Annotated in this window: 105 protein-coding genes, 1 tRNA gene and 2 pseudogenes (2 of these 108 only partly in view); 42 read left to right on the top strand and 66 right to left on the bottom strand. The window is 66.3% G+C overall.

Annotated features, from left to right (window positions below; translation table 11 throughout):
- Positions 1–1,073: the 3' portion of an MFS transporter gene (locus PCA10_RS08125; protein WP_016491575.1), read on the top strand. The gene continues 175 nt to the left of window position 1, outside the view; the window shows 1,073 of its 1,248 coding nt (coding positions 176–1,248); its start codon lies off the left edge, out of view; it ends in the stop codon at positions 1,071–1,073.
- A gap of 449 nt (positions 1,074–1,522) precedes the next feature.
- Here the strand turns inward: PCA10_RS08125 and PCA10_RS08120 are convergent, their stop codons facing one another.
- The 3 genes from PCA10_RS08120 to PCA10_RS08110 are packed head-to-tail and all read right to left on the bottom strand — an operon-like array spanning position 1,523 to position 4,401.
- Entirely contained in the window at positions 1,523–2,845 is a 1,323-nt protein-coding gene (locus PCA10_RS08120; RefSeq protein WP_016491574.1) for a TRAP transporter large permease, read from the bottom strand.
- Complete coding sequence (locus tag PCA10_RS08115) at positions 2,842–3,372, bottom strand: TRAP transporter small permease (protein ID WP_016491573.1); 531 nt, start codon at positions 3,370–3,372, stop codon at positions 2,842–2,844. The genes PCA10_RS08120 and PCA10_RS08115 overlap by 4 nt, the downstream gene beginning before the upstream one ends.
- A gap of 6 nt (positions 3,373–3,378) precedes the next feature.
- Positions 3,379–4,401, bottom strand: a complete 1,023-nt coding sequence (locus PCA10_RS08110; RefSeq protein WP_016491572.1) for a TRAP transporter substrate-binding protein — start codon at positions 4,399–4,401, stop codon at positions 3,379–3,381.
- Between the two features lie 345 nt (positions 4,402–4,746).
- Here PCA10_RS08110 and PCA10_RS08105 point away from each other — a divergent pair, with 345 nt between their 5' ends.
- A complete protein-coding gene (locus tag PCA10_RS08105; RefSeq protein ID WP_016491571.1) occupies positions 4,747–5,985 on the top strand; it encodes an OprD family porin in 1,239 nt (412 codons plus the stop codon).
- Between the two features lie 145 nt (positions 5,986–6,130).
- On the opposite strand, the gene hpaA is transcribed toward PCA10_RS08105, so the two are convergent.
- On the bottom strand, positions 6,131–7,048 hold the full coding sequence (gene hpaA / locus PCA10_RS08100) for a 4-hydroxyphenylacetate catabolism regulatory protein HpaA (RefSeq protein ID WP_016491570.1): 918 nt from the start codon (positions 7,046–7,048) through the stop codon (positions 6,131–6,133).
- A gap of 166 nt (positions 7,049–7,214) precedes the next feature.
- On the opposite strand from hpaA, the gene PCA10_RS08095 reads away from it, so the two are divergent.
- The 7 genes from PCA10_RS08095 (at position 7,215) to hpaI (ending at position 13,390) form a co-directional block, all read left to right on the top strand.
- A complete protein-coding gene (locus PCA10_RS08095) occupies positions 7,215–7,874 on the top strand; it encodes a fumarylacetoacetate hydrolase family protein (protein WP_016491569.1) in 660 nt (219 codons plus the stop codon).
- Between the two features lie 10 nt (positions 7,875–7,884).
- Positions 7,885–8,655, top strand: a complete 771-nt coding sequence (locus tag PCA10_RS08090) for a fumarylacetoacetate hydrolase family protein (RefSeq protein WP_016491568.1) — start codon at positions 7,885–7,887, stop codon at positions 8,653–8,655.
- Positions 8,656–8,660: 5 nt separating this feature from the next.
- Positions 8,661–10,121 (top strand): 5-carboxymethyl-2-hydroxymuconate semialdehyde dehydrogenase, encoded by a 1,461-nt coding sequence (gene hpaE / locus PCA10_RS08085; RefSeq protein ID WP_041770575.1) that lies wholly within the window; start codon positions 8,661–8,663, stop codon positions 10,119–10,121.
- A 215-nt stretch (positions 10,122–10,336) separates the two neighbouring features.
- Positions 10,337–11,260, top strand: a complete 924-nt coding sequence (gene hpaD, locus PCA10_RS08080) for a 3,4-dihydroxyphenylacetate 2,3-dioxygenase (protein WP_016491566.1) — start codon at positions 10,337–10,339, stop codon at positions 11,258–11,260.
- Positions 11,261–11,271: 11 nt separating this feature from the next.
- On the top strand, positions 11,272–11,682 hold the full coding sequence (locus PCA10_RS08075; RefSeq protein WP_016491565.1) for a 5-carboxymethyl-2-hydroxymuconate Delta-isomerase: 411 nt from the start codon (positions 11,272–11,274) through the stop codon (positions 11,680–11,682).
- A 7-nt stretch (positions 11,683–11,689) separates the two neighbouring features.
- Positions 11,690–12,493, top strand: coding sequence for a 2-oxo-hept-4-ene-1,7-dioate hydratase (gene hpaH, locus PCA10_RS08070; protein WP_016491564.1), 804 nt, complete (start codon positions 11,690–11,692; stop codon positions 12,491–12,493).
- A 96-nt stretch (positions 12,494–12,589) separates the two neighbouring features.
- Positions 12,590–13,390 (top strand): 4-hydroxy-2-oxoheptanedioate aldolase, encoded by an 801-nt coding sequence (gene hpaI / locus PCA10_RS08065; protein WP_016491563.1) that lies wholly within the window; start codon positions 12,590–12,592, stop codon positions 13,388–13,390.
- 178 nt (positions 13,391–13,568) lie between these two features.
- On the opposite strand, the gene PCA10_RS08060 is transcribed toward hpaI, so the two are convergent.
- The 5 genes from PCA10_RS08060 to PCA10_RS08040 form a co-directional block, all read right to left on the bottom strand.
- Complete coding sequence (locus tag PCA10_RS08060) at positions 13,569–14,507, bottom strand: p-hydroxyphenylacetate 3-hydroxylase reductase component (RefSeq protein WP_016491562.1); 939 nt, start codon at positions 14,505–14,507, stop codon at positions 13,569–13,571.
- 66 nt (positions 14,508–14,573) lie between these two features.
- Positions 14,574–15,743 (bottom strand): p-hydroxyphenylacetate 3-hydroxylase oxygenase component, encoded by a 1,170-nt coding sequence (locus PCA10_RS08055; protein WP_016491561.1) that lies wholly within the window; start codon positions 15,741–15,743, stop codon positions 14,574–14,576.
- Positions 15,744–16,083: 340 nt separating this feature from the next.
- Positions 16,084–16,506 carry a homoprotocatechuate degradation operon regulator HpaR gene (gene hpaR, locus PCA10_RS08050; RefSeq protein WP_016491560.1) on the bottom strand — a complete coding sequence of 141 codons (423 nt, stop codon included), beginning with the start codon at positions 16,504–16,506 and terminating at the stop codon, positions 16,084–16,086.
- Positions 16,507–16,619: 113 nt separating this feature from the next.
- Positions 16,620–17,726, bottom strand: a complete 1,107-nt coding sequence (locus PCA10_RS08045) for a polyamine ABC transporter substrate-binding protein (RefSeq protein WP_016491559.1) — start codon at positions 17,724–17,726, stop codon at positions 16,620–16,622.
- Between the two features lie 71 nt (positions 17,727–17,797).
- Entirely contained in the window at positions 17,798–18,613 is an 816-nt protein-coding gene (locus PCA10_RS08040) for a carbon-nitrogen hydrolase family protein (protein ID WP_016491558.1), read from the bottom strand.
- A gap of 137 nt (positions 18,614–18,750) precedes the next feature.
- Here PCA10_RS08040 and PCA10_RS08035 point away from each other — a divergent pair, with 137 nt between their 5' ends.
- Positions 18,751–19,539, top strand: coding sequence for a helix-turn-helix transcriptional regulator (locus tag PCA10_RS08035; RefSeq protein WP_016491557.1), 789 nt, complete (start codon positions 18,751–18,753; stop codon positions 19,537–19,539).
- Positions 19,540–19,601: 62 nt separating this feature from the next.
- Here PCA10_RS08035 and PCA10_RS08030 read toward each other — a convergent pair whose 3' ends face one another.
- From PCA10_RS08030 to PCA10_RS08010, 5 genes are all read right to left on the bottom strand, one after another.
- Positions 19,602–19,865, bottom strand: a complete 264-nt coding sequence (locus tag PCA10_RS08030) for a DUF2790 domain-containing protein (protein ID WP_016491556.1) — start codon at positions 19,863–19,865, stop codon at positions 19,602–19,604.
- A 179-nt stretch (positions 19,866–20,044) separates the two neighbouring features.
- The gene (locus tag PCA10_RS08025) at positions 20,045–20,956 is read right to left on the bottom strand and encodes an efflux RND transporter periplasmic adaptor subunit (protein WP_016491555.1); all 912 of its coding nucleotides are present in this window, start codon (positions 20,954–20,956) and stop codon (positions 20,045–20,047) included.
- Positions 20,957–20,963: 7 nt separating this feature from the next.
- Entirely contained in the window at positions 20,964–21,164 is a 201-nt protein-coding gene (locus tag PCA10_RS08020) for a DUF1656 domain-containing protein (protein WP_016491554.1), read from the bottom strand.
- Positions 21,154–23,328 carry an FUSC family protein gene (locus tag PCA10_RS08015; RefSeq protein ID WP_016491553.1) on the bottom strand — a complete coding sequence of 725 codons (2,175 nt, stop codon included), beginning with the start codon at positions 23,326–23,328 and terminating at the stop codon, positions 21,154–21,156. Before PCA10_RS08015 ends, PCA10_RS08020 begins: the two co-directional genes overlap by 11 nt.
- 9 nt (positions 23,329–23,337) lie before the next feature.
- Entirely contained in the window at positions 23,338–24,846 is a 1,509-nt protein-coding gene (locus tag PCA10_RS08010; protein ID WP_016491552.1) for an efflux transporter outer membrane subunit, read from the bottom strand.
- A 177-nt stretch (positions 24,847–25,023) separates the two neighbouring features.
- On the opposite strand from PCA10_RS08010, the gene PCA10_RS08005 reads away from it, so the two are divergent.
- Positions 25,024–25,980, top strand: a complete 957-nt coding sequence (locus tag PCA10_RS08005) for a LysR family transcriptional regulator (protein WP_016491551.1) — start codon at positions 25,024–25,026, stop codon at positions 25,978–25,980.
- Positions 25,981–26,166: 186 nt separating this feature from the next.
- On the opposite strand, the gene PCA10_RS08000 is transcribed toward PCA10_RS08005, so the two are convergent.
- The gene (locus PCA10_RS08000) at positions 26,167–27,084 is read right to left on the bottom strand and encodes a LysR family transcriptional regulator (RefSeq protein ID WP_016491549.1); all 918 of its coding nucleotides are present in this window, start codon (positions 27,082–27,084) and stop codon (positions 26,167–26,169) included.
- A gap of 121 nt (positions 27,085–27,205) precedes the next feature.
- On the opposite strand from PCA10_RS08000, the gene PCA10_RS07995 reads away from it, so the two are divergent.
- A complete protein-coding gene (locus PCA10_RS07995; RefSeq protein WP_016491548.1) occupies positions 27,206–27,805 on the top strand; it encodes a short chain dehydrogenase in 600 nt (199 codons plus the stop codon).
- A 6-nt stretch (positions 27,806–27,811) separates the two neighbouring features.
- Here PCA10_RS07995 and PCA10_RS07990 read toward each other — a convergent pair whose 3' ends face one another.
- Positions 27,812–28,207 (bottom strand): DUF488 domain-containing protein, encoded by a 396-nt coding sequence (locus tag PCA10_RS07990; RefSeq protein ID WP_016491547.1) that lies wholly within the window; start codon positions 28,205–28,207, stop codon positions 27,812–27,814.
- A 65-nt stretch (positions 28,208–28,272) separates the two neighbouring features.
- On the opposite strand from PCA10_RS07990, the gene PCA10_RS07985 reads away from it, so the two are divergent.
- Complete coding sequence (locus PCA10_RS07985; RefSeq protein WP_016491546.1) at positions 28,273–28,944, top strand: COG3650 family protein; 672 nt, start codon at positions 28,273–28,275, stop codon at positions 28,942–28,944.
- Positions 28,945–29,030: 86 nt separating this feature from the next.
- A complete protein-coding gene (gene gap / locus PCA10_RS07980; protein WP_016491545.1) occupies positions 29,031–30,029 on the top strand; it encodes a type I glyceraldehyde-3-phosphate dehydrogenase in 999 nt (332 codons plus the stop codon).
- Positions 30,030–30,075: 46 nt separating this feature from the next.
- On the opposite strand, the gene PCA10_RS07975 is transcribed toward gap, so the two are convergent.
- The 16 genes and pseudogenes from PCA10_RS07975 to dinG all read right to left on the bottom strand — a co-directional run bounded on the left by PCA10_RS07975 (position 30,076) and on the right by dinG (position 49,202).
- Complete coding sequence (locus PCA10_RS07975; protein WP_016491544.1) at positions 30,076–30,981, bottom strand: DMT family transporter; 906 nt, start codon at positions 30,979–30,981, stop codon at positions 30,076–30,078.
- Between the two features lie 85 nt (positions 30,982–31,066).
- Positions 31,067–31,414 carry a Na+/H+ antiporter subunit G gene (locus tag PCA10_RS07970; RefSeq protein ID WP_016491543.1) on the bottom strand — a complete coding sequence of 116 codons (348 nt, stop codon included), beginning with the start codon at positions 31,412–31,414 and terminating at the stop codon, positions 31,067–31,069.
- The gene (locus tag PCA10_RS07965; RefSeq protein ID WP_016491542.1) at positions 31,411–31,680 is read right to left on the bottom strand and encodes a K+/H+ antiporter subunit F; all 270 of its coding nucleotides are present in this window, start codon (positions 31,678–31,680) and stop codon (positions 31,411–31,413) included. The genes PCA10_RS07970 and PCA10_RS07965 overlap by 4 nt, the downstream gene beginning before the upstream one ends.
- Positions 31,665–32,165 carry a Na+/H+ antiporter subunit E gene (locus PCA10_RS07960; protein WP_016491541.1) on the bottom strand — a complete coding sequence of 167 codons (501 nt, stop codon included), beginning with the start codon at positions 32,163–32,165 and terminating at the stop codon, positions 31,665–31,667. The genes PCA10_RS07965 and PCA10_RS07960 overlap by 16 nt, the downstream gene beginning before the upstream one ends.
- Positions 32,162–33,661 (bottom strand): monovalent cation/H+ antiporter subunit D, encoded by a 1,500-nt coding sequence (locus tag PCA10_RS07955; RefSeq protein ID WP_016491540.1) that lies wholly within the window; start codon positions 33,659–33,661, stop codon positions 32,162–32,164. Before PCA10_RS07955 ends, PCA10_RS07960 begins: the two co-directional genes overlap by 4 nt.
- The gene (locus PCA10_RS07950) at positions 33,658–33,993 is read right to left on the bottom strand and encodes a Na+/H+ antiporter subunit C (protein ID WP_016491539.1); all 336 of its coding nucleotides are present in this window, start codon (positions 33,991–33,993) and stop codon (positions 33,658–33,660) included. The genes PCA10_RS07955 and PCA10_RS07950 overlap by 4 nt, the downstream gene beginning before the upstream one ends.
- Positions 33,993–36,788, bottom strand: coding sequence for a monovalent cation/H+ antiporter subunit A (locus PCA10_RS07945; RefSeq protein ID WP_016491538.1), 2,796 nt, complete (start codon positions 36,786–36,788; stop codon positions 33,993–33,995). Before PCA10_RS07945 ends, PCA10_RS07950 begins: the two co-directional genes overlap by 1 nt.
- A 390-nt stretch (positions 36,789–37,178) precedes the next feature.
- On the bottom strand, positions 37,179–37,643 hold the full coding sequence (locus PCA10_RS07940) for an outer membrane lipoprotein (protein ID WP_016491537.1): 465 nt from the start codon (positions 37,641–37,643) through the stop codon (positions 37,179–37,181).
- Between the two features lie 299 nt (positions 37,644–37,942).
- Entirely contained in the window at positions 37,943–39,079 is a 1,137-nt protein-coding gene (locus tag PCA10_RS07935; protein WP_016491536.1) for a glycerate kinase, read from the bottom strand.
- 53 nt (positions 39,080–39,132) lie between these two features.
- Positions 39,133–40,491, bottom strand: a complete 1,359-nt coding sequence (locus PCA10_RS07930) for a GntP family permease (protein ID WP_016491535.1) — start codon at positions 40,489–40,491, stop codon at positions 39,133–39,135.
- Between the two features lie 88 nt (positions 40,492–40,579).
- Complete coding sequence (locus PCA10_RS07925; protein WP_016491534.1) at positions 40,580–41,734, bottom strand: sugar diacid recognition domain-containing protein; 1,155 nt, start codon at positions 41,732–41,734, stop codon at positions 40,580–40,582.
- A gap of 58 nt (positions 41,735–41,792) precedes the next feature.
- Entirely contained in the window at positions 41,793–42,440 is a 648-nt protein-coding gene (gene pdxH / locus PCA10_RS07920) for a pyridoxamine 5'-phosphate oxidase (protein WP_016491533.1), read from the bottom strand.
- A 105-nt stretch (positions 42,441–42,545) separates the two neighbouring features.
- Positions 42,546–43,172: pseudogene (locus tag PCA10_RS07915) on the bottom strand (OmpA family protein); the annotation flags it as partial.
- Positions 43,173–43,342: 170 nt separating this feature from the next.
- The gene (locus PCA10_RS07910; protein ID WP_016491531.1) at positions 43,343–44,491 is read right to left on the bottom strand and encodes a serine hydrolase domain-containing protein; all 1,149 of its coding nucleotides are present in this window, start codon (positions 44,489–44,491) and stop codon (positions 43,343–43,345) included.
- Positions 44,492–44,575: 84 nt separating this feature from the next.
- A complete protein-coding gene (locus tag PCA10_RS07905; protein ID WP_016491530.1) occupies positions 44,576–46,876 on the bottom strand; it encodes a beta-galactosidase in 2,301 nt (766 codons plus the stop codon).
- A gap of 181 nt (positions 46,877–47,057) precedes the next feature.
- Positions 47,058–49,202: an ATP-dependent DNA helicase DinG gene (gene dinG, locus PCA10_RS07900; protein ID WP_016491529.1), complete on the bottom strand. Its 2,145-nt coding sequence runs from the start codon at positions 49,200–49,202 to the stop codon at positions 47,058–47,060.
- A 99-nt stretch (positions 49,203–49,301) separates the two neighbouring features.
- Here dinG and PCA10_RS07895 point away from each other — a divergent pair, with 99 nt between their 5' ends.
- Positions 49,302–49,766 (top strand): CopD family protein, encoded by a 465-nt coding sequence (locus PCA10_RS07895; RefSeq protein WP_016491528.1) that lies wholly within the window; start codon positions 49,302–49,304, stop codon positions 49,764–49,766.
- Positions 49,767–50,071: 305 nt separating this feature from the next.
- On the opposite strand, the gene PCA10_RS07890 is transcribed toward PCA10_RS07895, so the two are convergent.
- The 4 genes from PCA10_RS07890 to PCA10_RS07875 form a co-directional block, all read right to left on the bottom strand.
- The gene (locus PCA10_RS07890; protein WP_016491527.1) at positions 50,072–50,833 is read right to left on the bottom strand and encodes a hypothetical protein; all 762 of its coding nucleotides are present in this window, start codon (positions 50,831–50,833) and stop codon (positions 50,072–50,074) included.
- On the bottom strand, positions 50,826–51,104 hold the full coding sequence (locus PCA10_RS07885; RefSeq protein WP_016491526.1) for a DUF1145 domain-containing protein: 279 nt from the start codon (positions 51,102–51,104) through the stop codon (positions 50,826–50,828). The genes PCA10_RS07890 and PCA10_RS07885 overlap by 8 nt, the downstream gene beginning before the upstream one ends.
- Positions 51,105–51,277: 173 nt before the next feature.
- Positions 51,278–52,003, bottom strand: coding sequence for a PA1041 family peptidoglycan-binding anchor lipoprotein (locus PCA10_RS07880; protein WP_016491525.1), 726 nt, complete (start codon positions 52,001–52,003; stop codon positions 51,278–51,280).
- A gap of 95 nt (positions 52,004–52,098) precedes the next feature.
- Positions 52,099–52,791 (bottom strand): PA1041 family peptidoglycan-binding anchor lipoprotein, encoded by a 693-nt coding sequence (locus PCA10_RS07875; protein WP_016491524.1) that lies wholly within the window; start codon positions 52,789–52,791, stop codon positions 52,099–52,101.
- Positions 52,792–52,921: 130 nt separating this feature from the next.
- On the opposite strand from PCA10_RS07875, the gene PCA10_RS07870 reads away from it, so the two are divergent.
- Positions 52,922–53,419, top strand: a complete 498-nt coding sequence (locus PCA10_RS07870) for a DUF6231 family protein (protein ID WP_016491523.1) — start codon at positions 52,922–52,924, stop codon at positions 53,417–53,419.
- A gap of 2 nt (positions 53,420–53,421) precedes the next feature.
- Positions 53,422–53,892, top strand: a complete 471-nt coding sequence (locus PCA10_RS07865; protein ID WP_016491522.1) for a YchJ family protein — start codon at positions 53,422–53,424, stop codon at positions 53,890–53,892.
- A 57-nt stretch (positions 53,893–53,949) separates the two neighbouring features.
- On the opposite strand, the gene PCA10_RS07860 is transcribed toward PCA10_RS07865, so the two are convergent.
- Positions 53,950–54,519, bottom strand: a complete 570-nt coding sequence (locus PCA10_RS07860; protein ID WP_016491521.1) for a hypothetical protein — start codon at positions 54,517–54,519, stop codon at positions 53,950–53,952.
- A 114-nt stretch (positions 54,520–54,633) separates the two neighbouring features.
- Here PCA10_RS07860 and PCA10_RS07855 point away from each other — a divergent pair, with 114 nt between their 5' ends.
- The 6 genes from PCA10_RS07855 to nadE all read left to right on the top strand — a co-directional run bounded on the left by PCA10_RS07855 (position 54,634) and on the right by nadE (position 61,064).
- Positions 54,634–55,134: an LEA/WHy family protein gene (locus PCA10_RS07855; protein WP_016491520.1), complete on the top strand. Its 501-nt coding sequence runs from the start codon at positions 54,634–54,636 to the stop codon at positions 55,132–55,134.
- Between the two features lie 7 nt (positions 55,135–55,141).
- Positions 55,142–55,342, top strand: coding sequence for an SEC-C metal-binding domain-containing protein (locus tag PCA10_RS07850; RefSeq protein WP_016491519.1), 201 nt, complete (start codon positions 55,142–55,144; stop codon positions 55,340–55,342).
- 79 nt (positions 55,343–55,421) lie between these two features.
- Positions 55,422–56,072 (top strand): glutathione binding-like protein, encoded by a 651-nt coding sequence (locus tag PCA10_RS07845; RefSeq protein ID WP_016491518.1) that lies wholly within the window; start codon positions 55,422–55,424, stop codon positions 56,070–56,072.
- An 82-nt stretch (positions 56,073–56,154) separates the two neighbouring features.
- Complete coding sequence (locus PCA10_RS07840; protein ID WP_016491517.1) at positions 56,155–58,695, top strand: penicillin acylase family protein; 2,541 nt, start codon at positions 56,155–56,157, stop codon at positions 58,693–58,695.
- A gap of 322 nt (positions 58,696–59,017) precedes the next feature.
- A complete protein-coding gene (pncB, locus tag PCA10_RS07835; RefSeq protein ID WP_016491516.1) occupies positions 59,018–60,223 on the top strand; it encodes a nicotinate phosphoribosyltransferase in 1,206 nt (401 codons plus the stop codon).
- Positions 60,224–60,233: 10 nt separating this feature from the next.
- Entirely contained in the window at positions 60,234–61,064 is an 831-nt protein-coding gene (nadE, locus tag PCA10_RS07830) for an ammonia-dependent NAD(+) synthetase (RefSeq protein WP_016491515.1), read from the top strand.
- Positions 61,065–61,242: 178 nt separating this feature from the next.
- Here the strand turns inward: nadE and dcd are convergent, their stop codons facing one another.
- Both dcd and apbC read right to left on the bottom strand, forming a co-directional pair.
- Entirely contained in the window at positions 61,243–61,809 is a 567-nt protein-coding gene (dcd, locus tag PCA10_RS07825) for a dCTP deaminase (protein WP_016491514.1), read from the bottom strand.
- Positions 61,810–61,900: 91 nt separating this feature from the next.
- Positions 61,901–62,995, bottom strand: coding sequence for an iron-sulfur cluster carrier protein ApbC (gene apbC, locus PCA10_RS07820; protein WP_016491513.1), 1,095 nt, complete (start codon positions 62,993–62,995; stop codon positions 61,901–61,903).
- 143 nt (positions 62,996–63,138) lie between these two features.
- On the opposite strand from apbC, the gene metG reads away from it, so the two are divergent.
- The 8 genes from metG (at position 63,139) to PCA10_RS07780 (ending at position 70,441) form a co-directional block, all read left to right on the top strand.
- A complete protein-coding gene (gene metG / locus PCA10_RS07815) occupies positions 63,139–65,172 on the top strand; it encodes a methionine--tRNA ligase (RefSeq protein WP_016491512.1) in 2,034 nt (677 codons plus the stop codon).
- A gap of 228 nt (positions 65,173–65,400) precedes the next feature.
- The gene (locus tag PCA10_RS07810) at positions 65,401–65,955 is read left to right on the top strand and encodes an Rnf-Nqr domain containing protein (RefSeq protein WP_016491511.1); all 555 of its coding nucleotides are present in this window, start codon (positions 65,401–65,403) and stop codon (positions 65,953–65,955) included.
- Entirely contained in the window at positions 65,952–67,337 is a 1,386-nt protein-coding gene (gene rsxB, locus PCA10_RS07805; RefSeq protein WP_016491510.1) for an electron transport complex subunit RsxB, read from the top strand. The genes PCA10_RS07810 and rsxB overlap by 4 nt, the downstream gene beginning before the upstream one ends.
- On the top strand, positions 67,334–68,341 hold the full coding sequence (locus tag PCA10_RS07800) for an RnfABCDGE type electron transport complex subunit D (RefSeq protein ID WP_016491509.1): 1,008 nt from the start codon (positions 67,334–67,336) through the stop codon (positions 68,339–68,341). The genes rsxB and PCA10_RS07800 overlap by 4 nt, the downstream gene beginning before the upstream one ends.
- A complete protein-coding gene (locus PCA10_RS07795) occupies positions 68,338–68,949 on the top strand; it encodes an RnfABCDGE type electron transport complex subunit G (protein ID WP_016491508.1) in 612 nt (203 codons plus the stop codon). Before PCA10_RS07800 ends, PCA10_RS07795 begins: the two co-directional genes overlap by 4 nt.
- Complete coding sequence (locus PCA10_RS07790; RefSeq protein WP_016491507.1) at positions 68,946–69,518, top strand: Rnf-Nqr domain containing protein; 573 nt, start codon at positions 68,946–68,948, stop codon at positions 69,516–69,518. Before PCA10_RS07795 ends, PCA10_RS07790 begins: the two co-directional genes overlap by 4 nt.
- A complete protein-coding gene (gene nth / locus PCA10_RS07785; protein ID WP_016491506.1) occupies positions 69,515–70,153 on the top strand; it encodes an endonuclease III in 639 nt (212 codons plus the stop codon). Before PCA10_RS07790 ends, nth begins: the two co-directional genes overlap by 4 nt.
- 108 nt (positions 70,154–70,261) lie before the next feature.
- Complete coding sequence (locus tag PCA10_RS07780; protein ID WP_016491505.1) at positions 70,262–70,441, top strand: PA3496 family putative envelope integrity protein; 180 nt, start codon at positions 70,262–70,264, stop codon at positions 70,439–70,441.
- Positions 70,442–70,527: 86 nt separating this feature from the next.
- Here the strand turns inward: PCA10_RS07780 and PCA10_RS07775 are convergent, their stop codons facing one another.
- The 22 genes from PCA10_RS07775 to PCA10_RS07670 all read right to left on the bottom strand — a co-directional run bounded on the left by PCA10_RS07775 (position 70,528) and on the right by PCA10_RS07670 (position 96,196).
- Positions 70,528–72,468 carry a methyl-accepting chemotaxis protein gene (locus PCA10_RS07775; RefSeq protein ID WP_016491504.1) on the bottom strand — a complete coding sequence of 647 codons (1,941 nt, stop codon included), beginning with the start codon at positions 72,466–72,468 and terminating at the stop codon, positions 70,528–70,530.
- Between the two features lie 45 nt (positions 72,469–72,513).
- On the bottom strand, positions 72,514–73,755 hold the full coding sequence (locus PCA10_RS07770) for a hypothetical protein (RefSeq protein ID WP_016491503.1): 1,242 nt from the start codon (positions 73,753–73,755) through the stop codon (positions 72,514–72,516).
- Between the two features lie 782 nt (positions 73,756–74,537).
- Positions 74,538–75,494, bottom strand: a complete 957-nt coding sequence (locus PCA10_RS07765) for a PDR/VanB family oxidoreductase (protein WP_016491502.1) — start codon at positions 75,492–75,494, stop codon at positions 74,538–74,540.
- An 82-nt stretch (positions 75,495–75,576) separates the two neighbouring features.
- Positions 75,577–76,596: an aromatic ring-hydroxylating oxygenase subunit alpha gene (locus tag PCA10_RS07760; RefSeq protein ID WP_016491501.1), complete on the bottom strand. Its 1,020-nt coding sequence runs from the start codon at positions 76,594–76,596 to the stop codon at positions 75,577–75,579.
- A 22-nt stretch (positions 76,597–76,618) separates the two neighbouring features.
- Positions 76,619–76,837: a recombinase-like helix-turn-helix domain-containing protein gene (locus PCA10_RS07755; protein WP_016491500.1), complete on the bottom strand. Its 219-nt coding sequence runs from the start codon at positions 76,835–76,837 to the stop codon at positions 76,619–76,621.
- A 75-nt stretch (positions 76,838–76,912) separates the two neighbouring features.
- Positions 76,913–78,073 carry an FAD-dependent monooxygenase gene (locus PCA10_RS07750; RefSeq protein ID WP_016491499.1) on the bottom strand — a complete coding sequence of 387 codons (1,161 nt, stop codon included), beginning with the start codon at positions 78,071–78,073 and terminating at the stop codon, positions 76,913–76,915.
- 10 nt (positions 78,074–78,083) lie between these two features.
- Positions 78,084–79,049: a VOC family protein gene (locus tag PCA10_RS07745; RefSeq protein ID WP_016491498.1), complete on the bottom strand. Its 966-nt coding sequence runs from the start codon at positions 79,047–79,049 to the stop codon at positions 78,084–78,086.
- A gap of 13 nt (positions 79,050–79,062) precedes the next feature.
- Positions 79,063–80,547: an aldehyde dehydrogenase gene (locus PCA10_RS07740; protein ID WP_016491497.1), complete on the bottom strand. Its 1,485-nt coding sequence runs from the start codon at positions 80,545–80,547 to the stop codon at positions 79,063–79,065.
- Positions 80,548–80,557: 10 nt separating this feature from the next.
- Positions 80,558–81,361, bottom strand: coding sequence for an aspartate dehydrogenase (locus tag PCA10_RS07735; RefSeq protein ID WP_016491496.1), 804 nt, complete (start codon positions 81,359–81,361; stop codon positions 80,558–80,560).
- Positions 81,362–81,371: 10 nt separating this feature from the next.
- On the bottom strand, positions 81,372–83,054 hold the full coding sequence (locus PCA10_RS07730) for a thiamine pyrophosphate-binding protein (RefSeq protein WP_016491495.1): 1,683 nt from the start codon (positions 83,052–83,054) through the stop codon (positions 81,372–81,374).
- On the bottom strand, positions 83,047–83,844 hold the full coding sequence (locus PCA10_RS07725; protein ID WP_016491494.1) for an SDR family oxidoreductase: 798 nt from the start codon (positions 83,842–83,844) through the stop codon (positions 83,047–83,049). Before PCA10_RS07725 ends, PCA10_RS07730 begins: the two co-directional genes overlap by 8 nt.
- Positions 83,831–84,664, bottom strand: a complete 834-nt coding sequence (locus tag PCA10_RS07720; RefSeq protein WP_016491493.1) for an IclR family transcriptional regulator — start codon at positions 84,662–84,664, stop codon at positions 83,831–83,833. The genes PCA10_RS07725 and PCA10_RS07720 overlap by 14 nt, the downstream gene beginning before the upstream one ends.
- Complete coding sequence (locus PCA10_RS07715) at positions 84,657–85,526, bottom strand: alpha/beta fold hydrolase (protein WP_016491492.1); 870 nt, start codon at positions 85,524–85,526, stop codon at positions 84,657–84,659. The genes PCA10_RS07720 and PCA10_RS07715 overlap by 8 nt, the downstream gene beginning before the upstream one ends.
- An 8-nt stretch (positions 85,527–85,534) precedes the next feature.
- A complete protein-coding gene (locus PCA10_RS07710) occupies positions 85,535–86,071 on the bottom strand; it encodes a cupin domain-containing protein (RefSeq protein ID WP_016491491.1) in 537 nt (178 codons plus the stop codon).
- A gap of 11 nt (positions 86,072–86,082) precedes the next feature.
- Complete coding sequence (locus PCA10_RS07705) at positions 86,083–86,844, bottom strand: SDR family oxidoreductase (protein WP_016491490.1); 762 nt, start codon at positions 86,842–86,844, stop codon at positions 86,083–86,085.
- Positions 86,845–86,849: 5 nt separating this feature from the next.
- Positions 86,850–87,626, bottom strand: coding sequence for an ABC transporter permease (locus PCA10_RS07700; protein WP_016491489.1), 777 nt, complete (start codon positions 87,624–87,626; stop codon positions 86,850–86,852).
- 9 nt (positions 87,627–87,635) lie between these two features.
- Entirely contained in the window at positions 87,636–88,631 is a 996-nt protein-coding gene (locus PCA10_RS07695; protein ID WP_016491488.1) for an ABC transporter substrate-binding protein, read from the bottom strand.
- 37 nt (positions 88,632–88,668) lie between these two features.
- Complete coding sequence (locus tag PCA10_RS07690; protein WP_081663920.1) at positions 88,669–89,520, bottom strand: ABC transporter ATP-binding protein; 852 nt, start codon at positions 89,518–89,520, stop codon at positions 88,669–88,671.
- 422 nt (positions 89,521–89,942) lie between these two features.
- Positions 89,943–91,256 carry an NAD(P)/FAD-dependent oxidoreductase gene (locus tag PCA10_RS07685; protein WP_016491486.1) on the bottom strand — a complete coding sequence of 438 codons (1,314 nt, stop codon included), beginning with the start codon at positions 91,254–91,256 and terminating at the stop codon, positions 89,943–89,945.
- Between the two features lie 102 nt (positions 91,257–91,358).
- Positions 91,359–92,723, bottom strand: a complete 1,365-nt coding sequence (locus PCA10_RS07680; RefSeq protein WP_016491485.1) for a glutamine synthetase family protein — start codon at positions 92,721–92,723, stop codon at positions 91,359–91,361.
- 560 nt (positions 92,724–93,283) lie between these two features.
- Positions 93,284–93,919, bottom strand: a complete 636-nt coding sequence (locus PCA10_RS07675) for a response regulator transcription factor (protein WP_016491484.1) — start codon at positions 93,917–93,919, stop codon at positions 93,284–93,286.
- 24 nt (positions 93,920–93,943) lie between these two features.
- The gene (locus PCA10_RS07670) at positions 93,944–96,196 is read right to left on the bottom strand and encodes a PAS domain-containing sensor histidine kinase (RefSeq protein WP_016491483.1); all 2,253 of its coding nucleotides are present in this window, start codon (positions 96,194–96,196) and stop codon (positions 93,944–93,946) included.
- A gap of 200 nt (positions 96,197–96,396) precedes the next feature.
- Between PCA10_RS07670 and PCA10_RS07665 the strand changes: the two genes are divergently transcribed.
- The 5 genes from PCA10_RS07665 to PCA10_RS07645 all read left to right on the top strand — a co-directional run bounded on the left by PCA10_RS07665 (position 96,397) and on the right by PCA10_RS07645 (position 103,322).
- Positions 96,397–98,019, top strand: a complete 1,623-nt coding sequence (locus PCA10_RS07665; protein WP_016491482.1) for an acyl-CoA synthetase — start codon at positions 96,397–96,399, stop codon at positions 98,017–98,019.
- 141 nt (positions 98,020–98,160) lie between these two features.
- Entirely contained in the window at positions 98,161–98,490 is a 330-nt protein-coding gene (locus PCA10_RS07660; protein WP_016491481.1) for a DUF485 domain-containing protein, read from the top strand.
- Complete coding sequence (locus PCA10_RS07655) at positions 98,487–100,136, top strand: cation acetate symporter (RefSeq protein WP_016491480.1); 1,650 nt, start codon at positions 98,487–98,489, stop codon at positions 100,134–100,136. The genes PCA10_RS07660 and PCA10_RS07655 overlap by 4 nt, the downstream gene beginning before the upstream one ends.
- Before the next feature lie 62 nt (positions 100,137–100,198).
- Complete coding sequence (locus tag PCA10_RS07650; protein ID WP_016491479.1) at positions 100,199–101,971, top strand: acyl-CoA dehydrogenase C-terminal domain-containing protein; 1,773 nt, start codon at positions 100,199–100,201, stop codon at positions 101,969–101,971.
- 88 nt (positions 101,972–102,059) lie between these two features.
- Complete coding sequence (locus PCA10_RS07645) at positions 102,060–103,322, top strand: OprD family porin (RefSeq protein ID WP_016491478.1); 1,263 nt, start codon at positions 102,060–102,062, stop codon at positions 103,320–103,322.
- A 155-nt stretch (positions 103,323–103,477) separates the two neighbouring features.
- On the opposite strand, the gene PCA10_RS07640 is transcribed toward PCA10_RS07645, so the two are convergent.
- From PCA10_RS07640 to pcsA, 3 genes are all read right to left on the bottom strand, one after another.
- On the bottom strand, positions 103,478–103,891 hold the full coding sequence (locus PCA10_RS07640) for a cupin domain-containing protein (RefSeq protein WP_016491477.1): 414 nt from the start codon (positions 103,889–103,891) through the stop codon (positions 103,478–103,480).
- Positions 103,892–103,896: 5 nt separating this feature from the next.
- Positions 103,897–104,337, bottom strand: a complete 441-nt coding sequence (locus PCA10_RS07635) for a carboxymuconolactone decarboxylase family protein (protein ID WP_016491476.1) — start codon at positions 104,335–104,337, stop codon at positions 103,897–103,899.
- A gap of 128 nt (positions 104,338–104,465) precedes the next feature.
- Positions 104,466–105,188 carry a phosphatidylcholine synthase gene (gene pcsA / locus PCA10_RS07630; RefSeq protein WP_016491475.1) on the bottom strand — a complete coding sequence of 241 codons (723 nt, stop codon included), beginning with the start codon at positions 105,186–105,188 and terminating at the stop codon, positions 104,466–104,468.
- Between the two features lie 263 nt (positions 105,189–105,451).
- On the opposite strand from pcsA, the gene PCA10_RS07625 reads away from it, so the two are divergent.
- From PCA10_RS07625 to PCA10_RS07600, 6 genes are all read left to right on the top strand, one after another.
- Entirely contained in the window at positions 105,452–105,664 is a 213-nt protein-coding gene (locus PCA10_RS07625; protein WP_016491474.1) for a cysteine-rich CWC family protein, read from the top strand.
- A complete protein-coding gene (locus PCA10_RS07620) occupies positions 105,664–106,356 on the top strand; it encodes a pseudouridine synthase (RefSeq protein ID WP_016491473.1) in 693 nt (230 codons plus the stop codon). The genes PCA10_RS07625 and PCA10_RS07620 overlap by 1 nt, the downstream gene beginning before the upstream one ends.
- A gap of 397 nt (positions 106,357–106,753) precedes the next feature.
- Positions 106,754–107,635: an alpha/beta fold hydrolase gene (locus PCA10_RS07615; protein ID WP_016491472.1), complete on the top strand. Its 882-nt coding sequence runs from the start codon at positions 106,754–106,756 to the stop codon at positions 107,633–107,635.
- Positions 107,636–107,732: 97 nt separating this feature from the next.
- Positions 107,733–107,806 (top strand) — tRNA-Gly (locus PCA10_RS07610).
- A 178-nt stretch (positions 107,807–107,984) separates the two neighbouring features.
- Positions 107,985–108,176, top strand: a complete 192-nt coding sequence (locus PCA10_RS07605) for a hypothetical protein (RefSeq protein ID WP_016491471.1) — start codon at positions 107,985–107,987, stop codon at positions 108,174–108,176.
- Entirely contained in the window at positions 108,176–108,979 is an 804-nt protein-coding gene (locus PCA10_RS07600) for a hypothetical protein (protein ID WP_070104100.1), read from the top strand. Before PCA10_RS07605 ends, PCA10_RS07600 begins: the two co-directional genes overlap by 1 nt.
- A 47-nt stretch (positions 108,980–109,026) precedes the next feature.
- Here the strand turns inward: PCA10_RS07600 and PCA10_RS07595 are convergent, their stop codons facing one another.
- Both PCA10_RS07595 and PCA10_RS07590 read right to left on the bottom strand, forming a co-directional pair.
- Positions 109,027–109,944 carry a hypothetical protein gene (locus PCA10_RS07595; RefSeq protein ID WP_016491469.1) on the bottom strand — a complete coding sequence of 306 codons (918 nt, stop codon included), beginning with the start codon at positions 109,942–109,944 and terminating at the stop codon, positions 109,027–109,029.
- 221 nt (positions 109,945–110,165) lie between these two features.
- Positions 110,166–110,774 (bottom strand): annotated as a pseudogene (locus tag PCA10_RS07590) (DNA adenine methylase); it runs 195 nt beyond the window's last position.

Below are 110,774 nucleotides of genomic sequence, written 5' to 3'. Positions count from 1 at the left end.
TCGCCGCGCTGCTGCCGCAGTTGCTGGTGGGCCCGCTGGCCGGCGCCTGGATCGATCGCCACGACAAGCGCCGCCTGCTGATTGGTGTGCAGGGCCTGCTCGGCTTGCAGGCCATCGCCCTGGCGGCGCTCACCTACAGCGGCCTGATAGGCCCGACGCTGATCGTGGCCATGGCCGCGCTGCTGGGCGTGCTCAATGCCTTCGACACGCCACTGCGGCAGTCGCTGCTGAGCCGGTTCGTCAACGGCAAGGACGACCTGCCCAACGCCCTGGCGCTGAACGCCATGCTGTTCAACAGCTCGCGCTTCATCGGCCCGCCGCTGGCCGGCCTGCTCCTGGGCTTCACCAGCGAGGCGACCTGCTTCGCCCTCAACGCCCTCTCCTACCTGGGCCTGACCGCCGGCCTGCTGGTCATTCGCATGGCGCCCACGCCACGCGCCCCGGGCTCGACCGGCGATGTGTTCCGCGAAGGCTTGCGCTATATCGCCGGCCGGCAGCCGATCCGCCTGATGATGACCAGCGTCCTGGTGATCAACCTCACCGCCTCCAGCTACGCGGTGCTGCTGCCGGTGTTCGCCAAGGACATCTTCGCCGGCGACGCGCGCACCCTCGGCTGGCTCTGGGGTGCCGCCGGCCTCGGTTCGTTGCTGGGGACCTTGTTCCTCGCCAACCGCCATGCACTGCCGAGCCTGGTGAACAGCATCATGGCCTGCGCGCTGGCGGCGGGCGCCGGCCTGCTGGCCTTCGCCGCCAGCCAGCAGCTCGCCTTGTCGCTACTGGCCATGGCCGTGCTCGGCTTCGCCATCACCAACTGCAACGTCGGCACCAACATCCTCCTGCAGACCCTGGCGCCGGAACATCTGCGCGGCCGCGTGGTGGCGCTCTACACCTCCACGCGCTTCGGCTTCGACGCCATCGGCGGCCTGCTGGTGGGCGTGCTGGCGGAGCACTTCGGCGCCCCCTGGGCCATGGCCGGCGCCGGGGTACTGTTGCTGGCCTATTGCGCCTGGCTGCTGCCGCGCCAGCGCCGGCTAGGGCGGGAACTCACCAGCATGCCCCGGGAGGATGGCTGAGGCATGACCCGGGATGTCGACGAAAACCGTGTCGTGCTGAGCTACTGTCTGGCGCTCTGGTAAGGCGTTGTAGGGGCTGATTCATTCGCGAAAAGGTGCGACGGGCGCCTCGACGACTCCATCGTAGGAGCGAGCTCTGCTCGCGAAGGGGCTCGATGGCGAGCAAATCAGGCGCGTGCAAGCGGGCATGTGGAGACATTTGCGAGACGGGACCACGGGCCGCTGCGCGCCCCTTCGCGAATGAATTCGCTCCTACAGCAAGAAGGTCGTGCTACGGACCGGCAGCGGCGCTCGTGACGTGTTGGGCCCCCATCCGGCCTAGTGCCAGTCTTGTAGGTTGCGGCCAAGCGCAGCGCGGCCCAACGTTGGTTGCGGGAGCCGGACATCGGACGTTGGGCTTCGCTGCGCTCGCGGTACGCCGCCCGGCCCAACCTACCTATCGTTTCGGCTCAGAGGCTGAGCAGCCACAGGCAGATACCCGGGAAGGCCACCAACAGGACGATGCGCAGCAGGTCCGAGGCGAGGAACGGCAGCACGCCCTTGGCGGTTTCCAGGTAGGGCACATCGCGCGCCACCTTGTTGACGATGAACAGGTTCATCCCCAACGGCGGGTGGATCAGGCCGATCTCCACCACCATCAGGGCGAGGATGCCGAACCAGATGGACTTCTGCACCTCGCTCATGCCGTAGAAATCGAGGCCCATGACCACCGGATAGAAGATCGGGATGGTCAGCAGGATCATCGCCAGGGAATCCATCACGCAGCCCAGCAGCAGGTACAGCAGCAGGATGCTGCAGAGCACCAGCATGGGCGCCAGACCGCTGGCCTGGACCCACTCGGCCAGCTCGGTGGGCATCTGGGTCAGGGCCAGGCCCGCGTTCAGCAGGTCCGCCCCCAGCAGCACCAGGAAGATCATCGCGGTGGTCTCGGCGGTGCCCAGCAGGCTCGCGCGCAGGCCGCTCCAGTCCAGGCCGCCCTGCAGCAGCGCCAGCAGGCCGCACGCCGCGGCGCCGATGGAAGCCGCTTCGGTGGGGTTGGCCCAGCCGCCGTAGATGCCGACTATCACCACCAGGAACACCCCCAGCACCGGCAGTACCTGGAGCAATGCCTTGAAGCGCTCGCCGGCGCTGGCTGGTTCGCTGTGGCGGTGGCCTTCCGGTTCGCGGGCCACCATCAGGCGTACCACCACCAGGTAACCCAGGGCCGCCAGCAGGCCCGGCACCACGGCGGCGACGAACAGCTTGGCAATGGATTCCTGGGTCAGCACCGCGTAGATGATCAGCGGCACCGACGGCGGGATGAGGATGCCCAGGGTGCCACCCGCCGCCACGGTGGCTGTGGCCAGGCGCCCGGAGTAGTTGTGCCGGCGCAGCTCCGGCAAGGCCACCTGGCTCATGGTGGCCGAGGTGGCCAGGGACGAGCCGCAGATGGCGCCGAAGCCGGCGCAGGCACCGATGGCCGACATGCCGAGGCCGCCGCGCAGGTGGCCGACGAAGGCAGCCGCGCAACGGAAAATGGCCTTGGACAGGCCACCATGGGTGGCGAACTGGCCCATCAGCACGAACAGCGGGATCACCGCCAGGTCGTAGTTGGACAGCCGTGACCAGGCCAGGTTGTTCAGGCTGAACAGCAGCGCCGAGAAGTCGCCGTCGTTCACCGCGAGAAAGCACAGGGCGCCGCCCACCATCATGGTCAGGCCGATGTGCACCCGCAGCACCAGCAGGGTGAAGGTGGCGGCCAGCGCCAGCAAACCCAGGGACAGTCCACTCATTGCGGTTGCTCCCGGACGAGGCAAAGAAAGGTTCGCGCGCCAGCGGCGAGCGCCAGCAACAGCAAGCTCGGGACTATGGCCAGCAGGGGCAGCCACAGGGGCACCGAGAGCAGCGTGGAGACCTCGCCGTACTCGCGGCTCTCCAGCACCTGCAGGCCGGTGCGCCAGGCCAGCAGCAGGGCCACCAGCAGGCACAGGAGATGGGCGAAGGCGTCCAGCCAGGCCTTGGCCCGTGCCGGCAGCTTCAGGGTGAAGGCGTCCACCTTGATGTGCTGGCCACGCAGCTCGCAGAACGGCAGGAAGGCCGCGATGGCGATGGCCGCGCCGATCTCCATCAGTTCGATATCGCCCTGGATGGGTGTGGCGAACAGCTTGCGGCCAATGATCGACACCAGGGACATGGCCACCAGCGCCAGCAGGATGAGGCCACCGCCCAGGGCGAATGCCTGGGTTGCTCGCAGCAACAGGCCGGCGGCAGGGCCCGCCTCCTCGGCGGGAGTGTCAGCGAAGGACAGGGACTCGTTCATGGCGGATCACCGGGGACCGACGGACAGTGCACGGGCACCATCCAGCAACACCTTGCCGTCCAGCCCCCTGCCGCTCGCGTCAACGGCCCAGGCATCGGCAACCGGTGCGGCGGCCTGGCGCATGGCCGCGTAGTCGGGCGCGGTGATGCTCACCATCTGCTCGCCCGGGGTGGCGGCGCGGGCCCGATCGAGGAAGGCGTCCCAGGCGTCGGCGAAGCGCTCGTTCAGCGCCGGACCACTGTTGCGCTCGATGATGGCCTGGAGGTCCTCGGGCAGGCTGTCGAATTTGCGTTGGTTCATCAGCATGGCCAGCACGGTGTAGGCGAAGGCGGGCTCCCCGGCGGGAATCGCGGAATGGCGGTCGGTGACTTCGTCCAGCTTGGTCGGCGGCACCACTTCCCAGGAGGCCAGCGCGCCGTCCACCACGCCCTTGGCGATGGACTCGGTCATCTGCGCCGGCGGCATGCTCACCGGGGTCGCGCCCAGGGCCTGGAGCAGCTTCGCGGCGGTGCGGCTGGAGGCACGCAGCTTGAGGTTCTTCAGGTCGTCGAGGTTGGCCACGGCCTTGCCGCGGGTGTGGATATCCATGCCGCCGTCGCCATGTACGGACAGCACCTTGTAGCCCTTGAAGTCATCGCGGGCGTACTGCTCGTAGTACTTCCAGATGATCGGGTTGCCGGCCCTGGCCCCGGCGGGAAGCATGAAGGGCAGCTCCATGGCCTCCATGCGCGGGAACTTGCCCGCCGAGTAGGCCGGCGCCGTCCAGACGATATCGGCCACACCGTTGCGCGCCATGTCCGCCAGCTTGGCCGGGGTGCCGCCCAGCTGCATCGAGGGGTAGAGCTGGCACTTGAGGCGCCCGGCGGACTCGCTGGCCAGCTGCGCGCACCAAGGCTCGATGATATTGCGCTGGGCGTTGGAGCTGGCGGGCAGGAAGTGCGCGACCTTGAGGGTATGGGTGGTTTGCGCGAGAGCGGCGCCCGAGGTACAGGCGACAGCGAAGAGGACGGCGAGCTTGGACATCTTCATGGGTTGAGCCTCGTTGTTCTTGTTGGATGCCCGCCGCGCGGGGTGCGGCAAAGGCGCGAAGATCTCGTTAACATATTCAATATATCGTTAATAACTTAACGACTATGCCGCCACTGTCAACCTGGGCAACTCCCACGGCCCGGCAGGCGCCGTCTCCCGGTTGGCTGCAGGCCTGGACGCATCAAGGTGTTGCGCTGCGGTTCGCTCTGATCTTTGGGAAATTTCCCAGGCTGGGAAACGCAGGTATCCGACTGTCGCCCGGATGGCCTATTGCCGACAGTGCTCCGCCGAAGGCCCTTTGAAAGGGCCGCGCGACCTTCCATAGGCCAACCGGAGACAACAACAATGACCTCTCTCCGCCCTCTGCTCTCTTCCCTCGCCATCGTGTTCACGTCCCTCGGCTGTGCCCCGGCCACGGCCGGCTTCCTGGAGGACAGCAGCGCCAGCCTCGAGCTGCGCAACCAGTACATCAACCGCGACTTCCGCCAACACGATGCTCCCCGCTCCAAGGCCGAGGAATGGGCCCAGGGCTTCATCGCCCGCTTCGAGTCAGGCTTCACCGAAGGCACCCTCGGCTTCGGCCTGGACGCCCGCGGCGCCCTCGGGGTGAAGCTGGATTCCAGCCGCGACCGCCGTGGCACTGGCCTGCTGCCCTTCGGCCCCAATTCCGGAGAACCGGTGGACGACTACAGCGAGCTGGGCCTCACCGCCAAGCTGCGCGCCTCCCACAGCGTCCTGCGTCTGGGCACCCTGCTGCCGACGCTGCCGGTGGCCCACTACAACAACACCCGCCTGCTGCCCTCCACCTTCCATGGCGGCATGCTCACCAGCCAGGAACTGCAAGGCCTGGAACTGAACCTGGGACGTCTGACCCGCGCCAACCCCCGGGACTCCGCCGGCTTCGACGACATCGGCTACGCCGGGCAGACCAGCGACCACTTCGACTTCATCGGCGGCACCTGGAGCGCTACCCCGAACCTGGCCCTCAGCGCCTATGGCGCGGAGCTGGACGATATCTACCGCCAGCACTTCGCCGGCCTGGAACACAGTCTGCCCCTGGGGGAGAACATGAGCCTTGCGAGCGACCTGCGCTGGTTCCACAGCCGTGACACTGGCGCGGCCAAGGCCGGGCGCATCGACAACCGCAACTTCAACGGCATCCTCGGCCTCAGTGTCGGCCCCCAGCGCTTCTCCGCCGGCTGGCAGTTGCAGTCCGGCGACAGCGCCTTCCCCTACCTCAGCGGCGGCGATCCCTACGTGGTCAACCTGGTGACCTTCAACACCTTCACCCGGCCCGGGGAAGACTCCTGGCAGCTGCGCTACGACTACGACTTCGCCAGCCTGGGCATCCCCGGCCTGAGCTTCATGACCCGTTACATCAGCGGTGACGGCGTACGCCAGGGCGCGGTACGCAACGGCCGCGAATGGGAGCGCGACAGCGACCTGGCCTACATGGTGCAGAGCGGCCCGCTGCGCGGCTTCAACATCCGCCTGCGCAACGTCACCTTCCGCTCCGGCAATGGCCTGCCCCAGGACATCGACGAGAACCGAATCGTACTGGGCTATAGCCTGGCGCTCTGGTAACGGGATAGCCGTTGTAGGAGCGAATTCATTCGCGATGCGGGCCAACGGGCCGCTGCGCGCCCTTCGCGATTGAATTCGCTCCTACAGCAAGAAGGTCGTGCAACGGATTGGCAGCGGCGCTCGTGACGTGGTGGGCGACAACACGTCAGCGCCAGGCCTCTTCCTTGTCCCCGGCCTTGCGCAGGCGGTATTCGCCGGGGCTCATGCCGGCGTTGCGGGCGAAGAAGCGGCTGAAGTAGGCCGGGTCCTTGAAGCCCAGCAGGTAGCAGATCTCGTTGGCCGAGCTGCCGGTGAACAGCAGCAGGCGCTTGGCTTCCTGCATCACCCGATCGTGGATCAGGCGCTTGGACGGCAGGTCGGCGATGCGTCGGCAGATGTCGTTCAGGCGCGCCTCGGTCACCCCCATCTGGCTGGCGTACTGGCCCAGGGGCCAGTGCTCGCGGTAGTGGGCCTCGATCAGGCCGTTGAAGCGGTGGAACACCTGCAGGTCCTCGTGGCGCGCCGGCTGCGCCTTGAGCGAGCGGGCCGAGAGGCGCAGCAGGCTGATGAAGATCAGCCGGGTCAGCGCCGACAGGCTGGCCTCCCGCCCGGGCCGGTCGGCGGCGAACTCGGAGCGGAGCTGGTCGAACAGCAGGTCCAGGCGCTGCACCTCCTCGCGGTACTCCTCCCCCAGCTCGGCGAAGGCCACGCAGACCGGCGCGATCTGCGGCCCATCGGCCAGGCCCTGCTCGGCCTCCAGCAGCGGCCAGACCAACTGCTGGCGGACCGTGAGCACATGGCCGTCGGCGTCCTGCTCGGTGACGAAGGCATGGGGAATGGTCGGCGGCGTGAGGAAGAACAGCGGCCCTTCCTGGCGGTACTGCTGCTCGTCGAGGTAGACCCGCACCGCCCCGCTCTTCACGTAGTGCACCTGGAAGAAACGGTCGTGGCGGTGCACCGGCATGTTGCGGCCGAAGAAGTCCGCCAGCTTGCCGAGGGCCTCGTAGTGCACTTCGGCGTCGGCGTAACGCTGGTCGTAGACCCGGCCGATGTTGATGTTGGGGATGGGTTGGCGCTCTGCCATGGCGACCTTCTCCGCTGCCTTCGCCCACCTTCGATGACGAATGGCGAAGACGCAAGGCTTGACGATCATTAACATGTTAAATATAACGTTAACACATTAACGAAACCCTCGTTACGGGTGCGCCTGCTGTCACCGCCCACCCGCTTTTCTGCCACAGGAGACGACCATGCGCCCCGCCCTCGACCACGTCGCCACCGGCACCCTGTTCGGCGTTGCGCTGAACTACCGGGGCCTGCTGGAGAGCCGTCTGCAGGAGTTCCAGCAAGCGCCCTACCAGAAGCCGCCGGTCAAGCCGGTGCTGTTCATCAAGACGCCCAACACTCGCAACGGCCACGGCCAGCCGGTGGTTTATCCACAGGGCGTCGAGCGCCTGCAACCGGGCCCGGCCCTGGGTGTGGTGATAGGCCGGAGCGCCAGCCGGGTGCGCGCCGAAGACGCCATGGCCCATGTGGCCGGCTACGTGATCGTCAACGAGTTCAGCCTGCCGGAAGAGAGCTACTACCGCCCGGCGGTGAAGGCCAAGTGCCGCGACGGCTTCTGCCCCCTCGGCCCGGAATTCGTCCCGGCAGCCGATGTGCAGGACCCGCATGCGCTGACCCTGAAGCTCTTCGTCAACGGCCAGCTGCGCCAGGAAAACACCACGGCGAATCTCGTGCGCGGCATCCCGCAGCTGATCGAGGAGATCAGCGAGTTCATGACCCTGCACGAAGGCGACGTGCTGATCACCGGCACCCCGGAGGGCCGCGTCGACGTGCAGCCGGGCGATGTCGTGGAAGTGGAAATCACCGGCCTCGGCCGTCTCGCCAACACAGTGGTCGCGGAATAAGGAGCCCCCGATGAAACACGCACGCATCCGCCATCAGGGCGTTATCCACAGCGTCACTGTCGAAGAGGACAACGCAGTGCGCCTGGCCGATGGCCGCCTGCTCGCCGAAGACGCGGTCGAGTGGCTGCCACCGGCCACCGGCAGCATGTTCGCCCTGGGCCTGAACTACGCCGACCACGCCGCCGAGCTGTCCTTCAAGGCCCCCACCGAACCGCTGGCCTTCATCAAGTCGCCGGGCACCTACACCGGCCACAACCAGGTCACCTGGCGCCCGGACAACGTCGCCTACATGCACTACGAGTGCGAGCTGGTGGCGGTGATCGGCAAGCCGGCGCGCAATGTGAAGCGCGAGGACGCCCTCGCCTATCTCGCCGGCTACACCGTCTGCAACGACTACGCCATCCGCGACTACCTGGAGAACTACTACCGGCCCAACCTGCGGGTGAAGAACCGCGACGCCACCACCCCGGTCGGCCCCTGGATAGTCGATGCCAGTGACGTGGCCGATCCCTCCAGGCTGAAGCTGCGCACCTGGGTCAACGGCGAGCTGAAACAGGAAGGCACCACCGCCGACATGATCTTCGACATCCCCTACCTGATCGAATACTTCTCCAGCTTCATGACCCTGCAGCCGGGCGACATGATTGCCACCGGCACACCGGAGGGCCTGGCCGACGTGGTGCCGGGCGATGAAGTGGTCGTGGAAGTGGAAGGCGTGGGCCGCCTGGTCAACCGAATCATCAGCGAAGGTGAATTCTTCGCACGTAAGAACGAGGCATGAACACCATGATCAAGCACTGGATCAACGGCCAGGAAGTCGAAAGCAAAGAGGTTTTCGTCAATTACAACCCGGCCACCATGGACCCCATCGGCGAAGTCGCCAGCGGCGGTGCCGAAGAGATCGCCGCCGCCGTGGCCGCCGCCAAGGAAGCCTTCCCCAAGTGGGCCAACACTCCGGCCAAAGAGCGCGCCAAACTGATGCGCAAGCTGGGTGAGCTGATCGATGCGAACGTGCCGCACCTGGCCGAGCTGGAGACCCTGGACACCGGCCTGCCGATCCACCAGACGAAGAACGTGCTGATCCCCCGCGCCTCCCACAACTTCGAATTCTTCGCCGAGGTCTGCACCCGCATGGACGGCCACAGCTACCCGGTGGACGACCAGATGCTCAACTACACCCTCTACCAGCCGGTGGGAGTGTGTGGCCTGGTCTCGCCGTGGAACGTGCCGTTCATGACCGCCACCTGGAAGACCGCGCCCTGCCTGGCCCTGGGCAACACCGCGGTGCTGAAGATGAGCGAGCTGTCGCCGCTGACCGCCAACGAACTGGGCCGCCTGGCCCTGGAAGCCGGCATCCCGAAAGGCGTGCTGAACGTGGTACAGGGCTACGGCGCCAGCGCCGGCGACGCCCTGGTCCGCCACCCGGACGTGCGCGCCATTTCCTTCACCGGCGGCACCGCCACCGGCCGCAAGATCATGCAGACCGCCGGCCTGAAGAAGTACTCCATGGAGCTGGGCGGCAAGAGCCCGGTGCTGATCTTCGACGACGCCGACCTCGACCGCGCCCTCGACGCCGCGCTGTTCACCATCTTCTCCCTGAACGGCGAGCGCTGCACCGCGGGCAGCCGGATCTTCATCCAGGAGTCGGTGTACGACACCTTCGTCGCCGAGTTCGCCGCCCGCGCCAGGCGCCTGATCGTCGGCGACCCGCAGGACCCGAAGACCCAGGTCGGCTCGATGATCACCCAGGCCCACTACGACAAGGTCACCGGCTACATCCGCATCGGCATCGAGGAAGGCGCCACCCTGCTGGCCGGCGGCCTGGAGCGCCCGGCGAACCTGCCGGCGCACCTCACCCGTGGCCAGTTCATCCAGCCCACGGTGTTCGCCGATGTGGACAACCGCATGCGCATCGCCCAGGAAGAGATCTTCGGCCCGGTGGTCTGCCTGATGAAGTTCAAGGACGAGGCCGAGGCGCTGAAACTGGCCAACGACACCGAATACGGCCTGGCCTCCTACATCTGGACCCAGGACATCGGCAAGGCCCATCGCCTGGCCCGTGGCATCGAAGCCGGCATGGTCTTCATCAACAGCCAGAACGTGCGCGACCTGCGCCAGCCGTTCGGCGGCGTGAAGGGCTCGGGCACCGGCCGCGAAGGCGGCCAGTACAGCTTCGAGGTGTTCGCCGAGATCAAGAACGTATGCATTTCCATGGGGGGCCATCACATTCCCCGCTGGGGCCTGTGAGCCCGCCCACGATCTGCTGCGCGTCGGAATAACTGCGTTGGAAATGGCTTCGGAGTGCTCATTTACAACTCGTAAACTCCGCCTCCTCAGCCATTTCCGCCTTGTTCTTCTCTAGCTCGCGCGATCGTGAACAGACTCACAAGCTGTCGAAAAAAAAGAGCAACCTAAGTGCCGGCGTGCAACCGACCGAACAATAAAGATTAGGAGTCACCGTCATGGGCAAACTTGCTCTGGCTGCCAAGATCACCCACGTACCGTCCATGTACCTGTCCGAGCTGCCGGGGCCGCGCCAGGGCTTCCGCAAACCGGCCATCGACGGGCATATCGAGATCGGCCGCCGCTGCCGCGAACTGGGGGTGGACACCATCGTCGTGTTCGACACCCACTGGCTGGTCAACGCCAACTACCACATCAACTGCGGTCCGCAGTTCCAGGGCCTGTACACCAGCAACGAGCTGCCGCACTTCATCGCCAACATGGAGTACGAGTTCCCCGGCAACCCCGAGCTGGGCCGTCTGCTGGCCGAGGAATGCAACCGCCAGAGCGTGGAGACCATGGCCCACGACGCCACCACCCTGGCGCCGGAGTACGGCACCCTGGTGCCCATGCGCTACATGAACGCCGACCGCCACTTCAAGGTGGTGTCGGTGTCCGCCCTGTGCACCTCCCACTACCTGAACGACAGCGCCCGCCTCGGCTGGGCCATGCGCAAGGCGGTGGAAGAACACTACGACGGCACCGTCGCCTTCCTCGCCAGCGGCTCGCTGTCCCACCGCTTCGCCCAGAACGGCCAGGCGCCGGACTTCGCCACCAAGGTCTGGAGCCCCTTCCTGGAAACCCTCGACCACCGCGTGGTGCGGATGTGGGAGGACGGCGACTGGGAAGATTTCTGCGCAATGCTCCCGGAGTACGCGGTCAAGGGCCACGGCGAAGGCTTCATGCACGACACCGCGATGCTGCTGGGCGCGCTGGGCTGGTCGAAGTACGACGGCAAGGCCGAGGTGGTCACCCCCTACTTCGGCTCCTCGGGCACCGGCCAGATCAACGCCATTTTCCCGGTCACTCCCCAGGACGGCTCCGCCATCCCCGCCGCCCAGGCCTCCAACCCGGCCGGCGTCGCCTCCACCAGCCGTCTCTGAGGAGCACCGCCATGCCCCATCTGGTCCTGCTCTACAGCCCCGATATCGAACGCGAGGCGGACATCGGCGCGCTCTGCCGCGCCCTGGCCGACCGCATGCTCGAACAGAAGGATGAATCCGGCCGCCAGGTGTTCCCCACCGGCGGCACCCGCGTGCTGGCCTACCCCGTGGCCCACGCTGCCGTGGCCGACGGCAAGGGCGACTACGGCTTCCTCTACGCCAACCTGCGCATGGGCGCCGGACGTAGTCCCGAGGTCCACAAGCAGGTGGGCGACGGCCTGCTGGCGGTGCTGCGCGAGTACCTCGGCGCCCTGCTGGAGCAACGCCCCATCGGCATCACCCTGCAGATCGACGAAAGCCCCGGCCAGGTCTATGACGCCAAGCACAGCAGCCTGCACCCCCTGTTCCAGAAGCATTCCTGAGGTTCCCATGCTCGACGCCAGCATCATCCAGCAAGCCGCCGCCCGCCTCGACGCCGCCGAGCGCTCCCGCGAGCAGGTGCGCCAGTTCTCCCTCGACTTCCCCGGCATCGACATCGACGACGCCTACGCCATCCAGCGCGCCTGGGTGGCGCAGAAGATCCGTGACGGCCGCCGGCTGGTGGGCCACAAGATCGGCCTCACCTCCCGCGCCATGCAGGTCTCCTCCAACATCACCGAACCGGACTACGGCGCGCTGCTGGACGACATGTTCTTCGACGAAGGCAGCGACATCCCCTTCGAGCGCTTCATCGTCCCGCGCGTGGAGGTGGAGCTGGCCTTCGTCCTCGGCAAGCCCCTGCGCGGACCGAACTGCACGGTCTTCGACGTGCTGGACGCCACCGAATGGGTGATCCCGGCGCTGGAAATCATCGACGCGCGCATCCACCAGGTGGACCCGGACAGCAAGGTCACCCGCAAGGTCTTCGACACCATCTCCGACAACGCCGCCAACGCCGGCGTGGTGATGGGCGGCCGCGCCGTGCGACCCACCGAGATCGACCTGCGCCGGGTGCCGGCGATCCTCTACCGCAACGGCGTGATCGAGGAGTCCGGCGTGTCCGCGGCGGTGCTCAACCACCCCGCCAAGGGCGTGGCCTGGCTGGCCAACAAGCTGGCCCCCTACGACGTCACCCTGGAGGCCGGGCAGATCATCCTCGGCGGCTCCTTCACCCGCCCGGTGGCCGCCAATCCCGGCGACACCTTCCACGTCGACTACGACCAGCTGGGCTCCATCGCCTGCCGTTTCGTCTGAACCGCAAGGCCCCGTAGGAGCGAGCTCTGCTCGCGAAGCTTCTGGTTCGCCAGCAGAGCTGGCTCCTACGCTTCAGCGCCTTCCTAGGAGCTCCTCATGGACCTGCCCATCAATACGTTCAAAGCCCGTCTCGAATCCGGCCAGCCGCAGATCGGCCTCTGGCTTGGCCTGGCCGATGCCTACTGCGCCGAGCTGGCGGCCAACGCCGGTTTCGACTGGCTGCTGCTGGACGGCGAACACGCGCCCAACGACCTGCGCAGCCTGCTGGCCCAGCTCCAGGCCATCGCGCCCTACCCCGCCCAGCCGATCATCCGCCCGCCCATCGGCGATGCGGTACTGATCAAGCAGTTGCTGGATATCGGCGCCCAGACCCTGCTGGTGCCCATGGTGGAATCTGCCGACCAGGCCGCTGAGCTGGTACGCGCCATGCGCTATCCGCCCTTCGGCATCCGTGGCGTCGGCAGTGCCCTGGCCCGCGCCTCGCGCTGGAACAGCATCCCCGGCTACCTGGATAACGCCGACGCCCAGATGTGCCTGCTGGTGCAGATCGAGAACCTCGACGGCCTGGCCAACCTGGAGGCCATCGCCGCCGTGGACGGTGTCGACGGCGTATTCATCGGCCCGGCCGACCTCTCCGCCGCCATGGGCCATCGCGGCAACCCGGGGCACCCGGAAGTACAGGCGGCCATAGAGGACGCCATCGTCCGCATCCGCGCTGCCGGCAAGGCCGCCGGCATCCTCAGCGCCGACCAGGCCCTGGCCCGGCGCTATCTCTCACTGGGCGCGGCCTTCGTCGCAGTCGGCGTGGACACCACCGTGCTGATGCGTGGCCTGCAAAGCCTGGCGGGGGCGTTCAAAGGAACGACCGCGCCGGTGGGTGGGGGTGGGGTGTATTGAGGATTCGAAGGTGAGTAACAAGCCGGCCCTGTGGCCGGCTTTTTCGCTTTTGTAGGATGGGTAGAGCGAAGCGAAACCCATGCTGTCCTGGGCGATGGGTTTCGCAGGCTCTACCCATCCTACGAAAACCGCCACGAAAAATTGGCGCCCAATAGGGCGCCACTGTTGGCATCCGACCTCAACCCAACGCGATCACCGCCTTGAGCATGGTCTTGAAGGTCTCCACCTGTTCCTCGCTGAACTGCGCGAACACCTTGTCCTGCTGCTCCCGGGCGATGCGCCAGAGGGCGTCGGCCTGCTCCACCCCGGCCGGGGTGAGGACATAGCGGTCCTCGGCATCGACGACCATGCCCTTGCGCTTGAGGATGGCCACGGCCTCCTCGATTTCGCGCAGGGGCATCGCCACTTCCCGCAGCAGGTCGCCGAGGCAGAGGCCGGCGTCGTTCTCCAGGACCATCAGCATGCGCGCCTCGCTGGTGCGCAGGCCGGTGGACAGCTGCCTGGGCTGGTAGTCGGCCTGGTAGCCGCGCACCGCCTGGGTCATCAGGTAGTAGAGGTTGTGCGACAGGCGCCCCTGGAAGGCGCTGGAGGCCGGCTGGCCCTCAGCCTTGGCGGTCATGCGGGTATGGGGCAGGACCATGGAATAGGCGCCCTGGTGGTAGAGCAGCGGCGAGCGCCCCAGATCGTCGAAGGCCTGCACCAGGCCGATGAGGATGACGTGGTCGCCACCGTCCACCTGCTGGTGCAACTGGCACTGGAAGCGCGCCGCGCAATCGGGCAGCAGTGGCGCACCACCGAGGCCGCTGTCGAAGCTCACGCCCGCGAACTTGTCGTCACGGGGGCGAGCGAACTGGTTGGACAGCTCGATCTGGTCGGCGGCGAGGATGTTCACCGCGAAATGGCTGGCCTGCCGGAACACCGCCAGGCTGCTGGAACGCTTGTCGATGCTCCAGAGGATCAGCGGCGGGTCCAGGGACACCGAGTTGAAACTGTTGGCGGTTACACCGGCGCGAGTGCCATCGGGCGCGGTGGCGGTGACTATGGTGACCCCGGTGGCGAAATTACCGAGGGCACGGCGGAAGGCACGGGAATCGATGGGACTTTCCAGGGAGGACATGGCAAGACTCCTGGCGGCCGCCTCATGGGACGGCCGCGCGATGGTTCGAAGGGAGTGGTTCGAGGCTCAGACCATGCTCGGGTCCGGCTCCAGGCCCATCAGCTCGCGGCCGAGGATCTGCGCGCAGACGTCGTAGTCGGTGTAGGCATGGGCGCCGGTCATGTGGGAGTCGCGGAACAGCCGCTGCATCTCGTTGCTCTCGAACCAACTGGTGCCGCCGGCCGCCTCGAACAGGCGGTCCACCGACTGGATGCACATCTTCACCGCGTAGGCCTGGTTGGTGCGCCAGAAGGCCAGGGTCTCGCGGCTCGGGTACTGGTGGCGCTCGCCATGCTCGGCGTGCTCCTGCCAGGTCTTCTCGAGGAAGGCGCGGGCGGCGGCCACCTGGTGGGTGGACTCGGCCAGGCGCATCAGCGCCGGGGTGGCGGTGCCGACGTTGACGCCGGTGTAGGCGCGCACGCGGTTCTTCGTCTTCTCCTTGTAGGCCTCCAGCATGCGCTCGGCGATACCCAGGCTGATGGCGGCGAAGCCGCTGGCGAAGTACGGGCGATACGGCGCGTAGAAGATCTTGCTGTCGGGGTAGAGGCCGAAGCCGTCGGAGCGACCTTCCATCATGTCCTTGGCCGCCTGGATGCGGTAATTCGGCACGAAGGCGTCCTTGATCACCAGGGTCTTGGTGCCGCTGCCCTTCATGCCGGCGGCGAACCAGTCGTCACGGATCTCGTAGTCGCTGCGCGGCAGCACGGCGAAGCAGTAGACCAGCTCGCCCTCGGCGTTCTTCCGTCGGCAGCCGACGATGGCCCACTCGGCGTGGTCGCTGCCGCTGCTCCAGCCCATCTCGCCGTTGAACAGCACGCCGCCCTCCACTTCCTCCACCTTGCCGAAGGGGGCGATGGAGCTGCTGGCGGTGGCGTCCGGATTCTCGCCCCAGACCTCTTCCTGCAACCGCGCGCAGAACAGCGCCAACTGGTGGCTGTGGGTGCAGAGCAGGCTGAAGGCCCAGGCGGTGCTGGCACAGGCGCCGGCCAGGGCGACCACGCAATCGGCGAATTCCGGCAGGGAGATTTCCATGCCGCCGTAGTGCTTGGGCTGCAGCGCGCGGTGCAGGCCGATGGCCTTGAGCATGGCGATGTTTTCGTCGGGAACCCGGCGCAACTGCTCGGCCTGCGCGGCGTTGGCGGCAATGGCGGGAAGGATGGCCTTGAGGTCGTCGAGAAGCGGATTTGGCTTTTTCATGTCGGAGCCCTGCTTATTGTTAGAAGTGGCGCCGCCGGGTCGTGGTGGTCCTGATGGAGCCTTCAGGACACCGCCGCAGGCATGGAACCAGGTAGGTGCAGGGCGATTATGGGATGGGGGCGAGGGGCCCCTGAATGGACGTTACGGACTCTCGATTGCACTTTTCATGGGAGTCTTCACAGGCGGGAGCAGGCGACGGCCGTAGGGGCGAATTCACTCGCCAAGGGCAACGCAGTTGCCCCCACGAAGTCCCGGGGGCAGACCTTGGGTCTGCTTGGCGAATGAATTCGCCCCTACAACGTCAGCCCAAGGTTTCGGTCCATCCCGAAACCTTGGGACGTCAGGGCTTGATCTGCTTCAACTCGTTGAGCAGCTCGAAAAGCTGCTTGAGCTTGGCCTCGCCGAACTGGTCCTGGATCTTCTGGTAGTTGGCTTCCATTCCCGCGCTCATGGAGACGAAGCAACGCTCGCCCTCGGCGGTCAGGTTGATCAGCACGCGGCGCTGGTCCTGGGGGGCCTTGCGCCGTACCACCATGCCGTCGCGTTCCAGGCGCGCGAGCACGCCGGTCATGCTCGGTTTGAGGATGCAGGCGAGTTCCGCCAGCTGGTAGCTCTCCAGCTCGCCGTGCTGGCGAAGCAGGCGGATCACCCGCCATTGCTGTTCGGTCAGGTCGTGCTCGTTGAGCAGGGGGCGGAAGAAACTCATGGCCGCTTCACGGGCCTGGAGCAGCGTCAGGGTCAGGGAGGGGCGGGTTTCAGGCATGGTGACGAGGGTCCGGGACTGTATCGTGAAGATTTTAATGAAAATATCCGCACGCTTGCAGCCCGGCAAGACGAAGGGCGGACACCTTGGTTCACGCCCCCCGCTCGCCCGCATCAGGACCCCGACTTGACCTTGCTCCAGACCCGCGTCCGCACACGCTCCAGTTTCTGCGCCAGCGGCTCCAGGGTGAACAGTTTGTCCATCACCTCCTGCGGCGGATAGACCATCGGGTTGTCGAGCAGTGCCTGGGTGACCAGGGTATCGGCGGCCTTGTTGGCGTTGGGGTAGCCAAGGTAGTTGGAGGTATCGGCGATCACGTCGGGACGCATCATGTAGTTGATGAAGGCGAAGCCTTCCTGCGGGTGCCGGGCATCCTTGAGCAGCACCAGGTTCTCGAACCAGACCGGCGCGCCCTCTCGTGGAATGCTGTATTTGAGGCGCACCGAGGAGCCGGCGCTCTTCGCCGTTTGTTGCGCCTCGTAGACGCCGCCGGCCCAACCCACCACCACACAGATATCGCCATTGGCCAGGTCGGTGATGAACTTCGAGGAATTGAAGTAGCGGATATGGGACTTGAGCCTGACCAGGAGTTCTTCCGCCTTCGCGTAGTCCTCCTTGCGCGTGCTGTGGGGAGGGAGCCCCAGGTAGTTGAGCGCGATCGGGATGACTTCGCCCGGTGCGTCGATCATCGCGACGCCGCACTGGCTGAGCTTCTCGAGATTCTCTTGCTTGAACACCAGGTCCCAGGAGTCGACCGGCGCATCATCACCGAGAATGGCCGTCACCTTGTCCGCGTTGTAGCCGATACCGGTGGTGCCCCAGAGATAGGGCACGGCGTAGCGGTTTTCCGGGTCGTTGGTCTGCAGCTTGACGAGGATTTCCGGGTCGAGATGGGACCAGTTCGGCAACTTGTCGCGGTCCAGTGGCTGCAGCACGCCGGCCTTGATCAGGTTGGGCAGCGTGCTGTTGGTCGCGACAACCACGTCGTAGCCGCTGCCGCCGGTCATCAGCTTGCCTTCCATCATCTCGCTGCTATCGAACACGTCGTAGACGGTCTTGATGTTGGTCTCGCGGCTGAAGTTCTTCACCACATCCGGACCGATGTAGTCGTACCAGTTGTAGACATGAACGCGTTGCTTGGGCGTCTCGGCCTGGGCCTGACCGAGACCTACGGCAAGGATCGAGGCCAGGGCGATCGTCAGGGTGCGGGTTGGCGTCATCAAGGTGCTCCAGGTGGACCAGGTGCGGCCGCAGGCCGCCCGGTTCGGGAAGTGGTCAGGGGTGGTTCGACTCAGGGAATCAGCAGTTCGCGGCGCCCATCGGCATGCTCGATGTGTTCGCCGGGGAGAATCAGACGGCGGTCGGCGAGGTACTGGTACTCGCTGCGGGCTTCCTGCAGCAGGCGGAAATCCAGCTCGACCACCTGCCGACAGGGCTCGCGGCCGGCCTCGAAAATCATGCGGCCAAAAGGATCGACCGCCGCGCTCCCGCCTGCGAATACCAGCTCGTCATCGCCCTCTCCCACCCGGTTCACCATCAGCGCGAAAGCCTGGTTTTCCTGGGCGCGGGCCATAATCGCGGTGCGATGCACGGGACCATAGGGGTCCATGTTGCCGTTGGTGACCAGGATCAGCTCGGCGCCCAACTGGGCCAGTGCCCGCGCGGTCTCGGGCAGTTCGATGTCGTAGCAGATCAGGATGCCGATACGCACACCCTTCCATAGGGCCGTGGCGTAGCGGTCACCGGGCGTGACCAGCCCGCGCTCGGACGGCCAGAGGTGGGTCTTGCGGTAATGCAGCGACACACCGTCGGGCGTCACCAGTGCCGAGGTGTTGTAGACGGTGCCATCGGCCCGTTCGAGCAGCCCCACCAGCACAGCGACATCCTTCTCGCGGGCGGCGCGCTGTACGGCCTGCACGCTGGGGCCGTCCAGCGGCTCGGCCACCGCGGCGACGTTATCGGCAGTGGGGAAGCCCATCAGCTGGGTTTCCGGGAACACCACCAGGTCCGTATCCGGCGCGCAGGCGGCGATGGCCCGCAGGGTGCGTTCGAGGTTGTAGGCGGTGTCGCCGTCACGGCCGGCGAGTTGGACGAGTTCGACCTTCATGGGTACTCCTGCTTGTTCTTGTCAGCGGGCGCGCAACGGTCACAATGCTCGGCACCCGCCCTGGCATGTCCGGAGTATGGAGCGCGCCGGGGCCAGGAGTAATTACGCGGGAGTGTTAACCCATCGGGGGTAGAAACATGAGTCTGACCTTGCAGGACATCGCCTGGCACCAGTCCGTCGGCCGGCTGATCGAACAACTCGACCGGCCGGGATTCTGGATCGCCCTTGTGCGCCTGCTGGAACAATACGTGCCATTCGACAGCTGGGTCGCCCTGCTCTTCAGCGATGGCCGGCCCCAGGTGTTCGCCGAGTGCCCGGGCGTGGATGGCGGGCCGGACCCGCTGTTCAAGGATTACCTGCGCGGCCTCTACCTGCTCGATCCCTTCTACATCGCCAGCCACGAGCGCAACAGCGGCGGGCTGTTCCGCCTGGCCGAGGTGGCGCCGGAATGCTTCGAGCAGACCGACTACTACCAGCGCTACTTCCGGCTCAACGTGGTGGCCGACGAGGTGCAGCTCAATGTGCCGCTGGAAGGCGGACGCACCCTGTGCCTGTCCCTGGGCTCACGGCGGCCCTTCACCCCGGAGGAGATCGCCCTGCTCGGCCTGATCCAGCCCTGGGTCGCCGGACTGATGCGCCAGCGCCTGAGTTTCGAGCAGGAACTGATGGCCAGCCCGCCGCCCCCCGCCCCGGCCTGGCGGGAGCAGCTGGAAGCCGCCGGGCAGAAGGTGGAGAACGCCCTCACCGCCCGCGAACTGGAGGTGGGCCGGTTGATGCTGAGCGGCTGCTCGAGCAAGGAAATCGCCCGCAAGCTGGATATCTCCGCCGAGACGGTGAAGGTCCACCGCAAGCACATCTACAGCAAGCTGGGGATCAAGTCGCAGTCGGAGTTGTTCGGCCTGTTCCTGAAGGCGCAGGAGGCCTGACCGTAGGAGCGAGTTCATTCGCGATTGAAATCGCTCCTACATCCGGTTGTCGCCGTGAACTATCAACCGTTACTGCAACCGTTGCCGAACACCATGTATTCCAGGCGATGAACTTTGCCCTGGTGGTCTTCGTAGGTCATATAGGCGGGAACTACCCCGCAGACATCGGGAATATCGCTGCGGGAAATTACCCTGGCGATATCCAGTTCCATTCCATAGTGGTACTGCTCGACCAGGGGTTCATCGGCTGCGGCAGTTTGCGCCTGTTCCGACGCGCAGGCGAAGGCAGACATGCCGGCGAGCGCCAGCAAGGCAAGAGCTTTCATTGGATAGTTTCCCGAATACTTGGAAGTTGGAACTTCGGCCAGCTCTCCACGAACTGGCCGAAGGTACAGCGCAACACCTTTCGGTGATGTTTACGGCAGCAAGTGCCTCATCGTGGGAGGCGGGATAATTTTAATGTCCGGGGAACTTCACAAACAGCGCCTAATACAACAAGGACTGTTTACTGTGCGAACAACAATCCGTTGAGCACGCCGGACGTTTCCGGTTCCGCGCCCGCTTCGCCAATCACCACGGTGCAGGTCATGCCGGCGGCCAGCAGTACCTCCTCCGGCACCTCGTCCAGGTGGATCCGCACCGGCACCCGCTGGGCCAGGCGCACCCAGTTGAAGGTGGGGTTCACATCGGCGGTCAGCTCGCGGCTTTCCGGGTTGTCGCGGTCGTAGATGCCACGGGCGATGCTGTCCACCTGGCCGCGCAGGCGCACTCCGCTCATCAGCCGCAGCTCGGCGCGGTCGCCCACGCGGATGTGCGGCAAGCGGGTTTCCTCGAAGTAGCCGTTGACGTAGAAGGAGCGGTCGTCCACCAGGGCCATGCTGGCTTCGCCGCGTTCGGCGTAGTCGCCCTTGTAGACATTGAGGTTGGTGATGTGGCCGGCCACCGGTGCGCGCACTTCGGTGCGCGCCAGGTTGAGCCTGGCCGCGTCCAGTGCGGCCAGCGCCTGCTGGTAGTCGGCCTGGGCACCGGCGGCCAGGTGGCCGGCGTCCTCGCGGCTCTCGCGGGAGACCACCAGGTCGTCCATGTCGGCACGGCGGTCGGCGTTGACCCGGCGCATGTCCAGCGCCGCCTTGCGCGCCGCCACCAGGGCCTCGGCCTGCTTCACCGCCACCTCGTAGTGGGAAGGGTCGATGCGCAGCAGCAGGTCGCCGGCCGCCACCTCCTGGTTGTCCCGCACCATCACCTCCGCCACCAGCCCGGCCACGTCGGGGGCGATGTTGATCACATCGGCGCGCACCCGGCCGTCGCGGGTCCAGGGGGAGTTCATGTAGTGCTGCCACAGGGTACGCACCAGCAGGGCCGCCAGGGCGAGGATGAGCAAGGTGGCGCCGACGCTGATGATTCGTTTCAAGAACATGGGGGCCTCAACGGTAGATGGTCAGCGCCAGGGCGCCATACAGGCAGGTGAACAGGCCGACGCGCAGCAGCGCCGGGTGCCAGGCGTGGCGGTACAGGCCGCACCAGGCGAAGAGGCGGTCCAGCCCCCAGCCCAGCAGCATGGCCACCAGGAACAACAGGGTCAGGCTCGGCAGGTAGACACCGTGCAGGGCGATCTCACGCGGCATGGACGATTCCTTGCGGACGCGCCGGCGCGTCGTCGCCGGCCAGCGGGTTCTGGGGGTCCAGCAGCGAGCTGCGGATGAAGTGCAGGTAGCTCTGCAGGCGCCGCAGGGGCGAGGTATCGAACTGCGGCGCGCAGGGCTCGGCGGTGCCGCGCACGCTGTCGATAGCCTGTTCCACCGCAACCAGGGCGCGCTGGCGGTTGGCCTCCGACGGCTGCAGGAACAGCCGCGCCAGGGCCCGCCCCATGGCGCGGATGGCGTTGCGCCAGGGCATCGACTCGGCATAGCAGGACAGCGCCGGCAGGCGCGCCTGCTCCAGGCGCAGCTCGATCACCGCGTGCCCCACTTCCTGCACCAGGAACATCCAGCGCAGCAACTGGCGCTGCACGTCGGGTCGCCCGGCGGAGTAAAGGTAGGCCTGGTTCAGCAGGTCGCGGGTGCCGCTTTCGAAACCCGACACCAGCCCCTTGGTCCGCCCGCTCACCGCGCGCACCACGCACATCCGCAGCTCACGCTCCAGGCGACGCCAGAGCCAGGGCCGGTTGGGCGGCAGGAGCACGGCGGCGGCGGCGGTGGCCAGGACCATGGACAGCACCGCGGCGAGGTATTCGTTGAACACCCGGTAGGGATCGAACAGCGCCTGGTTGGCCGGCATGGAGGTCATCGCGAACCAGATCAGCAGACCGAGGCCCGCACCGGCCTGTTGTGGCCGCGCCAGCAGACAGGCGCCGATGGCGACCACCGGGGCCAGGGCGCAGCAGAGCAAGGCGAAGCCGTCGATTGCCGGCAGCACCCAGAAGGTCATCAGGATGCCGAGGCAGGCACCGCCGAAGGCTCCCAGGGTGAGCTGCAAGGACAGGCGCCTGGGCTGCGACGAGGTCGACGCCAGGGCCGAGACCATGCCGATGGTCAGGGCGAAGGTGCCGCCGCTGGGCCAGGCGGTGGCCATCCAGAACAGGCTCAGCAGGAGGATCAGCAGGCTGCTGCGCAACCCCGCGACGGTAGCGGCCACGGCGTTGGCGCGGGGCCGGAAGCTGTCCTTCCACTGCTCGCGGGCGTGGTGGTCTTCCAGCAGCGAGGCGTGGGTCTGGGCGTAGTTGTGCAGGTCGTCGGCGAAGCGATAGAGCAGTTCGGCGGCGGTGTCGTAGTCCAGCGTCTGCGCCTCGCTGGGCTGCTGCATGGCCAGGCGCGCACGGCCGGCGCGGATCAGCTGCATGAGCTCCTGCTTGCAGGCTTCCAGGCGCTGGGCGAGCTGGGCGGCGTCGGCCTCGCTGCTGAGGCGCTCGCGCAGGGGCGCGAGCAATCCGGCGACTTCCGCGAAACAGGGTTGCAGTGCATCCAGCACCGCCCCGCCATCGGGAACGCCCGAACCGTTGGCCAGTCTGCGCAGCAGCTGGTGCAGGCCGTGGAAGCGGGTGGAGAGCACCATGAATTCGTTGTTCAGCCGCGCCAGGCGGCCGCTGCGCATGCGCATGTGCGGGTCTTCGAAGGCCGTGGCGCTGCGCAGGTTCTCCAGGCTCACCGCCGCTGCGGCGAAGCGGGCGTTGCAGGCATCGAAGCGCGTGGTATCGAGGCCGCCGGCCAGGCCTTCACAGGCGAAGGCGGCGAAGTCGCGAAAGCGTCCGTGCAGGGTGTTGCGCAGGTCGCTGTTGCTGCTCTGCGGCAGGATCAGGCCGTTGACCAGGCCGGTGCAGAGAATCCCCAGGCTGATCTCCAGCACCCGCCAGAGGGCCAGCATGAAGGCGTCGTCAGGGTGGTTGGTGGCCGGCAGGCCGATCATCACCGCGGTGTAGCCGGCAAGCACGCAGGCGTAGCCGCGAAAGTCGCGATAACGGGTGGCGCCGGCGGTGCACAAGCCGATCCAGATGGCCACGCAGAGCATGAAGAGCACGCGCTCCTGGTTGAACAGGGCGATCAGCAGCACCATTACCGACAACCCCAGCAGGGTGCCGATGATGCGGTAGAAGCTCTTGGCCAGGACCTGGCCGCTCTGCGGCTGCATGACGATGAACACGGTGACCAGCACGGTGCCCGGCTGCGGCAACTCCAGGCGGTAGGCCAGCCAGAGGGCGAGGAAGGCCGTGAGCAGGGCCTTGAAGATGAAAGCCCAGGTCAGGCCGTCACTGCGCGCCCACTCGGCCAGGGCGCGGTTGAAGGTGTGCACCATGGAGGTTCCTCAGGGCGTGGGGAGAAAGCGCAGGCGGGGTTCCTGCGGCGCCAGTTCGGCATCGGCCGGCGCGGCGGGTGCGGGCAGCACACTGCCGCCCAGGGCCAGCAGCAGGTCGGCCTGGGCCGCCAGCTGCGCCGCGCGCACCTGTTGTTCCTTGAGCTGGCTGTGGAACAGGCCGGGCTGGGTTTCCAGCACCGCATCGAAGCCGGTGAGGCCGCGCTGCTGGGCCAGCAACGCCAGGTCGCAGGTCTTCTGCGCAACGGCCACCGCCTCGGCGGCCAGGTGTTGCTGCTGGTCCAGGGACTTGATCCGCACCAGAGCATCGGCCACTTCCCGCAGGGCCTCCACCAGGGTCTGGTTGTAGTGCTCCACCGCCAGGTCGTACTCCGCGCTGGCGGCGCCCAGCTCGCCACGGCGCAAGCCGCCGTCGAACACCGGCAGGCTGAGGGCCGGGCCCAGGCCGTAGGTGAGCTTGTCGTAACGCAGGAAATCCAGCACGCCGCCCTGGGTGGCATTGGACCCGACGCCACCCAGCAGGTTGATGTTGGGGTAGAAACCGGCCTTGGCGACTTCGATGCCGCGCGCCTGGGCCGCGACCTGCCAGCGGCTGGCCACGAGGTCCGGGCGACGGCCGAGCAGCTCCAGCGGCAACTGCGCCGGCAGGCCGGGGAGGCGCTGCAGTGCCAATGTGGGGCGCTGCAGGCGCTCGCCCTCCCCCGGCCCCTTGCCCGCCAGGGCGGCGAGCTGGTTGCGGGTCAGGTCGATGGATTCGTTCAGGGCATCGAGCTGCCGATGAGTTTCCGGCAGCGGTGCCTCGGCGCGGCTGACCTCCAGGCGGGTGCCGATTCCGTCGCGCAGGCGTTGCTCGGCCAGGCGCAGGATTTGTTCCTGCTGGGCAAGACTGGCCTGGGCGACATCGCGCTCGGCGTGCAACAGCGCCAGGCGGATGTAGCTGCGCACCAGGTTGCCCTGCAGCTCCAGCGCGGCCAGGCGCGCTTCGGCCACCGCCACGCGGGTCTGGTCCAGGGCCTGGTGGCTGCGGCTGCGCTCCCGTCCCCAGAGGTCGAGGTCATAGGAAAAGCCCAGCAGGCTGGTGTTGTTCCAACTGCTGCTACGGGCCAGTTCGCCGGGGCCATAGAAGAAATCATCCGGCCAGCGCTTGCGCTGCACGCTGGCGTCGACGTTGACCTGCGGTCGTTCGGCGGACTCCACCACACCGGCCAGGGCACGGGCGCGGCGCACGCGGGCGGCGGCCATGGCCAGGTCGGGGCTGCCGGCCAGGGCCTGGTCCATCCAGGCGTCCAGCTGCGGGTCGGCATAGGCGCGCCACCACTGAGCACTGGGCCAGGCGGCGTCCTGCTCGGCACGGCGGATGGCGGTGCCGGGGTCCAGCCGGGCGGCGTCCAGGCGGTTGGCCTGTGGCGCTATGCCCTGGCTATCGATACAGGCGCTAAGAAGTGAAACGACGGTGAACAGACCGGCACGGGCGATGCCGGGCCAAGGATTGCGGTGCACTGCGGCATATCCTGAATGCTGGGTAACCAGGGACGGCGCCTGGAACGGCGGCGATTCTAGGCCCCGGCAGGTTGCAGGATAAGGCGACGGATAGATGAAGCATTGTGTACTGAATCAGCCATAATCCAGGACACACTTCGTGACAAAATCCGCCTCCCTCCTGGGCCAGGACCCTCCATGGATATCCTCTTCAACATGCGCGCCTTCGTCTGCGTGGCGGAGACCGGCAGCTTCACCGCCGCCGCCCAGCGCATGGACCTCACCACCTCGTACATTTCCCGCGCGGTGGCCACCCTCGAAACCCACCTGCGTACCCGCCTGCTGCATCGCACCACCCGCCGCATCGCCCTGACCGAAGCCGGCCAGCGCTACCTGCTGCGCTGCGAGCAGATCCTCGGCTACATCGAGGAGGCGGAAGCCGAGGCCAGCGAGGCCCACGCGCGCCCGGTGGGCAACCTGAAGGTGCATGCCATGACCGGCATCGGCCAGCACTACCTGATCAAGGCCATCGCCCAGTACAGCGACAAGTACCCGGACGTGAGCTTCGACCTGACCCTGGCCAACCGCACCACCGATATCCTCGACGAGGGTTACGACATCTCGGTGGTGATCGCCCAGGAGCTGCCCGACTCGGGCTTCATTTCCAAGCAGCTGGGCACCACCTACAGCGTGCTCTGCGCCTCCCCCGGCTACCTCGAGAAACACGGCGCGCCGCGCCTGCCCGCCGACCTGTCGAAGCACCGCTGCCTGCGCCTGGTGAACAACGTGATGTCCCTGGACAAGTGGCTGTTCGACGGCCCGGACGGCCAGGAACTGGTGAGCGTCAACCAGACGCCGTTCCAGGTGAACACCGCCGATGCCATGACCGAGGCCATCAAGGCCGGCATGGGCGTGGGCGTGCTGCCGGTGTACTCGGCCATCAGCGGCCTGCAGGACGGCAGCCTGATCCGCGTGCTGCCCAACCACAGCCTGTTCCCGCTGGGTATCTACGCGCTCTATCCGTCGCGGCAGTTCCTCGATGCCAAGATCCGTACCTGGGTCGAGTTCCTCCGCGAGTTCCTCCCGGAGCGGGTGGCGGCGGACGAGAAGGCGGTGGCCGAGCACAGCCTGAAGCTGGGGGCGGCGAGGGGCTGAGGTGCTTTTCGTAGGATGGGTTGAGCTTGCGAAACCCATGCGGAAAGCACTGATGGGTATCGCTTCGCTCAACCCATCCTACGTGACTGCTTCTAGGAGCGAATTCATTCGCGATGAGATCGGCGCGGTCGCCCTTTCGCCATTGAAATCGCTCCTACAGGTTCCGGGTCGAACAGACGGCGCACCCTACGGCTTCTCCACCTGGTCCAGCATCCGCCGGCTGCGCTCGAACCAGCCCAGCAGGTAGTCCACCAGCACCTGGGTGCGCCGGGGCAGGCCGCCTTGCCAGGGGTGGACAAGGAACACCGGCGTCTGCCGGGTCTGGTAGTCCCGCAACAGCCACACCAGGCGGCCATCGGCGAGTTCGTCGTAGACCAGGTAGGACGGTAGCCGCGCGATGCCGGCACCGGTCAGCGCCGCCTTCTTCAGCAAGCTGTAGTGGTTGCTGGCCAGGGCGCCGGCCACCTTGACCCGTTCCAGCTGGTGCTGGCGGTGGTAGAGCCACTCCTCGAAACCGCTGTAGTGGGTATTCAACAGGCACTGGTGCGTCGCCAGGTCCGCCGGTTTCAGGGGCTCGCCATGGGCCGCCAGGTAGGCCGGCGTGGCGCAGGTGATCTCCTGCAGGGAGAACAGCGGCCGGGCCACCAGGCGCTCGTCCAGGTCCGTGCCGGAGCGGATGGCCAGGTCGAAGCCGTCGGCCACCAGGTCGCGGTAGCCGTTGTGCAGGTCCAGCTCGATGCGGATCTGCCGGTACTGGCGGGTGAAATCCAGCAGCAGCGCGTCGAAAAAGGTCTCCCCCAGGGACACCGGCACCGTCAGTCGTACGCAGCCGGCCAGGTCTTCCTGCAGCCGCAGTACCGATTGCCTTGCGCGCTCGGCCTGGGCGGCCAGGGCCTGGGCTTCGGGCAACAGCGCCGCGCCGGCGGCGGTCAGGTCCAGGCGACGCGTGGTGCGGTGCAGCAGCGCGGCTCCCAAGCCCTGCTCCAGCAGGCGGATGCGCTTGGACAGCTGGCCCTTGCTGCAGCCCAGGCGCTGGGCCGCGGCGGTGAAGCTGCCGGCTTCCATCAACACCGCAAAGGCCGCCAGATCGTCCATTTCGCTCATCGCCCACACCGCGCCATTGTTTCCATATGAAAACCAAATCTTTCCAATTGGATGGATTATCGATAACAGCCCCCACTCTACACTGAACCGGTATTCCCTTCCCCCAACCGGAGCCGGTCCCATGAAAATCATCCTTGTCGGTGCCAGCGGCACCATCGGCAAAGCCATCGAACAGGAGCTCAAGGAGCGCCACGAAATCATCCGCGTCGGTCGCAACAGCGGCGACCTGCAAGCGGACATCACCGACCCCGCATCGATCCGCCGCCTGTTCGAGAAGGCCGGCCCCTTCGATGCGCTGATCAGCGCCGCCGGCAAGGTGCATTTCGGCGCCCTGGCGGAAATGGGCGAAGCCGAGTTCGCCGTGGGTCTGCGGGACAAGCTGATGGGCCAGGTGAACCTGGTGCTAATCGGCCGCGAGTTCGCCAACGACGGCGCCTCCTTCACCCTCACCTCCGGCGTGCTGAGCCACGACCCGATCCGCTATGGCGCGTCGGCCAGCATGGTCAATGGCGCCATCGATTCCTTCGTGCGCAGCGCCGCCCTGGAACTGCCACGCGGCATGCGCATCAACAGCGTCAGCCCCACGGTCGTCGAGGAAGCCCTGCCGGCCTACGCCCCCTACTTCCGCGGTTACAAGGCGGTGCCGGCGGCCGAGGCGGCGCTGGCCTACGGGAAAAGCGCGGAAGGTGCCCAGACCGGACAGGTCTATCACGTCGGCTGATGGCGGCTACAGCTCGCCGGCGTAGCACACCGGCGAGCTGGGCGGGGCGCAGCGGTCCAGTTCCTCTTCGAGGAACTCCGCCAGCACCCGGGCATTGTTGTGGTGCTCGTCCTTCGCCGCGTAGAGCAATGTCAGGTCGCCCTGGCGAGCCAGTTCAAGCAGCATCTGCCAGTGTTCGGGATGGGCGGCCAGTTCGGCGCGGTAACCCAGGCGGAATTCAGCGAACAGCGTCGGGTCGTGGCAGAACCGCTTGCGCAGCCCTTCGGAAGGCGCCACCTCGCGCAGCCAAGCATCCAGTCCCAGGGCGTCCTTGCGACAGCCCCGGGGCCACAGGCGATCCACCAGCACCCGCCGGCCATCGGTGGCCTGCGCCGCCTCAAAGACCCGCTTGAAGTGGATCATCCGCCTTCTCCCTTGAGCTGGACGCCCCGCACCGGTACCTTGGCCGCTTCCCGAAGGAGACCTCGATGCGCCTTGCCCGCCCCCTGCTGTTCAGCCTCTTGCCGCTCTTCGGCGCTTGTCAGATGTTCGCCGAATCCGCCCCCTCCCCTACCGCCAACCTGGTGCGCCTGCAGGGTCTGCTGAGCGTAGACGCTGGCCAGGTCATGTTCAGCCCCTGCGGCGAGAAGCGCCGTTTCGCGCTGGTGGACGGCGGCGCCACCGGCCTCCTGCCGGAAGCGGCCAATCTCTCCGCCGACGGCCCGGGGCCGCTGTTCGCCGACATCCGCGCGGCGATGGGCGCCACCACGGTACCGGGCGCCGACGGCCAGCTGGATGTCCGTACCCTCTACCGCCTGCAGCGCGAGGGTCACGGCTGCGACGACCTCAACTTCAAGCGCCTGCTGCTGCGCGCCAGCGGCAACGAGCCGGGCTGGCACGTCAGCGTCAGCGCCAAGGGGCTGATCCTCGACCGCCCCGGCGAGCCCTCCCTGGCCCTGCCCTACATGGAAGAGCAGCTGCCGGACGGCCGCTTCAACCTTTCCAGCGAAGCCAACGGCCAGCGCCTGGAGCTCTGGGTAGCGCCCCAGCGTTGCGTCGACAGCATGAGCGGCGCGGTGCAGCACCTTTCCGCGGAGCTGCGCCTGGACGGCAAGATTCAACGGGGCTGCGCCTCGTTCGGTGGCGCCCGCAACGAGTAACCCCAACCGCTTTCCTACAGGGTTTCAGGCTCCTTTCCTGTGCGCCATCGCTAAGCTGAGTGAAGGATCACAGGAAGGAGAACACCATGCTGCGTATCGCCCTGAATGGATATGGGCGCATCGGTCGCGCCCTGGTTCGTGCGCTGTTCGAGCGGGGTCTCGACCAGCGCCTGCGCATCGAAGCCATCAATGACCTCGGCGACTTCAAGTCGCTGGCCCACCTCACCCACTTCGACTCCACCTTCGGCCGCTTCAAGGGCCACGTTGCCCTGCACGACGATCACCTGCAGGTGAACGGCCAGACCATTCGCCTGCTGCGCGAGCGCGACGCGGTGAACCTGCCCTGGGACCAGCTGGGTGTGGACCTGGTGCTGGAGTGCTCGGGCAAGATGAAGAAGCGCAGCCAGGTGGAACAGCACCTCACCGCCGGCGCGCAACGCGTGCTGCTCTCCCATCCGCTGGACAGCGCCGACCTCACGGTGGTGTACGGCGTCAACCACGAACTGCTGGGCAGCCAGCAGATCATCTCCAACGCTTCCTGCACCACCAACTGCCTGGCGCCCCTGGCCAAGGTCCTGCACCAGCACGTCGGCATCCGCAGCGGCCTGCTGACCACGGTGCACGCCTACACCAACGACCAGAACCTGCTCGACAAGAGCCACGCCGATCTCTACCGCGCCCGGGCCGCCGCCCTTTCGATGATCCCCACCAGTACCGGCGCGGCCAAGGCCATCGGCCTGGTGTTGCCGGAACTGGCCGGGCGCCTCGACGGCCTGGCGGTACGGGTACCGACGCCCAACGTGTCGCTGGTGGACCTCTCGTTCATCGCCGAACGCCCGGCCAGCCGCGATGCGATCAACGCCGCCCTGGAAGCCGGCGCGCGCGACCTGCCGCCCGGAGTGATGGAGTGCAACGCCCTGCCCTTGGTCTCCAGCGACTTCAACGGCTATCCGGTGTCCTGCGTGGTGGACCTCAACCACACCCGCGTGCAGGGCGACCTGGTGAAGGTGCTGGCCTGGTACGACAACGAATGGGCCTTCGCCAACCGCATGCTGGATGTGCTGCTGGCCTGGCTGAATCCCTGAGGTTACTGGCTGGAAGTCGCTGGACACGGGCCGCTTTCGACAGGGCCTAGTCCAGCACTCCCGCCGGTGCCGGTGTGGTGCTGCGCCACTGGCTCAGCGCCACGCCGGCGAACACCAGGGCGACCGCCGCCAGCTGCATGCCGGTCAGCCGCTCGCCCAGCAGGCCCCAGGCGAACACCAGGGTGAATACCGGGATCAGGTTGATGAAGCCGGTGGCCTGGCTGGCCGGCAGGCGCGACACGCCGAAGTTGTAGAGGCCATAGGCGCCCACCGTGACCACCGTGCCCAGGTAGATCATCGCCGCTATGCCCACGGGGCTGACCGACACCGGCAAGGGCGAGGTGAACCAGGCCAGGGGCAGGAAGAACAGGCTGCCGATGAAGGCCTGCATGGCGGTGAGGAAGAACGCCGAATAGCGCGACGACAGGTGCTTGAGCAGCAAGGTGTAGCCGGTGGCGCAGAGCATGGCGAGGAATTCGTAGAAGTTGCCCAGCAGCGGCTGTGGTGCATGGCTGTCGGACTCGCTGGCCAGGCTCAGCCAGACGGCACCGACCACCGCGAGGAAGAAGCCGGCCAGGGTGCTGCGGGTAACCCGCTCGTTCAGCAGGGCGTAGGCGCCCACCGCCACCATCAGCGGCAGGAGCGCGGTGATCATGCCAGCCTGGGAGGCGCTGGTGTGCTGCAGTGCCAGGGCCTCGAAAATGAAGTAGAGGCAGGGCTCGCAGGCGGCCAGGCCCAACAGGTATTTCCAGTCGCCGGGGCGGTAGTCCAGCTGGCCGCGCCAACGCCAGGCCAGCAGGAAGATCAGGCTGCCCAAGGCCATGCGGGCAAAGATCACCCAATGCGGCGCGACTTCGGCAAAGGCCAGCTTGAGGGCGATGAAGGAGCTGCCCCAGAGCGCCATGGCCAGCACCAGGCAGGCAATCGCCACCAGTCGAGCCTGCTGCGCCATTGCCTCACCTCCGGGAAAAAGTCGCCAGTCTAGGCGACCGGCCCGGCCGCCAGACAGTCACAGCAAGGCTGAAAAACTGTAGCGCTCACTGGTCCCAGGGTTTGCCGCGGGTGCGCGGGTCCACGGGCAGTTGCTGCAGCACCGCGGCCTTGGTCAGCATGTAGGCGCTGACCGGGGCGCTGATGAAGAGGAACAGGCTGATTAGCAGCTCGTGCAGGCTGAGGCCGTCGGGGCCCGCGGAGAAGAACACCAGGGAGGCGATCACCACACCGCCCACGCCCAGGGTGGTGGCCTTGGTCGGGCCGTGCAGGCGCATGAAGAAGTCCGGCAGGCGGTAGAGGCCGATGGCGCCGATCAGCACGAAGGCGCTGCCCAGCAGCAGCAGCGCGCAGACGAGAATTTCCGCCCAGAGGGCCAGGGGTTCGCCGGTCATTCGATGATGTCTCCGCGCAGCATGTACTTGGCCACCGCCACGGTGCTGACGAAGCCGAGCACGGCGATCAGCAGGGCCACTTCGAAGAACAGGTCGCTGCCCTTCCAGATGCCGTAGAGCACCAGCGTGGCGATGGCGTTGATGTAGAGGGTGTCCAGCGCCAGCACGCGGTCCGGCAGACAGGGGCCCTTGATCAGCCGGGCCAGGGTCAGCAGCAGCGCCAGGCCGAGCATGGCCAGGCACAGGGGGATCACGTAGGCGAGCATGGGAAGATCTCCTTCAGCGGCGCCTCGTAGCGCTGCTTGATCTCGGCCACCATGGCGGCCTTGTCCGGTACGTCGAGGCCGTGCACCAGCAGGATCCGGCGGTCGGCGCTGAGGTCGGCGGCCAGGGAGCCGGGGGTCAGGGACACCACGCTCACCAGCACGCTGATGGCCAGCTCGTTGTCCAGCTCGATGGGTACCTCGACGAAGGCCGGGCGCAGCGCCTCGACGCGGCCCAGGGTCAGGCGCGCGACCTGGAAGTTTGCCACCAGGACGTCGCCTATCACCATGAACAGGAAGCGCGCCAGCTTCAGCGGATGCCAGCGGGCCGGGCGCTCAATCAGCAGCGGCTTGAAGCAGAATGGGATCAACCAGCCGAGGAAGGCCCCCAGCAACCACTGGCCGAAGGCGAAGGAATCCACCAGCAGCAACCAGACCACCAGCAGCAGCAGGCTTTCGGCCGGATGGGGGAAGAGTTTACGGATCATGCGCCGGTCTCCCCGAGTATCCCGCGATAGAGGTTCAGGTCATTGAGCTGCGCGGCCGTGGCCTGGGCGTAGTCCAGCAAGGGCTGGCCGAACACCACCAGCAACAGGCTGCCCGACAGCAGCAACAGGGTGGCGAACAGCCGCCCGCCATCCAGCTCCGCGCTGCCCAGTGCCTGATGGCCGGTGCGCCAGAACAGGGTGCTGCCGGCACGGGAGAGCGCCACCAGGGCGATGAAGCCGCCGATCAGCAACACGCTCCACAGCGGCAGTGCGCCGGCACCGGGTGGCGCCGCCTGGAGCAGCATCAGCTTGGCGAAGAACCCCGACAGCGGCGGCAGGCCGGCCACGGCGATGGCGCCATAGAAGAAGGCCGCGCCGAGCACATGGGGGTTCTGCAGCGCCGGGCCCTGGACCAGCAGGCCGGCCTTGTCGCCGCGCTGGCGCGCCACCAGGTCGGCCAGCAGGAACAGCGCACCCGCCACCCAGGTGCTGTGCAGCAGGTAGAACAGCGCCGCGCCCTGGGCCTCGGGGGTGCCCAGGGCGATGGCGGCCAGCAGCGTGCCGGCGGACACCACCACCAGATAGGCCAGCAGCCCCTGCAGGCTGGTGGCGGCCAATGCACCCAGGGCGCCGAGGATCACCGTGACCAGGGCCAACGGCCAGATCCAGGGCTGGGCCAGGTTGGCCAGCTCCCCGGCTTCCGGGCCGAAGATCAGGCTGTAGACCCGCAGGATGGAGTAGATGCCCACCTTGGTCATGATGGCGAACAGCGCGGCCACCGGTGAGCTGGCGGCGGCGTAGGCCCGGGGCAGCCAGAAGTACAACGGCAGCAGCGCCGCCTTCAGGCCGAACACCAGCAGCAGGACCAGTCCCGCGGCGGCCAGCACCGGCGCCTGCGACGGATCGGCGGCGGCCACCTGGCGGGCCATGTCGACCATGTTCAGGGTGCCGGTGATGCCGTACAGCGTGCCCACCGCAATCAGGAACAGCGCGGAACCGGCCAGGTTGAGGATCACGTAGTGCATCCCAGCCCTCACCCGCTGCGCACCGTTGCCGTGCATCAGCAAGGCATAGGAGGCGATCAGCAGGATCTCGAAGAAGACGAAGAGGTTGAACAGGTCGCCGGTGAGGAAGGCGCCGTTGATGCCCAGCAACTGGAACTGGAACAGCGCGTGGAAGCGCATGCCGACGCGGTCGTCGCCGCGCACCGCGTAGAGCACCGCGCAGCTGGCCAGCACCGAGGTGGCCAGCAACATCAGCGCCGCCAGGCGGTCCAGCAGCAGGATGATGCCGAAGGGCGGCTGCCAGCTGCCCAGGGCATACACCCGCAGCTGGCCATCGCCGGCCTGCTGCATCAACAGCAGCGCCAGCGGCACCAGGGCAATGGTGGATATCACCGAGATGCTGCGCTTCACACGTTCGAGGGACGGCAGCATCAGCAGCAACGCGCCGGCGAACAACGGCAGCAGGATCGGCAGGATCGGCAGGTGGCTCATGGCGCGGAGTCCTCCTCGCGACGGCCATCCACATGGTCGCTGCCGAGCTCCGAAACCCCGCGCAGGGCCAGGACCACCACGAAGGCGGTCATGGCGAAGCCAATGACGATGGCGGTGAGCACCAGCGCCTGGGGCACCGGGTCGGCGTACTGCACGTCGCGCCCGAGCACGGCGGCCTCGCCGGCCAGGCGCCCCATGGCGAAGAGGAACAGGTTGACTGCGTAGGACAGCAGGGTCAGGCCCAGCACCACCGCAAAGGTGCGCCCGCGCAGCAGCAGATAGGTGCCGCTGGCGGTGAGCAGGCCGAGGGTAATGGCGAACAGCGCCTCCATCAGTGAATCTCCTTGCTCTCGGTCGGGGCCAGGCTCACCCGCCCCAGGTTGACCAGGATCAGCAGGGTGGAACCGACCACGGTGAGGTAGACGCCGAGGTCGAAGAACAGGGCGCTGGCCAATTCGAACTCACCCACCAACGGCAACTCGAAGTGGCCGAAGGCGGTGGTGAGGAAGCTGCGGCCGAAGGCCCAGCTGCCGAGGCCGGTCAGACCGGCGATGACCACGCCGGCGCCGGCCATGCGCTGGTACTTGAAGTTCATCCGCCGCTCCACCCAGGCGATGCCGCTGGCGATGTACTGCAGCACCAGTGCCACGGAGGTGATCAGCCCGGCGATGAAGCCGCCGCCAGGCAGGTTGTGGCCCCGCAGGAAGATGAACACCGAGATCAGCAACGCCAGGGGCAGCATCAGGCGCGACAGGGTCTCGAGGACCAACGGGTGCTTGGCGTGGGCCCAGCGGCGCCCCTGGGGATCGCAGGTGGGGGTGGAGAGGTGCAGGCCGGAGAGCATGGCGTAGATTCCCACGGCGGCGATCACCAGGACGGTGATCTCGCCCAGGGTGTCGAAGCCACGGAAGTCCACCAGGATCACGTTCACCACGTTGGTGCCGCCGCCCCCGGAGACGCTGTTGGCCAGGAAGTAGTCGGCGATGCTGGCATAGGGACGGGTCAGCACCGCGAAGGCCAGCAGCGCCACCATCACGCCGAAGGCGCAGGCCAGGATCAGGTCGCGCAACCCGCGCAGGCTGGAACTCTCCCCCGGCGTGCGGGACGGCAGGTAGTAGAGCGCCAGAATCAGCAGCACCAGGGTCACCACTTCCACCACCAGCTGGGTCAGGGCCAGGTCCGGTGCCGAGAAGCGGACGAAGGCCAGGGCCACCAGCAGGCCGGCCACGCCCAGCACCATCAGGGCGATCAGCCGCTGCCGATGGAAGATCGCCGTCAGCACGCCGGACACCGACAGCACCACCATGCCGAGGGCGGTCATGCCGTCCAGCGGGGTCAGTGCACGCGCACCGGCGATCTGCGGCAGCGGCGCCAGGCACAGCGCCACCATCAGGGTGGCGGCCCCCAGCAGCCAGGCCAGGTAGCGCTGCAGGGAACCGTTCTCCAGGTGGCCGGTGATCCAGCGGGCCGCGTGGGTCACGCGCTGCACCTGCTGCTCGAACACGTCCTTGGCGTCGGTGTCCGGCAGATCGGCGTACCAGCGGAACAGCGGCTGGCGCATCACATAGACCAGCACACCGCCCACCAGCGCCACGAAACTCATGGCCAGGGGCATGTTGAAGCCGTGCCAGATGGCCAGGCTGTATTCGGGCAACTCGCCGCCCAGGCTCGCCGAGGCCGCAGCCGCCAGCAGCGGCGCGACGGTGACTCCCGGCAGCATGCCCACCACCAGGCAGAGGAGCACCAGGATTTCCACCGGCAACTTCATGTAGCGCGGCGGCTCGTGGGGCGGGAACTTGGGCAGGGCCCTGGGCTCGCCATTGAAGAACACGTCATGGACGAAACGCAGGGAATAGGCCACCGAGAACACGGCGGCCAGGGTCGCCACCGCCGGCACCACCCAGCTGAAGCTGCCAAGCAGGTCTTGTTGCAGGGTCTCGCCGAAGAACATCTCCTTGCTGAGGAAGCCGTTCAGCAAAGGCACCCCGGCCATGGCCAGGGACGCCACCATCGCCAGCACCGCCGTGTGCGGCAGGTACTTCCACATCCCGTTGAGCAGGCGCATGTCGCGGCTGCCGGTCTCGTGGTCAATGATCCCGGCGGCCATGAACAGCGAGGCCTTGAAGGTGGCGTGGTTGATGAGGTGGAACACCGCCGCGACGTTGGACAGCTGGGAGTCCAGGCCGAACAGCAGGGTGATCAGGCCCAGGTGGCTGATGGTGGAGTACGCCAGCAGGCCCTTGAGGTCGTGCTGGAACAGGGCCATCGCGGCGCCGAGCAACAGGGTCGCCAGGCCGCTCAGGCTGACCAGGTAGAACCACAGGTCGCTACCGGACAGCGCCGGGTAGAGGCGCGCCAGCAGGAAGACCCCTGCCTTGACCATGGTCGCCGAGTGCAGGTAGGCGGATACGGGGGTCGGCGCCGCCATGGCATGGGGCAACCAGAAGTGGAAGGGAAACTGGGCGGACTTGGTGAACACGCCCAGCAGCACCAGCACCAGGGCCAGCGGATAGAGTGCATGGGCGCGGATCTGCTCGCCGGCGGCCAGCACCTGGGTCAGCTCGAAGCTTCCGGCGATGTGCCCCACCAGCAGCACCCCGGCCAGCAACGCCAGGCCACCGCCACCGGTGACCGCCAGGGCCATGCGCGCGCCCTTGCGGGCATCGGAGCGATGCCCCCAGAAGCCGATGAGGAGGAAGGACGACAGGCTGGTCAGCTCCCAGAACACCAGCATCAGCAGCAGGTTTTCGGACAGCACCACGCCGAGCATCGCGCCCATGAACAGCAACAGGAAGGCGAAGAAGCGCCCCATGGGCTCTTCGTCGGACAGGTAGTAGCGGGCGTAGATGATGACCAGCACGCCGATGCCGAGGATCAGCAGGGCGAAGAGGTAACCCAGGCCGTCCAGGCGCAGGCTGAAACTCAGGCCCAGGCCCGGCAACCAGGGTTGGATCAGGGTCAGGGTGTGGCCGGCGAAGACGCTATCGGTCTGGGCCAGCAGCAAGATGAGACCGGTCAACGGTACCAGCGCGGCGGCGGCCGCGCAGACGGAACGGCCATGGCGCTCAACCAGCGGTGGAAGCAACGCCCCAAGAAACGGCAGCGCGACAATGAGCGCCAAGATCATCCATAACTCCCCAAGGTCAGCGCCATTTCCCTCGTAAGTAACGGAAACGGCAGGCGAAAATCCCTGCGATTATCCAATACTATCGATTGATCGCGATGGATTGAATTATTTCAAAACGCGAGCGGCGCCAGAAAATACCCAACCGTAGACCCCGTTTACGATATCGCGAGCTAGAGCCATGCAAGGCAAAAACAGGCGAGGAAGCGGACTGGGCTCGCACACGAGTTTACGAGCTGTAAATGAGCATTCCGAGCCTGTTTTTAACGCCGCAGGGCCGACGCGCAGCAGATCGTAAACAGGTTCAAAGGGCGACAGGGCGTCGCCACTGTCGCTCTTTCTGCAGGACCGGAACGGAAAAAGAACAAGCTGTCCCACTGGGACAGCTCAGCTTCAGAGACTGACGCGGCTGGTGCCGTTGACCGTCAGGATGCGTACGCGCTGACCGACGCGGAATACTTCATTGGGGCTGACTTCCTGGACGTAGGCACGCAACGAACCATCGTCCTCGCGCACGGTGATCTCGACGCCCTGGGTACGAGTCAGGCCCTCCTCGGCCGCGGCGCCGATCATACCGCCAGCCACCGCACCGAGCACCGAGGCTACGGCGCTGCCACGGCCACCACCGATGGCGCTGCCACCGATGCCACCGACCACCGCGCCGGCGCCGGCGCCAATCGGCGTCTTGGTGCCCTCGATCTGTACCGGGCGAAGCGATTCGATGGTGCCCATGCGCACGGTCTGTACCCGGCGGGCCTCATCGCGGCTGAAGGTGTCGCCGCTCAGGTTCGACTGACAACCACCCAAGGTCAGCGCAGCAGCCATGAAGGCCCCCACCAACAGAACGGGTTTACGCATAGCAATACCTCCAGATTCGAGACCTAATCATTAAACTCTGCGCCTTGGAAGCTGTCACCCCGAGAGGTGATTACTCGGAGCTCGTTCAGGCGGAGTTCAGTTTGCAGAGTGCTATCAGGGATCCCTTCCACGTTCTCCCGTCCTCCTAGGGTAGTCCATGGGTTACTGCAGCATCGAATATCCGTCGCCGGCGATTGCCGCTGCCGGCTGGCGGTGCGCAGGTCGCGCCGATCGGAGGATGTACCTGTGAGGCGGGGACCTGCCCGGTTGGAGCAGGTCGCACGATTCAGGCGCTGCGATCAGCGCCGCGCGGCCAGGGCCCAGAGGCGGGCGATTTCGGCACTGCGCGCTTGCAGCTCGACGGCCGCGCAGGCCATGGCCCGCTCCAGCGCCATGGGGCCGGGAACCAGGCTGAAGGCCGCCTCGATGCCGGCGTCGCGCAGGCGCTGGTAGCCCTCCCCCAGGCTACCAGCGAGCGCTATGACCGGCACCCCGGCGGCGCCAGCGATACGCGCCACCCCGACCGGGGTCTTGCCGTGCAGGCTCTGGGCGTCCAGGCGGCCCTCCCCGGTTACCACCAGGTCGGCATCCCTCACCGCCTCCGCGAGACCGGCCAGTTCCGCCACCAGTTCGATGCCGGGGCAGAAGCGCGCCCCGAGGAATGCCCGGGCGGCGAAGCCCAGGCCACCGGCCGCGCCCACGCCGGGATACAGGCTGTGGTCCGCTCCCAATTGCGTGGCGACCACCCGGGCGTAGTGCCCCAGCGCGGCATCCAGCAGCGTCACCTGTTCGGGGCTGGCGCCCTTCTGCGGGCCGAAGACCTGGGAAGCGCCCTTGTCACCGCACAGTGGATTGTCCACGTCCGCCGCCACTTCGAATTCGACCCCGGCAAGTCGGGGATCGAGCCCGGATGCATCGATCCGCGCCAGGCGAGCCAGGGCGGCACCACCGCCCGGCAGTGGCACGCCGTCTTCGTCCAGCAGGCGCAAGCCCAGGGCTGAAAGCAGGCCCGCGCCACCATCGTTGGTCGCGCTGCCGCCCAGGCCGAGGATGATGCGTGTCGCCCCGGCGTCCAGCGCCTGGCGAATCAATTCGCCGGTGCCGAAACTGCTGGTGCGGGTGGCGTCGCGGGCGCTCGGCGTGACCAGGTGCAGTCCGCTGGCGGCGGCCATCTCGATAATCGCGCGGCCTTCACCCAGCCAGCCCCAATGGGCCTGGACGCTTTCCCCGAGCGGCCCCAGAACCCGCGCCTCCCGGCGTTCGCCGCCGGTGGCCGCGAGCACCGCGTCCACCGTGCCTTCGCCACCGTCGGCCATGGGCTTTTGCACCAGCTCGGCATCGGGAAACACCGAGGCCCAGCCACGGGCGATGGCAGCGGCCACCTCAGGTGCGCTCAGGCTTTCCTTGAAGGAATCGGGAGCAATGACGACTTTCATCGGGATACCTCAGGAAGGGCCCGGGACCACGCAGGCCCCGGGCGGCGTTGCGGTCAGAGCAGGACCAGGCTGAGCAGCCAGGTGGCGAGCATGCCGGCGATACCCTGTATCAGGGTAGCCAGGGTCTGGGCGCGGTAGGCCAGGGAAACCGGCATCCGGCTGAACTGGGTCACGACCCAGAAGAAGCTGTCGTTGGCATGGGATACCGTCATGGCGCCGGCACCGATGGCCATCACAGTCAGCACCCGGCCCATCTCGCTGTCCAGGCCGAGCTGGCCGAGCAGGGGCGCCACCAGCGCGGAGGTGGTGACCAGCGCCACGGTGGTTGAACCCTGGGCGGTTTTCAGCGCGGCGGCGACCACGAACGGCATGAACAGGCCGATGCCGAGCGCCGACAGGGTGCTGCCCAGGTAGTCGCCCAGGGGGGTGACCTTCAGCACGGCGCCGAACGCACCACCGGCACCGGTGATCAACAGGATAGGCGCGGCGGAGAGGATGCCTTCGGCCACGTGGTCGTGGAACTCCTTGCGCTTGTCCGCGCTTTTCAGCAGCGTGCAGGCCAAGGCCAGGCCAACCAGTAGCGCAACTACAGGCGTACCGAGGAAGCCCAGGGTGGCGAAGAACAGGCCACTGCCGAGGGGCTTGCTGGGGAAGGCCGCGATGGAGCCCAGGCAGATCAGCAGGATAGGTACGAAGATCGGCGCGAAGGCCTGGAAGGCGCTGGGCAGCTTGCCGTAGCTGGCGCGCAGGGCCGCGAAGTCCTGATCCGGCTGGTGCGGCAGGCCATCGTCCTCCAACTGCACTTCACGGCCGATGAAGCGGTTGGCCCACCACATGCCGGCGAAGGCGGTCACCAGCGCCACCACCAGCCCCACCGCGATCACCAGGCCAAGGCTGGCATCCAGCCCGAGGTTGCCGGCGGCGGCGATCGGGCCCGGTGTCGGCGGCACGAAGGTATGGGTGGCGTAGAGGCCGGTGGCGAGCGCCACGCTCATGGCCACGGTGGAAACGCGCATGCGCGCGGCCAGGGCGTTCTTCAGGGAGTTGAGGATCACGTAGCCCGAGTCGCAAAACACCGGGATGGACACCAGGTAGCCGATGATCGACATGGTCAGGGTGGGGAAGCGCTCGCCCAGCAGCTTGATCACGGTCTCGGCCATGGTGATGGCCGCGCCGCTACGCTCGAGGATCACACCAATGATGGTGCCGAGGACGATGACGATGCCGATGTAGCCGAGGATGCTGCCGAAGCCCGCGGTAATGGTCTTGACGATTTCACCGGCGGGGACCTGGTAGGCGAAGCCGGCGATGAAGGCGGCCGCCAGCAGGGCGAGGAAAGGGTGCAGTTTCAAGCGCGTGGTGGAGAGTACGATGAAGGCGATCAACGCCGCCAGAATCAGTACCAGGACCATGTGCGGACTCCTTGGTTGTTGTTATGGGTGCCGTATGCAGCCCTGGGATTGTGCCGCAACGGCCCCAGTCGATCCCTGTGCGGACGCCCTAACGCAACAACTCATTTCGCGGCCCGGCAAGTGCATCGGCACAAGTCCGGGTCCGTTCCTGGAACAGCTCCAACCCCAGGGAGAGAAACATCAGCTGGTCCTGGCGGGCCTGTTCCAGACCGACCAGTTCGGCGATGCGCTCCAGCCGGTAACGCAGGGTATTGCGGTGGATGCCGAGGGCCTGGGCGCACTCCTGGGCATGGCCATCGTGCTCGCGCCAGCAGCGCAGGGTCTCGCGCAGGACAGCATCCTGATCCGCCGCGATCAGGCGCTCCAGCGGCCTCAGCCAACGGCGCAGGAGCCAGCTGTCGCGCTGGCTGAACAGCAGGGTCGACAAGCGATGCTCCTCCAGGCGCAGCAGGCGCTGCGCCGGCCGGCATGCCTGGGCGAAGGCCAGCAGGGATCGGGTGGCCAGGGCCGCTTCGCGCAGATCGCCAATGCACGCCTGCGGATCGCTGACACACAGCCGGGCGACGCCCCAGCCGCGCTCATCGGCCTGGGCGAGCCAGGCGTGATCGTCTCGTTCGGCGCTGAACGGGCGGCAGCAGATCAGTTCGCGCGCCGACAGCGGCGCACACAGTTGGCCCTGGCGGGACAGCGCGTCGATCAGTCGGGCCCTGCGCTGCAGGGTGTCGCCCGCCTCCGTCATCTCCAGGACACAAACCTGCTGACGCCAGGCCAGCAACAGGCCGATGCGCTCGCCTTCGGCGGCCAATTGCACCAGCTCCGTGGTTGGATCGGCGAGCTGGCACAGCCAGGACTCCAACTGGTGACGCTGCCAATGCCGCTCCACCTGCAACTGGCGCTGCTCCACCAGCACTTCGGCGGCCATGCGCACCAGCTCGGCATAGGGACGCACGGTCTCGGGTTCGCCGGTAATGCCGAGCACACCGATCAGCCGCTCGGCATGCAGCAGCGGGAGGTTCACCCCGGGACGGACGCCACGCAGGCAGCTGGCGGCCTGGCTGTCGATCTCCACCACCCGGCGGTTGGCGAGCACCAATTGCGCCCCTTCATGGCGGGTATGCAGGCGCTGGGGATCTCCCGTGCCGATGATCATGCCCTGGTCATCCATCACGTTGATGTTGTATGGAAGGATGGCCATGGCGCGGTCGACGATGAGCTGCGCCAGTGCCGAATCGAGTGCGAGCATGGGGAGGGTCTCCTGGGAAGCGGGCAGTCTACCGCCCCGCCCCTCCCCTCGGGAAACCTCAGGGCGCCAGACGCTCGCGAACCCAGGCGTCATTCACCAGACGGTAGTTGAGGCGGTCATGCAGGCGACTGGCCCGCCCCTGCCAGAACTCGATGCGCTCGGGCAAGAGGCGATAGCCGCCCCAGTGCGGCGGGCAGGTGGGTGCCTGGTCGAGGAAACGCTGCTCGGTCTGCGCCAGCAGGGATTCGAGCTCGCTGCGATCGGCGATCACCCGGCTCTGGGGCGAGGCCCAGGCGCCGAGACGGCTGCCCAGCGGTCGGACCTGGAAGTAGGCATCGGATTCGGCCGGGGTCACCCGCTCCACCCGCCCCTCGATGCGCACCTGGCGCTCCAGGGCCGGCCAGAAGAAGGTCATGGCGGCAAAGGGACTGGCCGCGAGCTGTTCGCCCTTGGCGCTGTCGTAATTGCTGAAGAAGGTGAAGCCACGCTCGTCCAGGCCCTTGAGCAGCAGCACCCGGCAATGGGGGCGGCCCTGGGCGTCGACCGTGGCGAGGGTCATGGCGTTGGGTTCGACCGGCAGTTGCTCGGTCTTCACCGCGTCGCCGAACCAGTGCTGGAACAGGCCGAAGGGCTCGGCGGGAGCCTGCTCCTCGCTGAGCCCGTCACGGGTGTAGTCACGGCGCATGTCGGCCAGGGTCTGGGTCATGATTGGCGATCCTGTGTGAGCAAAGCCAATAGCTTACCCAAGCCTGGCCTACTTGGTTTGATCTGCCGCAACCACCTGCTCGGCCTTGCCCGACTGCTCCGGCTTGGCCGGCTTGTTGTACTGGGCGATCAGCGCCACCAGGGTCTCCTGGGGTGTCAGCACCATTTCCACGCGGCGGTTGAGGGAGCGGCCCTGCTGGCTGTCGTTGGCGGCGCGCGGCATGTCCGAACCCACACCCTTGAGCGACAGGCGATCACGCTGCAAGCCGCTCAGGCGGAAGATCGCCGCCACGGACTGGGCGCGTTCCTGGCTGATCTTGCGGTTGGTTTCGTCCTTGCCGGAGGTGTCGGCGTGACCCAGGACCAGTACGGCGGTCTTGGTGTCGCCTTCCACCAGCTTGGCCACCTTGGTGATGGGGCCCAGGGACATCGCCAGGAGCATGCTCGGGCGGTCCGGGTTGAACGAGACATCCACCGGCAGGGTGACCACCAGGACGTTCTCCCGGCGCTCGACCTCCAGCTTGCTGTCCTTCACGGCTTCGCGCAGGCGCGGCTCGTACTGGTCGAGCCAGGCCTGGGTGGCCTTGACGTCCACCTTGGCTACCTTCGGCGAGCCGGACTTCTGCTCGCCGCCGAAGGGCCACCACCAGGAGCTGGCCGCGGCGGCCTTCTCGGGTTTGGCGGGGGCTTCGGCCTTTTGCTGGCCGAGCATGCTGCAGCCAGACGCAGTCATGCAGAGGATCAAGGTGGATATCTTGAACAGCTTCATGGGCAGGGCTCCGTAGTTGCTGAGGGCCGCTCGCCAGCACTGCGATGATGGCGAATTAATTTCACAATCTGGCTTAAATTCTGGCGGCAAGTCTTTAATCAGCAAAGAAAAAATATGTGTATCTGACGAGTGGCTCAGCCCAGGCATTCCTTGACCACACGTGCCAGGCGCTGCGCACGGGGGTCCATCAGCACGTAGGGGCCGAGTGTGTTGGTGACGAAGCCGAAGGCCAGTTCGCGCTCGGGATCGGCGAAGCCGGTGGACCCGCCGGCGCCCGGATGGCCGAAGGCGTAACGACCGAGGCCGTAGGTGGCGTTGGCCACGTCCGGCTGGTCGAGCATGCATCCCAGGCCAAAGCGGGTGGCGGTCTGCAGGGTGAGGTCCTCGCCCTGGCTGTGCTCACGGGTCAGTTCGGCGAGCAGTTCGGCGTCCAGCAACTGGCCCTCCAGCAACCCGGCGTAGAAGCCGGCCAGGCTGCGCGCGTTGCCATGGCCATTGGCCGCCGGCTGCTGCATGCGCCGCCATTCCGGCTTGTTGGTGCTGGTCATGATGGACGGCGGATTGGTGAAGGAGCGGGTACTCAGGGAGTTCGGCTCGGTCATCATGCTCTTGAGCAGGCGCTGCGCCGCGGCGTCGCCCAGGTTGCCCTTGGCGCGGGCGATGTGGGCGACACGATGGAACTCGGCGTCATCCAGGCCGACGTGGAAATCCAGCCCCAGCGGCCTGGCGACGCGCGCGCCGATGGACTCGCCCGGGCCACGACCATCGGCGCGGCGGATCAGCTCGCCCACCAGCCAACCGAAGGTGATGGGCGCATAGCCATGGGCCTCCCCCGGCGTCCACCAGGGCTGTTCGGCGGCCAGGGCGGTGGTCATGGCCTGCCAGTCATAGAGAGCTTCGGCCGGCAACGCGGCGCGGATCGCCGGCAGGCCGGCGCGGTGGCACAGCAGTTGGCGGACACTGATGCGTTCCTTGCCGGCGGCGGCGAACTCGGGCCAATAGCGCGCCACGGGCGCATCCAGCTCCAGCTTGCCCTCACCCACCAGCTGCAACAGGGTCACGGCGGCAAAGGTCTTGGTGCAGGAGAACAGGTTGAGGATGGTGTCGCTGTGCCAGGCTTCCTGGCCATCCTTGTCGGCCACGCCGGCCCAGAGATCGAGCACGGTTTCCCCGCCCACCTGGACGCACAGCGCGGCGCCGCGCTCCTGGGGATCGGCGAAGAGTTCGGCGAAGGCGTCTCTCGCCGCCTCGAAGCGCAAGTCGAAGTAGCCCTGGGTCTGCACTGGCGTGTTCCTGCTGGAAGTGGGGAGGCGGCATTGTTCCAGCCTTGCCGCCCCTTGTGAATCGTGCCGGGGCCGAGTAGCCGGTCAGGGCTTCCCGGCGCCCTCCTGCTGGGGAGCCGCCGGTTCCTCGGCCTTGGGCGCGGGGGCCGGCGGTTGCGGGGTAGCGGGTTTGGCCGCTTCCGGGGACACGGCCTTCGCCGGCTCGCTGCCCGGCTGCGCCTTGCCGATGTCGCCGACCACGGCCAGGTTGGCCTTGTGCACCGCATCGACGAATCCCTGCCAGGGACGGTCGGTGATGCCCACCAGGCCGATATGGCCATTTTCGCCGTCGAGCAGGCGACCACTGGCCGGCTGGTCGAGGTACTGGAAGTAGTGGGCGCCGACCATCAGCGGCTCCTCGGCGGCCTTCTTGACGAAGTTGGCGTAGGCCGGGCCGCGCTCTTCCGCCTTGTAGACCTCCGCTACGCCACCCCAGAAGGGGCCTCGGTCGCGGGAGCCGAAGTGGAACTCGGTGATCATCAGCGGCTTGTCCAGGCGCCGCAGCAGGTCCATGTCCAGTCCGTGCTGCGGCTCGCGGGTGTAGCGGTTGAAGCTCAGCACGTCGCAGTACTGGGCGCAGGCCTCGATGGCCTCCGGCACCGTGGCGGCGAAGCGGCCGCCCAGCAACAGGTGGTTGGGCGCGTGCCACTTCATGGAGTCGGCGATGGTCTTGAAGTAGGTGTCGGCGTAGAAACGCTGGAAGCGCTGGAAGTCTTCCTCGATGGACGGGAACTCAGGGCTCGGCAATGGCGGCTCGAACCCCGGGTCTTCCATCAGTTCCCAGGCCGGCAGCTCGATGCCCCAAGCCTTGGAGAGACCCTGCTGGTTGCGGTACTTGTCCCGCAGCTGCTTGAGGAAGGCGCGCTTGGCCGGCACGTCGGTAGTCAGCCGCAGGGTGCCGTAGGCCAGGGCGTAGCGGGCTTTCGGATCGCTGCCGTGGCCGCCCCAGGCCAATTCGTTGTCGGCGAAATAGCCCAGCAGCCAGGGATCGTCGCGATGGTCGCGGGCGGCGATGGCGATAGCCCGCTCCGCGGCCATGGCGAAGCGCGGGTCGAAGGGGTCGGGCATGCCGCCCCACCAGTCGAAGCCGGTCTTGATCACGGCGAAATCACCATGGATCGACAACGGCAAGGTGTAGGGCATGCGCTTGTTGCCGCTGAAGGCCGGGTCGCTCCAGTTGCCGATGGTGTTGAAGCCCCAGGCCTTGAGGCGATCCAGGCCGTGTTCGGCCCAGCGCTGCGGGTCGTTGCCGCCGTAGGTGCGCTCCAGGTTGGCGCCGTAGAAGTCGTACCAGCGGCCCTGGTTGTAGGCGCGGCCCTTGTTGGCGTCGGTACCGTCGCTGTCGTTGCCCTTGCCGAAGTACCTGGCCAGCGGCTCGTTGTCCTTGGGCAGCGCGGTGAACATCGACTCGCGACCCTCGACGTAGGTCTGGCTCAGGCTGGGGGTCACCGCGTTGACGCCCAGGGAGAAGAAGGGGTGGCCTTCCGGGGTGACCAGGAACCAGCGGCCGTGGCGCTTCTCGGTGCGGAAGAATCCGCTGGCCTCGAAAGTCTCGCCACCCAGCATGCCGCCATAGGCGTCCTGCTGCGGCAACTTGGCGGTCCAGTCGGCCAGGAGCTTGGCCTCGTCGGTGGCGCCTTTCTTCAACTGCTCGTCATTCTTGACCTTGCCCGGCCAATCGCCACGGGTGGATTGGCCGTAGGCGTCGATCAGGCCCGCGTAGAGCGCTTGCTGCTGGTTGTCCTCGGCAGTGCCGAAGCGGCCGAGCAGGACGTTCTGGGCGGCATTGGGCTGGTTCAGGGAAAGGGTGACGGACGCGACCTTGCTACGGTCCAGCTCGCCATTGACCAGGGTGGCCGGCAGCCAGCGCTGGCCATCGCGGGTCCAGGGCACCGGGGGCGCGGCACGCATGCCATGGGCGTTGGGCGAGGTGGCGGCCAGGGGCACCAGCAGGGTCTGCGCCGGACCGGCCGGCAGCGCCACCTGGCTGGTCAGGACCTTGCCATCGGTGCTCTCGATGGTCACATCGAGGGTGATGGCCCAGTCCTGCGCGCTCTGGATACGCAGGCTCATGGCCTCGGACTTGGACCAGTCCCAACTGCCGCTCTGCGGGGTCAGGCGCAGGGAGGGCTTCTCGGCGGCGTTGAAGGTCAGTCGGCGCAGGATTTCGCCATTGGCGGTGGATTCGGCGGTCAGGCTCGGCAGGCTGGCGTCCTGGGTGGTCACCTGCACGGCGTCCAGCGGACGGACGAAGTTGAACAGGGTCTCGGCCTGGACAGCCAGGGGAATTCCCGACAATCCGAGGAGGATGGCCAGGGCAAGGGGGCGTTTGGATGTCGAAAGCATCGGACCGGTGTTCCCAAGAGAATGCAGTGCATAGACCGCAGGAAGTTCAACTCTCGCCATGGGGCGACAAAATGAAGCAGGCCAGGCGGGCGCTGGCGGGTGCCCGCAAAAACTCCGGCATCATCGCAGATCGGGGGCGCCAAGCGTCAAGGGATGGCGCGTTGGGATCCAGCGAAGGGTTTCAGGCTATTTCGCGACGGAACGGCGGCAAGGCATCGAGTATGGCGCGGCCGTAGCGCTGGCTGACCACCCGTCGATCCAGCAGGGTGATGGTGCCGCGGTCGGCCTCGGTGCGCAGCAGTCGTCCACAGGCCTGCACCAGGCGCAGGGAAGCGTCGGGCACCGCGATCTCCATGAAGGGATTGCCGCCACGGGCCTCGATCCAGTCGGACAGCGCCGCTTCCACCGGATCGTCCGGCACGGCGAAGGGGATCTTGGCGATCACCACATGCTCGCAATAGGCGCCCGGCAGGTCGACGCCTTCGGAGAAGCTCGCCAGGCCGAACAGCACGCTGGCCTCGCCGTCGTCGACGCGCGACTTGTGCTTATTCAGGGTTTCCTGCTTGGACAGGTTGCCCTGGATCAGCACACGCTTGCGCCAGTCGCGATCCAGCCCTTCGAACACGTCCTGCATCTGCCGGCGCGAGGCGAACAGCACCAGGGTGCCCCGCGCGCCCTCCACCAGTGCGGGCAGCTCACGGACGATGGCTGCCGTGTGGGCGGCGGCGTCACGCGGGTCGGCCTTGAGGTCCGGGACCCGCAACAGGCCGGCGTCGGCATGATGGAAGGGGCTCGGCACCACGGCGGTGACGGATGCCTTGGGCAGTCCGGCACGCATGCGGAAACGGTCGAACTTGCCCAGGGCGGTGAGGGTGGCGGAGGTCACCAGCGCACCGTAGGCGACATTCCACAGGTTGCGGCGCAGGGTCTCCGCAGCCAGGATCGGGCTGGCGTTGACCTCGATGTCATGCAGGGCCCCGCTCTCGGCCAGGGTCAGCCAGCGCGCCATGGGCGGGCTGTCTTCCGGGTCCTCGGCGGTGAATGCGGTCCACAGCTCCCAGTTGCCCTGGGCGCGGGACAGCAGGCTGCCGAACAAGGGGTACCACTCTTCCGCCTGGTGACTGGCGAGACCGATGGTGGCCTCACCATCCATGGCTTCCTTGAGCAGCTCGGTGAGCCGGGTGAAGACGTCGTTGAGCCGGGAGAAGCCCTTCTTCAGTTCGATCCCCAGCTCCCGCAGGTGCTCGGGCACCACGCCCGCTTCGAAACGGTGGCGTGGGCGATCGCGCCCCTCCATATCCTCGCCGGCGCGGAAATCGGCGAGTTCCTCGCAGGCGTTGAACATGAATTGCTGGTGGGTGCGGATTTCCCGCGCCAGTTCGGGCACGCCTTCCACCAGGCGCCCGAAGTCGCCCGGCAGGGGATTCTGCGCCAGCAGCTTGGTGAGGTTCTTGGCCACCTGCTCCAGCCATTCGGCGGTGGAGCGCAGCCGGGTGTAATGGGCGAAATGGCCGATGGCCTTGTCCGGCAGGTGGTGGCCTTCGTCGAACACGTAGAGGGTTTCACGCGGGTCCGGCAGCACGGCGCCGCCGCCCAGGGCCAGGTCGGCCAGGACCATGTCGTGGTTGGTGACGATCACGTCCACCTTGGTCATGCCTTCCCGCGCCTTGTAGAAGGCGCACTGCTGGAAGTTCGGACAATGACGCTTGGTGCACTGACTGTGATCGGTGGTGACCCGCGCCCAGTCCTGGTCCTCGATGGCTTCGGGCCAGGAATCGCGGTCGCCGTCCCAGCGGTTGCCGGCGAGGCGCTCGATCATCTGGTTGAGCAGCTTCTGGCCCTGCTCGTCGACGTCGATCTTGAAGCCTTCATCGGCGAACAACTGGGCGGTCGAGCTCTGCGCCTGGCCTTCCTGCAACAGCATGTCGAGCTTGGAGAGGCACAGGTAGCGGCCACGGCCCTTGGCCAGGGCGAAGCTGAAGTTGAGGCCGCTGTTGCGAATCAGGTCGGGCAGGTCCTTGTGGACGATCTGCTCCTGCAGGGCCACCGTCGCGGTGGCGATCACCAGGCGTTTGCCGGCGGCCTTGGCCGCCGGAATGGTCGCCAGGCTGTAGGCCACGGTCTTGCCGGTACCGGTCCCCGCCTCCACCGCCACCACGGCGGGGTCGCCCTCGCGGTGCCCCTCGTCGTCCACGGGAATGGCGCCCAGGGCCTTGGCCACCTCGGCGATCATCAGGCGCTGGCCATAGCGGGCCTTGAGTTCCTTGGCTTCGAGGAAACGGCTGTAGGCGCCCTGGATCTGGGACTTGAGTTCGGTGCTGAGCATGGGGAATGGCGGGGCCGGAGTGCTGGATAAATTTTCAGTACTTTAACAGGCCGGCTATCATAGCGCGCCTTCTCTTCCCCGCCGAATGGAGTTGACCGGATGACACCTCACGCCGCCCTTTATGCCCTGCACCTGCTGGCCGCCCTGATCTGGGTCGGAGGCATGTTCTTCGCCTGGATGATCCTGCGGCCCGCCGCGGTCACCACCCTGGAGCCCCCGGCACGCCTGCGCCTGTGGCTGGAGGTGTTCCGCCGCTTCTTCCACTGGGTATGGCCGGCGGTGCTGGTGTTGCCCATCACCGGCGTCGGCATGCTGCACATGTCCTACACCAGCATGGAGGCCGCGCCACGTTACGTGCACATGATGATCGGGCTCTATGTAGCGATGCTCGCGCTGTTCGTGCGGGTCAGCGCCCTGCTGCTGCCGCAGCTGCGCGCCGCGGTGACCGCCGAGAACTGGCCGGAAGGAGGCGCGGTGCTGGGTCGCATCCGCCGTGTGGTGGGGTTCAACCTGCTGATCGGGCTGGCGCTGGTGACCATTGTCGCCATTCGCCCGACCTTCTGAGAATCGGCCCATGATCAGCTGCGCGTCGGCCCTGCGGCGTTAAAAGCAGGCTCGGAAAGCCGCTTGCGGCTAACGCGCTTCAGCGCGGCCCGAAGGGCGAGCGGAGCGAGTAATGCTCATTTACAGCTGTAAACTCGCGTGTGAGCCCAGTCCGCTTCCTCGCCTGTTTGATTCGCTGGCGCTCACCCTTCGGGCCCGCCTTTGGCTGTTACTCCCGTTGGTCGTTGCGCCTTGCATGGCTCTAGCTCGCAGGATCATGGGCCGATTCTGAATTCAGGCGCACATCCCTGTGCGCCCTTGGCCAATCAGAAACGCACGACCTTGAAGCTGCCGGGATTGCCGGCAGCCCCGGGCTGGCCGGGTTGCCCGGCGCGACCGGCCTTGGCGCCGTCGGCCTCATAGAGCAGGCAGCCCTTGCTCTCTCCGCCCTCGCCAGCGGCTCCACCTTCGCCCGGCGCACCGCCGGCGCCGCCGTCGAGGCGTACGCGCAACAGGTCCACGGGGAAGGATTCGGGCACTTCCAGGCGCACCTGTCCGCCGGCGCCGCCAGTCTGGCCATCGCCACCTGGCTGACCATCCCAACCGCGACTCGCCTCGCCCCAGAGACAGCCGGCGGAATCGCCATCGGCGCCGGCCAGCCCCGAAAGACCGGGGGCACCGATACCGCCACGTACATCCACGGTCATCTCGCCGACCTTCACATCCACCAGGCGCAGGCTCAGATTGCGGCCGGCGGTGGCCGGCTTGCTGCTGCTACCGGCCGAGCCGGATGCGGTGATATGGCTGCCGATGCCGATTTCGCCATGGGCCACTTCAAGGCGCAGGCCCTGTTCGGCGGGGGCGATGCCCAGGCGCGCTTCGCGCCCCATGCGCAACTCGCCGATGCGCAGTTCGGTGACGCCCGCCGGGATCAGCAGGGTGGCGTAGTCGGCAACCTCGACCTGGTCGAGGCTGAGGCTACCGGTGCGCGGCGGCAGCTTGAGGAAACTATGGGCCTCCACCTTCACCTCGCTCTGGGCGAGGGCCAGGGGAGCGAACAGTGCAGCCAGCAGGCAGAGCTTACGCATGGCCAGCCTCCCGGGCGCCGCGGCGCGGAATGCTCAGCAGGTGGAAAACACCGAAGACCAGCAACTGCAGGCGATCCCACCAGGGATGGACACGCCCGCGAAGCCGCGAATTGAACAGCATGATTTCGAACAGATGGACCAGAACCAGCAGGATTCCGGCGCCGCTCAGCAGCATGTCGAAAGGTTTTGCGAAGGGTGAAAGCAGATTGACGACCACCACCAGCCAAAACAGCAAGGCAACGACCTTGCCCAATCCCATGAACAAACGCATTCGTCCCTCCCCCTCGAAGTTCTCTATGGCCAGCGCCTGTAATCGGCGCTTTTCCACTGTGAACCCAGCATTGTTTTAGTTTTGCGAAACATACGCCGAAGCCCGGCGACGCACCAGTGCATCGCCGGGAAAAGCGTCGATATGCGATCACATCATTGACCTCGGGCAAACCCTCAGCGGTCGACGTGGATCTCCACCCTGCGGTTTTGCGCGCGGCCCGCCTCCGTGGCGTTGTCCGCCACCGGCTGGCGCTCGCCCATACCTTCGGTCGTCAGCTTGTCGGCGGGCACGCCCTGGCTCACCAGGAAGTCCGCCACGCTTCGTGCCCGGCGCTCCGACAACCCCTGGTTGTACTGCTCGGAGCCGACGCTGTCGGTGTGGCCGATCACCTTGACGCCGATCAGCGTGGCACCGCTCAGGCGATTGGCGACGGACGCCAACTGATCCTTCGCGGCATCGGTGAGTTCGGCCGAGGCGAAGGCAAACAGGACATTGCCCAGGTCGCTGAGGACAATCACTTCATCTTCCGCCGCCGGCGGGGTTTCAGCGGGTGCCTGGGGATAAGTCCGCACCGGGCAACCACGACTGTCCACTGGACTGCCGGCCGGCGTGTCGGGGCAGCTGTCGCGGCGGTCGAACACACCGTCGCCATCGGCGTCGCCATCCTGGGCGAAGCAGATCAAGCCGCCGACGATGGCGCCGGTCGCGGCACCGCCAGCCGCCCAGGCGGAACTCTCGATAGCGCCGAGGCCACCACCGATCAGACCACCAATGAGGCTACAGACAGGCCAGATCCCCTGGTTCTGCGCACCGTCGTCACTGGAGGTGGATGCGCAACCCGAGAGGAAACCGCTGACCAGAAGAAGGGAAATCGCAACCCGGGGGAGTTGGTTGCTCATGGGAGGGGCTCCTGTGTCACCGGACACACCGGTAACACAGGAGTAAAGACCCGGGACCCGCGGCACACAAGGCGTGCGCCGCAGGCATTCCGGGGTTAACGGTCGATCTGGATTTCCACGCGACGGTTCATCGCACGGCCATCTTTGGTGGCGTTGTCGGCGATCGGCTGGAGCTCGCCCGCGCCAGTGACGCTAACGATGTTCGCTGCCGGGATACCGCTACGCACCAAGTAGTCGGCCACCGCTTGAGCACGGCGTTCGGACAGCCCCTGGTTGTATTCTTCGGTGCCAACGCTGTCGGTGTGACCAGTGATGCTCAGCTTGGCGTTCGGAGCTTCGTTCTTCAGTCGGCTGGCAACAGTGTCCAGGTTCGCTTGGCTGGCCTCATTGAGTTTCGAGGAGTCGAAGGCGAACAGCAGGTCGCGAACCACGATGGTTTCGTGCTCGACGACTACCACTTCCTCAACCACCTCTTCTTTGATCGGGCAACCATCAGCGTCAACCGGTGTGCCACGCGGTGTGCCAGGGCACTTGTCGCGGCTATCAGGTACGCCATCGCCGTCTTCGTCGCCATCGCCATGCACCCAGCAATAGGCAGCCGCCGTACCGGCACCAATCAGCGCGCCCCAACCGGCGTAAGTGCTGCTTTCAATCGCACCCAGCCCCGCACCTACCACACCCCCTACTGCAGCGCACTTGGGCCAGTCGGTCTTCTGAAGGCCGGAGCAACCGGCCAGCAAGCTGGACACCAATAGAACAAGGGGTAAAGCTATCCGTGTAATGCTCATAAGCGAGTCTCCTCTTAGAATCGGCCCATACCGACAACTAGGGAGTAAAGACGCCCACTTCGGAAACCGCCAGCACTAGGCCATGACTTGCCTTCAGGCTAGTCTTGACCTACCTGTTCGAGGACTTTCGATGACTGACAGCTTCTCTTCCCGCACTCCCCAGCAAGCCCTTGCGGCCCTGCTCGAACGCTGCGCTCCGCAGCGTCTGTTGCTGGTGGGCAACAGCCCGCTCCCGGCGCTCGAAGCCTTCGCCGCCGCCCACCCCGACTGCCAGGTGGTGCAGGTTCCCGCCGGCCCGCTGCCGGCCGAACAGGCCGCGTGCCGCTTCGACCTGGCGCTGCTGGCCGACTGCCTGGAACACCTGCCCAAGCGTTCCGGCCTGGAATTGCTCGGCGGCATCCGCAACCTCAATGCCAGCCGCGTGGCGGTGCTCGCGGACCTCAGTGCCTGCGGCTGGCAGGACACCGACTTCTTCTCCCTGGCGCTCCAGGCCAGCGAGCGCTTCCAACGCGAAGCTCAGACTGTGACGCTGTTCACCTATGACCTGCGCGAGTACAAGCAGGTCCCCGACTGGCTGAACGCGAAGTTCTGGGCCAACCCGCAAAACTTCGGCAAGTACTGGTGGTAAACATGAGCACCGCGATCTGTCCCTGCGGTAGCGGCAACCTCCTCGAGGTCTGCTGTGGCCGCCATCACGCCGGCCACCCCGCCGCCAGCGCCGAAGCGCTGATGCGCTCGCGCTACAGCGCCTATGTGCTGGGCCTGGTGGACTACCTGGTGGAAACTACCCTGCCCGCCCAACGCGGGGGCCTGGATGTAGAGGCGATCCGCGCCTGGAGCTTGTCCAGCACCTGGCTCGGTCTCGAAGTGGAAGCCCACGAACTGCTGGGCGGCCAGCCCGAGCACGCCTTCGTCACCTTCACCGCGCGCTGGCACGACGAGGGCGGCGAACACAGCCACCGCGAGCGTTCGGCCTTCGTCCAGGCGGACGGCCGCTGGTACTTCCTGGACCCCACGGTGCAGGTCACGGCCGGGCGCAACGACCCTTGCCCCTGTGGCAGCCGGCAGAAATACAAGAAGTGCTGTTCGAGCTACTTCTGATGCAAGAACCAGAAGGCCCGCATATCGCGGGCCTTCTGCTTTCTATCTGGCTGCTGTCTATTTGCGCTCTTCCAGGCGCAGGTGCGAGGTATCCGGCGGCGGTTCCACGGCGGACGACTTCGCCTGCCCCATGTCGCTGCCCACCGGCGCCAGGCTGAGGCTGGAAAGGTCGAAGCGCGGCGCCGGCGCCTGCGGCTTGCTGTCCTGCAGGTCGGCGCCGACCGGGGCGATACCGAAGTCCGGCGCGTCCACCCCGACGAAGGCGGCCATGTATTCGTCCCGCGGCACCACTTTCAGGCGATTGCGCACACCGGCCTGCGTCTCGGCGGCGGCCGGCGCGGACTGGACCTCGGGTTCCGGTTCCGGCGGCGGAGCCAGCTCCACTTCCTCGATCACCGGCTCCATGGACAGCACCTCGACCAGTGCGCCGGCACGCTCCAGGGTAACGCGATATTTCTCCGCGGTTGCCTCATCCAGGTTGTTCTTGAGGATCACGCGCCGGCCTGAGAAAAGCATGGCCACGCGCGTGGCGTCGGCCTGGAACAGCTTGGCCATGTTCGCCTGCACCAGCTCCAGCTGCGCCCCGGCTACCAGCTTCCCGGAGAAGGCGATCTCGTAACGACCCATTGGTCATACTCCTGTCCGATTTGCCCTGCAGTATGGCGCAGCTTTTTTTCCCCCTACAACCGCTTGCGGCCAAGCAGTTGCTTGTTACACTGGAGCGTCACTTGGAGTATTGCAATGTTTTCCCAGGCGCAAATGATAAGAATTCTCAGCCTACTGTTTGTCTTCGCCCTCCCATTTTCGGGCCTCAGCGGATGTTCCACCTGGTTCACCGGCAGCTTCCAGGAACCCGAAATTCGCCTGCTCAAGGTGGACGTGGTTCGCGCCAAGCTGCTGGAGCAGCAGTTCGTCCTGCGTTTTCGCATCGACAACCCCAACGATGTGAGCCTGCCCGTGCGCGGACTGAACTACACCGTGCACCTCAATGACGTGAAGCTGGCCGCCGGCGAATCCAGCACCTGGTTCACCGTGCCCGCCCATGGCAGCCATACCTTCGAGGTACCGGTGCGGACCAACCTGTGGCGGCACATGAAGTACATCGTCAAACTCCTGGAAAAGCCCGACGAGCCCATCAAGTACCGGCTCCAGGGCGAGGTGAAGACGGGATTCATGTTCGGCAAGAGCGTGCACCTGAGCCGCAATGGCGAGATAATCCCCGGCAGTTACATTCCGGAGTAGTACTTTCATGAGCCAAGAACCCCACGTCCATGGTCCGAACTGCAATCACGACCATGACCACGACCACGATCACCCCGGCCACGTGCATGGCCCGCACTGCAATCACGGCCACCAGGAGCCGGTGCGCAATCCGCTGAAGGAAGTGGGTCGCAACGATCCCTGCCCGTGCGGCAGCCAGAAGAAGTTCAAGAAGTGCCACGGCGCCTGACGCCGATGCACGCTCCCAGGCCCGCCTAGTGCGGGCCTGTTCGTTTCCGCGCGCTGGAAAATCCCCTGGAGCCCCACCGATGATCGACCTGTACTACTGGACCACCCCCAACGGCCACAAGGTCAGCCTGTTCCTCGAAGAAGCCGGCCTGCCCTACCGCATCCACCCGATCAACATCGGCAAGGACGAGCAGTTCCAGCCGCACTTCCTGAAGATTTCGCCGAACAACCGCATCCCCGCCATAGTCGACCAGCAGCCCGCCGACGGCGGCGAGCCGCTGTCGCTGTTCGAATCCGGCGCCATCCTCTTGTACCTGGCGGAAAAGACCGGCCGCTTCATCCCGCAGGACCTGCGTGGCCGCCAGGAGTGCCTGCAATGGTTGTTCTGGCAGATGGGCGGCCTCGGCCCGATGGCTGGGCAGAACCACCACTTCAACCGCTTCGCCCCGGAAAAGCTGCCCTACGCCATCCAGCGCTACATGAAGGAAACCGCGCGACTGTACGGCGTCCTGGACAAGCGCCTGGCCGACCGCACCTTTGTCGCCGGCGCCGAGTACAGCATCGCCGACATGGCCATCTACCCCTGGATCGACCGCCACGCCTGGCAGGAACAGGACCTGGAGGATTTCCCCAACCTCAAGCGCTGGTACCTGGGCATCCAGGCGCGCCCGGCCACGGTCCGCGCTTACGCTCTGGTGGAGCAGGTGAACCCGGCCGCCGTGAAAAAGTAACCCGGACGGCGCTTGCGCGGCGCAAGGCGGCTCACTAACGTAGCGCGTTTTATTCAATGCCCTCGCGAGGAGAGCCCCTTCCATGGCTTCGCCAGCCTTCAAGCGCTTCCTTCCCCGGTTCTGCGTTGCCGCCGCCGCTGGCGCCATGATCGGCCTCAGTGGCTGCCAGTCCTGGCTGGACAGCCGCTACGCCGGCAGCCTGCCGCCCACCTCCGGCTTCCAGCCGGTCAAGGGCCTGGCCCAGAGCGTGTCGATCCGCCGCAACCCGCTGGGCATGCCGCTGATCGAAACCACCACCTTCCACGACGCCCTGTTCACCCTCGGTTACGTGCATGCCTCCGACCGCCTCAGCCAGATGGTCGGCATGCGCCTGATGGCCGAAGGTCGCCTGGCCGAAATGGCGGGGCCCGGTGTACTGGAGATCGACCGCTTCATGCGCGCGGTGAACCTGCGCAAAAGTGCCGACATCCTTTACAAGAACGCCTCGCCGCGCCTGAAGGAGTTCTTCGCGGTCTACGCCCGTGGCGTCAACGCCTACCTGTACCGCTACCGCGACAACCTGCCGATGGACCTGGCCGAGTCCGGCTACCGCCCGGGCTACTGGAAGCCGGAAGACTCGGCGCTGATCTTCGCCCTGCTGAACTTCGGCCTGTCGGTGAACCTGCAGGAAGAGATCGCCTCCCTGGTCATCGCACAGAAGGTCGGTGCCGACAAGCTGGCCTGGCTGACCCCCATCTACCCCGACGAGCCGCTGCCCGTCGAGGAAGCCGAGAAGCTCAAGGGCCTGCAACTGGGCGGGCAGATCCCGGGGCTGGCCGCGCTCAACGACGCCGCCGGACAGATCGCCGAGCTGAACATGCTCGGCGTGGCCGCCTCGAACAACTGGGCCATCGCCCCGCAGAACACCCGCAATGGCCGCAGCATCCTGGCCAACGACACCCACCTGCCCATCGCCATGCCCTCGGTGTGGAACTTCGTGCAGATCCGTTCGCCGAAATTCCAGGCCGCCGGCGTCTCCATCGCCGGTGTGCCGGCCGTGGTCGCCGGCTACAACGGCAAACTGGCCTGGGGCATGACCATGGTCATGGGCGACAACCAGGACCTGTTCCTGGAGAAGGTCCGCCGCGAAGGCAACCGCCTCCTCTACCAGGCCGACGGCAAATGGCTGCCGGCCAGCGAACGCATGGAGACCTTTTTCATCAAGGGCGAACGCCCGGTGCGCGAGGTGATCTTTGAGACCCGCCACGGCCCGCTGCTGAACTCGGTCCTCGGCCAACGCAAGCACCCGCTGCAGCCCCTGGAGATCAAGAGCGGCTACGGCATCGCCCTGCAGACCAGCCAGTTCGAGAACGACCAGTCCCTGGACGCCTTCTTCGCCCTGTCCCGCGCGCAATCGGTGGAACAGGCCCACGAAGCCACCCGTTCTATCCGCGCCATGGGCCTGAACATCCTCTACGCCGACGCCAAGAACATCGCCTGGCAGGTCACCGGCCGCTACCCCAATCGCCGCGAAGGTCGTGGCCTGCTGCCCTCCCCCGGCTGGGACGGCCGCTACGATTGGGACGGCTTCGCCGACCCCATGCTCCATCCGTACGACCAGAACCCGGCCCAAGGCTGGCTGGGCACTGCCAACCAGCGCACCGTGCAGGGCGGCTACGGCGTGCAGCTCTCCAACTCCTGGTATTACCCGGAGCGCGCCGAGCGCATCGCCGAACTGGCTGGCAGCGGCAAGCACGACTGGCAGAGCATGATCGCCATGCAGTACGACCAGACCAGCCCCTTCCCCGCCAAGCTCAAGGCCATGTTCCAGGACCCGGGCATGGCCCAGCCGCTGAAGCAGGCCATCGACGCCCTGCCGCCGGCCGAGCGACCCCTGGCCCGGGAAGGCCTCGACCGCCTGCTGGCCTTCGACGGCCGCCTCAGCCCGACCTCGGCAGACGCCGCCTACTACGGCGCCTTCCTCCACGAAAGCGCGCGGCAGATCTTCCTCGATGAACTGGGCCCGGAAACCAGCCCGGCCTGGCGCGCCCTGGTGCAGAACGCCGACCTCTCCTACTCGGCCCAGGCCGACCACCTGCTCGGCCGCGTCGACAGCCCCTTCTGGGACGACGTCAACACGGCGCAGAAGGAAGACAAGCCGGCCATCCTCGCCCGCAGTCTGGCCGCCGCCACCCGCTTCGCGGAAAGCCGCCTGGGCGCCGACCGCAAGGCCTGGCAATGGGGCAAGCTGCACACCTATAGCTGGATCAGCGAAAGCACCCAGGTGGCGCCCTTCATGACCGCCAGCCAGCGCGCCGGCATCAACGCGCTGAAGGGTTACCTGGACCGCGGCCCCTACCCGGCCGGTGGCGACCACAGCACCCTCAACGTCGCCGCCTACCATTGGGCGCAGGACTTCGACACCTGGCTGATCCCGGCCATGCGCATCATCGTCGACTTCGGCCAGCCCGAACCCATGATCGGCATGAACAGCACCGGCCAGTCGGGCAACCCGGCCAGCCCGCACTACGCCGACGGCATCGATGCCTGGCTCAAGGCGCGCTACATGAAGTTCCCCTTCCAGCCGCAGAACCTCGATGCCGTCTATGGCACCAAGCGCCTGATGCTGACACCGCAAAAATGATCGGCGGGCGGCGGAACTTCCCGCAGCCCACCCACTCTGATCCAGTGGACTTACTCCATAGATCACATTTCAAGGCGCCCCCGGGCGCCTTTTCTTTTGCCTGCTCGCCGGCAGTGAGCCGCCTTTCCTGTGGGGGCGAATTCATTCGCCAAGGGATGCACAGCATCCCCCTTCGGTGCTTCCGGCCGGAACTGCGTTCCGGTTGGCGAATGAATTCGCCCCTACACGGTTTATCCCCCATCCCGCTGGCTTGCGCACAGCCCGCCCTTGTCGCATCCTGCGCCCTTTCCTCGCCAGCTGCCCGGAGCCCCGAGAACCGACCATGGCTGACAGTGCCTTTTCCGGCCGCATCGTGCAGAACCTGCTGGACACCGATTTCTACAAGCTGACCATGATGCAGGCGGTGCTGCACAACTACCCCAACGCCGAAGTCGAGTGGGAGTTCCGCTGCCGCAACAATGAAGACCTGACGCCCTACCTCGCGGAAATCCGCTACCAGATCGAGCAACTGGCCGACATCTCCATCACCTCCGACCAGCTCAACTTCCTCGAGCGCATCCCCTTCATCAAACCGGACTTCACCCGGTTCCTCAGCCTGTTCCGCTTCAACCTGCGCTACCTGCAAGTGGGCATCGAAGACGGCCAGCTATGCGTGCGCCTGCGCGGCCCCTGGCTGCATGTGATCCTCTTCGAGATCCCGCTGCTGGCGATCATCAGCGAGGTCCGCAACCGCTACCGCTATCGCGACGTGCAATTGGTCCAGGCCCGCGAGCAGCTCTACCGCAAGCTCGACTGGCTGCGCGCCAACGCCAGCGACGAGGAACTGGCGGGCTTCCAGCTGGCCGACTTCGGCACCCGCCGGCGCTTTTCCTACCGGGTCCAGGAAGACGTGGTGCATATCCTCAAGCGCGACTTCCCCGGCCGCTTCGTCGGCACCAGCAACGTGCAACTGGCCCGCGAGTACGACCTCAAGCCCATCGGCACCATGGCCCACGAGTGGCTGATGGCCCACCAGCAGCTCGGCCCCAGGCTGATCGACAGCCAGATCGCCGCCCTCGACTGCTGGGTACGGGAATACCGCGGCCTGCTGGGCATCGCCCTGACCGACTGCATCAACATGCAGGCCTTCCTCAGCGACTTCGACCTGTACTTCGCCAAGCTCTTCGACGGACTGCGCCACGACTCCGGCGACCCGCTGCAATGGGCGGAAAAAGCCATCCGCCATTACGAGAAGCTGGGCATAGACCCGCTGACCAAGACCCTCGTATTCTCCGACGGCCTCGACCTGCCCCGGGCCCTGGCGCTCTACCGCGCGTTGCACGGGCGCATCCACGTCAGCTTCGGCATAGGCACCAACCTGACCTGCGACATCCCCGGCGTCGAGCCGATGAACATCGTGATCAAGATGACCGCCTGCAACGGCCAGCCGGTGGCGAAGATTTCCGATGAGCAGGGCAAGACCCAATGCCGCGACGAAAACTTCGTCGCCTACCTGAAACACGTTTTCCGCGTCAGCGACCCCCAGTAAGGACCCGCACATGAGCAGCAACCGCCAGCAAGAAATCGCCAAAGCCCTGGACGTTGTCCCGCCCTTCGCCGACGAAGCCGCCCTGGTGGCCGAAGTCGAGCGCCGCAAGGCCTTCATCAAGAACTGCCTGCGCACCTCCGGCCTCAAGGTCCTGGTCCTGGGTATCAGCGGCGGCGTCGACTCCACCACCGCCGGCCGCCTGGCCCAGCTCAGCGTCGAGGAGCTGCGCAGCGAAACCGGCGACGCCGGCTACCGCTTCATCGCCGTGCGCCTGCCCTACAACGTCCAGCACGACGAACAGGACGCCCAGGTGGCGATGAACTTCATCCGCGCCGATGAAGAAGAGACGGTGAACATCGCCGACAGCGTGCTCGGCCTCGCCGAGCAGGTCAGCCACCTGAACCACCTGGCCGACGCCCGCCGCGACTTCGTCACCGGCAACATCAAGGCGCGCATCCGCATGGTCGCCCAGTTCGCCATCGCCAACGCCAACAACGGCCTGGTGATCGGCACCGACCACGCCGCCGAGGCGGTGATGGGCTTCTTCACCAAGTTCGGCGACGGCGCCTGCGACCTGGCCCCGCTCTCCGGCCTGGTGAAGAACCAGGTGCGCAGCATCGCCCGCTACCTGGGCGCCCCGGAAAGCGCCGTGCACAAGGTGCCCACCGCCGACCTGGAAGAACTGCGCCCCGGCAAACCCGACGAGGAGGCTCACGGCGTGAGCTATGTCGAGATCGACGCCTTCCTCCATGGTCAGCAGGTCAGCCAGCACGCCTATGACGTGATCGTGCGCACCTACGACAACACCCAGCACAAGCGCATCCTGCCGCTGGTGCCGTAACGGCAGGAATCGACCCCACCTAGGGTGGATGGCGCTTTTCCATCCACCAGCGGCGCTATGCCGGACCTCGAATGGTGGACCGGTGAAGCGCGGTATCTACGGTGACTGTGTGCAGAATCCCCCCACGGGCACAAAAAAGCCGGGCAATCGCCCGGCTTTTTTTCTTGCCTGATAGGCCTCAGGCCTTCGGCAGGGTAACGCCGGTCTGGCCCTGGTACTTGCCGCCGCGATCCCGGTAGGACACTTCGCAAGCCTCGTCCGACTGGAGGAACAGCATCTGCGCCACGCCTTCGTGGGCGTAGATCTTCGCCGGCAGGTTGGTGGTGTTGGAGAACTCCAGGGTCACGTGGCCTTCCCACTCGGGTTCCAGCGGGGTCACGTTGACGATGATGCCGCAACGGGCATAGGTGCTCTTGCCCAGGCAGATGGTCAGTACGTCGCGAGGAATGCGGAAGTATTCCACGGTGCGGGCCAGGGCGAAGGAGTTCGGCGGGATGATGCACACGTCGCTGTTGATGTCGACGAAGCTCTTCTCATCGAAGTTCTTCGGATCCACCACCGCCGAGTGGATATTGGTGAACACCTTGAACTCGGCCGCGCAACGCACGTCGTAGCCGTAGCTGGAAACCCCGTAGGAAATCACCCGGCTGTCGTCCGCGCCGCGCACCTGGCGCTCGACGAAGGGTTCGATCATGCCGTGTTCCTGCGCCATGCGGCGAATCCACTTGTCCGATTTGATGCTCATGGCGGGCGTCCTGTAGGGGGTTGAAAATTGACCGCGAATCTTACAGTCCGGCGGGAGCCTCGGCAAAGGCCCCCGCCGGATGGCCGCGCTGTCAGTCGTCGCTGATGGTGATGTTCGGCATGGCGGTGGCGGCCTGGTCGGACTGTGCGATACGCGCCCCGACGCAGCGCGCCATCTGCTGGTAGATCATGGCGATCTGGCTTTCCGGGTCGGCGATGGTGGTCGGCTTGCCGCCGTCGGACTGCATGCGGATGGCCATGGACAGCGGCAGGGAGGCCAGCAGATCGACGCCGTACTGCGCCGCCAGCTTCTCGCCACCGCCTTCGCCGAACAGGTGCTCGGCATGGCCGCAGTTGGAGCAGATGTGCACGGCCATGTTCTCCACCACGCCCAGCACGGGGATGTTCACCTTGCGGAACATCTCCACGCCTTTCTTGGCGTCCAGCAGGGCGAGGTCCTGCGGGGTGGTGACGATCACGCTGCCGGCCACCGGCACCTTCTGTGCCAGGGTCAGCTGGATGTCGCCGGTGCCCGGCGGCATGTCCACCACCAGGTAGTCCAGGTCGTTCCAGGCGGTCTGGGTGATCAGCTGGATCAGCGCGCCGGACACCATCGGGCCGCGCCAGACCACCGGAGTGTTCTCGTCGGTGAGGAAGGCCATGGACATCACCTCGACGCCATGGGCCTCGATCGGCACGAAGAACTTCTGGTCGCGCACCTTGGGCCGGGTGCCCTCGGGGATACCGAACATGATGCCCTGGCTGGGACCATAGATATCGGCATCGAGGATGCCCACGCGGGCCCCCTCTCGGGCCAGGGCCAGGGCCAGGTTGGCGGCGGTGGTGGACTTGCCCACACCGCCCTTGCCGGAGGCCACGGCGATCACGTTCTTCACGTTGGTGAGGGCTGGAACCTGGTCCTGGGCCTTGTGCGCCGCGATCACGCAATCCACCTGCACCTCGGCGCTGTCCACGCCATCGAGGTTCTCCAGGGCCATCTTCAGCATCTGTGCCCAGCCGGACTTGAACAGGCCGGCCGCATAACCCAATTCCAGGCGCACGCGGACCTTGCCGCCCTGGATATCGACCTCGCGCAGGCAGCCGGCGCTGACCGGGTCCTGATCGAGATGGGGATCGGTGAACTGGCGCAGGGTGGCTTCGACCTGGGCGCGGGAAAGAGTGCTCATCGCATAACTCCGGAAAGACCGAGCAGAATAGGCGGCTATCCTAACCGACCGCCCAGCCGCTGGGTCCTTCGGGCGTGAAAAAATCGCGCCGGGCCTATATAGTTGCCGACTTCCTTTTGTTTCGTATCCGGTAGCCGAGCACCATGACCGAGCCCCGCAAGATTCTTGTGACAAGCGCCCTCCCCTATGCCAACGGGTCCATCCACCTCGGGCATATGGTCGAGTACATCCAGACGGATATCTGGGTGCGCTTCCAGAAGATGCGTGGCAACCAGGCCATCTACGTCTGCGCCGACGACGCCCACGGCTCGGCCATCATGCTGCGCGCCGAGAAGGAAGGCATCACCTCCGAGCAGTTGATCGACAACGTCCGTGCCGAGCACACCACCGACTTCGCCGACTTCCTGGTGGACTTCGACAACTACCACTCGACCCACTCGGAAGAGAACCGCGCGCTCTCCAGCAGCATCTACACCAAGCTGCGCGACGCCGGCCACATCGCCACCCGCCCGGTGACCCAGTACTTCGACCCGGACAAGCAGATGTTCCTGGCCGACCGATTCATCAAGGGCACCTGCCCGAAGTGCGCGGCCGAAGACCAGTACGGCGACAACTGCGAATCCTGCGGCGCCACCTACTCGCCCACCGAGCTGAAGAACCCCAAGTCGGCCATCTCCGGCGCCACCCCGGTGCTCAAGGAGTCGCTGCACTACTTCTTCAAGCTGCCGAACTTCGAGGCCATGCTCAAGGAGTGGACCCGCAGCGGCGCCCTCCAGGAATCGGTGGCCAACAAGATCGCCGAATGGCTGGATGCAGGCCTGCAGGAGTGGGACATCAGCCGTGACGCGCCCTACTTCGGCTTCGAGATCCCGGACGCCCCCGGCAAGTACTTCTACGTCTGGCTGGACGCCCCCATCGGCTACATGGCCAGCTTCAAGAACCTCTGCGCGCGCCGTCCGGAGCTGGACTTCGACGCCTTCTGGAACAAGGACTCCAAGGCCGAGCTGTACCACTTCATCGGCAAGGACATCGTCAACTTCCACGCCCTGTTCTGGCCCGCCATGCTCGAAGGCGCCGGCTACCGCAAGCCCACCGCACTGAACGTGCACGGCTACCTGACGGTGAACGGGCAGAAGATGTCCAAGTCCCGCGGCACCTTCATCAAGGCGCGCACCTACCTGGACCACCTGCAGCCGGAATACCTGCGCTACTACTACGCGTCCAAGCTGAGCCGCAGCGTCGACGACCTCGACCTGAACCTCGAGGACTTCGTGCAGAAGGTCAACTCCGACCTGGTGGGCAAGGTGGTCAACATCGCCAGCCGCTGCGCCGGTTTCATCCACAAGGGCAACGCCGGCAAGCTGGTGGCGGCCAATGCGGCGCCGGAATTGTTCGCCGAGTTCGCCGCCGCCGCGCCGAGCATCACCGACGCCTACGAGAATCGTGACTTCGCCCGCGCCATGCGCGAGATCATGGCCCTGGCCGACCGCGCCAACGCCTGGATCGCCGACAAGGCGCCCTGGGCCCTGGCCAAGCAGGAAGGCAAGCAGGACGAGGTCCAGGCCGTGTGCGCCGCCGGCGTCAACCTGTTCCGCCAGCTGGTGATCTTCCTCAAGCCGGTGCTGCCGCAGCTGGCCGCCGCCGCCGAAGCCTTCCTCAACGTCGCCCCGCTGACCTGGGACGACCACAAGGTGCTGCTGGCCGACCATCAGTTGAACCCCTTCAACCCGCTGATGACCCGCATCGAGCCGGCGAAGATCGAAGCCATGGTCGCCGCCTCCAAGGAAGACCTGGCCGCCGCCAACGCGCCCAAGGGCAACGGCGAGCTGGAAAAGGACCCGCTGGCCGCCGAGATCGCCTTCGACGCCTTCGCCGCCGTCGACCTGCGCATCGCGCTGATCGAGAAGTGCGAGTTCGTCGAAGGTGCCGACAAGCTGCTGCGCCTGACCCTGGATATCGGCGATGCCAAGCGCAACGTGTTCTCCGGCATCAAGAGCGCCTACCCGGACCCGGCACAGCTGGAAGGCCGCCTGACCCTGTACGTGGCCAACCTGGCCGCGCGCAAGATGAAGTTCGGCGTCTCCGAAGGCATGGTCCTGGCCGCCGGCCCCGGCGGCGAGGAAATCTACCTGCTGAGCCCCGACAGCGGCGCCAAGCCGGGCCAGCGCGTCAAGTAAGGCCCCTCGGCTGCAACACAACGCCCGCCTCGTGCGGGCGTTGTGCTTTCATGCCTCCCCTCTCCCTCAAGGGAGAGGGGCCGGGGGAGAGGGTCGTGCCATACCGCAGGGTGCCCGCAACCTCCCTGAGCTAGCCTTAACCCAGGCGCGGCCGCGCCCCTGTACCACTCCGGCTGCATCCCGGATAATACGCGGCCCTTTTTCCAGACCGGCGACGCTCAAGTCCCTATGACCGATTTCCTCTTCGCCCTGCTCGGCGCGGCCCTGGTCAACAACCTGGTTCTCGGCCTGCCGTTCGGCGCCGATAGCCTGCGCCAGCCACGCAGCCGCGCCCTGGCGCTTGCCGGCGGCGCGGTGATCGCCCTGGCCACGCCCCTGGCCTGGCTGCTGGAGCACCTGCTGCTGGCGCCGCTGGAGCTGGGCGCCGTGCGCCTGTTCATCTTCCTGCCGTTGCTGGCACCGCTGGCCTGGCTCAGCCTGCGCCTGCTCGCCCGCCTGCGCCCGGCCCTGGCCCGGGACGGCCTCTGGCCATTGCTGGTGGTCAATGGCGCGGCGCTGGGCGCCATGCTGCTGGGCGCCGCCGGCAGCTTCCCGGTCGCCCTCGGCATGGGCCTGGGTGGCGGCCTGGGTTTCTGGCTGGTGCTGAGCCTGTTCGACGACCTGCTGCGGCAAGTGGATGAATCCCTGGTGCCAGCCGCCTTCCGTGGCGCGCCCCTGCTGCTGGTCTGCGCCGGGCTGATGGGCCTGGCGCTGCTCGGCTTCAACGGCATGGGGGCGCAATGAGCCAGGCCAACCTGATCCAGCGCATCGACGCCCTGCTGCCGCAGACCCAGTGCGGCAAGTGCGGCCATCCCGGCTGCAAGCCCTACGCCGAGGGCATGGCCCGGGGCGAGGCGATCAACAAGTGCCCACCCGGCGGTACGGCCACCATCATCGCCCTGGCCGACCTGCTGCAGGTCCAGCCCCTGCCGCTGGACGCTCCCAACGGCGCGGTGCCGCCACAGATCGCCTTCATCCGCGAGGCCGAATGCATCGGCTGCACCAAGTGCATCCAGGCCTGCCCGGTGGACGCCATAGTCGGCGCCGCCAAGCAGATGCACAGCGTCATCAGCGACGAGTGCACCGGCTGTGAACTCTGCGTGGCGCCCTGCCCCGTGGACTGCATCGACATCCTGCCACTGGCGGAACCGGCCGCCAGCGCCCAACGCCAGCGCGCCGACCAGTTCCGCCAGCGCTTCGAGTTCCGCAACGCGCGCCTCGCCCGTGACGACGCCCGACGCCGTGCCGATCGCGAAGCCCGTGCCGCTCGCGCCGCCGAAGCCGCCCAGGCCGAGACCAGCAGCGCCGCGCCGCTGGACGCGGTACAGGCCGCCATCGAACGGGTGAAAGCGCAGAAAGCCGCGCTCCCCAGCCTGAACGACCAGCAGAAGCGTCTGAAGATCGAGGCCGCCATGGCCCAGGTGGCGCTGAAGAAGGCCGAGGACCGGCTGGAGGTCTATGGCACCTCCGACCTGCAATCCCTGGTGGCCGAACTGCGCCAGGCCAATGACAAGGCCCAGGCCGCGCTCACGGCAGCGCTGGCGGTGCCGGCCCCGCAGGTGGACGAAGCCGCCCTCAAGCAGGCGAAGGTCGCCGCCGCCATGAGCCGTACCCAGCTGAGCCGTACCGAGAAGGCCTTCGGCGACGCCCCCACTGCCGATCAGCAGGCCCAGCTTGCCGAGCTGCGCGCCGCGGTGGAGCGTGCCCAGCAACATCTGGACAGCCTCCAGGGCATACCGGTCGCCGCGCCAGCCAGCGCGGGCGAGGCCAATCTCAAGCGCGCGAAGATCGCCCTGGCCAGCCGTCGCGCCGAGCTCAAGAGCGCGGAACAGAAAGGCGCCAGCGAAGCCGAACTGGCGCCACTGCGCAAGGCCCTGGCCGCCGCCGAAACCGCCTTGCACGCCGCCGAGGATGCTTCCGGCAAGCAGCCGCCGAACCTGCAACGCGTCGACAAGCGCCCGATCGACCCGGCCCTGCGCGCCATCAAGACCGAACTGGCCTACGCCCGCGCCGACCTCGGCAAGCTGGAGCGCCAGTCCGCCGCCGACCCTGCCGCCCTGGCCAACGCCCGTGAGCGCCTGGCCAAGGCGGAACGGGCCCTCGCCGAACAGTCGCCGTCGTCATGACCACCCGCCCGGCCTTCGACCCGCGCCCCAGCATGCAGCTGGTGCTGGTCGCCTGCCTGCCGGGCCTGCTTGCGCTGTTCTGGCAATACGGCTGGGGCAGCCTGTTGCAACTCCTGGTGGCGATACCGGTCGCCCTCGCCTGCGAAGCGCTGGTGTGCCGCCTGCGTCGGCAGCCGGCCATGGCCGAAGCGGCGCTGTTCAACCAGCCCGTGCTGGGCGAAGGCAGCGCCCTGGTCAGCGCCACCCTGCTGGCCCTGGCCTTGCCCCCCTACTCGCCCTGGTGGCTCACCGCTGGCGCCTGCGCCTTCGCCCTGTTGTTCGGCAAGGCGTTGTTCGGCGGCTTCGGCCAGAACCCCTTCAACCCCGCCATGCTCGGCTACGCCGTGGTGCTGGTGGCCTTCCCCGCCCTGCTCAACCAGTGGCCCAGCCCCGGCCAGCACCCCGGCCTTGGCGAATCGCTGCAACAGGTGCTGGGCCTGGGCGCTGGCCTCCCCGATGGCTGGAGCCAGGCCACCGCGCTGGACAGCCTCAAGCACAACAATCGCCTGACCATCGACGAACTCTTCGCCGGCCACACGGCCTTTGGCGGCTTCGGCGGACGCGGCGCCGAATGGATCAACCTGGCCTTCCTCCTGGGTGGCCTGTTCCTGCTGCAGCGCAAGGTGATCCGCTGGCACGCGCCGGTAGGCCTGCTGGCCGGCCTTTTCGTCGCAAGCCTGCTGTGCTGGAACGGTAGCGGCTCGGATTCCAACGGCTCGCCGCTGTTCCACCTGTTCAGCGGCGCCACCATGCTCGGCGCCTTCTTCATCGCCACCGAGCCGGTCTCCGGCGCCGGCAGTGACCGCGCGCGCCTGCTGTTCGGCGTAGGCACCGGGGTGCTGGTCTACGTGATCCGCGCCTGGGGCGGTTATGCCGACGGCATGGCCTTCGCCATCCTTCTGATGAACCTGCTGGTGCCCACCCTCGACCGCCTCGCCGAGCGCGGCCGGGAGGTGCGGCCATGAAGGGCCGCGACCTGGGGATACTCGCCGCGCTGGCGGTCCTCGGCCTGGTGCTGCTGATCGCCGTCGGCCAGCTGCTCGGCGAGCGCATCGAAACCGGGCGTCAGGCCGCCGCCGAGCGCGCCCTGCTCGACCTGTTGCCCCCCGGCAGCTACGACAACCATCCGCTCGCCCAACCCATCGCCCTGCCCGCCAGCGAATTGCTCGGCAATCCGGCTCTCACCCAGGCCTGGCTGGCCAGCCGCCAGGGGCTCCCGGTGGCCGTGCTGCTGCCCGCCACGGCCAAGGGTTACGAAGGACCGATACACCTGCTGCTGGCCATTCGCCCGGACGGCCGCCTGCTCGCCACCAAAGTGCTCGGCCACCGGGAAACCGCCGGGATCGGCGACCGCATCGAGCCGGCCCGCAGCGCCTGGTTGCGGCAGACATTCAGCGATGCCGCCCTGGCCAGCCACCCGGAGGCGGAATGGCGGGTAAAGGCCGACAAGGGCCAGTTCGACCAGATCGCCGGCGCCACCATCACCTCCCGCGCCGTGGTCAGCGCTATCCAGCACGCCCTGCAGTACTTCGACGGCCATCGGCAACTGCTGCTCGGGGAGACATCGCCATGAAAGCCGACCACCTCGGCCTGCTGGGCCTGGCCCTGCTGCTGGGCGCCACCGACCTGCTGGTCAAGGGCCTGGGGTTGGCGCTGCTCGGCTTGCCCGTGCTGACGCTGTTCGGTCTCGCCCTGCCGCTGTTCGACCGACACCTGACGGGAAACGCCCACTGGCTGGGCGCGACGCTGCTGTCCGCCCTGCTGGTGAGCCTGGCCAGCCTGCTGTTGCAGGCCGGCGCCTTCGACCTGCACCAGGCACTGGGACCTTACCCCTACCTGCTGGTGGTGCCCTGCGTGCACCTTGCCTTGCGGGAGCGTCCCGACGCCCTGGAAGGCCTGCGCGCGGGGCTGGCCTTCGCCCTGCTCGCCCTGCTGCTGGGCGCGCTGCGCGAAGCCCTGGGCCACGCCAGCCTGTTCGCCCACGCCGACTGGCTGCTGGGACCGACGGCCCTGGGCTGGCAGCTGCAATTGGGCGCCAACGGCATTCCGCTGTTCGCCCTGGCACCCGGAGCCTTTATCCTGCTCGGCACGCTTCTGGCGCTGTGGCGCCACCTGACCAACCGGACCGCTGATTCCCGATGAACGCCGCGAAACGCTACGAAATCTTCCGCCGCCTGCACGAAGACAACCCGAACCCCGAAACCGAACTGGCCTACAGCACGCCCTTCGAGCTGCTGATCGCGGTGATCCTCTCCGCCCAGGCCACCGACGTCGGCGTCAACAAGGCCACCGCCAAGCTCTACCCGGTGGCCAACACCCCGGAGGCCATCCACGCCCTGGGCGTGGACGGGCTGTCGGAGTACATCAAGACCATCGGCCTGTACAACAGCAAGGCCAAGAACGTCATCGAGACCTGCCGCATCCTCGTCGAGAAGCACGACAGCCAGGTGCCGGACAACCGCGAAGACCTCGAAGCCCTGCCCGGCGTCGGCCGCAAGACCGCCAACGTGGTGCTCAATACCGCCTTCCGCCAACCGGCCATGGCGGTGGACACCCACATCTTCCGGGTCAGCAACCGTACCGGCATCGCCCCCGGCAAGAACGTGCTGGAGGTGGAGAAGAAGCTGCTGAAATTCGTCCCGAAGGAATTCCTCCTCGACGCCCACCACTGGCTGATCCTGCATGGCCGCTACGTCTGCGTGGCGCGCAAACCCCGCTGCGGTGCATGCCGCATCGAGGACCTGTGCGAGTACAAGGCGAAGACCTCGGACGATTGATCGCCTATTGATTTACTCAAGTATCCGATTGAAAAAATCTTTTTTACCGACTCCAGCTTTGCCGTTATAAGGTCCGCCAAGAGCGCCCCGCATCGTGGAGTGAACCTTATGACCACAGCCAAAGAAGAAATCGAACTCGAAGAAGACTTCGTCGCGGAGGACTCCGAAGAGTCGGAAGCCCCGGCGGAAGCCGCGAAGACCAACCTGACCAAGCGCCGCATCATCGACAACTACCTCGAGGAACGACGCCTGCAGAAGCAGCTCTCCGACTACGATTTCGACCTCTGATTGGCGCCTTGCCCAAAGCCCCGCAAATGCGGGGCTTTTTGTTGGCCTGGACCTGGTACAGACGAGCAGGTTACCGAGTCCAGCCCCTACACCCGGAAACGCCCCACCAACTCCTGGAGCTCGCCCCCCAACCGTGCCAGCAACTGGCTGGAACTGGCGGTTTCCCGGCTCGCCGCCGCCGTCTGTTCGGCCACCGCCTGCACCCGCAGGATGCTGCGATTGATCTCTTCGCTCACCGCGCTCTGCTCCTCCGCCGCCGTGGCGATCTGCAAGTTGCGGCCACGCAGGTCGTCGATGCTCTGGTCGATGCCGAGCAACGCCTGGCCCGCCTGGCGCGCGAGGTCCACGGTCAGCTGGCTCATGTCGCGGCTGCCGAGCATGGTGCTGGCGGTCTGCTGCACGCCGTGTTGCAACTGCCCGATCAGGTCCTGGATCTGGGTCGTGGAGCTCTGCACCCGCTGGGCCAGCCCACGCACCTCGTCGGCCACCACCGCGAAGCCACGTCCCGCCTCGCCGGCGCGGGCGGCCTCGATGGCGGCGTTGAGCGCCAGCAGGTTGGTCTGCTCGGCCACCGAGCGGATCACATCCAGCACGTAGCCGATCTGCGCGCTGTCTTCGTGGAGCCGGGCCATCACCTGGGCCGACGCTTCCACCCCGGCGGCCAGGTGCTCGATCTGCTGGATGGCAGCCTGCACCACCTTGTTGCCCTTGCCCGCCTCGTCGCAGGCGAGTTGCGCGGCGCTGGCCGCCTGGCCGGCGTTGCTCGCCACCTCCTGCACCGTATAGGCCATCTCCTGCATGGCGGTGGCGACCTGGATGGTCTCGGACTTCTGTTCCTCGACACCGATCCGGGTCTGCTCGGTAACGCTGGATAACGCCAGGGCCGCGCCGTTGATCTCGCCCACTCCACCGCCGATGCGGCCGATAAGTTCCCGCAGGCTGCCTTGCATCCCCTGCACGGCCTGCTGCAGCTGCCCCAGCTCGTCGCCTCGGGCTGCCGGCGCCACACCACAGAGATCGCCCTCGGCGATGCGCCGGGCCTGGACCAGGGTTTCCCGAAGCGGGCGGACGATCTGCCGGGTGATGCTCCAGGCCGCGAACAGGGCCACCAGCAGCGTCACCCCGGCGATACCCAGCAATTGCAGGCGTACCCGGGTGGTCTCGCGGTTACGCCGCTCCAGCAAGGACGCCTGCAACTGCTCGCTGAGCCCCTGCACCCCCTCCGCCCGTTCGGTCATGACACGGTTGGCCGCCGCCATGCTGGCGATGCTCTGGCGAAAGCGCTGCAGGGACTCCTGGAATCGCTCCAGGGCTTTCAGGGTCTCCCCGAGAATGGCGCCGCTGCGCGCCGGCAACTGGCTCTGCAGGGTGCCGGTAGCCTTGGCCAGGGATTCACCGGCGTCGAAGGCCGCGCGTTCGCCCTCGGGCGTCGGCGCTCGCACATAGGCCAGGGTCAACAGACGCAACCGCAGGAACTGCTGGTTGAGGCCACCCACCGCGCGGATCTGGTCGAGCATTGCGTGGGTATCGAAGAGCTGCTCCAGGTCCGCGAAGAACTGCTCCTCCAGCCGAGCGAACGCCTGCATGCCCTGCTCTGCTGCGGCAATTCCGAAGCGGCTGGCGTCCTGCTGGTCGGTGCGGGCCTGGGTCAGTGCGGTAAAGGCCTCGCGATACGCCTGGATGGCGTCGCCTATCTGCGCCACGCGCTGGCGGTCGGCGGCATCGTCCAGGTCAGCGCCCAGTCGCGCCGAGTCGGCCAGCATCGCCTCGGCGAGTGTCGCGACGCGCTCGCCCGTAGCCTTGTCGCCGCCGAGGGTGAAATCCCTGCGGGCCCGGTCGGCCTGGAGGAAGTGCAGGTTCAGGTCGTTGCCCTGGATGAGCTGGTCGCCACGCAGGCTGAGGCGGTCCAGGCTTGAAAGGGCGGCCAGGGTGATCAGCAGCGCCAGCAGCAGCACCAGCGCGAAACCCAGGCCCAGCTTGAGGCCGACCCGCAGGTCGGCCATCCGGTAAAGGCGCGGTGGGAACATGAAAAGGCTCGGTAAGAAGGCGGCGGCCGAGCCGCCGCCGTGGGCTCAGAAGTAGTAACCGATGTTCAGGTTGGTGCGGAAAAGCCACTCGTCACTGCGTGCGGAGGTGGTGCTGGTGAAGCCGGTACCGCTCTCGGCGCCGCCGTAGGGGTTGGCGTTGCGGCCCCAGGTTAAGTCCAGCCAGCCCATGATCGGCATGGCGATGAACTGCACGCCGGCGGTGTACATCTGCGAGTCGTCCCAGCCGCTCTTGTCCTTGAACATGCGGCTGTAGTCGTTATAGAAGCGCAGCTTCTTCAGCATGCCCATGTTCGGCGTGAGCACGTCGTAGGCAACGTTGAAGGACGCCACCGACGCCTTCGAGGCGATCAGGAAGGCCGGCGTCAGGCCGTTGGCGCCCATCAGGACACTGTCGTCGCTGACCCCGGCCGGGTTCTTCGGATCGAACTCGTAGCGGATGGCCTGGGTGGTCACCGACCAGTTGCCACGGTTGATCACCGCATGCAGCGCACCGGCCCAATAGTCGCCGTCGTCCCGGGTGGTGGCGTTGTAGAGACGCGCCGCTGCCACCGAACCGCCCAGTTCCGTCTTCCAGCCATCGCCGGCGAAGTTGCGCGCAACGCGCAGGTTCACCTGGTCGCGCTTCTCGTTGTCCTGGCGCGAGTGGATGGCCGGGATGGCGTTGTCGTTCAGGTCGGAGAAACGCCCCACCTCGGGCGAGTAGCGCAGGCTGCCGGGCAGCATGCGCGGGAAGTAGCCGGCCTGGACGTGCCACTCGGGGTCCTTGTAGACGTACTTGGCGCCAGCGCCGGCGCTCGAGCCGTAACCCAGGAAGAAGGGAATGTGATAGCTCCAGCCGAACTGCGGGTAGGGCTCCAGGCCAAAGGGCTTGAAGGGCGCGCCCAGTTGCAGGCTGGAGGTGTCGTTGAACTTGTAGCCGACGAAGCCACGGTCGATGGAGCGCTTGCCGTCGTCCTGGAACCAGTAGCCGACATCGGAGAAGAAGTTCTGGTGGGTGGCCTGCACATCGAGACGGAAGGTATCGAAGAGGAAGCGCCCGTTGTTCTCGGTGGTATCCCAGTTTTCGTCGCGATAGTTCATCCGCAGGGCGCCACCGATGTCCAGGCTGCTCTGCCCATCGTCACTGCGCAGGCTGATATGCGGGAATGGCTTGGGCGGCGTGGCGGCCGGCGGCACGCCAACCGGCGACGCGGGGCCGGCGGACTGGTCGGCCATGGCGGAAAGGCTGGACAGGGCGAGCCCCAGGGACAACAGGTACTTGTTCATTACGACCTCATCTGCAGTTCGCGAAGGCAGAGCTTTGGGCAAAGCGATATCCATCGCCTGAACTTCCACGACAACTTGAAGTTGTCATCATGGAAATAAACAGACGCTTTGCTTATTGCCCGTCAATTATTTTTCGGCCCTTCCATCGGCCTTTTCGGCTGTTACCCGACAGGGTTGTCGAGAGGCCATCCACATCGCATTTCGTTTTATCTGCGACACGACGTTTTGAGCATGAATCATGCCATTGCATCGCCAGCAGCCACTAACCAAATAAATACTTTAAAAACAATTGTTTATATGTGAAATGAAGAAGTTTGTACCGCCCTCGAAACGGGCAGTTGGCGGGGTAACAAAAACGCACAAAGTGTGTGCGTAGAATATTCACGGTGACACTTTCTGGGGACTTCTACGTTTCACACAGAAAACACTCACGTTTTTTTGGCGTGATAACAGAGAACTTAATTAAGAACAGAAGTTGCGCTGAATGTTTGATTAGCGAAACAAGATCAGTTGTTCAGCTCATTGCTGCGCGGGCAGTGGGTTTCTGTTTCGCCCACCCGGGCGAGTTACTTCTTTCAAACGTCGGGATGCCGAACCACAAAGAAGTAACCAAGAACGCTCGCCCCAAGCATCCGGCCCGGCTGCGCCGGCTCCCCTCGCCACGGGGAGAGGGGCGACTGGGAATCCGCACAAAACTGCCAATCATCCCCACTCCCCCCGCAAAAAAAACCGGCGTCACGAGCGCCGGCCAAATGGTGAGAACAACAGCAAGGAGGGAGCAACTACAGGTCGAGCACCAGGCGCGCGCCCTTGCAGCCGGAAACGCAGACCATCATGGTCTGGTTCGCCGCCTTCTCGGCCTTGGTCAGCACGCCGTCGCGGTGCTCGGGTTCACCTTCCAGCACGCGGGTTTCGCAGGCACCGCAGACGCCTTCGCGGCAGCTGCAATCAACCTCGATACCCGACTCCAGCAGGGCGTCCAGCAGCGATTTGCCACCCGGCACTTCGATGCGCTTGCCGCTGCGGGCCAGCTGCACTTCATAAGTGCCCTGGGGCGCCGTCGGCGCGGGGGCTGCGGCGGCGAAGCGCTCGATATGCACGTTCGGGTGGCCGAGGCTTTCGCAGAGGCTCTCGAAGGCATCGATCATCGGGGTCGGGCCGCAGCAGTAGAAGTGCGCGCTGGACGGCCGCTCGGCGAGGAAGGCCTTGAGGTCGACCGGCCCACCCTTCTCGTCGTCGAAATGCAGCCGGATATTGCCGTCGATGGCGGCCAGCTCTTCGACGAAGGCGGCTTCCTTGCGCGTGCGAGCGCAGTAGAGCATCTCTACCGAGCGGCCGAGGGCGCGCAGGCGGTTGAACATGCAGTAGATCGGAGTCACGCCGATGCCGCCGGCCACCAGCACCGTGTGCCCGGCCGCTTCGTCCAGTTGGAACAGGTTGCGCGGCGGGGATATCTGCAGCTGCATGCCCACTCGCAGGTTCTGGTGCACATAGGCGGAACCGCCCCGGCTGTTGCGGTCGCGGAGGATGCCGACCACGTAGCGGTCGCGGTCCTCCGGCGAGTTGAGCAGCGAATAGCTACGCACCAGTCCGTTGCCCAGGTGCAGGTCGATATGGGAGCCGGCGCCGAAGCTGGGGAACTCCTGGTCGCCTTGGGGGCGCAGCTCGACGCTGATGATGCCTTCCGCTTCGAAACGCAGGGTGTGGACGAAGGCCGTTAGCGTGTTAGTGAGAGTCATGTTCTACCTCTGGTTCAGGCTTCGTCGCGGTTCGCCGGGGCGATGCCCGGCGGGTCGGTGGCGCGGATACGGCGGACCAGGATCACAGCTGCCTGGCCTCGATCAGTTCGAGCTGGGCCTTGGCCAGGTTCTTCATGTGGCGGCGCAGGCGCACCAGGCCCAGGTCGTGCTGGTAGAGGTTCTCCCGCTGGTTGGCGTCCGGCTCCATGAACTCGAGCATCTCGCGGTCCTGCTCCAGCACGGCCCAGTGGCGGGCTTCCAGGCGGTTCTTGTAGAGGAAGCGCCAGGTATCGCGCTGCCAGCCGGTGAGCGGGCGGCAACGCCAGTGGAAGACCGCGGAAAGCTCGCGGGAGATGGGCGTGTAACTGCCGACGATATGGAAGTTGCCGCCCGGACCGCCGGTCTTCGGATAGGGGATCTCCAGGCGCATCCAGTGCACGCCGGTATCGGCCCATTCGGTCCAGTCGAAGTTCACCCCGCGTTGGCCATCCTTCTCGAAGATGAAGCCGGTGTCAGTATCACGGGTGACGAACTTGGCGTGGCTCTCGCCCTCGGACATGGAGTGCGACTGCTTGTGCAGGTAGGTGCCGTGCATGGGGTCCATGACGTTGTCCAGCACGTAGCGGTAGTCGCCGCGCCACTCGGCGTAGCAGAGGAAATGGGAGAACTCGGCGGAGCTCAGTTGCTCGGGCAGCACCAGCGGCGGCGCTTCCTCGATGTTGCCCGCGGAGTTGTACAGCCAGACCGCGCCGGCCGCTTCGGTGACGTGGAAGTAGCGGGTCGCCTGGCTGCCTTCCAGCTTGCAGCCCGGGCTGCCTGGTACGCGGGTGGTGACGCCGTCGCAGCGCACTTCCACGCCGTGGTAGGGGCACTGCAGGCGGTCGCCCAGGTTGACCCCGCGCGACAGCGGCGCGCCCCGGTGCGGGCAGTGGTCTTCGAGGGCATGCAGGGTGCCGTCGGTGTCGCGCCAGAGCGCCAGCTTGTAGCCGAGCCGGCGCAGGGACACCGGCTTGTCGGCGATGAAGCCGGTCGGGCAGATGGGGTACCAGAGGTTCTTCAGGCCGTTGGCGAGGAGTTGTTCAACAGGGTCCACGGTGCTCATTTCGCTTTCCTCTTCAGGGAATTCACTCGCCCAGGCGGGCCATCAGGGTCTTGTAGGCGTCCTCGGTCCAGGGCTCGCCGCCCGGGCAGGTCGGGCCGGCCTGGTTGAGGTAGCCGACCAGGCCCGGCAGGTCGTGGATGCCGACGGCGAAGGCGCGCTCGATGGAGTCGCCGAGCAGGTCTTCGAAGGAGTTCGGCACGCGGGTACGTGCCTGATGGGGTTCCAGGTAGGGTTGTTGCATGTCATCGGCCTCCATTGCGGCCCCGTTCGTGGATGTCGTCGTGCTTGAGCAGCACGGTCAGCGGCAGCGTCCGGCTCATGCCGAGGTACCTGCCCCAACCTGGTCCAGTGGCTGGCGCCAGGCGTCGTAGCCATAGACCCAGTCGGCATTGCCGCCGGCCTTGAGCCACTGGTTGCCGCGGGAGCCGATCTGGATCTCGCTGGTCCGGGCCAGGCGCGAGTCCTGGTAGCCGACCAGGGCTTCGGCGAGGTTCGCGTGGCTGGCGCCGGCCAGGTGGCGCGCCAGCACCACGGCGTCCTCGATGGCCTGGCCGGCGCCTTGGGCCATGAAGGGCATCATCGGGTGGCAGGCGTCGCCCAGCAGGGTGATACCACCCCGGGACCAGAAGGGCAGCGGATCGCGTTCGTAGAGCGCGGTCTTCAGTACCTGGTCGCAGGCCGCCAGCAGAGCGCGGGCGTCCGGATGGAAGGCGGTGTAGTGGCTGCGCAGCTCGTCGACGTCGCCGGCACCGGTCCAGGACTCCTCATGCCAGCTGTCCTGGCCGGTGGTGGCGAAGATGAAGATGTCGCGGCCCTGGTTGAGCGGGAAGGTGACGATCTGGCTTTCCGGGTTCGGTCCCCACCACTTGGTGAAGGCCTGGATGTTCGGCACCCGGGCCACGCGCTCGACCGGCACCACCGCGCGGTAGGCGACCACGCCGGTGAAGCGTGGGTTCTCGGCGCCGAACAGGGCGCGACGGACCACCGAGTGGATGCCGTCGGCGCCCACCAGCAGGTCCACTTGGTCGCGGCTGCCGTCCTGGAAGCAGATGTCCACGCCATCGGCCTGCTGCACCACGGTTTCGGCGCGCCGGGAGAACAGCACCTGCTCCAGGGGGAAGGCATCGGCCAGCACCGCCAGCAGGTCGGCGCGGTGGATGGTCAGCTGCGGGGCGCCGTATTTCCGCTCGGCGCTGTCGGCCATTTCCAAGCGCGAGGTTTCTTCGCCGGTATCCCACAGGCGGCTGATGCGGTGGGTCGGGCGGGCGGCGTGTTCACGCACCCTGGCCGCCACGTCCAGCCCGAGGCCATCGAGGGCGCGCACGGCGTTGGGGGTCAGGTTGATGTCGGCGCCGACCCGCAGGAAGGCCCTGGACTGCTCGAAGACCCGTACCTGGTGGCCGGCCTGGCGCAGGGCGATGGCGGCGGCGAGGCCACCGATGCCCCCGCCGAGAATGCCGATATTCAGTTGCGTCATGGGGTGCTCCTCACTGCTTGGGCTTGTCGGTCAGGAACTTGCCTTGCGGCGCCTCGGCGTTCTTCTGCCGCCGGGTGTTGCCGTCGAGGCCACCGGCGATGGCCCACTCGGCGAATACCGTGGGGCCGGGCTCGAAGGTGCGGGCCTGCCATTCGCCGGTCAGTTGGTCCTCGTCGGCGTAGTACTCCACCAGCGCACCGGCGGGGTTCCTGAAGTACCAGAAGTAGGCCGAGGACACCGGGTGGCGACCCGGGCCGATCTCGGTGTCCCAGCCGCAGCGGGAGATGTGCATGCCGCCGCCGAACACTTCGTGGATATCGCGCACGGTGAAGGCCACATGGTTGAGGCCGGCGCGCGGCTGGGGCAGCTGCAGCATGAACAGGTCGTGGTGGCCGCCCTCCTCCGCGCAGCGCATGAAGGCGCCACGGTCGGGGTAGCGGTCGGAGCAGACGAAGCCGAAGCGCTCGCTGTAGAAGCGCTCGCAGGCGTTGACGTCCTTGACGAAGAACACCACGTGGCCAACTTCGATGGGCTGGGCGCGTTCGTAGATGGGGCTGGCCTGGTTGACCCGGCCCTTGAACTGCCAGGTGTTGGACTGGCCGCACTGCACCTGGATGTCGCGCTTCCTGGTGACCTGGAAGCGGATCGCCATGCCATTGGGGTCGGTGCAGCCGATGCGCCCCTCGCCCTCGATGAAGCCGGCGTCGCCGGCGATGCGCTCGGCGTAGAGCTTGAGGTCGGCCTCGCTCTCCACGCCCCAGACCACTTCGCGCAGGGTGGAGCCGGGTTCGATAGCCGGCGGCAGGCCGGGCTTGTCCAGTGCCGCGACTATCACTCGGCAGCCGTTGAGGCTTTCGAACACCACCTGGTCCGCGTCTTCGGCCACTTGCTTCAGGCCCCAGTCGGCGAAGAAGCGGGCGCTGCTGGCCAGGTCCTCCACGCCGTAGGTGATTTCGTCGATTCCCAATACGCTCATCGCGTTGTCCTCATCAATGGCCGCCGGCCCAGGCCAGCGGCTGTTCGTTCAGGCCCCAGTAGAGGCTCTTCTGCTCCATGTACTGGAGAATCCCCAGGCGGCCCTTCTCGCGGCCCAGGCCGCTGTCGCGCCAGCCGCCGAAGGGCGTGGAAATGGAGAACTGCTTGTAGGTGTTGATCCACACGGTGCCGGCCTGCACGGCGCGGCCGAGCTTCCAGGCACGCTGGAAGTCGCGGCTCCAGATACCGGCGGCGAGCGCGTAGCAGCTGTCGTTGGCCTGCTCGATCAGCTCGGCCTCGTCCTCGAAGGGCATGACCACCAGGACCGGGCCGAAGACTTCTTCCTGGCACAGGCGGGCGCCGTTGGAGAGGCCTTCGATGATGGTCGGGGTGTAGAAGTAGCCGCGCTCGAAGGCCTCGCCCCGGGGACGCATGCCGCCGGTGCGCAGGCGGCCGCCCTCGGCCACCCCCATGGCGACGAAACGCTCCACTGAGTCGCGGTGGGCGGCGCTGATCAGCGGGCCCATCTGGGTGCGTTCGTCGGCCGGGTCGCCGATGCGCAGGGCGGCGGCGCCGGCGGCCAGGCGCTCGATGAATTCCTCGTAGTGCTCGCGGGCGACGAACAGCCGCGAGCCGGCGATGCAGGATTCGCCGCTGGAACTGAAGATGCCGTAGAGCACCCCGGCCACCGCGTGGTCGAGGTCGGCGTCGGCCAGCACCATCGTCGGCGACTTGCCGCCCAGTTCCATGGACACCGGCATCATCTTGTCGGCGGCGATCCGCGCGATGTGCTTGCCGGTGCTGGTGCCGCCGGTGAAGGACACGCGCTTGACCAGCGGATGGCGGGTCAGCACGTCGCCTATCACCGAGCCTTTGCCCGGCAGCACGCTGACCAGCCCGCGCGGCAGGCCGGCTTCATCGCAGATGCGCGCCAGGGCCAGGGCGGCCAGCGGCGTGATCTCGGCCGGTTTGATCACCACGGCGTTGCCGGCGGCCAGGGCCGGGGCGAGTTTCTGCGCCTCGGAGGCGATGGGCGAGTTCCACGGGGTGATGGCGGCCACCACGCCCATGGGCTCATGGACGCTCATGGTGAGGAAATCACCGCGCGAGGGCGTGATGGTTTCTTCCAGGGTTTCGCAGGCGGCGGCGAAGAACTGGAAGGTGGCGGCGGCGCTGGCCACCAGGTTGCGGGTTTCCTGGATCGGCTTGCCGTTGTCCAGCCGCTGCAACTGGGCCAGTTCTTCGCTGCGCTCGCGGATCAGGGTGGCGATGCGGTAGAGCACGGCGGCGCGTTCATGGGGCTTGCGCTGGGCCCAGCCGCTTTCGCGGAAGGCGCGCTGGGCGCCCTGGATGGCTTCTTCCACATCGTCCAGGCTGGCGGCGTGCAGCCGGGCGATGGGCTCGCCCGTGGCCGGGTAGAGGCTGGCGTACAGGGCGCCGCCGCCCAGGCGCCATTCGCCGGCGATGCAGATGGGTTGGATCGGGTTCAGGTCTATCACGGTAGTGCCCCTAAATCGAAATCACGTGGGCGTGGTTGCCCAGGGCGCGGACCACGCTGTACACGGTCAGCGCCGAGGTCTTGGGGTTGGCCGCCAGCGGCTTGCCGCGCAAGGTCAGCTCGAAGCCGCCGAAGGCGCCGCTGGCCTCCACCTGGTGCACGTTCTCGCAGCTCAGCGGGTCGGCGATCAGGCGCACCTGGGTGCGGTCCAGGCCGAGGCCGGCGAGCGACAGGGTGGCGGCGACGTTGGCGTTCTTCGGGTAGAGCCGCGCGGCTTCGCGGGCGCTGCCTTCGAAAATCACCTGCGCCTCGGCCAGGTGCTCCAGGTCGCAGACCGTCTCGCCCGGCGTGCCCAACCAGGCGCGCGCCGGCTTGCGGCCGGTGTAGCGCACCGATTCGAGGCCGCCGACCTTGGCCGCCGACAGCGCATCGATGCCACCGATGGCGCCGGGCAGCAGCTCGATGCGGGTGCCGCCGAACTCGGCGGCGGCCTCCAGCCGCTCCACCAGTCCGGGCTCGGACAGCGCGCCCACCGACACCACCAGGCAGGGAATGCCCTGGGCCAGGGCCGGCAGCACGTGCTGCTCGATGGCGCGATGGCCGGCGCACTCCACCAGCAGGTCGGGACGCGATCCGGCCGGCAGTTCGCTCAGCACCTGCGGCGGTTTGCGCAGGCCGGCCAGGCGCTGGCGGACCAGCCCCTGGGATTCTTCCGGGACTATCACCGCATCGACGCAGAGTTGCGGGTCGCTCTCCAGCAGTTCCAGCACACCGACGCCAATGGCGCCGCAACCGATCATGGTGATGTTGAGCATGGCGAATGCCTCAGACGGTGGCCTTGGCGGTTTTGGCTTCGTTGGTCGGCGGACCGGCGAAGATGGTCTTGAAGCTGCCCACCGAGAGCATGTCCACTTCCAGCAGGAAGGGACCGGACTCGGCCAGGGCACCGTCGAGTACGCGGCTGAAGTCGCTGAGGTCGCCGACCTTGGCATGGCGCAGGCCGAGGGAAGCGGACAGCTGGGCGTAGTCCGGGGTGTGCAGGTCGACGTAGCAGCGGCGACCACCGTAGGCGGCGTCCTGGATGTTCTTGATCACCCCGTAGCCCTGGTCGTTCATCAGCACGATGACCATGTCGGCGCGTTCCTGCACGGCCGTGGCCAGCTCGCCGAGGTTGAGGATGAAGCCGCCGTCGCCGGCCAGCACGAAGGTCTTGCGCCCGCGCGCGGTTTCCGCCGCGCCCACCGCGGCGCCAATGCCCATGGCCAGGCCCTGGCCGATGCCGCCGCCGAGGGCGTGCACGCCGGCACGGGGGCTGAAGATCTTCAGGTGGCGGTTGCCCCAGGTGCTGTTGGACACGGTGACGTCACGCACCCAGTTGAAGTCCTTGCCGGCCAGCCCTTGCAGCTGCTCCACCAGGGAGGCGTAGGGACCGAGGCCGTCCACCAGTTGCGAACGGGCCTGGTTGCGCGCGGCGGCGAGGTCGGCGGCGAAGCCCGGGTCCACCGACAGACGCCCTTCCAGGCGGTCGGCCAGGCCCTTGAGAACCAGTTCGGAATCGCCACAGACGAAGAAGTCGCTCGGGTAGCAGCGACCCTCCGCCGTGGCATCCGCGTCGGCCCGGTAGAGCGGACGCGGGAGCTTGAGCTCGTACTTGAGGGTTTCGTTGCCGCGCAGGCGCGAGCCAACGACAAGCATGGCATCGCAGCTCTGGTAGAACTGCTCCACAGGCTTGTTCAGGTTGAAGGCGCCGAGGGAACGCTCGTCGTCTTCGGGGACTATGCCGCGGCCCTGGGTGCTGGTGACCACACCCACGCCCATGGCCAGCAGGCGCTGGACCTGCCGCCCGGCATGGCGGGCACCGCCGCCCAGCCAGAGCATCGGGCGCTTGGCCTTGGCGAAGCGTTCGGCGAGGTCGTCCAGGACCTGCTCGGATGGCTTGGCCACGGTGACCGGCAGTGGCGAGAGGTCGGCCGGCATGTTGATCAGCGCGGACTGGATATCGATCGGGATCTCCACGCTCACCGGGCCGGTGGGCGCGGTCAGGGCGGTCTGCACGGCCAGCTTGATGGTGCTGAGGGCGGTGTCGACGCTGCGCACGCGGAAGGCCGCCTTGGAGATGGCCTTGAGCATGGTCAGCTGGTCCGGGGCCTCGTGGATGTAGGCCAGGCTCTGGTCCAGGTAGGGGGTTTCGATCTGTCCGGTCAGGTGCAGCAGCGGGGTGCCGGCGGTGAGCGCCTCGACCATGGCGCCGGCGGCGTTGCCGGCGGCGGTGCCGGTGCTGGTCAGGCACACGCCCAGGCCACCGGTGGTACGGGCGTAGGCATCTGCCATGTTGGCTGCGCCGGCCTCGCCACGGGCCATCACGAAGCGGATGTTGCCGCGGATCGCGAAGGCATCGAGGATCGGCATGTTGTGGATCGAGATGACCCCGAACGCAGCCTTGACGTCGCACTGCTCGAGGAACGCGGCGATGGCGGCGCCGACTGTGACTTTGCTTTCGTTACGCATGACGGGACAAACCTCCGGAAACATCGATATGACTACCCGTCGTATAGGCAGACAGGGGAGAAGCGAGGAAAACGATGGCGCGGGCCGCTTCGATCGGCTTGCCCAGGCGCCCCAGGGGAATCTGTTTGCGTTGCGCCAGCTGGCCGGTCCACTGGGCCCAGTCCAGCTCGCGCTCTTCGCGGGCCTCGAAGCGGCGGCGCCACTGGCCGGACTCGACCAGGCCGATGAGGATGCCGTTGACCCGCACGCCCTTGGGCGCGAACTCGTAGGCCATGGAACGCACCAGGTTCTTCACCCCGGCGCGGGCGGCGCTGGTGGCCACCATGTGCGGCTCGGGCTGGCTGGCCAGCAGCGAGTTGACGCAGACGATGGCGGCATCCGCCTGGCCTTCGAGCTGCGGCAGGAAGGCGCGCACCGGGTGGATGATGGAAAAGAACTTCAACTGCAGCTCTTCGCCCCAGGCTTCATCCGTGGTGTCGGCGAAGGTGGAGACGCGGCCTTGTCCCGCGTTGTTGACCAGGATGCTGGCGCGGCCGAGCCGGGCCTGGCTGGCCTCGGCGAAGGCCTTCACCTGCACCGGATCGAGCACGTCGCAGGCCTGGGCGAACAGCCGCGCGGCGGGGAAACGCTCGCGCAGGCCGGCTTCGGCGGCCCGCAGGCGCTCGCCGTTGCGGCCGCAGAAGGCCACGGCGGCGCCGGCTTCCAGCAGCAGCTCGACGGTGGCCAGGCCGATGCCCGAGGAGCCGCCGGTGACTACCGCGACGGCATGGGACAGATCACACAGACTCATGCTGCTTGCTCCGGAAGATGGAGGTGACGTTGTCGTGGCTGTCCGGGGCGTAGTTGAGCAGGTGCGACAGCTGGTCGGCGCTGGCGCGCACGGTGCTCACCAGGTTGTCGATGCTGTTCGGCTCGATGTGCCCCGAGGGGATGGTGGCGCCCATGGCGGCCACCACCTTGCCGCTGTGGTCGCGCACCGGCGCGGCCACGGTGGAGATGGTCGACTCGAAGAAGCCCTCGCCCTGGACGAAGCCGCGCAGGCGATCGCTCTGCAGCAGGTTGAACAGCTCCAGCACGGTACGCGGGGTGTTCGGCGAGTAGCTTTCCAGGTGTTCTTCCGGGTACAGGTCGCGCAGCTCGCCCAGCGACAGGTCCTGCAGGAGGATGCGGCCGAGCACGGTGGCGTGGGCCGGCAGGCGGGTGCCGACGTTGACCGTGCTGGTCAGCAAGGTGGAGGGCGAGACCTTGGCCACGTAGACGATGGAGCGGCCATCGCGTACCACCAGGTTGCAGGGGTAGCGGATGTCGTCGCACAGCTGGTTCAGCAGCGGCTGGCCGAGTTCGGTCAGTTCCAGCGAGGCCAGGTACTCGAAGCCCAGACGCAGCACCGCCATGCCCAGGCGGTACTCGTTGCCGTTGCGGGTGACGAAGCCCATGGTTTCCAGGGTGGTCAGCAGGCGGAAGATGGTCGAGCGCGGCAGCTTCAGGCGCCGCGCCAGCTCCGGTGCCGACAGGGTACGGTTCTTCCGGCTGAACTCGCAGAGCAGCAGCAGGCCGCGCTCCAGGCCGGGCACTATGTACTTGTCTTGCGGATCGTCTGGCTTATCCATTGGCGGTTCCTTGGAAAGAGTGGCGTTGTGCGTGGCCGATGCGTCCTGCTACCACTTCGGGTTGTTCGATGGGGCTGGCATGGCCGGCCCCGGGAATCATCGAGAACGGCGCGTCGAGCAAACGAGCGATGGCGCTGCAGTTCTGCGGCGGGGTAATGCCGTCGGCTTCGCCGCAGTGCACTTCGCAGGGCATGGCGGGCACGCCGTAGGCCAGCAGGTCGTCGCCGCAGAGCAACTCGACGGCCTGGCGGTAGCCGTGCGGGTTGAGCCGCGCCATGTTCCAGCGCACCCAGGCCAGGGCGCCCTCGCTGGGGTTGGGGCCCAGCAGGCGTGCGGTGCGCTCGCTGGCCAGGCCGTCGATGCCCAGGCGCTCGAGGTTGTCCAGGCGTTGCTGGCGCACCCGCAGGCCGCTGTCACGCAGTTCCGGCGCGCCGTAGCCGCGTGCCGGGCTGATCAGCAGCAGGCGGCCGACCCGCGCCGCGCCGACGCCACTGGCATAGGCCGTGGCCATCAGCGCGCCGAGCGAATGCCCGACCAGCAGGCAGCGCTCCACCCCCAGTTCCGCCAGCAGCAGCTCCAGTCGCGCGGCGTAGTCACCGGCCCTGGGCTGCGCCTGCGGCAGCGGTGTGGATTGCCCGTAGCCGGGTGCGTCCCAGGCGATCACCCGGCAGCTCGCGGCCAGGCGCTGGGCGCAATGCAGCCAGGACGCCGAACCGGAGCCTATGCCGTGCAACAGCACCACGGCGGGGCCCTGGCCGCACTCGCGGATCGCCACCTGGGCGCCGTCGGCGAGTTGCACCAGGCGCTCGGGGAAGCTCTGCGGCAGGCTGGGGGCGGGGATGCGGGTCTGCGCCATGTTCATGTCCAGCCTCAGCGCTTGATGCTCGCCAGAGGGTGCTCCGGCGGGTAGGTCGGGGTGATCGGCTTCTTCGCGCCGAGCATCACGCACATCAGCGCGTCCTCGTCGCCAATGTTGATTTCCTCGCGGTATACGCCCGGCGGCACCGAGATCACATCGCGGTCGGTGAGGATGGTCTCGAAGCGTTCGCCATCTTTCTCCAGCACGACCTTGAGCTTGCCGCGCAGGACGAAGAACACTTCCTCGACGTCGATGTGCAGGTGCGGCGGGCCTTCGTGGCCGGCCGGGATCACCATGGTGGAGAAGGTGAAGTGCTCGGACGGGATGGTGTTCATGTCAGTGGCCACGCCCGTGCCGCCGGTGCCGATGTAGCGCATCTGCGCACGGCGGAACTTGGGGTCGTAGTCGGCCTGGAACTTCAGCGCGTTCCAGTCGTACTTGCGGGTGGAGTAGCGGGCGATGCGGGTGTTGCACCATTCCTCGAAGCTGGCGCCTTCGGGACGGTCCCAGGATTTCGGGGCGCTCAGGTTTTGGTTCAGGTCGGTCATGGAGCCTCCTATCAGGGCATGACGAACCCGCCGTTGACCGGCAGGGTTTGTCCAGTGATGAAGCGGGAAAGATCGGAAAGGGCGAAGAGCACGGCACCGCTGACGTCATCCGCCACCTGGCCGCGCTGCAGCGCGCGCTGCTCGCGGTACAGCTGGTGGCGGGCGGCGGGCACGTACTGGGTGGCCTCGACCTCGACCAGGCCCGGGGCGATGGCGTTCACGGTGATGCCGTCGCTACCCAGTTCGCGGGCCAGGCTGCGGGTCATGGCGATCACCGCGCCCTTGCTGGCGGTGTAGGCCAGCAGGTTGGGCGCGCCCCAGAGCGGGGTATCGGAGGCCAGGTTGACCACCGCGCCGCGGCCGGACTGGCGCAGCGCCGGTAGGCAGGCGCGGGTCATCAGCCAGGTGCCGCGCACGTTGACCTGCAGCACGCGGTCGAACATCTCGATCTCCAGCTCCTCGCAGCTCTTGCCGCCGGAGTTGGTGATGGAGGCGTTGTTCACCAGGCCATCGAGGCCGCCGAGGCGTTCGACGGCGGTGGCCACGCAACGCTCGATGGAGACCGGGTCGGCCAGGTCCAGCGGCAGGCCACTGACGTCCAGGCCCTGGGCGGCGAGTTCGGCGGCGGACTGCTGCACGCGCTCGACCAGGATGTCGGCGATCACTACCCGGGCGCCGGCGCGGGCCGCCGCTTCGGCGAAGGCATGGCCCAGGCCGCGGGCGCCACCGGTGATGAGCACGCGGCGGCCTTGCAGGAGAGAGGTCGGGTTCATGGCGTTCACACCGTGCTCAGGTTGGCTTTGGGCAGGTAGTGCAGGACCCGCTTCTCGGCCCAGACCACCGCGCTGTAGGCCAGCACGCCGATCAGGGTGAGCATGACGATGGCGACGAAGACGCCGGCGGTGTTGCCCTGCCCTTCGGAGTCCACCAGCAGGAAGCCCAGGCCCTTGTTGCCACCGACCAGCTCGCCGACGGTGACGCCAATCACCGCCAGGGTGGAGGCGATGCGCAGGCCGGAGAACAGCGCGGCCATGGCCGAGGGGAACTCCACCAGGCGGAAGATCTGCCAGCGGCTGGCGCTCATGGCGCGCACCAGGTTGATCATGTCCGGGTCGACGGTGCGGATGGCCGAGAGCACGTTGATCATCACCGGGAAGAACACGATGAGCACGGCGATGAGGATCTTCGGGTACACCGTGTAGCCCAGCCACATCACGAAGAGCGGCGCGAAGGCCACCTTGGGCGCGATCTGCAACGCCAGGATGTAGGGCGACAGCACGGCCTCGGTGGTGGGCGACAGGCCGAGGGCGACACCGATGGCCACCCCCAGCAGGGCGCCGAGGGCGAAGCCGGCGATGATCTCCAGGGTGGTGATCGCGGTGTGCTCCAGCAGGCCGGAGTTGCGCCACATGGCGACGCCCTCCTCCAGCACCCGGCTCAGTTTCGGCAGGACGAACTCGGGCATGCCGAGCAGGCCGGGGCCCCATTGCCAGGCGGCGAGGAACAGGAGCAGCAGTACGGCACTGCCGAGCGTGGGTTTGTTCAGGGCTTTCATCTGGGCACCTTATTGCTTGGCGGCCACGTCGTCGGTTTCGACGAAACGGTTGGTGTAGAGCTCATCCAGCGGGGTCTCGCGGCTGACGATGCCTTCGCTGACATAGAACTTGCGGACGTTGTCCAGGCGCTGCGAATCGATGCGGCCCAGGGGCTGCTGGTTGGCGTAGACGTGTTCGACGTAGAGGCGCAGGACCTTCTCCAGGCTGGCCTCCTTGCCCTTGTAGCTGGGCACCGCGTCGGCGAAGGTGGCGGCGGCCTGCTTGGGGTCGTCGATGATGTCGCGCATGCCCATGAGGGTCGCCTTGACCACCCCACTGACCACCTCGGGCTGTTTCTCGATGGCCTCGTCCGAGGCGAGGATGGCCTGGGCCATGCTCTCGAATATCTCGCTCTGGGGCAGCAGCTTGACGGCGCGCCCGGACTCCTCGGCGTTCACCACCCAGTCCGGCACGCCGGCCATGGCCTGGGACTTGCCGGCAGAGAACAGCTGCCAGACACCGGACGGGCCAGCGGCCTGCACGTCGACGTCGGACTTGCTCAGGCCCGCCTTGCGCAGGGACGCCAGCAGTGCGTAGTAGGTGGTGTCCGAGTAGGACATCACGGTCATGGTCTTGCCCTTGAGGTCCTTCACCGAGCCGACCCCGGCGTTGGCATCGGCGGCGAGCATGGTCACACCGCTGGCGCCGAGCACGGCCACGGCCTTCACCGGCACGCCGTTGGCGCGGACGATGATCGGGGTGTCGCCGATGGCGCCGCCCACCAGGGCGTTGCCGGCGCCGATCTGCTTGGCCACGTCCACACCGCCCTTGCCGGCGATGAAGGTGACCTTGAGGTTCTGGTCGGCGTAGTAGCCCTTGTGCTGGGCGATGATCCAGGGGGCGAAGGCCGGCGAGTTCGGCGGCGCCGGCAACAGGTAGGTGATTTCCTTGGGTGCGGCCTGGGCGGAAAGTCCGGCGGTCAGGGCGACCGAGAACAGCGAGGCGTTGATCAGGGACTTGAGCATCTGCGGCTCCTGCTAGGGAATTCGGGTCGGGGGTCGGTCAATGCAGGTCGGTGCCTTCACCGACTTTCAACAAGGTCATCAGGCGCCCGGCCAGCGGGCCGATTGCCTGGAGCTTGCGGCGTTCGAGGGGGTTGTTGCGCAGCGGCAGGTCCACCGTGATCTCCTCGATGATGGTGCCGGGGCGAGCGCTCATCACCAGGATGCGGTCGGACATGGCGATGGCTTCGATCAGGTCATGGGTGATGAACAGCGCGGTCTTCTTCTGCTCGAAGAGCATCTGCGCCAGGTCCTGCTGGAGGATCATCTTGGTCTGCGCGTCGAGGGCCGAGAACGGTTCGTCGAGGAACAGCACTTGCGGGTCGGTGGCCAGGGTGCGGGCCAGGGCGGCGCGCTGGCGCATGCCGCCGGAAAGCTGGAACGGATAGTGGTCGCCGAAGCCGTCGAGGTGGCACTTCTTCAGCATCCGCTCGGCGATGCTGCAGCGCTCGGCGGCCGGCCGGCCCTCGATCTCCAGGCCCAGTTCGATGTTGCTGCGGATGCTGCGCCAGGGCATGAGCAGGTCCTTCTGCAGCATGAAGGAGACCTTGCGCACCGGGCCGGTAACACGCTCGCCACCGACATGGACCTCCCCCTCGGACGGGGCGTAGAGGCCCGAGCCCATGTTCAGCAGGGTGCTCTTGCCGCAGCCCGACGGACCGATGATGGACACGATCTCGCCACAGCGGATGGTAAGGTCCAGGCCCTGTACCGCGGTGGTGGGCTCGCTCTTGCCCTTGACCGGAAAACGCTTGGTGACACCGCGGAATTCGATCTCGACGCGGGATTCCCCGGCGCGGTACGCGCCCTGCGGCGGTTCGTCGGTGTAGGTATTCAACGAGGTGGCTCTCATCTGTTTCTGACCTCACGCAAGTCGTTTCATATATGAAACATTGTTTTATTTATAAAACGTGCATGAGCCATGCCAAGAACAAGGCACAGTTGAGAGCCCCCTTGTTTCGAGTATTAAACCTTTTAAATCAATTAGTTATATTGTTTTTAGAGTAGGTCTTGAGAAAATTCCCGACAAACGTCAACTAGAGAGCCGAGCGGCCGCTTGCCTTGCTTTCGGGCAATTGAGTTGTCACTGCACAACGCGAGCGCATGAGCTGATCCGTTTGGTAACAGCCGTTGCTGTTCTACACATAAAACGCGGTTTTATGTGTGAAACAAATTGAGCGGATTGAAGGACTGGCCTGCATCGCGACTGCGCAAGCAGCGGACAAAAAGAAGCCGGCACGAGGCCGGCTATATAAGGACGCACAACAAAATCGATCAGCGGAGCTTTTCCAGCATCTGGTAGTACCACATGCCCATCGCCAGCATGTGGTTGCCCAGGCGCTCGCTCAGGGGCACGCGGATGTGCTGGCAGCGGGCGAAGGCGTCGAACTTCTCCAGGCTGCCGCTCATGGCGTTGGCCATGACCTCGCCCATGATGTGGGTGGTGGCCACGCCATGGCCGGAGTAGCCCTGGCAGTACCAGACGTTGTTCGACAGCTTGCCCAGCTGCGGGATGCGGTTGATCACGATGCCCATGGCGCAGCTCCACTTGAAGTCGATCCCCACGCCCTTGAGCTGCGGGAAGGTGCGCTCGATGCAGGGCCGCAGCTCCGCCTCGATGTCACGGGAATCGCGCCCCGAGTAGTTGGCGCCGCCGCCGAAGAGCAGGCGGCCGTCGCCGGTCATGCGGTAGTAATCCAGCACGAAGCGGCAGTCGTAGACCGCCAGGTCCTGGGGGTTGAGCTGCTTGGCCAGGTCGCCCAGGGGCTCGGTGGTGACGATGCCGCCCATGGCCGGGAAGATCATGCCCTTGAGCTTCTTGCGCTCCAGCTTGTGGTAGACGTCGCCGGCCAGCAGCACCTGCTGGGCGTTGATCCGGCCACGGCTGGTGACCACCGCCGGGCGATCGCCGTGGATGATGTCCTGCACTTCGGAGTGCTCGAAGATCAGCGCACCCAGGCTGGCGGCGGCCTTGGCCTCGCCAATGCACAGGTTGAGCGGGTGCAGGTGCATGTTGCGGGTGTTCTTGATGGCGCCGACATAGAGGTCGGAGCCCAGGTGCTCACGCACCCCGGCGGCGTCCAGCAGGGTCACGTCATCGCCCATGCCCCGGCGCACCGCCTCTTCATAGGAGGCTTTGAGCTCGTCCATGTGCGAGCTCTTCATCGCCGCGTGCAGGTGGCCGTGCTTGAGGTCGCACTGGATGCCGTACTTGGCCACGCGGTTCTTGATGATCTCGTGGCCGCGCCAGCGCAGGTACCAGATGAAGTCGTCCACTTCCTTGCCCAGGAAGCGGCTCATCTGCTTGCGCATGGCGGCGTCACCCGAGAGGCTGCCGGTGACCTGGCCGCCGTTGCGGCCCGTGGCGCCCCAACCGATCTTGTGGGTTTCCACCAGCGCCACCTTGTAGCCGCGCTCGGCCATCTCCACCGCCGTGGCGACGCCGGTGAAGCCGCCACCGATGATGGCGACGTCGACATTCACCTCACCTTCGAGGGTGGGATAGGCGGTTTCCTCGTTGAGGCTCGCGGAGTAGTAGGACGGTGCGCGCTCGGCGGCGGGCAGCGGGTGTTTGAATGCAGCGGTCATGGTGGATTCCTTTGTGATGCTCGGGTCCCGGGGCAGGCCTGCGGCCTGCCTTCGCGAATGAATTCGCCCCTACAGGTCCCCTGGAAAATACGTGTTTCGGCCTCAGGCCTGGGTCAGGTACCAGCTCCAGTCCTGCTCGCCGACCTCGGCCATGAACTGGCGGTATTCGGCACGCTTGACCGCCAGGTAGACGCCGAGGAAGGCGGTGCCCAGGGCGTCCCGTGCCCAGCTGGACTGTTCCAGGGCGCGCAGGGAGGTGAGCCAGTCGGTGGGCAGCAGCTCCTTGGCCTGGGCGTAGCCGTTGCCTTCGATGGGATCGCCCGGATCGAGGTTCTCGCGGATGCCGCGATGGATACCGGCGAGGATGGCGGCGGCGGCCAGGTAGGGGTTGGCGTCGGCGCCGCAGATGCGGTGCTCGATATGCCGGCTGTTCGCCGGGCCACCCGGTACGCGCAGGCTCACGGTGCGGTTATCCACACCCCAGGTCGGCGCCAGCGGCGCGTAGCTGTTGGCCTGGAAACGGCGGTAGGAGTTGGCGTTGGGGCAGAACAGCAGCAGCGAATCCAGCAGGCTCTTGAGCATGCCGCCCACGGACTGGCGCAGCAGCGGCGTGCCGGCCGGATCTTCGCTGGCGAAGAGATTGCGGCCTTCGGCATCGGCCAGGCTCACATGCATGTGCATGCCGGTGCCGGCGATCTCGGCGAAGGGCTTGGCCATGAAGCAGGCCTGCATGCCGTGGGCATGGGCCACGCCCTTGACCAGGCGTTTGTAGCGCACGGCCTGGTCCATGGCCTCCAGGGCATCGCCGTGCTCCAGGGTGATTTCCACCTGGCCCGGGGCGTACTCGGAAATGGCGGTGCGCGCGGGAATGCCCTGTGCCTTGCAGGCGGCGTAGAGGTCGGCAAGGAACGGTTCGATCTGCTCCAGCTCCCGCAGGCCGTACACCTGGGTAGAGCGTGGGCGCTGCCCGTCGGCATCCAGCGCCGGCTGCGGACGGCCAGCGGCATCGCGCTTCTGGTCCAGCAGGTAGAACTCCAGCTCGCAGGCCATCACCGGGTGGTAACCATCGGCCTTCAGGCCCTCGATCACCTGGACCAGGACATGGCGCGGATCGGCGATGGCGGCGGGCATGCCCTCCTGCGGGTGCATGCTGACTTGCACCGCGGCGGTGGGCATTCTGCGCCAGGGCATGCGCACCAGACTGCCGGCCAGGGGATAGGCGCGGCAATCGATATCGCCCACTTCCCAGACCAGTCCGGAGTTCTCCACATCCTCGCCGTGCATGGTCAGGCCAAGGATGGTGCTGGGCAGCGGACGGCCGGTTTCGTACACCGCCAGCAGTTCGTCGCGGTGCAGCAACTTGCCGCGCGGTACGCCGTTGGCGTCGAGAATGAAGAGTTCGAAGGCATCGATGTCCGGGTTCTGTTCAAGGAAATCCCGGGCTTCCTGCACGCTGGCAAAGGTCATGGCGCTCTCTATTAGTGCCCGTGGGCACGCAAACTGGCCCTCGCCATTCAGGCGGGGCTGGTACTTCGTTCTGGGTGAGGTTGGCCGCAACGCTGGCGGCCGGGCGTCAGGCGCGGGCGCTGTCCGGTGGACGAGCGTGACGGCAATGCCAGAGTGCCCAGAAGGCGAGTTCGAGCGGCAGGGAGATCAGGAGGTGGGTGGCCCGTTTGCGGAAGAGCTGGGCCTGGGGTGCGACTCCGGGAGCACGACGAGCGGCGCGCAGTTGCCCGAGGGGCAAGCTGGCCAGCAGCGATTGGTGCGGAGTGGGACAACCCATGAGGTAAAGCCGTGTTATTGGAATGCCCAGCAGGCTCGCACGGCGTCATCGGTGAATAAAATGCAGGTTTTTCTATCTTTGGTTAAGCGATGGCTAAACATTAGTCTTGCTTCGCCACTCCTGAGCGCGCCACGCGCACCGACCATCCTTCCCGGTGCGCACGGCGCACCCTACCGGAGTAGCCCGGATTCCATCCGGGCTACGAAAATCCCGACACCCGCCAATCCCACGGTGTGCACCGGGCTCAACGCAGCTTCAGCGGGTCCACCAGGCCGGCGGCGATGGCCATGCCCACCAGGTCCGGCAGGCTCTCGGCCTGCATGCGCTTCATCACCCGGGCACGATAGAGGTCGATGGTCTTCACGCTGATATCCAGCTGCTCGGCGATCTCGCGGTTGGTGTAGCCCTGCACCAGCGGCAGCAGCACGTCGCGCTCGCGCGGCGTCAGGCTGTCGAGGCGCTCCTGCAGCTGGCCCTGGCCGCCCGCGGTGCTGCGCCTTTCGTCGAAGCTGGACAGCGCCTGCTGCACGCTGTCCAGCAGCAGCTGCTCGTTGTACGGCTTTTCGATGAAGTCTCGGGCGCCGGCCTTGAAGGCCCGCACCACGATGGGCACATCGGCGTGGCCGCTGACGAAGATAATCGGCAGGTCGAGGCCGCGGCTGCGCATTTCTTCCTGCACGTTGAGGCCGCCCATGCCAGGCATGCGCACATCCAGCAGTACGCAGGCGGCGAGGCTGGCGTCGCAGGCGTCGAGGAAGGCGCGGCCGCTGGTGAAGGGCAGCGCCTTGAGGCCCACCGACTCCAGTAGCCAGACCGTGGAATCCAGCATGCCCTGGTCGTCGTCCACCACGTAGACCACCTGTTCGCCACCGTTGGACATCAAATCGCTCCTTTTACGTTCTTGTTATTGCAGTGGCAGGCGGCAGCGCATGAGCAGGCCGCCCTCCCCGTTGGGCATCCCGTCCAGCGCGCCGCCGAATCCCTCGATGATGCTGCGGCTCATCGACAGCCCCAGGCCCAGGCCGTCCGGCTTGCTGGTGTAGAAGGGGGTGAAGATGCGAGCCAGTTCCGCTTCGCCGAGCCCCGGCCCCTGGTCGCGGACCTCGATGGCCAGGTGGCCGCCTTCCGTCCGTGCCGCCAGGCGGATCACCGACGCCCGGCCGGGCTGGGCCTCGCGGTTGGCGTCAATGGCGTTGCGCAGCAGGTTCAGCAGCACCTGCTCCAGCAGCACCCGGTCGGCGTAGACCGGCGGCAGATTGTCCGGCAATTGCTCCTCGATCGCCACCTGGCAGGCGCTGGCTTCCCAGGCGCACAGGCGCACCGCCTCGCGCGCCACCTCGGCCACGTCGAGCGCCTGCATCCGGCGTTGGCCCTTGCGCAGGAATGCGCGCAGCCGCTTGATCACTTCCGAGGCGTGGTTGGCGTGTTCGGTGATGCGTTCCAGGCCCTGGGCCACCCGTCCCGCCGCCTCCGGATTGCTGCCCAGGGACTGCAGATAGCGCTGGCTGGCGCTGGCGTAGTTGACCACCGCGGCCAGCGGCTGGTTGATCTCGTGGGCGATGCCCGAGGCCAGTTCGCCCAGGGTAACCAGTCGCGCGGTGTGCGCCAGTTCGTCCTGGTGGCGGCGCTGCTGGGCTTCACGCAGCTCGCGTTCGGTCATGTCGTGGGCCACCAGCGAGTAGAAGCGCTCGCCGCCCGCCGTGCTGTGGGCCAGCAGCACCATGGACACCGGCACCGAGGCGCCACCGGCGGGCGGCAGCAAGCGCGAATCGAGGCCCCACACGCCCTTGCGCTCGGCGCTGCTCCAGCCCTCGCGCTGCAGCCGCGCCAGGTCGTCGGCCGGCAGCACCTCGGCCAGCGCCGGCATCGCCTGCCGGGCCTCCAGGCCGAGGGCGCGGCGGGCCGCCGGGTTGAGGTAGGTGATATGGCCGGCGGGATCGACGAACAGCACCGGGTCGGTATTGGCCTCCACCACCTCGGCCAGGCGCCGGCGATTCTCCTCGGCCTGCACCCGCGCGGTGATGTCGCGGGACACGCTGACCACCTCCACCACGGCGCCCGTGTAGGTCTCGCGGATGGCGCGGCTGGCGGTCTCGAACCACAGGTAATGCCCGGCACGATGGCGGATGCGGTAGGTCATGGTGTGGTAGCCGTCCTGCTCCAGGGCGTCGCGGGCGCGCTGCACCAGCTGGGCGATCTCCTGGGGGTGGAACAGGCACTGGGCGAGCTGTTCGCGCAGTTCCTCCGGCCAGTAGCCGAGCAGCGTCCAGGAGGCCGGCGAGGCATCGAGGAAACGGCCGTCGGGGGTGTGCCGGGAGATCAGGTCGGTGGTGTTCTCGGTGATCAGACGGTAGAGCCGGCGCGCCCGCGCCGCCTCGCGCTCGGTGAGGATCTGCGCGGTGGCCTCGCGGCAGCGCAGCAGGACCCGGCGTTCCTGTGGATCGGGGATGTAGGTCCAGATCAGAATGCGCTCGCCGCACTGGGCTTCCACCCCTTCGATGGCACGCTCCTGGGCCAGGCAGGCGCGCACCAGGGAGGCATGGTTCACCGGCAGGAAGCGCAGCACCTCGACCAAGGGCAGTTCCCCGAGCAATGCCAGCAGCGCGGCGTTCAGCTCCAGCGGCGAGGCGCTGGCGTCCACCAGCAGGCTCGGTTGCGGGTCGTGGCCGAGCAATGGCGAAGCCCGCAGCAGGCCGTTGACGCTGCCCAGCAAGGTGGTCAGCAGCTCATGCAGCCACCCCAGCCAGTCCAGCGCCACGCCTTCGTGCACGTCCACCAGCAGCAATCCACGCTGGCCGGCTTCCAGCGCCAGGTCGAAGGCCTGGCCATGGCTGATGGCGGCCCGGCGCAGGCGCCCGGCCAGCCAGCAATCGAGTTGGCGCAGCTGCTGCAGCGACAGCCGGCCCTGCTCTGCCAGGCGCGCCACCAATACTTCATCGCTGGCCTGCAGCGGATCGCCCTGGCCCGGGGGCAATTGCTGGCCGCTACCCTCATGGCTGTAGATGCGCGCGCCGGGCTGCCAGCTCAGGTAAAAGGCCTGGCGCACTTCGGGACAGCCGCGCAGCGCCCGGCACAGGGCGTCGGCGCGGGCCGCCAGGGGTACGCCTTCGCGCTGCAGGCGCAGCCAGGTGTGAAGTCGAACTGGAGTCTGGGTCATGGCGAGTCCAGCGGCTGGGGGTGGGCAAGGATATACCGGCCTTCAGGAGGAACAGAAACAATATAGTACTATTACTATAAGACTCTAGATGTACTTCCATATCATTGCGAAGTTGGTATATAAATCACCCTAGAGAGCTACCGGCCTCTTCCAGATGAGCCGGTGCAGAAGAGCTAATAATCAGCCGCCGGGTATCCAGCATGTCGATCTACGATCAGGGCCTCGCCCCTGCCGCCGTCAACCACATCGCCCTCTCCCCCCTCAGCTTCATCGAGCGCACCGCCGCCGTTTATCCCCATTACCCGGCCGTGATCCACGGTTCCATCCGTCGCAACTGGGCACAGACCTACGCGCGCTGCCGGCGCCTGGCCTCGGCCCTGGCCGGCCGTGGAATCGGCAAGGGCGACACGGTGGCGGTGATGCTGCCGAACATCCCGCAGATGCTGGAGGCGCACTTTGGCGTGCCGATGATCGGCGCCGTGCTCAACACCCTGAACGTGCGCCTGGATGCCGAGGCCATCGCGTTCATGCTGCAGCACGGCGAAGCCAAGGTGCTGATCACCGACCGCGAATTCCATGAAGTGATCCACGCCGCCATCGGCATGCTCGACCACCCGCCGCTGGTGATCGACGTCGACGACCCGGAGTACGGCGAAGGCCAGGCGGTGAGCGAACTGGACTACGAGGCGCTGCTGGCCGAGGGCAACCCGGCCTACGCCTGGCAATGGCCGGCGGACGAGTGGCAGGCCATCTCCCTGAACTACACCTCCGGCACCACCGGCAACCCCAAGGGCGTGGTCTACCACCACCGTGGCGCCTACCTGAACGCCCTGGGCAACCAGATGACCTGGAACATGGGCAACCACCCGGTCTATCTCTGGACCCTGCCGATGTTCCATTGCAACGGCTGGTGCTACCCCTGGACCGTCACCGCCCTGGCCGGAGTGCACGTGTTCCTGCGCCGGGTGGACCCGCAGAAGATCCTCAACCTGATCCGCGAGCATCAGGTAAGCCACCTGTGCGGCGCGCCCATCGTGCTCAACGCCCTGGTGAACATGCCCGAATCGGCCAAGGCCGCGATCGACCACCCGGTGAACGCCATGGTGGCCGGCGCCGCGCCGCCGGCCAAGGTGATAGGCGCGGTGGAGGAGATGGGCATCCGCGTGACCCACGTCTACGGCCTCACCGAGGTCTATGGGCCGGTGACCGTCTGCGCCTGGCACGAGGAATGGGATGAGTTGCCGCTGGAAGAGCGCGCCCGCATCAAGTCCCGCCAGGGCGTGCGCTACCCCACCCTGGAAGGGGTGATGGTGGCCGACCCGAAAACCCTCGAACCGGCGCCCATGGACGGCCAGACCATCGGCGAGATCTTCATGCGCGGCAACACCGTGATGAAGGGCTACCTGAAGAACCCCAGCGCCACCAGCGAGGCCTTCGAGGGCGGCTGGTTCCATACCGGCGACCTGGCGGTCTGGCACCCGGACGGCTACGTGGAAATCCGCGACCGGCTGAAGGACATCATCATTTCCGGCGGCGAGAACATCTCCACCATCGAGCTGGAAGGTGTGCTCTACCGCCACCCGGCGGTGCTGGAAGCGGCCGTGGTGGCGCGCCCCGACGAGAAATGGGGTGAAACGCCCTGCGCCTTCATCACCCTCAAGGCCGACCAGCAGGACACCCGCGAGGCGGACATCATCGCCTTCTGCCGCGAGCACCTGGCCGGCTTCAAGGTGCCGAGGACGGTGATCTTCACCCAGTTGCCGAAGACCTCCACCGGCAAGATCCAGAAGTACGTCCTGCGGGACATGGCGAAGAACCTCTAACCCGCGCCGGCATCGGCCGGACCCAACAGAGTTCCAGGAACAGGGCGGCAGCCAGCGGTTGCCGCCAGGGGCCGTCGCATGCCCGAAAAGGCGGCGGCGGCCGGCTACAGGCATCGACAACAACAACAAGCGGAGCCCGTCATGAGTACTCAGCAAACACCTCACTCGCAAAGCTGCGACCGCATCCGGTCCAACCCCAAGTTCCAGCGCCTGGCACGCCAGCGCGCGGTGCTCGCCTGGTCCCTCAGCGCCGTGGTGCTGGGGGTCTACTACCTGTTCATCATGCTGGTGGCCTTCGTGCCGGGCTGGCTGCACCTGCCGCTGTACGAGGGCAGCCACCTCAGCCGTGGCATCCCCCTGGGCGCGGCCATCATCGTCCTTTCCTGGCTGCTGACCGCCTGGTACGTGCGTAGCGCCAACACCCGTTTCGACAGCCTCAGCGCAGAAATCCTCCAGGAGGCCCAGGCATGAAAGCCCTCCTCGCCCTCCTCGCCCTGGCACCGCTGAGCAGCTTCGCCGACACCATCACGGCACAGAAGCAGCCCCTCAACCTGCATGCCATCGGCATGTTCTTCGTCTTCGTCCTCGCCACCCTGGCGATCACCTGGTGGGCCGCCCGGCGCACCCGCTCCACCGCCGACTTCTACACCGCTGGCGGCGGCATCTCGGGCTTCCAGAACGGCCTGGCGATCGCCGGTGACTACATGTCCGCGGCCACCCTGCTGGGCCTCACCAGCCTGGTGTTCACCAAGGGCTACGACGGCTTCGTCTACATCATCGGCTTCTTCGTCGGCTGGCCGGTCATCACCTTCCTCATGGCCGAGCGCCTGCGCAACCTCGGCAAGTACACCTTCGCCGACATCGTTTCCTACCGCCTGGACCAGACCCGCGTACGCAGCTTCGCCGCCCTCGGCTCGCTGACCGTGGTCTGCTGCTACCTGATCGTGCAGATGGTCGGCGCCGGCCAGTTGATCAAGCTGCTGTTCGGCCTCGACTACCAGATGGCGGTGGTGGTGGTGGGCGTGCTGATGCTGGTCTACGTGATCTTCGGCGGGATGATCGCCACCACCTGGGTGCAGATCGTCAAGGCCGTGCTGCTGCTGGCCGGCGGCACCACCCTGGTACTGATGGCCATGAGCGAGTTCGGCTTCAGCCTGGAAAACCTCGCCGGCCGCGCGGTGCAAGCTCATGCCATCGGCAACGGCATCATGGGCCCCGGCTCGATGCTGGCCGATCCGATCAACGCCGTGTCGCTGTCCCTCGGCCTGGTGTTCGGCATCGCCGGACTGCCGCATATCCTGATGCGCTTCTTCACCGTGCCCAACGCCAAGGAAGCCCGCCGCTCGGTGCTCTTCGCCACCGGCTTCATCGGCTTCTTCTTCCTGGTGGTCTGCGTGCTCGGCTACACCGCCATCGTCATCGTCGGCACCGACCCGAAATACTTCGTCGACGGCAAGCTGGGCGGCGCCCTAGTGGGCGGCGGCAACATGGTGGCCATGCACCTGGCCCAGGCCGTGGGTGGCAACCTGTTCCTCGGCTTCCTCTCCGCCGTGGCCTTCGCCACCATCCTCGCCGTGGTGGCCGGCCTGGCCCTGGCCGGCGCCTCGGCCATCTCCCACGACCTCTACGCCACCGTGCTGAAGAAGGGCCGCGCCAGCGAGAAGCAGGAGATGCGCGTGAGCCGCATCGCCACCGTCTGCCTGGGCCTGGTGGCCATCGGCCTGGGGCTGTTGTTCGAGCAGATGAACATCGCCTTCCTGGTGGGCCTGACCTTCGGCGTGGCCGCCTCGGCCAACTTCCCGGTGCTGATCATGGCCATGTACTGGAAGGGCCTGACCACCCGTGGCGCGCTGTGCGGCGGCCTGGTCGGCCTGGTGTCCGCCCTGGTGCTGGTGATCCTTTCACCGGCGGTGTGGGTAACGGTGCTCGGCCACGCCAAGGCGATCTTCCCTTACGACCACCCGGCGCTGTTCTCCATGCCGCTGGCCTTCGCCGTGATCGTGCTGGTCTCCAGCCTCGACCGCAGCGCCCGTGCCAGCCGCGAGCGCGCCGCCTACGCCGACCAGTTCGTGCGCGCCCAGACCGGCCTCGGCGCGGCGGCCGCCAGCAGCCATTGATCCATCCGGCACGGCGCGTGCGCCGTGCCTTCCCGCAATCGCAGTAACAGAGGTTCCACGCCATGCCCGATTACAACGCCCCGCTGCGCGACCTGCGTTTCGTCCTGCACGAGGTCTTCGACGCCCCGTCCCTCTGGGCGCGCCTGCCCGCGCTGGCCGAACGGGTAGATGCCGACACCGCCGACGCCATCCTGGAAGAAGCGGCCAAGGTCACCGGGCAACTGATCGCCCCGCTCAACCGCAGCGGCGACGAAGAGGGCGCGCAGTGGCGCGAGGGCGTGGTGACCACCCCGGCGGGCTTCAGGGAGGCCTACGCCACCTATATCGAAGGCGGCTGGGTGGGTCTCTCCGGCAACCCGGAATTCGGCGGCCTGGGCATGCCGAAGATGCTCGCGGTGCAGTTCGAGGAAATGCTCTACGCCGCCAACTCCAGCTTCGCCCTGTATTCCGCGCTCTCTTCCGGCGCCTGCCTGGCCATCGACGCCCACGCCAGCGCCGACCTCAAGCAGATCTACCTGGCGCCCATGTACGAAGGCCGCTGGGCGGGTTCCATGTGCCTGACCGAAGCCCACGCCGGCACCGACCTCGGCATCATCCGCACCCGTGCCGAACCCCAGGCCGACGGCAGCTATGCCATCACCGGCAGCAAGATCTTCATCACCGGCGGCGAGCAGGACCTGACCGAGAACATCATCCACCTGGTGCTGGCCAAGCTGCCCGACGCGCCGGCCGGCCCGAAAGGCATCTCGCTGTTCCTGGTGCCCAAGCGGATGGTCGAGGCCGACGGTTCCCTCGGCGCGGCCAATGCGGTGAGCTGCGGTTCCATCGAGCACAAGATGGGCATCAAGGCCTCGGCCACCTGCGTGATGAACTTCGACGGCGCCAGCGGCTGGCTGGTGGGCGAAGCCAACAAGGGCCTGGCGGCGATGTTCACCATGATGAACTACGAGCGCCTGTCCATCGGCATCCAGGGCATCGGCTGCGCCGACGCCTCCTACCAGGGCGCCGTGGCCTACGCCCGCGAGCGCATCCAGAGCCGCGCACCCTCCGGCCCGGTGGCGAAGGACAAGTCCGCCGACCCGATCATCCACCACCCCGACGTGCGCCGCATGTTGCTAACCATGAAGGCCATGACCGAGGGCGGCCGCGCCTTCGCCTGCTACGTCGGCCAGCAGCTGGACCTGGCCAAGTTCGCCATCGATGCCGACGAGCGCCAGCGCGCCGAAGCCCTGGTGGCCCTGCTGACCCCGGTGGCCAAGGCCTTCTTCACCGACACCGGGCTGGACAGCTGCGTGCTCGGCCAGCAGGTGTTCGGCGGCCACGGCTACATCCGCGAGTGGGGCCAGGAACAGCTGGTGCGCGACGTGCGCATCGCGCAGATCTACGAAGGCACCAACGGCATCCAGGCCCTCGACCTGCTGGGGCGCAAGGTGGTGGCCAACGGCGGCGCGGCGCTGAAGCTGTTCTGCGCCGAGGTGCGTGACTTCGCCACCCAGCCGGCCGCGCCCTACGCCGCCGAGCTGCTGGAAGCCCTGCAACGCCTGGAAGGCACCAGCGAATGGCTGCTGCAACAGGCCACCCGGAGCCCCAACGAAGTGGGCGCGGCCTCGGTGGAATACCTGCAGCTGTTCGGCCACGTGGCCTACGCCTGGCTCTGGGCGCGCATGGTCGCCGTGGCCGAGGCGCGCCAGGCCGAGGACGAGGCCTTCTACGGCGCCAAGCGGGCCACCGCCGAGTTCTTCTTCCGCCGCCTGCTGCCGCGCACCCTGGCCTTCGAAGCCTCCATCCGCGCCGGCGCCGAACCGCTCTTCGGCCTGGCCAGCGAACAGTTCTGACCCTTGAGCGTGGCGCGGCCTGCGCTCCTTTGGGCCGCGCCTTTTTATTCCGCAGTACCCCGAGAAAACAACAACAAGAGGAACCAGCATGACCCGAACCACCCTCACCACCGGCCTGCTGCTGGCCGGCGGCTCCCTCGGCTTGTCCGCCACCGCCTCGGCGGATTTCATCCAGGACTCCAAGGCCACCCTGGAACTGCGCAACTTCTACTTCAACCGCGACTTCCGCCAGAGCGGCGCGCCCCAGTCCAAGGCCGAGGAATGGGCCCAGGGCTTCCTGCTGCGCTACGAGTCGGGTTTCACCGAAGGCACCATCGGCGTCGGTGTCGACGCCATCGGCCTGCTCGGCGTGAAGCTGGATTCGAGCCCCGACCGCGCCGGCACCGGCCTGCTCAAGCGCGACCGCGAGGCACCCAAGCGGGCCCAGGACGAGTACGGCGAACTCGGCCTGACCGCCAAGCTGCGCGCCTCGAAAAGCACCCTCAAGCTCGGCACCCTGATGCCCAGGCTGCCGGTGCTGCTGGCCAACGACTCGCGCCTGCTGCCGCAGACCTTCAAGGGCGGCCAGCTCAACTCGCTGGAACTCGACGGCCTGACCTTCGACGCCGGGCGCCTGACCCAGGTGAACCAGCGCGACTCCTCCGACTACGAGGACATGGGCATCACCACCGTCGGAGCGAAGAACATCCGCGCGCAGGCCACCGGCAGCGACGCCTTCGACTTCGCCAACGCCAGCTACAAGTGGAACGACAGCCTGACCACCGGCTACGGCTTCGGCCGCCTGGAGGACTTCTACCGCCAGCACTACCTGACCCTGAACCACCTGCTGCCGCTGGCCGCCGGCCAGAGCCTGAAGAGCGACCTGCGCTACGCCCGCTCCACCGACGAAGGCGGCAGCAACGTCGACAACAAGGCCTTCGGCGCCCTGTTCACCTACGGCTTCGGCGGCCACGCCCTGGGCCTGGGCTACCAGCGCATGAGCGGCGACACCGGCTTCGCCTACGTCAACGGCAGCGATGCCTACCTGGTGAATTTCGTGCAGATCAGCGACTTCGCCAACCGCGAGGAACGCAGCTGGCAGGCCCGCTACGACTACAACTTCGCCGCCCTGGGGGTTCCCGGCCTGACGTTCATGACCCGCTACCTGTCCGGCGACGGTGTGGAACTGGGTGCCGGCAAGGCGGACGGCAAGGAGTGGGAACGCGACACCGACATCGCCTACGTGGTGCAGAGCGGGCCGTTGAAGAACCTCGGCGTGAAATGGCGCAATGCCACGGTACGCTCCACCAACTTCGGCAACGACCTCGACGAGAACCGGCTGATCCTCAGCTACAGCCTGCCGCTCTGGTAAGCGCACTCCATGTTGATGGGTTTCGCTCCGCTCGCGGAGCGCCGCCCGACCCATCCTACGCACTCGGCGGACAAGCCGTAGGATGGGTAGGGCCTGCGAAACCCATCGATGGCCGCGTCCGAGTTGATGGGGTTCTCCGACAAACGCCCGCCCGCTCACTTCGGATAGGGATCGAGCACGGCCTGCTTGTCGGTCTTGAGGATCCACACCACCAGCTTGGCCGGCTTGCTGTCGCTGGCGTTGCGCGATTCCAGGTGGACGCTGCCGGCCGGCTCGTACCAGCTTTCGCCGGCCTTGTAGCGCTTGGGCTCCCCGCCCTTCAACTGGGAGATCACCGCTCCTTCGGCGACATAGGCGAACACCGAGCCGGCGTGGCTGTGGGCGACGGAGCGCTGCCCCGGCGCATAGTCCACGGTGAGCAGCAGCCCCTGCTTGCCGGGAGCGTTGAGCAACGCCTGTTCCTGCAGCACCTTGACCTCTTCCTGGCCATCGCCATGGGCGTAGGCGAGCTGGAAATTAAGCAGCGCCAGGCCGGCGGCCAGGGCACTCATCGTCTTGAGATTACGCATGGTGGTCACTCGCTCGGGACTTTGCGGAAACCGACGGCCAAGCGGTTCCAGCAGTTGATGGTGTTGATGGCCAGGGTCAGGTCTACCTGCTCGCGCTCGCTGAAGTGGGCCGCGAGCTGGGCGTAGTCCGCGTCCGGGGCGTGGGTGTCGGCGAGGCGGGTCAGGGCTTCGGTCCAGGCCAGCGCGGCGCGCTCCCGGGGCGTGAAGAAGGGGCTTTCGCGCCAGACCGCCAGGGCGTGGAGGCGCCGGTCGGTCTCGCCGCGCTTGCGCGCATCGCCCGAATGCAGGTCGACGCAGAAGGCGCAGCCGTTGAGCTGGGAAGCCCGCAGCTTCACCAGCTCCAGCAGCGATTTTTCCAGGGGCAGTTTGCTCGCCGCGGCGTCCAGGGCGAGCATCGCCTTGAGCGCATCGGGCGACGCTGCGTAGTAGTCCAGGCGTGGGGTCATCGAGGCATCCTCAGGGTGGGAAGGGATGCCTCCAAACTACTGCCGGCGGGGCTGGCGACCTACGGCCAATTGCCCCTATTAGCAGGTGGCCAATTGCAGGGATGAAGTCCTGGGGTCCGCCGCAGAGATCAGGCCTTCAGCTTGTGGGTCCAGTCCAGCAGGCTGCGCCACAGGCAGATGCCCACGAAGTAGGCCGAGGACAGCCACCAGATACCCAGCACCAGGGACTTGTAGAAGGGGTGCTGGAGGATGAGGAACATGCTGCTGATCATCCATACGAAGGTGACCACTATGTTCAGCGGCATCAGCTTGCGCACCCGGAAAGGGTGGAGGAACTTCAGCTTGGTCAGGGTCAGGGCCGCGAGCACGCAGATCAGCGTCAGGCTGACCACGGGCAGCGGATCGATGATCCAGATGTACAGCGCCACCACATTCCAGGCGGCGGGGAAGCCGACGAAGTAGTTGTCGCTGCTCTTCATGTTCAGGTTGCAGAAGCAGAACAGCGACGACACCAGGATCAGGCTCACCGTCACCAGCGCCGTGTGCTCGGGCAGGTCGATGTAGCGGTAGATGAAGATCGCGGGAATGAACACGTAGGTGAGGTAGTCGATCACCAGGTCCAGGGTGGAGCCGTCGAAGTTCGGCAGCATGGTGCTGGTCTGCACGCGCCTGGCGAAGGTGCCATCGAGGCCATCCACCAGCAGGGCGGCGCCCAGCCAGAGCAGGCAGTCGCGAGGTTGGTTGTCGAACAGCGCGAGAATGGCCATCAGGGCCAGCACGACGCCGGTGGCGGTGACACCGTGAGCGGACCAGGCCTTGGCTTTATTGACGACAGTGATGTTGGTGGACACGAGGCAGCTCTGCTCTGAGTAGTGGGGACAGAAATCAATAGACCGCGATTATGCGTCAGCCTCCTGGAGGCGTTCAGACTTTTATCAGGTCGGCCATGTCGTTTTCAGGCATCTTTACCGTGCTTATTCGAGCCTAGGCGATTAACGCCAGACAGCAACGTCCATCCCTGCACGGTCATCGGGAAACGGCGCCTATCGGCGCAGACTTGCAGGCAATCCCGCAAGGCGGCACCCTTGCGCCCGGTTATCCACAGACCATGATCATGAGCGCTCCCGTCGATCCCACCCGCTGCCCGCTCTGCGGCCAGAGCAACCAGTGCAGCCAGGCCGACCCGACCCGTGCCGGGGAAGCGTGCTGGTGCTTCACGACGAAGGTCGACCCGGCCGCGCTGCAACGCGTCCCCCCGCCGGCCATCGACCGTGCCTGCCTCTGCCCCCGCTGCGCCCAGGCGCTGCCCAGCGATGCACCAACCTGATGCGCCTTGATCGATTTCTGAGCAATTTCCCCGACTTCAGCCGCCTCGACGCGCGCCTGCTGCTGGCCGCCGGTCGGATTCGGGTGGATGGCCGCCCCGTACTCGACGGTCGCTTCGAGATCCGCGAATTCCACCGCGTGGAACTGGACGAGCGCCTGCTCCAGGCCGGCAAGCCGGCGCGCTACTTCATGCTCTACAAGCCTTCCAGCCACGTCAGCGCCACCGAGCACCCGGAGCACCCCACGGTGCTCGACCTGCTGGACGAGCCCGACAAGCACGAGCTGCACCTGGGCGGACGCCTGGACCTGACCACCACCGGCCTGCTGCTGATCACCAACGACGGGCACTGGTCACGCCGGCTGACCCTGCCCGGCAGCAAGCAGCCGAAGGTCTACCACGTGGAAACCGAACAACCGATCGGCACCGAGTACGTCGAAACCTTCGCCCGAGGGCTCTATTTCGCCTTCGAGGACCTCACCACCCTCCCCGCACAGCTGGAAATCCTCGATACCCACAGCGCCCGCCTGACCCTGCACGAGGGCCGCTACCACCAGGTCAAGCGCATGTTCGGCCACTTCCGCAATCGCGTGGTGCGCCTGCACCGCGAAAGCATCGGCCCACTGAAGCTGGACCCGCACATGACGCCAGGCGACTACCGGTCACTCACCGAGGCGGAAGTGGCCTGCTTTTAGCTAGAACCTCTGCAAGTCACATCGGAATCGAATAACCCGACGAACTGCAAGAATTTTCCCTTTCAATAAGCTTGCAGCGGTAATGAGGCCCCGCTTAAATCGGACACAAGGTCAAAGCGTGACCAAAGAGTCACGCAGACCATCTAAGCGTTCCTGCGGTCCCCTGTGCTTTGCACTCGTAAGTTCCCTGCCTGGTTAGAAGACCCGATCCGACGCCTTGAACAGCGTCGGACCCCGCCGTCTTTTCTCGAACTAACCGCTTGAAATATAAAGAATTTTAAAAAATCTCGCCTGACATTGGATTGTCATCGAAAGGCGCTTTCCTACTGCCAAGACTTACAGCGAGCCATGCCGTTCAGAGGGCTCGCATGACCCATCTGCGCCAGGAGGAAACGACATGAGGCCGGAAACCGCCATCGTCGAGATTCACAGCCAGTACAAGGTTCACACGGAGTTTTACGGCAACCCGGAAGCCAGGGAGACCATCATCCTGGTCAACGGCTCCTTGTCGACGACCGCCTCGTTCGCGCAGACAGTGAAATACCTGCAACCGCACTTCAACGTGGTGCTCTTCGACGAGCCCTATGCCGGCCAGTCCAAGGCGCATAACGACAACAGCCGCTTCATCAGCAAGGAGACCGAGGCCGACATCCTCCTCCACCTGATCGAGCACTTCCGGGTGGACTACCTGATGTCCTTCTCCTGGGGCAGCGTCTCCGCCCTGCTCGCCCTGGCCCAATGCCCGGCGCGGATCAAGAAGGCCGTCATCACCTCCTTCTCGCCCATCCTCAATGAACCGATGATGGACTACCTGACCCGTGGCATGGACTGCCTCTCGGCCGTCGACCGCGACGCCGTGGGCAACCTGGTGAACGGCACCATCGGCAAGTACCTGCCGAGCCTGTACCAGCGCTTCAACCACAAGCACTGCAGCAGCCTCGACGAGCACGAGTACCTGCAGATGCACTTCCACGTCCGCCAGGTGCTGAACATGGACTCGCGCTGCTACGTGGATTGCCTGGCCAACGTCGACATCCCGTTGCTGTTCATCAACGGCGACCGTGACGAGTACACCTCCGCCGAGGACGCCCGCCACTTCGCCAAGCACGCACGCGATTGCCAGTTCGCCACCATCGACAACGCCGGTCACTTCGTCGACGTCGAACACAAGGCCGGCTGGATGCAGACCCAGCAAGCGATGCTGGGCTTCCTCAAGACCCAGGCAACCAAGGGCATCGCTCGCCCGCAGGTCGCCGATTACCAGGCAATTGCCGTTTGAACGCGTGGCCGCCCGGGCAGGTGCAAGTATTTTCAGTAACTTGTGACTGCCCTGGGCTTCACCTCGCCCGCCGCTTCTGGTAAAAAGAGCACCCTTCGCGGGCGTCGTATAATGGCATTACCTGAGCTTCCCAAGCTCATGACGAGGGTTCGATTCCCTTCGCCCGCTCCAGAATTCTTGGGCCATCCAGCCCTGAAGGCGAAATTAGCGCTTTCTTCGGTGACAGTTTTGGTGACAGTTAGGGCGTGAAAAACGCAGTGCTTTGACCAAAGCTTTGCACCTTGATCCCGCTTTACAGGCTATCCTCAAGACGCAGCCACGCGGGCTTGCAATTGACCAAGGAGGTCACATGTTCCTTCAATTGCTCAAGTCGAAGTCCAAAGAGGAAAACGAACTCTCCAAGCTCTTCGACCACATCCGCGAAACCCAAGCCATCGACGTGGTAGGTCGCGGCACTGTCGTGATCGAGCCGGAGACAATTTTTGACTCTCCTGAGTTCAAGAAAGCTCTTGAACGGGCCGCCTCTATCGTAAAACGCTGATGGGTATTTTGCTTATTCTGCCACTGCTAGTCAGTGGCTTTTTAGTGCTGCACCACCACCCTCTTTACTTCTATAAGATCCACCGTCAAGACGGCCAATACTTTTATATTCAATGCGTGAGACTTGGCGTCTACAGCTTAGTTTTTGGCTTCTTAATTTGCGTAGCCTTGTACCATCTCTTGGAAAACTACAAGGTCCTCTGTTTCGATCTTAAGAATATCAACTTCTTCGACTGGACTGCCAATCACTTATTGGCAGTAGGGGTAGTTAGCAAGAAAAGGGCCGTCAGCGCAGCTATCATTTCTTGGTCGATCCTCCTTGCCTTCTATCCGATCCCACATATCTGGGGCTACCTGACCAGACGCCTTTACTACATGTGGCGCCTCGGAGCGAAGGACGCAGGCCAAGTGAAGTTGATGGTTATGGCTACCATCTTTAACGATAGCCCACTAGATGCCTTCCTATTCAAGTCCGCATTGAGCGGAGACTTGGTCATGCTCCACATGGATGACCGAAAGGTGTATGTCGGAGTTATATCAACGATGGGCGAGCCCAACGAAACTCAAGGTGCCGACCAAGAAATATCCATAAAGCCAGTAATGAGTGGCTATCGGGACAAAGACAATTTGACTGTCACCTTTACTACTCAGTACAAAGAGGCAGGAGCTGACGTCACCCTCATCCTTCGTCAGGATGAAATTATCTCTGCGACTAAGTTTGATTTTGAGGTCTACGAAAAATTCAAGGCTTCAAAACCCTCTCCTCTCCCTGCGGCCACCGACCAGCCTACCACCCACAGCTGATCAAAAAAGAGCCCAACATGGTCGGGCTCTTTTCTTCTATTCAAGCTTCAGGGAAGCGCCATAGCCATTAGATTACGAATTGCCCAATGCCATTTCTTGTCATGCACAATTCGCTGGTGGTACACATCCCCATTAATAATCTGATCCTTGGTGAGGGAAGAAAGCTCCTCCCAATCATCCCCAAATACGTAAGTTGCATTATTTAGATGCACACTTTCCAAGGCATAGATCTTTCTAGACTCAAATCCATATACAAAATACCCTGAGTACCCACCGCGTCCGGTAGCCAAAAAATCAGGCTCATACTGGGCAAGCAGTCGCATGCGCTCTTCAATGACTCCCCTATCAGACTGGTCAAGTCGATTCAGATAGGGACCAATAACATCCTTTGTTACTTTCCAAGGGTATTTCCCAGGCGGTAGTACTTCCCATTGAAGCCGCCTCAAGGGGACCGCTGCAACCTGCAGAGCAGCATGATCGTATATTTCAAAGCTCCCAAATGCTTCCAGCATCAGGTTGGCGAGATGCAGAATCCGGCCCTCATCTTCGTCAAGAAGATTTATTCTCCTTGTTGAGAAGCAGCCCTCTTGAATATATTCCGCCAGGATAAACACTTCATCTGGAGCCGGTACATAGTCCCTCTGGTATACATCCATTGTCCGATGCTGAACGCCAGAGTGTTCCTGTCCATGCCAATCTTTCCAGGTCCTATAGCTAGGGACGGACTTTTTTACTAACGGTAGATCCCTCCGAACAACCTCCTTCCCTCGGGAGTTATATTCTGAAAATTTACCAATGATGCTCGGTACAATTGAATCACCAACCCTATCCAGCCGATTCAGCCCAAGCTGCTCCTGCCTCTCCAGAGATACCTGTCCTCGCGGAAAAATAAAGCTGACCTCTCTCGCTCCGCGCGCCTCCGCCACAATCTTGGTGATGCTTCTCAGGCTATTACCTTCAATCATGATGTCCGTCCTTGTACGGCAACAACGCCAAGGCCGAAGGTATCACTTCGCCAGCACTCCTTGACATGCTCTTTATCGGGCTACAAAGAGGACACGCCCTATCTGCAGGTGTCCCCAGTACCGCCCGACCGCTACGTCGAAATTCTTGGCCTATACCCGGACGGGATGATCCTCGCTCCCGGCACCCAGGAAATGGAGCGGTAACAGCACGACGCCACGCTTTAGGCACCCGAAAGCAGGTCACCCAGTGCTGCTGGCTCCCAGTTCGAAATCAACAGTTCCCCTGTCACCTCAGCCTGCCCTTGCCGCTGATTGGTGGTGCTGTAACGGATGTCCAACCGTTGCGTATGAAAGCCCTCGAACACCTGCCGAATATCGGGGTGGTCATTGATGCTAACCATTACCCTCCCCTTACAGCGCCGCATGAAATCGGCCATCCGCTCATAGTTCTCGAAGGGGAAGTCCACCCCGTAGCCCTCGGTCTGTCAGTACGGCGGGTCCATGTAGTGGAAAGTGTGCGGCCGGTCATAGCGCTCGGCGCACTCCAGCCAGGGCAGGTTTTCGACGTAGGTGCCGGACAGCCGTTGCCAGGCCGCGGAGAGGTTCTCCTCGATCCGCAGCAGGTTGATTGCCGGCGCAGTGGTGGCCGTGCCGAACGTCTGCCCAGAGACCTTGCCGCCGAAGGCATGATGCTGCAGGTAGAAGAAGCGCGCGGCGCGCTGGATATCGGTCAGGGTCTCGGGTCGGGTCATCTTCTGCCACTCGAAGATCTGCCGGCTGGATAGAGCCCACTTGAACTGGCGGACGAACTCCTCGAGGTGGTTTTGCAC

Source organism: Pseudomonas resinovorans NBRC 106553, assembly GCF_000412695.1.
Classification (GTDB): domain Bacteria; phylum Pseudomonadota; class Gammaproteobacteria; order Pseudomonadales; family Pseudomonadaceae; genus Metapseudomonas; species Metapseudomonas resinovorans_A.
The sequence above is the reverse complement of the archived record's forward strand: the minus strand, read 5'-3'. Positions and strand labels throughout refer to the sequence as shown.

What these genes read in the sequence shown, in the direction of transcription:
- PCA10_RS08120 (WP_016491574.1), bottom strand. Translation starts at nt 2,845, where the DNA reads ATGAGTGGACTGTCCCTGGGTTTGCTGGCGCTGGCCGCCACCTTCACC.
- PCA10_RS08115 (WP_016491573.1), bottom strand. Translation starts at nt 3,372, where the DNA reads ATGAACGAGTCCCTGTCCTTCGCTGACACTCCCGCCGAGGAGGCGGGC.
- PCA10_RS08110 (WP_016491572.1), bottom strand. Translation starts at nt 4,401, where the DNA reads ATGAAGATGTCCAAGCTCGCCGTCCTCTTCGCTGTCGCCTGTACCTCG.
- PCA10_RS08105 (WP_016491571.1), top strand. Translation starts at nt 4,747, where the DNA reads ATGACCTCTCTCCGCCCTCTGCTCTCTTCCCTCGCCATCGTGTTCACG.
- hpaA (WP_016491570.1), bottom strand. Translation starts at nt 7,048, where the DNA reads ATGGCAGAGCGCCAACCCATCCCCAACATCAACATCGGCCGGGTCTAC.
- PCA10_RS08095 (WP_016491569.1), top strand. Translation starts at nt 7,215, where the DNA reads ATGCGCCCCGCCCTCGACCACGTCGCCACCGGCACCCTGTTCGGCGTT.
- PCA10_RS08090 (WP_016491568.1), top strand. Translation starts at nt 7,885, where the DNA reads ATGAAACACGCACGCATCCGCCATCAGGGCGTTATCCACAGCGTCACT.
- hpaE (WP_041770575.1), top strand. Translation starts at nt 8,661, where the DNA reads ATGATCAAGCACTGGATCAACGGCCAGGAAGTCGAAAGCAAAGAGGTT.
- hpaD (WP_016491566.1), top strand. Translation starts at nt 10,337, where the DNA reads ATGGGCAAACTTGCTCTGGCTGCCAAGATCACCCACGTACCGTCCATG.
- PCA10_RS08075 (WP_016491565.1), top strand. Translation starts at nt 11,272, where the DNA reads ATGCCCCATCTGGTCCTGCTCTACAGCCCCGATATCGAACGCGAGGCG.
- hpaH (WP_016491564.1), top strand. Translation starts at nt 11,690, where the DNA reads ATGCTCGACGCCAGCATCATCCAGCAAGCCGCCGCCCGCCTCGACGCC.
- hpaI (WP_016491563.1), top strand. Translation starts at nt 12,590, where the DNA reads ATGGACCTGCCCATCAATACGTTCAAAGCCCGTCTCGAATCCGGCCAG.
- PCA10_RS08060 (WP_016491562.1), bottom strand. Translation starts at nt 14,507, where the DNA reads ATGTCCTCCCTGGAAAGTCCCATCGATTCCCGTGCCTTCCGCCGTGCC.
- PCA10_RS08055 (WP_016491561.1), bottom strand. Translation starts at nt 15,743, where the DNA reads ATGAAAAAGCCAAATCCGCTTCTCGACGACCTCAAGGCCATCCTTCCC.
- hpaR (WP_016491560.1), bottom strand. Translation starts at nt 16,506, where the DNA reads ATGCCTGAAACCCGCCCCTCCCTGACCCTGACGCTGCTCCAGGCCCGT.
- PCA10_RS08045 (WP_016491559.1), bottom strand. Translation starts at nt 17,726, where the DNA reads ATGACGCCAACCCGCACCCTGACGATCGCCCTGGCCTCGATCCTTGCC.
- PCA10_RS08040 (WP_016491558.1), bottom strand. Translation starts at nt 18,613, where the DNA reads ATGAAGGTCGAACTCGTCCAACTCGCCGGCCGTGACGGCGACACCGCC.
- PCA10_RS08035 (WP_016491557.1), top strand. Translation starts at nt 18,751, where the DNA reads ATGAGTCTGACCTTGCAGGACATCGCCTGGCACCAGTCCGTCGGCCGG.
- PCA10_RS08030 (WP_016491556.1), bottom strand. Translation starts at nt 19,865, where the DNA reads ATGAAAGCTCTTGCCTTGCTGGCGCTCGCCGGCATGTCTGCCTTCGCC.
- PCA10_RS08025 (WP_016491555.1), bottom strand. Translation starts at nt 20,956, where the DNA reads ATGTTCTTGAAACGAATCATCAGCGTCGGCGCCACCTTGCTCATCCTC.
- PCA10_RS08020 (WP_016491554.1), bottom strand. Translation starts at nt 21,164, where the DNA reads ATGCCGCGTGAGATCGCCCTGCACGGTGTCTACCTGCCGAGCCTGACC.
- PCA10_RS08015 (WP_016491553.1), bottom strand. Translation starts at nt 23,328, where the DNA reads ATGGTGCACACCTTCAACCGCGCCCTGGCCGAGTGGGCGCGCAGTGAC.
- PCA10_RS08005 (WP_016491551.1), top strand. Translation starts at nt 25,024, where the DNA reads ATGGATATCCTCTTCAACATGCGCGCCTTCGTCTGCGTGGCGGAGACC.
- PCA10_RS08000 (WP_016491549.1), bottom strand. Translation starts at nt 27,084, where the DNA reads ATGAGCGAAATGGACGATCTGGCGGCCTTTGCGGTGTTGATGGAAGCC.
- PCA10_RS07995 (WP_016491548.1), top strand. Translation starts at nt 27,206, where the DNA reads ATGAAAATCATCCTTGTCGGTGCCAGCGGCACCATCGGCAAAGCCATC.
- PCA10_RS07990 (WP_016491547.1), bottom strand. Translation starts at nt 28,207, where the DNA reads ATGATCCACTTCAAGCGGGTCTTTGAGGCGGCGCAGGCCACCGATGGC.
- PCA10_RS07985 (WP_016491546.1), top strand. Translation starts at nt 28,273, where the DNA reads ATGCGCCTTGCCCGCCCCCTGCTGTTCAGCCTCTTGCCGCTCTTCGGC.
- gap (WP_016491545.1), top strand. Translation starts at nt 29,031, where the DNA reads ATGCTGCGTATCGCCCTGAATGGATATGGGCGCATCGGTCGCGCCCTG.
- PCA10_RS07975 (WP_016491544.1), bottom strand. Translation starts at nt 30,981, where the DNA reads ATGGCGCAGCAGGCTCGACTGGTGGCGATTGCCTGCCTGGTGCTGGCC.
- PCA10_RS07970 (WP_016491543.1), bottom strand. Translation starts at nt 31,414, where the DNA reads ATGACCGGCGAACCCCTGGCCCTCTGGGCGGAAATTCTCGTCTGCGCG.
- PCA10_RS07965 (WP_016491542.1), bottom strand. Translation starts at nt 31,680, where the DNA reads ATGCTCGCCTACGTGATCCCCCTGTGCCTGGCCATGCTCGGCCTGGCG.
- PCA10_RS07960 (WP_016491541.1), bottom strand. Translation starts at nt 32,165, where the DNA reads ATGATCCGTAAACTCTTCCCCCATCCGGCCGAAAGCCTGCTGCTGCTG.
- PCA10_RS07955 (WP_016491540.1), bottom strand. Translation starts at nt 33,661, where the DNA reads ATGAGCCACCTGCCGATCCTGCCGATCCTGCTGCCGTTGTTCGCCGGC.
- PCA10_RS07950 (WP_016491539.1), bottom strand. Translation starts at nt 33,993, where the DNA reads ATGGAGGCGCTGTTCGCCATTACCCTCGGCCTGCTCACCGCCAGCGGC.
- PCA10_RS07945 (WP_016491538.1), bottom strand. Translation starts at nt 36,788, where the DNA reads ATGATCTTGGCGCTCATTGTCGCGCTGCCGTTTCTTGGGGCGTTGCTT.
- PCA10_RS07940 (WP_016491537.1), bottom strand. Translation starts at nt 37,643, where the DNA reads ATGCGTAAACCCGTTCTGTTGGTGGGGGCCTTCATGGCTGCTGCGCTG.
- PCA10_RS07935 (WP_016491536.1), bottom strand. Translation starts at nt 39,079, where the DNA reads ATGAAAGTCGTCATTGCTCCCGATTCCTTCAAGGAAAGCCTGAGCGCA.
- PCA10_RS07930 (WP_016491535.1), bottom strand. Translation starts at nt 40,491, where the DNA reads ATGGTCCTGGTACTGATTCTGGCGGCGTTGATCGCCTTCATCGTACTC.
- PCA10_RS07925 (WP_016491534.1), bottom strand. Translation starts at nt 41,734, where the DNA reads ATGCTCGCACTCGATTCGGCACTGGCGCAGCTCATCGTCGACCGCGCC.
- pdxH (WP_016491533.1), bottom strand. Translation starts at nt 42,440, where the DNA reads ATGACCCAGACCCTGGCCGACATGCGCCGTGACTACACCCGTGACGGG.
- PCA10_RS07905 (WP_016491530.1), bottom strand. Translation starts at nt 46,876, where the DNA reads ATGCTTTCGACATCCAAACGCCCCCTTGCCCTGGCCATCCTCCTCGGA.
- dinG (WP_016491529.1), bottom strand. Translation starts at nt 49,202, where the DNA reads ATGCTCAGCACCGAACTCAAGTCCCAGATCCAGGGCGCCTACAGCCGT.
- PCA10_RS07895 (WP_016491528.1), top strand. Translation starts at nt 49,302, where the DNA reads ATGACACCTCACGCCGCCCTTTATGCCCTGCACCTGCTGGCCGCCCTG.
- PCA10_RS07890 (WP_016491527.1), bottom strand. Translation starts at nt 50,833, where the DNA reads ATGCGTAAGCTCTGCCTGCTGGCTGCACTGTTCGCTCCCCTGGCCCTC.
- PCA10_RS07885 (WP_016491526.1), bottom strand. Translation starts at nt 51,104, where the DNA reads ATGCGTTTGTTCATGGGATTGGGCAAGGTCGTTGCCTTGCTGTTTTGG.
- PCA10_RS07880 (WP_016491525.1), bottom strand. Translation starts at nt 52,003, where the DNA reads ATGAGCAACCAACTCCCCCGGGTTGCGATTTCCCTTCTTCTGGTCAGC.
- PCA10_RS07875 (WP_016491524.1), bottom strand. Translation starts at nt 52,791, where the DNA reads ATGAGCATTACACGGATAGCTTTACCCCTTGTTCTATTGGTGTCCAGC.
- PCA10_RS07870 (WP_016491523.1), top strand. Translation starts at nt 52,922, where the DNA reads ATGACTGACAGCTTCTCTTCCCGCACTCCCCAGCAAGCCCTTGCGGCC.
- PCA10_RS07865 (WP_016491522.1), top strand. Translation starts at nt 53,422, where the DNA reads ATGAGCACCGCGATCTGTCCCTGCGGTAGCGGCAACCTCCTCGAGGTC.
- PCA10_RS07860 (WP_016491521.1), bottom strand. Translation starts at nt 54,519, where the DNA reads ATGGGTCGTTACGAGATCGCCTTCTCCGGGAAGCTGGTAGCCGGGGCG.
- PCA10_RS07855 (WP_016491520.1), top strand. Translation starts at nt 54,634, where the DNA reads ATGTTTTCCCAGGCGCAAATGATAAGAATTCTCAGCCTACTGTTTGTC.
- PCA10_RS07850 (WP_016491519.1), top strand. Translation starts at nt 55,142, where the DNA reads ATGAGCCAAGAACCCCACGTCCATGGTCCGAACTGCAATCACGACCAT.
- PCA10_RS07845 (WP_016491518.1), top strand. Translation starts at nt 55,422, where the DNA reads ATGATCGACCTGTACTACTGGACCACCCCCAACGGCCACAAGGTCAGC.
- PCA10_RS07840 (WP_016491517.1), top strand. Translation starts at nt 56,155, where the DNA reads ATGGCTTCGCCAGCCTTCAAGCGCTTCCTTCCCCGGTTCTGCGTTGCC.
- pncB (WP_016491516.1), top strand. Translation starts at nt 59,018, where the DNA reads ATGGCTGACAGTGCCTTTTCCGGCCGCATCGTGCAGAACCTGCTGGAC.
- nadE (WP_016491515.1), top strand. Translation starts at nt 60,234, where the DNA reads ATGAGCAGCAACCGCCAGCAAGAAATCGCCAAAGCCCTGGACGTTGTC.
- dcd (WP_016491514.1), bottom strand. Translation starts at nt 61,809, where the DNA reads ATGAGCATCAAATCGGACAAGTGGATTCGCCGCATGGCGCAGGAACAC.
- apbC (WP_016491513.1), bottom strand. Translation starts at nt 62,995, where the DNA reads ATGAGCACTCTTTCCCGCGCCCAGGTCGAAGCCACCCTGCGCCAGTTC.
- metG (WP_016491512.1), top strand. Translation starts at nt 63,139, where the DNA reads ATGACCGAGCCCCGCAAGATTCTTGTGACAAGCGCCCTCCCCTATGCC.
- PCA10_RS07810 (WP_016491511.1), top strand. Translation starts at nt 65,401, where the DNA reads ATGACCGATTTCCTCTTCGCCCTGCTCGGCGCGGCCCTGGTCAACAAC.
- rsxB (WP_016491510.1), top strand. Translation starts at nt 65,952, where the DNA reads ATGAGCCAGGCCAACCTGATCCAGCGCATCGACGCCCTGCTGCCGCAG.
- PCA10_RS07800 (WP_016491509.1), top strand. Translation starts at nt 67,334, where the DNA reads ATGACCACCCGCCCGGCCTTCGACCCGCGCCCCAGCATGCAGCTGGTG.
- PCA10_RS07795 (WP_016491508.1), top strand. Translation starts at nt 68,338, where the DNA reads ATGAAGGGCCGCGACCTGGGGATACTCGCCGCGCTGGCGGTCCTCGGC.
- PCA10_RS07790 (WP_016491507.1), top strand. Translation starts at nt 68,946, where the DNA reads ATGAAAGCCGACCACCTCGGCCTGCTGGGCCTGGCCCTGCTGCTGGGC.
- nth (WP_016491506.1), top strand. Translation starts at nt 69,515, where the DNA reads ATGAACGCCGCGAAACGCTACGAAATCTTCCGCCGCCTGCACGAAGAC.
- PCA10_RS07780 (WP_016491505.1), top strand. Translation starts at nt 70,262, where the DNA reads ATGACCACAGCCAAAGAAGAAATCGAACTCGAAGAAGACTTCGTCGCG.
- PCA10_RS07775 (WP_016491504.1), bottom strand. Translation starts at nt 72,468, where the DNA reads ATGTTCCCACCGCGCCTTTACCGGATGGCCGACCTGCGGGTCGGCCTC.
- PCA10_RS07770 (WP_016491503.1), bottom strand. Translation starts at nt 73,755, where the DNA reads ATGAACAAGTACCTGTTGTCCCTGGGGCTCGCCCTGTCCAGCCTTTCC.
- PCA10_RS07765 (WP_016491502.1), bottom strand. Translation starts at nt 75,494, where the DNA reads ATGACTCTCACTAACACGCTAACGGCCTTCGTCCACACCCTGCGTTTC.
- PCA10_RS07760 (WP_016491501.1), bottom strand. Translation starts at nt 76,596, where the DNA reads ATGAGCACCGTGGACCCTGTTGAACAACTCCTCGCCAACGGCCTGAAG.
- PCA10_RS07755 (WP_016491500.1), bottom strand. Translation starts at nt 76,837, where the DNA reads ATGCAACAACCCTACCTGGAACCCCATCAGGCACGTACCCGCGTGCCG.
- PCA10_RS07750 (WP_016491499.1), bottom strand. Translation starts at nt 78,073, where the DNA reads ATGACGCAACTGAATATCGGCATTCTCGGCGGGGGCATCGGTGGCCTC.
- PCA10_RS07745 (WP_016491498.1), bottom strand. Translation starts at nt 79,049, where the DNA reads ATGAGCGTATTGGGAATCGACGAAATCACCTACGGCGTGGAGGACCTG.
- PCA10_RS07735 (WP_016491496.1), bottom strand. Translation starts at nt 81,361, where the DNA reads ATGCTCAACATCACCATGATCGGTTGCGGCGCCATTGGCGTCGGTGTG.
- PCA10_RS07730 (WP_016491495.1), bottom strand. Translation starts at nt 83,054, where the DNA reads ATGCGTAACGAAAGCAAAGTCACAGTCGGCGCCGCCATCGCCGCGTTC.
- PCA10_RS07725 (WP_016491494.1), bottom strand. Translation starts at nt 83,844, where the DNA reads ATGAGTCTGTGTGATCTGTCCCATGCCGTCGCGGTAGTCACCGGCGGC.
- PCA10_RS07720 (WP_016491493.1), bottom strand. Translation starts at nt 84,664, where the DNA reads ATGGATAAGCCAGACGATCCGCAAGACAAGTACATAGTGCCCGGCCTG.
- PCA10_RS07715 (WP_016491492.1), bottom strand. Translation starts at nt 85,526, where the DNA reads ATGAACATGGCGCAGACCCGCATCCCCGCCCCCAGCCTGCCGCAGAGC.
- PCA10_RS07710 (WP_016491491.1), bottom strand. Translation starts at nt 86,071, where the DNA reads ATGACCGACCTGAACCAAAACCTGAGCGCCCCGAAATCCTGGGACCGT.
- PCA10_RS07705 (WP_016491490.1), bottom strand. Translation starts at nt 86,844, where the DNA reads ATGAACCCGACCTCTCTCCTGCAAGGCCGCCGCGTGCTCATCACCGGT.
- PCA10_RS07700 (WP_016491489.1), bottom strand. Translation starts at nt 87,626, where the DNA reads ATGAAAGCCCTGAACAAACCCACGCTCGGCAGTGCCGTACTGCTGCTC.
- PCA10_RS07695 (WP_016491488.1), bottom strand. Translation starts at nt 88,631, where the DNA reads ATGCTCAAGTCCCTGATCAACGCCTCGCTGTTCTCGGTCGCCCTGACC.
- PCA10_RS07690 (WP_081663920.1), bottom strand. Translation starts at nt 89,520, where the DNA reads ATGAGAGCCACCTCGTTGAATACCTACACCGACGAACCGCCGCAGGGC.
- PCA10_RS07685 (WP_016491486.1), bottom strand. Translation starts at nt 91,256, where the DNA reads ATGACCGCTGCATTCAAACACCCGCTGCCCGCCGCCGAGCGCGCACCG.
- PCA10_RS07680 (WP_016491485.1), bottom strand. Translation starts at nt 92,723, where the DNA reads ATGACCTTTGCCAGCGTGCAGGAAGCCCGGGATTTCCTTGAACAGAAC.
- PCA10_RS07675 (WP_016491484.1), bottom strand. Translation starts at nt 93,919, where the DNA reads ATGTCCAACGGTGGCGAACAGGTGGTCTACGTGGTGGACGACGACCAG.
- PCA10_RS07670 (WP_016491483.1), bottom strand. Translation starts at nt 96,196, where the DNA reads ATGACCCAGACTCCAGTTCGACTTCACACCTGGCTGCGCCTGCAGCGC.
- PCA10_RS07665 (WP_016491482.1), top strand. Translation starts at nt 96,397, where the DNA reads ATGTCGATCTACGATCAGGGCCTCGCCCCTGCCGCCGTCAACCACATC.
- PCA10_RS07660 (WP_016491481.1), top strand. Translation starts at nt 98,161, where the DNA reads ATGAGTACTCAGCAAACACCTCACTCGCAAAGCTGCGACCGCATCCGG.
- PCA10_RS07655 (WP_016491480.1), top strand. Translation starts at nt 98,487, where the DNA reads ATGAAAGCCCTCCTCGCCCTCCTCGCCCTGGCACCGCTGAGCAGCTTC.
- PCA10_RS07650 (WP_016491479.1), top strand. Translation starts at nt 100,199, where the DNA reads ATGCCCGATTACAACGCCCCGCTGCGCGACCTGCGTTTCGTCCTGCAC.
- PCA10_RS07645 (WP_016491478.1), top strand. Translation starts at nt 102,060, where the DNA reads ATGACCCGAACCACCCTCACCACCGGCCTGCTGCTGGCCGGCGGCTCC.
- PCA10_RS07640 (WP_016491477.1), bottom strand. Translation starts at nt 103,891, where the DNA reads ATGCGTAATCTCAAGACGATGAGTGCCCTGGCCGCCGGCCTGGCGCTG.
- PCA10_RS07635 (WP_016491476.1), bottom strand. Translation starts at nt 104,337, where the DNA reads ATGACCCCACGCCTGGACTACTACGCAGCGTCGCCCGATGCGCTCAAG.
- PCA10_RS07625 (WP_016491474.1), top strand. Translation starts at nt 105,452, where the DNA reads ATGAGCGCTCCCGTCGATCCCACCCGCTGCCCGCTCTGCGGCCAGAGC.
- PCA10_RS07620 (WP_016491473.1), top strand. Translation starts at nt 105,664, where the DNA reads ATGCGCCTTGATCGATTTCTGAGCAATTTCCCCGACTTCAGCCGCCTC.
- PCA10_RS07615 (WP_016491472.1), top strand. Translation starts at nt 106,754, where the DNA reads ATGAGGCCGGAAACCGCCATCGTCGAGATTCACAGCCAGTACAAGGTT.
- PCA10_RS07605 (WP_016491471.1), top strand. Translation starts at nt 107,985, where the DNA reads ATGTTCCTTCAATTGCTCAAGTCGAAGTCCAAAGAGGAAAACGAACTC.
- PCA10_RS07600 (WP_070104100.1), top strand. Translation starts at nt 108,176, where the DNA reads ATGGGTATTTTGCTTATTCTGCCACTGCTAGTCAGTGGCTTTTTAGTG.
- PCA10_RS07595 (WP_016491469.1), bottom strand. Translation starts at nt 109,944, where the DNA reads ATGATTGAAGGTAATAGCCTGAGAAGCATCACCAAGATTGTGGCGGAG.